Annotated in this window: 94 protein-coding genes and 1 pseudogene (1 of these 95 only partly in view); 69 read left to right on the forward strand and 26 right to left on the reverse strand. The window is 68.6% G+C overall.

Annotated elements, in window-relative coordinates; all coding sequences use genetic code 11:
• Positions 1 to 180: the end of a ferredoxin reductase gene (locus tag ACVOME_RS01535; RefSeq protein ID WP_197600077.1), read on the forward strand. It extends 891 nt beyond the left edge of the window; the window shows 180 of its 1,071 coding nt (coding positions 892-1,071); the start codon falls outside the window, past its left edge; it ends in the stop codon at positions 178 to 180.
• 12 nt (positions 181 to 192) lie between these two features.
• Positions 193 to 1,341: a fatty acid desaturase family protein gene (locus ACVOME_RS01540; RefSeq protein WP_481504618.1), complete on the forward strand. Its 1,149-nt coding sequence runs from the start codon at positions 193 to 195 to the stop codon at positions 1,339 to 1,341.
• Positions 1,342 to 1,368: 27 nt separating this feature from the next.
• Here the strand turns inward: ACVOME_RS01540 and ACVOME_RS01545 are convergent, their stop codons facing one another.
• The 4 genes from ACVOME_RS01545 to ACVOME_RS01560 form a co-directional block, all read right to left on the reverse strand.
• Positions 1,369 to 1,707, reverse strand: a complete 339-nt coding sequence (locus ACVOME_RS01545; RefSeq protein ID WP_414487396.1) for a tetratricopeptide repeat protein — start codon at positions 1,705 to 1,707, stop codon at positions 1,369 to 1,371.
• A complete protein-coding gene (locus tag ACVOME_RS01550; RefSeq protein ID WP_481504619.1) occupies positions 1,704 to 2,282 on the reverse strand; it encodes a flavin reductase family protein in 579 nt (192 codons plus the stop codon). Before ACVOME_RS01550 ends, ACVOME_RS01545 begins: the two co-directional genes overlap by 4 nt.
• Positions 2,279 to 2,908 carry a superoxide dismutase gene (locus tag ACVOME_RS01555; protein WP_053517805.1) on the reverse strand — a complete coding sequence of 210 codons (630 nt, stop codon included), beginning with the start codon at positions 2,906 to 2,908 and terminating at the stop codon, positions 2,279 to 2,281. The genes ACVOME_RS01550 and ACVOME_RS01555 overlap by 4 nt, the downstream gene beginning before the upstream one ends.
• Before the next feature lie 100 nt (positions 2,909 to 3,008).
• On the reverse strand, positions 3,009 to 4,529 hold the full coding sequence (locus ACVOME_RS01560; protein ID WP_065175221.1) for a thioredoxin family protein: 1,521 nt from the start codon (positions 4,527 to 4,529) through the stop codon (positions 3,009 to 3,011).
• Positions 4,530 to 4,726: 197 nt separating this feature from the next.
• On the opposite strand from ACVOME_RS01560, the gene ACVOME_RS01565 reads away from it, so the two are divergent.
• The 9 genes from ACVOME_RS01565 to ACVOME_RS01605 all read left to right on the forward strand — a co-directional run bounded on the left by ACVOME_RS01565 (position 4,727) and on the right by ACVOME_RS01605 (position 15,880).
• Entirely contained in the window at positions 4,727 to 5,662 is a 936-nt protein-coding gene (locus ACVOME_RS01565; protein WP_481504620.1) for a TIGR03571 family LLM class oxidoreductase, read from the forward strand.
• Between the two features lie 199 nt (positions 5,663 to 5,861).
• Entirely contained in the window at positions 5,862 to 6,173 is a 312-nt protein-coding gene (locus tag ACVOME_RS01570) for a DUF3817 domain-containing protein (RefSeq protein WP_481504621.1), read from the forward strand.
• 152 nt (positions 6,174 to 6,325) lie between these two features.
• Positions 6,326 to 7,522 carry an MFS transporter gene (locus tag ACVOME_RS01575; protein ID WP_481504622.1) on the forward strand — a complete coding sequence of 399 codons (1,197 nt, stop codon included), beginning with the start codon at positions 6,326 to 6,328 and terminating at the stop codon, positions 7,520 to 7,522.
• Positions 7,519 to 8,712, forward strand: coding sequence for an isochorismate synthase (locus tag ACVOME_RS01580; protein ID WP_481504623.1), 1,194 nt, complete (start codon positions 7,519 to 7,521; stop codon positions 8,710 to 8,712). Before ACVOME_RS01575 ends, ACVOME_RS01580 begins: the two co-directional genes overlap by 4 nt.
• On the forward strand, positions 8,709 to 10,355 hold the full coding sequence (locus ACVOME_RS01585) for a (2,3-dihydroxybenzoyl)adenylate synthase (protein ID WP_459062073.1): 1,647 nt from the start codon (positions 8,709 to 8,711) through the stop codon (positions 10,353 to 10,355). The genes ACVOME_RS01580 and ACVOME_RS01585 overlap by 4 nt, the downstream gene beginning before the upstream one ends.
• The gene (locus tag ACVOME_RS01590; RefSeq protein WP_180875289.1) at positions 10,355 to 10,987 is read left to right on the forward strand and encodes an isochorismatase family protein; all 633 of its coding nucleotides are present in this window, start codon (positions 10,355 to 10,357) and stop codon (positions 10,985 to 10,987) included. The genes ACVOME_RS01585 and ACVOME_RS01590 overlap by 1 nt, the downstream gene beginning before the upstream one ends.
• Positions 10,987 to 11,244 carry a phosphopantetheine-binding protein gene (locus ACVOME_RS01595; RefSeq protein WP_053517795.1) on the forward strand — a complete coding sequence of 86 codons (258 nt, stop codon included), beginning with the start codon at positions 10,987 to 10,989 and terminating at the stop codon, positions 11,242 to 11,244. Before ACVOME_RS01590 ends, ACVOME_RS01595 begins: the two co-directional genes overlap by 1 nt.
• Positions 11,241 to 15,131: an amino acid adenylation domain-containing protein gene (locus tag ACVOME_RS01600; RefSeq protein ID WP_481504624.1), complete on the forward strand. Its 3,891-nt coding sequence runs from the start codon at positions 11,241 to 11,243 to the stop codon at positions 15,129 to 15,131. The genes ACVOME_RS01595 and ACVOME_RS01600 overlap by 4 nt, the downstream gene beginning before the upstream one ends.
• Complete coding sequence (locus ACVOME_RS01605) at positions 15,122 to 15,880, forward strand: 2,3-dihydro-2,3-dihydroxybenzoate dehydrogenase (RefSeq protein WP_481504625.1); 759 nt, start codon at positions 15,122 to 15,124, stop codon at positions 15,878 to 15,880. The genes ACVOME_RS01600 and ACVOME_RS01605 overlap by 10 nt, the downstream gene beginning before the upstream one ends.
• A 22-nt stretch (positions 15,881 to 15,902) precedes the next feature.
• On the opposite strand, the gene ACVOME_RS01610 is transcribed toward ACVOME_RS01605, so the two are convergent.
• From ACVOME_RS01610 to ACVOME_RS01625, 4 genes are read right to left on the reverse strand one after another with little or no spacing between them, the layout of a single operon-like run.
• Positions 15,903 to 16,280 carry a DUF2894 domain-containing protein gene (locus tag ACVOME_RS01610; RefSeq protein ID WP_065182919.1) on the reverse strand — a complete coding sequence of 126 codons (378 nt, stop codon included), beginning with the start codon at positions 16,278 to 16,280 and terminating at the stop codon, positions 15,903 to 15,905.
• Positions 16,270 to 16,908, reverse strand: coding sequence for an OmpA family protein (locus tag ACVOME_RS01615; RefSeq protein ID WP_053517790.1), 639 nt, complete (start codon positions 16,906 to 16,908; stop codon positions 16,270 to 16,272). The genes ACVOME_RS01610 and ACVOME_RS01615 overlap by 11 nt, the downstream gene beginning before the upstream one ends.
• Positions 16,905 to 19,082, reverse strand: a complete 2,178-nt coding sequence (locus tag ACVOME_RS01620) for a DUF802 domain-containing protein (RefSeq protein WP_481504626.1) — start codon at positions 19,080 to 19,082, stop codon at positions 16,905 to 16,907. The genes ACVOME_RS01615 and ACVOME_RS01620 overlap by 4 nt, the downstream gene beginning before the upstream one ends.
• Positions 19,083 to 19,093: 11 nt before the next feature.
• Positions 19,094 to 19,747: a DUF3348 family protein gene (locus ACVOME_RS01625; RefSeq protein WP_197600068.1), complete on the reverse strand. Its 654-nt coding sequence runs from the start codon at positions 19,745 to 19,747 to the stop codon at positions 19,094 to 19,096.
• Positions 19,748 to 19,891: 144 nt separating this feature from the next.
• Here ACVOME_RS01625 and ACVOME_RS01630 point away from each other — a divergent pair, with 144 nt between their 5' ends.
• On the forward strand, positions 19,892 to 20,809 hold the full coding sequence (locus ACVOME_RS01630) for a M14 family metallopeptidase (RefSeq protein WP_262218255.1): 918 nt from the start codon (positions 19,892 to 19,894) through the stop codon (positions 20,807 to 20,809).
• Between the two features lie 47 nt (positions 20,810 to 20,856).
• On the opposite strand, the gene ACVOME_RS01635 is transcribed toward ACVOME_RS01630, so the two are convergent.
• On the reverse strand, positions 20,857 to 21,909 hold the full coding sequence (locus ACVOME_RS01635) for a sensor domain-containing diguanylate cyclase (RefSeq protein ID WP_128988296.1): 1,053 nt from the start codon (positions 21,907 to 21,909) through the stop codon (positions 20,857 to 20,859).
• Between the two features lie 264 nt (positions 21,910 to 22,173).
• Between ACVOME_RS01635 and ACVOME_RS01640 the strand changes: the two genes are divergently transcribed.
• Complete coding sequence (locus ACVOME_RS01640; protein WP_481504627.1) at positions 22,174 to 23,070, forward strand: retropepsin-like aspartic protease; 897 nt, start codon at positions 22,174 to 22,176, stop codon at positions 23,068 to 23,070.
• Positions 23,071 to 23,167: 97 nt separating this feature from the next.
• Here ACVOME_RS01640 and ACVOME_RS01645 read toward each other — a convergent pair whose 3' ends face one another.
• Together ACVOME_RS01645 and ACVOME_RS01650 are read right to left on the reverse strand one after the other, a co-directional pair.
• Entirely contained in the window at positions 23,168 to 23,509 is a 342-nt protein-coding gene (locus ACVOME_RS01645; RefSeq protein WP_053519774.1) for an RcnB family protein, read from the reverse strand.
• A 72-nt stretch (positions 23,510 to 23,581) separates the two neighbouring features.
• Complete coding sequence (locus tag ACVOME_RS01650) at positions 23,582 to 24,469, reverse strand: LysR family transcriptional regulator (RefSeq protein ID WP_481504628.1); 888 nt, start codon at positions 24,467 to 24,469, stop codon at positions 23,582 to 23,584.
• 124 nt (positions 24,470 to 24,593) lie between these two features.
• Here ACVOME_RS01650 and ACVOME_RS01655 point away from each other — a divergent pair, with 124 nt between their 5' ends.
• The 15 genes from ACVOME_RS01655 to ACVOME_RS01725 all read left to right on the forward strand — a co-directional run bounded on the left by ACVOME_RS01655 (position 24,594) and on the right by ACVOME_RS01725 (position 36,005).
• The gene (locus tag ACVOME_RS01655; protein ID WP_481504629.1) at positions 24,594 to 25,340 is read left to right on the forward strand and encodes an SDR family NAD(P)-dependent oxidoreductase; all 747 of its coding nucleotides are present in this window, start codon (positions 24,594 to 24,596) and stop codon (positions 25,338 to 25,340) included.
• Between the two features lie 67 nt (positions 25,341 to 25,407).
• Complete coding sequence (locus ACVOME_RS01660; RefSeq protein ID WP_481504630.1) at positions 25,408 to 26,754, forward strand: MFS transporter; 1,347 nt, start codon at positions 25,408 to 25,410, stop codon at positions 26,752 to 26,754.
• A 111-nt stretch (positions 26,755 to 26,865) separates the two neighbouring features.
• Positions 26,866 to 27,135, forward strand: a complete 270-nt coding sequence (locus ACVOME_RS01665) for a hypothetical protein (protein ID WP_053519770.1) — start codon at positions 26,866 to 26,868, stop codon at positions 27,133 to 27,135.
• A gap of 142 nt (positions 27,136 to 27,277) precedes the next feature.
• Positions 27,278 to 27,958 carry a hypothetical protein gene (locus ACVOME_RS01670; protein WP_481504631.1) on the forward strand — a complete coding sequence of 227 codons (681 nt, stop codon included), beginning with the start codon at positions 27,278 to 27,280 and terminating at the stop codon, positions 27,956 to 27,958.
• Between the two features lie 220 nt (positions 27,959 to 28,178).
• Positions 28,179 to 29,159 (forward strand): GTP 3',8-cyclase MoaA, encoded by a 981-nt coding sequence (moaA, locus tag ACVOME_RS01675; RefSeq protein WP_277380740.1) that lies wholly within the window; start codon positions 28,179 to 28,181, stop codon positions 29,157 to 29,159.
• Positions 29,160 to 29,167: 8 nt separating this feature from the next.
• Complete coding sequence (gene moaCB / locus ACVOME_RS01680) at positions 29,168 to 30,166, forward strand: bifunctional molybdenum cofactor biosynthesis protein MoaC/MoaB (RefSeq protein ID WP_481504632.1); 999 nt, start codon at positions 29,168 to 29,170, stop codon at positions 30,164 to 30,166.
• Positions 30,163 to 31,419 (forward strand): molybdopterin molybdotransferase MoeA, encoded by a 1,257-nt coding sequence (locus ACVOME_RS01685; RefSeq protein ID WP_481504633.1) that lies wholly within the window; start codon positions 30,163 to 30,165, stop codon positions 31,417 to 31,419. Before moaCB ends, ACVOME_RS01685 begins: the two co-directional genes overlap by 4 nt.
• Positions 31,416 to 31,676 carry a MoaD/ThiS family protein gene (locus ACVOME_RS01690; RefSeq protein ID WP_481504634.1) on the forward strand — a complete coding sequence of 87 codons (261 nt, stop codon included), beginning with the start codon at positions 31,416 to 31,418 and terminating at the stop codon, positions 31,674 to 31,676. Before ACVOME_RS01685 ends, ACVOME_RS01690 begins: the two co-directional genes overlap by 4 nt.
• Before the next feature lie 3 nt (positions 31,677 to 31,679).
• The gene (locus ACVOME_RS01695) at positions 31,680 to 32,174 is read left to right on the forward strand and encodes a molybdenum cofactor biosynthesis protein MoaE (RefSeq protein ID WP_414487411.1); all 495 of its coding nucleotides are present in this window, start codon (positions 31,680 to 31,682) and stop codon (positions 32,172 to 32,174) included.
• On the forward strand, positions 32,146 to 32,703 hold the full coding sequence (mobA, locus tag ACVOME_RS01700; RefSeq protein ID WP_481504635.1) for a molybdenum cofactor guanylyltransferase: 558 nt from the start codon (positions 32,146 to 32,148) through the stop codon (positions 32,701 to 32,703). The genes ACVOME_RS01695 and mobA overlap by 29 nt, the downstream gene beginning before the upstream one ends.
• Complete coding sequence (locus ACVOME_RS01705) at positions 32,700 to 33,065, forward strand: hypothetical protein (RefSeq protein WP_481504636.1); 366 nt, start codon at positions 32,700 to 32,702, stop codon at positions 33,063 to 33,065. Before mobA ends, ACVOME_RS01705 begins: the two co-directional genes overlap by 4 nt.
• A gap of 55 nt (positions 33,066 to 33,120) precedes the next feature.
• On the forward strand, positions 33,121 to 33,897 hold the full coding sequence (locus tag ACVOME_RS01710; protein ID WP_197571123.1) for a helix-turn-helix domain-containing protein: 777 nt from the start codon (positions 33,121 to 33,123) through the stop codon (positions 33,895 to 33,897).
• Positions 33,898 to 33,916: 19 nt separating this feature from the next.
• Positions 33,917 to 34,660 (forward strand): molybdate ABC transporter substrate-binding protein, encoded by a 744-nt coding sequence (gene modA / locus ACVOME_RS01715; protein ID WP_197600063.1) that lies wholly within the window; start codon positions 33,917 to 33,919, stop codon positions 34,658 to 34,660.
• Between the two features lie 3 nt (positions 34,661 to 34,663).
• The gene (gene modB / locus ACVOME_RS01720) at positions 34,664 to 35,347 is read left to right on the forward strand and encodes a molybdate ABC transporter permease subunit (RefSeq protein ID WP_065176130.1); all 684 of its coding nucleotides are present in this window, start codon (positions 34,664 to 34,666) and stop codon (positions 35,345 to 35,347) included.
• On the forward strand, positions 35,337 to 36,005 hold the full coding sequence (locus ACVOME_RS01725; RefSeq protein ID WP_111186847.1) for a sulfate/molybdate ABC transporter ATP-binding protein: 669 nt from the start codon (positions 35,337 to 35,339) through the stop codon (positions 36,003 to 36,005). Before modB ends, ACVOME_RS01725 begins: the two co-directional genes overlap by 11 nt.
• Positions 36,006 to 36,050: 45 nt before the next feature.
• On the opposite strand, the gene ACVOME_RS01730 is transcribed toward ACVOME_RS01725, so the two are convergent.
• Entirely contained in the window at positions 36,051 to 37,583 is a 1,533-nt protein-coding gene (locus tag ACVOME_RS01730) for a flavodoxin domain-containing protein (RefSeq protein ID WP_481504637.1), read from the reverse strand.
• Entirely contained in the window at positions 37,580 to 38,008 is a 429-nt protein-coding gene (locus ACVOME_RS01735) for a PAS domain-containing protein (protein ID WP_053519756.1), read from the reverse strand. Before ACVOME_RS01735 ends, ACVOME_RS01730 begins: the two co-directional genes overlap by 4 nt.
• A gap of 431 nt (positions 38,009 to 38,439) precedes the next feature.
• On the opposite strand from ACVOME_RS01735, the gene glgA reads away from it, so the two are divergent.
• The 7 genes from glgA to glgX are packed head-to-tail and all read left to right on the forward strand — an operon-like array spanning position 38,440 to position 50,566.
• Positions 38,440 to 39,966, forward strand: a complete 1,527-nt coding sequence (gene glgA, locus ACVOME_RS01740; RefSeq protein ID WP_164152872.1) for a glycogen synthase GlgA — start codon at positions 38,440 to 38,442, stop codon at positions 39,964 to 39,966.
• Positions 39,963 to 42,197: a 1,4-alpha-glucan branching enzyme gene (locus tag ACVOME_RS01745; protein WP_481504638.1), complete on the forward strand. Its 2,235-nt coding sequence runs from the start codon at positions 39,963 to 39,965 to the stop codon at positions 42,195 to 42,197. The genes glgA and ACVOME_RS01745 overlap by 4 nt, the downstream gene beginning before the upstream one ends.
• Complete coding sequence (gene treZ / locus ACVOME_RS01750; protein WP_481504639.1) at positions 42,194 to 43,912, forward strand: malto-oligosyltrehalose trehalohydrolase; 1,719 nt, start codon at positions 42,194 to 42,196, stop codon at positions 43,910 to 43,912. Before ACVOME_RS01745 ends, treZ begins: the two co-directional genes overlap by 4 nt.
• The gene (locus ACVOME_RS01755) at positions 43,909 to 45,753 is read left to right on the forward strand and encodes a 4-alpha-glucanotransferase (protein ID WP_481504640.1); all 1,845 of its coding nucleotides are present in this window, start codon (positions 43,909 to 43,911) and stop codon (positions 45,751 to 45,753) included. The genes treZ and ACVOME_RS01755 overlap by 4 nt, the downstream gene beginning before the upstream one ends.
• Positions 45,750 to 48,323: a malto-oligosyltrehalose synthase gene (treY, locus tag ACVOME_RS01760; protein ID WP_481504641.1), complete on the forward strand. Its 2,574-nt coding sequence runs from the start codon at positions 45,750 to 45,752 to the stop codon at positions 48,321 to 48,323. The genes ACVOME_RS01755 and treY overlap by 4 nt, the downstream gene beginning before the upstream one ends.
• A complete protein-coding gene (locus tag ACVOME_RS01765) occupies positions 48,292 to 48,462 on the forward strand; it encodes a DUF2934 domain-containing protein (RefSeq protein WP_080375226.1) in 171 nt (56 codons plus the stop codon). The genes treY and ACVOME_RS01765 overlap by 32 nt, the downstream gene beginning before the upstream one ends.
• Positions 48,449 to 50,566, forward strand: a complete 2,118-nt coding sequence (gene glgX, locus ACVOME_RS01770) for a glycogen debranching protein GlgX (protein WP_197571115.1) — start codon at positions 48,449 to 48,451, stop codon at positions 50,564 to 50,566. The genes ACVOME_RS01765 and glgX overlap by 14 nt, the downstream gene beginning before the upstream one ends.
• Positions 50,567 to 50,632: 66 nt before the next feature.
• Here glgX and ACVOME_RS01775 read toward each other — a convergent pair whose 3' ends face one another.
• Positions 50,633 to 50,932 (reverse strand): AzlD family protein, encoded by a 300-nt coding sequence (locus ACVOME_RS01775; protein ID WP_481504642.1) that lies wholly within the window; start codon positions 50,930 to 50,932, stop codon positions 50,633 to 50,635.
• Positions 50,929 to 51,663: an AzlC family ABC transporter permease gene (locus tag ACVOME_RS01780; protein WP_460255764.1), complete on the reverse strand. Its 735-nt coding sequence runs from the start codon at positions 51,661 to 51,663 to the stop codon at positions 50,929 to 50,931. Before ACVOME_RS01780 ends, ACVOME_RS01775 begins: the two co-directional genes overlap by 4 nt.
• Positions 51,664 to 51,788: 125 nt before the next feature.
• Between ACVOME_RS01780 and ACVOME_RS01785 the strand changes: the two genes are divergently transcribed.
• From ACVOME_RS01785 to ACVOME_RS01855, 15 genes are all read left to right on the forward strand, one after another.
• Complete coding sequence (locus ACVOME_RS01785; protein ID WP_128988259.1) at positions 51,789 to 52,253, forward strand: Lrp/AsnC family transcriptional regulator; 465 nt, start codon at positions 51,789 to 51,791, stop codon at positions 52,251 to 52,253.
• A 148-nt stretch (positions 52,254 to 52,401) separates the two neighbouring features.
• Positions 52,402 to 53,082: an STN domain-containing protein gene (locus ACVOME_RS01790; protein WP_481504658.1), complete on the forward strand. Its 681-nt coding sequence runs from the start codon at positions 52,402 to 52,404 to the stop codon at positions 53,080 to 53,082.
• A 16-nt stretch (positions 53,083 to 53,098) separates the two neighbouring features.
• Positions 53,099 to 53,629, forward strand: coding sequence for an RNA polymerase sigma factor (locus ACVOME_RS01795; protein ID WP_053516348.1), 531 nt, complete (start codon positions 53,099 to 53,101; stop codon positions 53,627 to 53,629).
• Between the two features lie 69 nt (positions 53,630 to 53,698).
• Positions 53,699 to 54,679, forward strand: coding sequence for a DUF4880 domain-containing protein (locus ACVOME_RS01800; RefSeq protein ID WP_476343098.1), 981 nt, complete (start codon positions 53,699 to 53,701; stop codon positions 54,677 to 54,679).
• 53 nt (positions 54,680 to 54,732) lie between these two features.
• The gene (locus ACVOME_RS01805; protein WP_180875265.1) at positions 54,733 to 55,281 is read left to right on the forward strand and encodes a hypothetical protein; all 549 of its coding nucleotides are present in this window, start codon (positions 54,733 to 54,735) and stop codon (positions 55,279 to 55,281) included.
• Between the two features lie 143 nt (positions 55,282 to 55,424).
• Entirely contained in the window at positions 55,425 to 55,985 is a 561-nt protein-coding gene (locus ACVOME_RS01810; protein ID WP_481504643.1) for a hypothetical protein, read from the forward strand.
• A gap of 57 nt (positions 55,986 to 56,042) precedes the next feature.
• Positions 56,043 to 56,480 carry a type II secretion system major pseudopilin GspG gene (gspG, locus tag ACVOME_RS01815; RefSeq protein WP_065176116.1) on the forward strand — a complete coding sequence of 146 codons (438 nt, stop codon included), beginning with the start codon at positions 56,043 to 56,045 and terminating at the stop codon, positions 56,478 to 56,480.
• A gap of 54 nt (positions 56,481 to 56,534) precedes the next feature.
• Entirely contained in the window at positions 56,535 to 57,395 is an 861-nt protein-coding gene (gspK, locus tag ACVOME_RS01820) for a type II secretion system minor pseudopilin GspK (RefSeq protein WP_481504659.1), read from the forward strand.
• Positions 57,392 to 58,558 (forward strand): type II secretion system protein GspL, encoded by a 1,167-nt coding sequence (gspL, locus tag ACVOME_RS01825; protein WP_164152856.1) that lies wholly within the window; start codon positions 57,392 to 57,394, stop codon positions 58,556 to 58,558. Before gspK ends, gspL begins: the two co-directional genes overlap by 4 nt.
• Positions 58,555 to 59,082, forward strand: coding sequence for a type II secretion system protein GspM (gene gspM, locus ACVOME_RS01830; protein WP_253161711.1), 528 nt, complete (start codon positions 58,555 to 58,557; stop codon positions 59,080 to 59,082). The genes gspL and gspM overlap by 4 nt, the downstream gene beginning before the upstream one ends.
• Positions 59,079 to 61,454, forward strand: coding sequence for a type II secretion system secretin GspD (gene gspD / locus ACVOME_RS01835; protein ID WP_481504644.1), 2,376 nt, complete (start codon positions 59,079 to 59,081; stop codon positions 61,452 to 61,454). The genes gspM and gspD overlap by 4 nt, the downstream gene beginning before the upstream one ends.
• Positions 61,455 to 61,456: 2 nt before the next feature.
• A complete protein-coding gene (gspE, locus tag ACVOME_RS01840; RefSeq protein ID WP_053516322.1) occupies positions 61,457 to 62,893 on the forward strand; it encodes a type II secretion system ATPase GspE in 1,437 nt (478 codons plus the stop codon).
• 7 nt (positions 62,894 to 62,900) lie between these two features.
• Positions 62,901 to 64,100 carry a type II secretion system inner membrane protein GspF gene (gene gspF / locus ACVOME_RS01845; RefSeq protein ID WP_283219553.1) on the forward strand — a complete coding sequence of 400 codons (1,200 nt, stop codon included), beginning with the start codon at positions 62,901 to 62,903 and terminating at the stop codon, positions 64,098 to 64,100.
• A 212-nt stretch (positions 64,101 to 64,312) separates the two neighbouring features.
• Positions 64,313 to 65,488, forward strand: coding sequence for a substrate-binding domain-containing protein (locus tag ACVOME_RS01850; protein ID WP_053516316.1), 1,176 nt, complete (start codon positions 64,313 to 64,315; stop codon positions 65,486 to 65,488).
• A gap of 205 nt (positions 65,489 to 65,693) precedes the next feature.
• Entirely contained in the window at positions 65,694 to 78,092 is a 12,399-nt protein-coding gene (locus ACVOME_RS01855) for a filamentous haemagglutinin family protein (RefSeq protein WP_481504645.1), read from the forward strand.
• 222 nt (positions 78,093 to 78,314) lie between these two features.
• On the opposite strand, the gene ACVOME_RS01860 is transcribed toward ACVOME_RS01855, so the two are convergent.
• Genes ACVOME_RS01860 through gspH form a run of 3 tightly spaced genes read right to left on the reverse strand, consistent with a single transcriptional unit; the run spans position 78,315 to position 79,731 of the window.
• A complete protein-coding gene (locus ACVOME_RS01860) occupies positions 78,315 to 78,929 on the reverse strand; it encodes a prepilin-type N-terminal cleavage/methylation domain-containing protein (protein WP_460256587.1) in 615 nt (204 codons plus the stop codon).
• On the reverse strand, positions 78,926 to 79,285 hold the full coding sequence (gene gspI / locus ACVOME_RS01865) for a type II secretion system minor pseudopilin GspI (RefSeq protein ID WP_414487427.1): 360 nt from the start codon (positions 79,283 to 79,285) through the stop codon (positions 78,926 to 78,928). The genes ACVOME_RS01860 and gspI overlap by 4 nt, the downstream gene beginning before the upstream one ends.
• Positions 79,285 to 79,731: a type II secretion system minor pseudopilin GspH gene (gene gspH, locus ACVOME_RS01870; protein WP_053516372.1), complete on the reverse strand. Its 447-nt coding sequence runs from the start codon at positions 79,729 to 79,731 to the stop codon at positions 79,285 to 79,287. Before gspH ends, gspI begins: the two co-directional genes overlap by 1 nt.
• A 115-nt stretch (positions 79,732 to 79,846) precedes the next feature.
• Between gspH and ACVOME_RS01875 the strand changes: the two genes are divergently transcribed.
• Positions 79,847 to 80,305 carry a general secretion pathway protein gene (locus ACVOME_RS01875; RefSeq protein ID WP_053516310.1) on the forward strand — a complete coding sequence of 153 codons (459 nt, stop codon included), beginning with the start codon at positions 79,847 to 79,849 and terminating at the stop codon, positions 80,303 to 80,305.
• Between the two features lie 7 nt (positions 80,306 to 80,312).
• Here the strand turns inward: ACVOME_RS01875 and ACVOME_RS01880 are convergent, their stop codons facing one another.
• Positions 80,313 to 80,588: a hypothetical protein gene (locus tag ACVOME_RS01880; protein WP_229765786.1), complete on the reverse strand. Its 276-nt coding sequence runs from the start codon at positions 80,586 to 80,588 to the stop codon at positions 80,313 to 80,315.
• A 261-nt stretch (positions 80,589 to 80,849) separates the two neighbouring features.
• Here ACVOME_RS01880 and ACVOME_RS01885 point away from each other — a divergent pair, with 261 nt between their 5' ends.
• From ACVOME_RS01885 to ACVOME_RS01910, 6 genes are all read left to right on the forward strand, one after another.
• Complete coding sequence (locus ACVOME_RS01885; RefSeq protein ID WP_111186880.1) at positions 80,850 to 82,472, forward strand: ShlB/FhaC/HecB family hemolysin secretion/activation protein; 1,623 nt, start codon at positions 80,850 to 80,852, stop codon at positions 82,470 to 82,472.
• Between the two features lie 38 nt (positions 82,473 to 82,510).
• The gene (locus tag ACVOME_RS01890; protein ID WP_481504646.1) at positions 82,511 to 84,295 is read left to right on the forward strand and encodes a DUF2341 domain-containing protein; all 1,785 of its coding nucleotides are present in this window, start codon (positions 82,511 to 82,513) and stop codon (positions 84,293 to 84,295) included.
• A gap of 10 nt (positions 84,296 to 84,305) precedes the next feature.
• Entirely contained in the window at positions 84,306 to 84,719 is a 414-nt protein-coding gene (locus ACVOME_RS01895; protein WP_053516303.1) for an ExbD/TolR family protein, read from the forward strand.
• Positions 84,720 to 84,758: 39 nt separating this feature from the next.
• Positions 84,759 to 85,424, forward strand: a complete 666-nt coding sequence (locus ACVOME_RS01900) for a TonB family protein (RefSeq protein WP_481504647.1) — start codon at positions 84,759 to 84,761, stop codon at positions 85,422 to 85,424.
• Positions 85,425 to 85,466: 42 nt separating this feature from the next.
• Positions 85,467 to 87,212 (forward strand): putative porin, encoded by a 1,746-nt coding sequence (locus ACVOME_RS01905; RefSeq protein WP_481504648.1) that lies wholly within the window; start codon positions 85,467 to 85,469, stop codon positions 87,210 to 87,212.
• Between the two features lie 98 nt (positions 87,213 to 87,310).
• Positions 87,311 to 87,640, forward strand: coding sequence for a hypothetical protein (locus tag ACVOME_RS01910; RefSeq protein WP_065182343.1), 330 nt, complete (start codon positions 87,311 to 87,313; stop codon positions 87,638 to 87,640).
• Here ACVOME_RS01910 and ACVOME_RS01915 read toward each other — a convergent pair.
• Positions 87,637 to 88,050, reverse strand: coding sequence for an OsmC family protein (locus tag ACVOME_RS01915; protein ID WP_065182342.1), 414 nt, complete (start codon positions 88,048 to 88,050; stop codon positions 87,637 to 87,639). The genes ACVOME_RS01910 and ACVOME_RS01915 overlap by 4 nt on opposite strands.
• A gap of 222 nt (positions 88,051 to 88,272) precedes the next feature.
• Here ACVOME_RS01915 and ACVOME_RS01920 point away from each other — a divergent pair, with 222 nt between their 5' ends.
• The 7 genes from ACVOME_RS01920 to ACVOME_RS01950 all read left to right on the forward strand — a co-directional run bounded on the left by ACVOME_RS01920 (position 88,273) and on the right by ACVOME_RS01950 (position 97,639).
• Positions 88,273 to 88,773 carry an RNA polymerase sigma factor gene (locus ACVOME_RS01920; protein WP_053516292.1) on the forward strand — a complete coding sequence of 167 codons (501 nt, stop codon included), beginning with the start codon at positions 88,273 to 88,275 and terminating at the stop codon, positions 88,771 to 88,773.
• Between the two features lie 82 nt (positions 88,774 to 88,855).
• Positions 88,856 to 89,812 (forward strand): FecR family protein, encoded by a 957-nt coding sequence (locus tag ACVOME_RS01925; RefSeq protein WP_346475128.1) that lies wholly within the window; start codon positions 88,856 to 88,858, stop codon positions 89,810 to 89,812.
• A 172-nt stretch (positions 89,813 to 89,984) separates the two neighbouring features.
• Complete coding sequence (locus ACVOME_RS01930) at positions 89,985 to 93,119, forward strand: TonB-dependent receptor (protein WP_481504649.1); 3,135 nt, start codon at positions 89,985 to 89,987, stop codon at positions 93,117 to 93,119.
• A 54-nt stretch (positions 93,120 to 93,173) separates the two neighbouring features.
• Positions 93,174 to 93,938, forward strand: coding sequence for a Slam-dependent surface lipoprotein (locus tag ACVOME_RS01935; protein ID WP_065182339.1), 765 nt, complete (start codon positions 93,174 to 93,176; stop codon positions 93,936 to 93,938).
• 91 nt (positions 93,939 to 94,029) lie between these two features.
• The gene (locus tag ACVOME_RS01940) at positions 94,030 to 95,484 is read left to right on the forward strand and encodes a surface lipoprotein assembly modifier (RefSeq protein WP_481504650.1); all 1,455 of its coding nucleotides are present in this window, start codon (positions 94,030 to 94,032) and stop codon (positions 95,482 to 95,484) included.
• A 145-nt stretch (positions 95,485 to 95,629) separates the two neighbouring features.
• Positions 95,630 to 96,034 carry a response regulator gene (locus ACVOME_RS01945; RefSeq protein ID WP_065176179.1) on the forward strand — a complete coding sequence of 135 codons (405 nt, stop codon included), beginning with the start codon at positions 95,630 to 95,632 and terminating at the stop codon, positions 96,032 to 96,034.
• Between the two features lie 9 nt (positions 96,035 to 96,043).
• Complete coding sequence (locus ACVOME_RS01950) at positions 96,044 to 97,639, forward strand: sensor histidine kinase (RefSeq protein ID WP_481504651.1); 1,596 nt, start codon at positions 96,044 to 96,046, stop codon at positions 97,637 to 97,639.
• 29 nt (positions 97,640 to 97,668) lie between these two features.
• Here the strand turns inward: ACVOME_RS01950 and ACVOME_RS01955 are convergent, their stop codons facing one another.
• Positions 97,669 to 97,893 (reverse strand): hypothetical protein, encoded by a 225-nt coding sequence (locus ACVOME_RS01955; RefSeq protein WP_053516280.1) that lies wholly within the window; start codon positions 97,891 to 97,893, stop codon positions 97,669 to 97,671.
• A 166-nt stretch (positions 97,894 to 98,059) separates the two neighbouring features.
• Between ACVOME_RS01955 and ACVOME_RS01960 the strand changes: the two genes are divergently transcribed.
• The 3 genes from ACVOME_RS01960 to ACVOME_RS01970 all read left to right on the forward strand — a co-directional run bounded on the left by ACVOME_RS01960 (position 98,060) and on the right by ACVOME_RS01970 (position 101,251).
• Positions 98,060 to 98,476, forward strand: a complete 417-nt coding sequence (locus tag ACVOME_RS01960) for a baeRF12 domain-containing protein (protein WP_481504652.1) — start codon at positions 98,060 to 98,062, stop codon at positions 98,474 to 98,476.
• Positions 98,477 to 98,481: 5 nt separating this feature from the next.
• Positions 98,482 to 98,805 carry a thioredoxin family protein gene (locus ACVOME_RS01965; RefSeq protein WP_053516275.1) on the forward strand — a complete coding sequence of 108 codons (324 nt, stop codon included), beginning with the start codon at positions 98,482 to 98,484 and terminating at the stop codon, positions 98,803 to 98,805.
• Between the two features lie 91 nt (positions 98,806 to 98,896).
• Positions 98,897 to 101,251, forward strand: coding sequence for a GH92 family glycosyl hydrolase (locus ACVOME_RS01970; RefSeq protein WP_481504653.1), 2,355 nt, complete (start codon positions 98,897 to 98,899; stop codon positions 101,249 to 101,251).
• Positions 101,252 to 101,285: 34 nt separating this feature from the next.
• On the opposite strand, the gene ACVOME_RS01975 is transcribed toward ACVOME_RS01970, so the two are convergent.
• Complete coding sequence (locus ACVOME_RS01975; RefSeq protein ID WP_481504654.1) at positions 101,286 to 102,029, reverse strand: SDR family oxidoreductase; 744 nt, start codon at positions 102,027 to 102,029, stop codon at positions 101,286 to 101,288.
• 107 nt (positions 102,030 to 102,136) lie between these two features.
• Here ACVOME_RS01975 and ACVOME_RS01980 point away from each other — a divergent pair, with 107 nt between their 5' ends.
• Positions 102,137 to 103,030 carry a LysR family transcriptional regulator gene (locus ACVOME_RS01980; RefSeq protein ID WP_065176182.1) on the forward strand — a complete coding sequence of 298 codons (894 nt, stop codon included), beginning with the start codon at positions 102,137 to 102,139 and terminating at the stop codon, positions 103,028 to 103,030.
• Here the strand turns inward: ACVOME_RS01980 and ACVOME_RS01985 are convergent.
• From ACVOME_RS01985 to copC, 4 genes are read right to left on the reverse strand one after another with little or no spacing between them, the layout of a single operon-like run.
• On the reverse strand, positions 102,990 to 104,384 hold the full coding sequence (locus ACVOME_RS01985; protein ID WP_262218201.1) for a heavy metal sensor histidine kinase: 1,395 nt from the start codon (positions 104,382 to 104,384) through the stop codon (positions 102,990 to 102,992). The two genes, ACVOME_RS01980 and ACVOME_RS01985, sit on opposite strands and share 41 nt — an antisense overlap.
• Entirely contained in the window at positions 104,381 to 105,079 is a 699-nt protein-coding gene (locus tag ACVOME_RS01990; protein WP_263174407.1) for a heavy metal response regulator transcription factor, read from the reverse strand. The genes ACVOME_RS01985 and ACVOME_RS01990 overlap by 4 nt, the downstream gene beginning before the upstream one ends.
• A 31-nt stretch (positions 105,080 to 105,110) precedes the next feature.
• Positions 105,111 to 105,995 carry a copper homeostasis membrane protein CopD gene (gene copD, locus ACVOME_RS01995; protein ID WP_111187011.1) on the reverse strand — a complete coding sequence of 295 codons (885 nt, stop codon included), beginning with the start codon at positions 105,993 to 105,995 and terminating at the stop codon, positions 105,111 to 105,113.
• Between the two features lie 9 nt (positions 105,996 to 106,004).
• Entirely contained in the window at positions 106,005 to 106,382 is a 378-nt protein-coding gene (copC, locus tag ACVOME_RS02000) for a copper homeostasis periplasmic binding protein CopC (protein ID WP_053516266.1), read from the reverse strand.
• Positions 106,383 to 106,677: 295 nt separating this feature from the next.
• Between copC and ACVOME_RS02005 the strand changes: the two are divergent.
• A pseudogene (locus tag ACVOME_RS02005) lies at positions 106,678 to 107,641 on the forward strand (MFS transporter); the annotation flags it as partial.
• Positions 107,642 to 107,768: the final 127 nt, after the last annotated feature.

Consider the following 107,768-nt stretch of genomic DNA (forward strand, 5'->3'; position numbering starts at 1 on the left):
GAAGCGCAGGGCATCAAGCCCCGGCACGGCTGCCGCATGGGCATCTGCAACAGCTGCAGCTGTGAACGCGTCAGTGGCGGTACCCGCCATCTGCGCACCGGCGATACGCATTCCGAAGCGGCACAGCCCGTACGGATCTGCGTGAGTGCGCCGACCACCGACCTGACCCTGGATCTCTGAGGAACCGTTGCCATGACCCGCGCTACCGACCGTGCCCTGAGTCCTGCCGAAATGAACGCCTTCGGCCAGGAACTCGACGCGATCCGCGATCGTGTGATCGGCAGTCTCGGCGCGTCCGATACGCGCTATATCCGGCGCGTGGCCGCGGCCGTGCGCTGGTTCGGCTTCGGCGGCCGCAGCCTGCTGTTCCTGGCGGCGTTCTCGCCGCTGCTGTGGGCACCGCTGCTGTGGCCGGCCGCCATCGCCGGCACGCTCATGCTGGCGCTGTCGAAGATCCTGGAGAACATGGAGCTGGGCCACAACGTGATGCACGGCCAGTTCGACTGGACCGGCGACCCGAAGTTGAACGGCAACACCTACGAGTGGGACATCGTTGCCACCGCCGACAACTGGCGCAAGACCCACAACTTCCGCCACCACACCTATACCAACGTGCGCGGCATGGACGATGACATCGGCTACGGCCTGCTGCGCATCTTCCCGGAACAGCGCTGGAAGCCGTTCTATCTGCTGCAGCCGATCATCGCACCGATCTTCGCGCTGCTGTTCCAGTGGGGCGTGGCCGCCCAGGACCTGCGCCTGGGGCGCTGGCTGAAGGGCCGCATCAGCAGCCGCGCGATGTGGCTGCAGACCCGTCCGGTGGCGCGCAAGATGCTGCGCCAGGTGCTGAAGGATTACGTGCTGTTCCCGCTGCTGGCCGGCCCGTTCTTCCTGACCGTGATGCTGGGCAACCTGGTCGCCAACGGCCTTCGCAACATCTGGACCTACGTGATCATCTTCTGCGGCCACTTCACCGCTGAATCGGAGACGTTCCCCAAGGAGTGCCTGCGCAACGAATCGCGTGGCCACTGGTACCTGCGCCAGCTGCGTGGCTCGTCGAACATCAGCGGTGGCTTCCTGATCAACGTGCTGTCGGGCAACCTCAGCCACCAGATCGAACATCACTTCTATCCGGATCTGCCGGCCAACCGCTATGCGGCCATCGCCAAGGAAGTGAAGGAGATCTGCCTTCGCTACGGTCAGCACTACAACAACGGTTCGCTGCCGCGGCAGTTCGGCCAGGTGGTGTGGCGCATCCTGCGGCATGCCTTCCCGAGCAAGCCGCGCCGCCTGCCGATGCCGGACATCATGCCGGCGCCGGCACCGGCCAACGCGGGCTGATCGATACGGCCCGCCCGTGTGGCCGGCTCAGCCTGCGCCCTCCTGCGGCGCAGGCTGTTCGCGCTGCAGCCGGCGCAGAAACACCTGCATTTCCCTGCGAGCCTGCTGGTCGCCCTGGTGGCTGGCCACGCTGAGGCCCCGTTGCCATGCCTCGCGCGCTGCCTGCGGCTGGCCACCCGCAAGCCAGGCCTTGCCCAGCAGTTTCCACGCCGCCGAGTACTGCGGATCGAGTGCCACGCAGCGGCCCAGATGGGTCGCCGCGCGCGCCGGATTGCCCGCGTCGAGCCAACCCTTGCCCAGCCCGAAGCGCAGCAGCGCGCTGTCGTGGCCGTTGGCGAGCAGTTTCTCCAGCGCCTCGATGGTCATGTCCGCACCTCCTGCAGGGTGTCCAGCGGCCCCGGCAGGAAGCGGCCACGGTGGAACATCAGCGGTGCACCGCCGGTTTCGTTGACCTCGATGAGGCGGCCGGCCAGCAGCAGGTGATCACCCACCGGCCATTGCGCATGACGGGTACAGGTCAGGTGCGCGACCGCGCCGGCGATACGCGGCGGCGCGTCGTCTTCGTCTGGAAGCAGGGGTACGTCGTCGAAACGATTGCGCACCTGGGGATCGGCGAACGTGCGCGCCAGTGCTTCCTGGTCCGCGCCCAGCACGCTGATCGCGAAGCGCGTGGCGCGCTGGAAGGCCTGCAGGCTCTGTGCGTGCAGGGCCAGGTTCCACAGTACCAGCGGCGGCTGCAGCGACACCGGCACGAAGGAATTGATGGTCAGGCCCAGCGGTGTGCCCCGTGCGTCGCGGGTGCAGACGATGGCCACGCCGGTAGGGAAGTGGCCGAGCAGCTGCCGCAATGCACGCGGCGGCAGACTGACCGAGGGTACCGGAGCCGGGGCGGGGAAGACCCCTGCCCACGGCCCGGCGTAATGGGGAGTGCCGGCGCTCATGCGCCGCCCACCTGGCGGTAGCGGCGACCGACTTCGGCCCAGTCGATGATGTTGAAGAACGCCCCGATGTAGTCCGGACGGCGGTTCTGGTAATGCAGGTAATACGCGTGCTCCCACACATCCAGGCCGAGGATCGGCGTGTTGCCGGACAGGCCGGCCGCCGCGCCCATCAGCGGGCTGTCCTGGTTGGCGCTGCTTTCAACCCGCAGGCGGCCATCGCGATCACTGGTCAGCCAGGCCCAGCCGCTGCCGAAGCGGGTCAGCGCCGCCTTGCTGAAGGCATCCTTGAAGGCATCGAAGCCGCCGAGGTCACGGTCGATGGCCGCCGCCAGCACCTCATCGGGCGTGCCGCCGCGTGCGCTGAGCACGGTCCAGAACAGGCTGTGGTTGGCGTGGCCGCCACCGTTGTTCCGGACTGCGCTGCGCTGGGCCTCCGGCACGGCATCGAGGCTGGCGATCAGCGCCTCGACCGGCTGTTCGGCGAGGCCGGCCTGCTCGACCGCGGCATTGAGGTTGTTGACGTAGGTCTGGTGGTGCCTGCTGTGGTGGATCTCCATCGTCCGCGCATCGAAATGCGGTTCGAGGGCATCGTAGGCATAGGGGAGCGGGGGAAGCGAGTACGACATTGAAGCAGTCTCCGTAGCGAAGGCCAGCGGGCTGGCCGTGGGGAGACTGTTATCGCACCTCAACATTGGTTGAGGTCAACCCGCCTGCGCCATCATCCACTCAACCCAGCCAATCCCTGCACGCCCCATCCACCTGATTGCCGCACGCCTGCTGCATCCGCTGCTGCAGCCGCGCCAGCGTCTGCGCCCCCTGGTGCTTGCCACTCCATGCCTTCAGCTGCCCGGCCAGGCGTTCGAAGCGCTGGCGGGTGCGCTGGTGGTAGCCCGACGGCTGCGCCTCCAGTTCGGCGATCAGCGAGGCGGTCGCCTGCTCGATGCGCGGTGCATCGTCCGGCGCCAGCTTCAGCAGGCCTTCCACATACAGCACACCCCACTGCACGCGGGTCGCCGGGCCTTGCGCACCATCGTAGGCCCGCTTCAGCCACTCCAGCGCACCGGCAGTGTCGCCGCGCTGCTCGGCCAGTTCGGCCAGCTCAGGCATGTAGTAGTACGGCTGCTCGCTGCGCTTCAGCTCGGCCAGCAGCAGCGACTCCGCGCCGGCGTCGTCGCCGACCTGGCGCAGTGCGTAGACCGCGCTGCTGATCGTGGCCTGGCGTGCATGCGCATCGGTGGCGGCGGCATCGGCGGCGGCCACGCGCTGCTTGACCCGATCAACCAGAGCAGCGGGCAGTGCGCCCTTGGGCTGTTGCTGGCGGGCCAGCGACACTTCGGTCAGCGCACGCGACAACGCGTCGTCGGCGCGGTCGCCACGCTCGGCGTCTGCGCGCTCCAGTGCGACCAGCAGCTGCTGCCCCAGGGTGTTGCTGGTGGCCGGCCCGGTACTGGCCTGCTTGACCAACTGTACGCCCGCATAGCCCAGCAGCTCGCGGTTGCGTCGCACCTCCGCGGGGTGCGCCAGCACAGCCTGCAGCAGCTCGCGCACTTCGGTGGGCGAGGCATCGGGCTTTTCGGCTGTTGCCAAGGCAAGCAGAGCAAAACGGCGCTGCAGCGCGGCCTCCGGTGCGGCCTTGGACAGCTGGCGCAGCACGTCCTGGCTGTTGCGTTCGCCGGCCAGGCGGTTGGCGTCGACTTCCCAACCGTAGTCGCCCAACACCTGCCAGTCTTCGGCGGCCAGTTGCTCCGGCGTCGTCAATGCGGTGGCCAGGGTGGCGGCAACGGCACTGCGGCGGCCTGCGGCCACGGTCAGTGCCCGGGTCAGTTCGGCGGCATCGTTGCCGCCGGCCACGCGGGTGATTTCGTTGCGCTGTGGGTCCAGCACGATCAGGGTCGGATAGCCGCGCACGCCGAAGCGCTCGCCCCAGGCCTGCGCACCTTCCTCGTCGCCATCCAGGTAGACGGGAACGAATTTGCTGGTCAGCGCGATGAAGGCCGGGTCCTTGAACAGACCCGCCTTGAGCTGGTTGCACGGTGGGCACCAGACCGCACCCCAGTACAGCAGCACCGGCTTGCCGCTGTCAGCGGCTTCGGCGAAGGCGTCGTCGACGTCGCCCTGGCGCCAGGCGATGGCGGACGCCGGTGCGGGGGCCTCGGCGGAGTTGGCGGTGGAAACCGGGGCCGGGGTGCAGGCGCTCAGCGCCGAAGCCAGCAGCAACACGGAAAGCGCAACGCGCATCGGCAGCATCTCAAAGGGCAGGGTGACAGGCCATTGTAGGAATGACGGCAGAGGCTGCTGATTCAGTTTGCTCATGAGGGGTGCGCTGCAGGGCATGACGTCCGCCGCCCGCACCCTCTGCCGATACACCACCCCATTGAACCCACCGGCTTGGCACGCACCTGCGGCAGCACCGTTGCCGCAGGGCTCCACGCTAAGCTGGCAGCATGAGCGATTTCAATTCTGCCTACGCTGCGCTGTTTGCAGAACAGGGCCTGAGCCTGGGACTGATGACGCCGGTGGCGGCGCACGGGTTGGCCGATCCGCATGAGGCGCGGCGTATCGCCCGGTTGGCCGATGACCTCGGCTTTGCCGCGCTGTGGACGCGCGACGTGCCCTTGATGGTGCCGCAGGGACCGGAGGCGACCGCGAGCGCGCTGGATGATCCCTTCCTGTGGCTGGGCATGCTGGCCGCCGCGACAGAGCGCATCGTGGTTGGCAGTGCGGCCATCGTGCTGCCATTGCGCCAGCCGCTGCAGGTGGCGAAGTCGGCCTTGAGCCTGGACCGCATCAGCGGCGGGCGTTTCGTGCTGGGCCTGGGTTCGGGTGACCGCCCGGAGGAATTCGCCGCGTTCGGCGAGGATCTGGAGGGCAGGGCCGCGACGTTCCGTGAGCGCTGGTCGTTGCTGCGGGCGGCGCTGTCGCCGCAGGCACACGAGCGGGCCGCCGTGCTGCAGGTGACCGGAGGCTTCGACGTGCTGCCTGCGCCGGCCGCGCGCATTCCGATGCTGGTGGTGGGTACCGCCAGGCAGAGCCTGCAGTGGATCGCCCGGGAGTCTGAAGGATGGGCCACCTATCACCGCGATGAGGCTGCCCAGGAGGGACGCATCGGTCTGTGGCAGCAGGCGTTGGCGCAACAGGGCGCGGCGGGCAGACCGTTCGTGCAGTCGATGCTGCTGGACCTGCAGGCGGACCCGCAGGCACCCGCCGAGCCGTTGCCGCTTGGCCTGAAGGTCGGCCGCGATGGCCTGCGTGACTATCTGCTGCGCGTGCATGGGCAGGGCGTGGCGCATGTGATGTTCAATCTGGTCGACAACGGCCGGCCGGTGGAGGCCGTGCTGCGCGAGATCGGGGAGCGGGTGCTGCCGCATATCCCCCGGTAGCTGTGCTGCGCCCGCCGGGCATGGCCCGGCGCTACCGATGTGCGTTCATCTCCGATCCGCCGGGCATGGCCCGGCGCTACCGACGTGTGGGCATCTCCGATGCGGCGAGTGTGACCTGACGGTGTCCTGAACGTTCGCATCTGCGTATCATTCGCATCTTCTGTCCCTGCAGGAGCCCGATGTGACCCCAGGCAACCCCATGCACCCCGTCGGACGGCTGTTCGCCGTGGTTGCCTTCATCGAGGCCATCACCTGGGCCGGCCTGCTGGTGGGCATGTGGCTGAAGTACGGCCCGCAGGCCAACGTCGCCCTGGTCAAGCTGTTCGGGCCGCTGCATGGCGTGGCGTTCCTGGTGTACATGGCCGTGACCCTGTTCTCCGCAGTGCGCCTGCGCTGGCCATGGTGGGCCAGCGCGCTGGCCCTGCTTGCTGCTGTCCCGCCGCTGGTCACGCTGCCGCTGGAGTGGTGGTTCCGCCGTCGCGGCCTGCTGTCGCCGCGTGTGACGCGCTGACACGGCTGTTGCGGGTCCATTCAATTGAATGGGTATCAAATGCAAATACGAGCCGTTATCATTTAAGGATGGTGCCGCTGCGTGACGTGGCGGCATCGGGCGGAGCGTCGTGCTGGCGTTCTGCCGTCCTTCCCTGTCACGGCTGGTGTTCCATGCACGCACGTCCCGTCGTTCCCGGTTTGCCGGCCCTGGTGTTGGCGGCCCTGATCGGCACCATGGCCATGATGTCTTTCGTCGCCGTGATCGGCCCGGTGGTCCGGCTGTTGGGCCTGTCCGAATGGCACGCGGGCCTGTCGGTGACGGCCGCCGGCGTGCTGTGGATGCTGGCGGCTCGCCGCTGGGGCCAACTCAGCGACCGCATCGGTCGCAAGCGCGTGCTGCTGCTGGCGATGGGCGCGTACACCGGCGTCTACCTCGCGCTCGCCATGTTCATCGATGTGGCCCTGGAGGTCACGCCGCCGGTGGTTGTGTCGGTGCTGGTGCTGGTGGGCGCGCGCGGGCTGATCGGGCTGTTCTATGCCGCCGTGCCACCGACGGCCGCAGCCTTGATCGCCGACCAGGCGCCGGCTGGCCAGCGCACGCAGTTTCTCGCCCGTCTGGGCAGTGCCAATGCACTGGGGATGGTGCTGGGCCCAGCGGCAGCAGGCTGGCTGGCCTACACGCATCTTTCGCTGGCGCTGTATGTGGCCGCGCTGTTGCCGCTGCTGGCGCTGGCACTGCTGGCGTGGCGTCTGCCTTCGACAGCGCCGGCAGCGGCGGCATCGTCAGCACGACGGACGCCCCTGCGCCGTCTGGACCGGCGCCTTCGGCTGCCCCAGCTGGCCGCGTTCCTTGCAATGGTGTCGGTGACCATCGCGCAGGTGACGGTCGGCTTCTTCGCGATCGATCGCCTCGGCCTGGCAGCGGCTGAAGGCGCGCGCATGGCCGGCATCGCACTGACGGCTGTGGGCGTCGGGCTGATCCTGGCGCAGGCACTGGTGATGAAGCTGGAGGTGCCACCGCGGCGCTGGATCGTGCTGGGTGCATTGATCGCCGGTATCGGCTTCGCCTCGGTCGCCGCCGTGCAGCAGTCCTGGCAGCTGCCGGCGGCCTATGCGCTGGCGGCATTCGGCATGGGCTTCGTGTTCCCGTCGTTCCAGGCGCTGGCCGCCGATGCGGTGCAGGCACACGAACAGGGTGCCGCCGCCGGAACGGTCGCTGCGGCACAGGGGCTGGGCATGGTGGTCGGGCCGATGCTCGGCACGCTGTTGTATCGGGGCGGGCCGAGCCTGCCGTATCTGCTGGTCGGTGTGCTGCTGCTGTTGCTGTGCGTGCTGGCGGCAGCGCACCGGATGAAGGAGGCGACATGAACGATTCGCTCAGGGACGATGCATGGCAGGAGACGGCGCCGTTGCCGTTGCCGGCTGCGGATGACCCCACGCTGTTCCTGCTGCAGCATGCAGGGCAGCATGTGCATGCGCGTGGCTGTCGTGCGGCGCTTGCGTCCGGTCCGCTGGTGACGCTGGCCGGGCGCGTGGCTGCGTTCTTCGCGCAGCAGCGGGGCGGGCCGGGCCTGCTGGTCGGAGCGATTCCGTTCGAACCACGTGCTCACGATGCGCTGTACCAGCCCGAACGCGTGCTGCCTGCGTTGCCGGTGCAGCCGCAGGCTGCGCCGTCGCTGGAGGGTGTCGTGCAGGCCGAACCTTCGGCGGACGACTACGCCGCAGCGGTGGATAGGGCAGTACAGGCCCTGCGTGATCCCCGACAGGACCTGCACAAGGTGGTACTGGCGCGCAGCCTGTTGGCACACACACGCCACGCCCTGACGCCCGATGTGCTGCTGGCGAGACTGGGAGCCGATCCGTCGGTAGCGACCTACGCGGTGCCGCTGCCGGTGGAGCTGGGCCAGGCCCCGGCATGGCTGGTCGGGGCGACGCCCGAGCTGCTGCTGCGCAAGCGCGGCGCGCAGGTGCTGTCGCACCCGCTGGCCGGCTCAGCCCGGCGCAGTGCGGATCCGGTGCAGGACGAGCGTGCCGCGCAGACCCTGCTGGCGTCGGCCAAGGATCACGACGAGCACCGTCATGTGGTCGAGGCCATCGTTGATGGCCTCTCTCCCTATTGCAGCCATATCGATGCGCAGGCGCGGCCGGTGCTGCATGCCACGGCCACCATGTGGCACCTGGGAACCCGCATCCATGCCACGTTGAAGGATCCACGGGTGCCGGCCGCCGCCCTGCTGGCGCAGCTGCATCCCACGCCCGCCGTATGCGGCACGCCGCAGCAGGCGGCGCTGCAGCGCATCCGCGAACTGGAGCCGGTTCCACGCGGCTTCTACGCCGGTGCCGTGGGGTGGCTGGACGCGCAGGGCGACGGCGACTGGTACGTCGCCATCCGCTGCGCACGACTGCAGGGCACGCAGCTGCGCCTGTATGCGGGCGCCGGCATCGTCGCCGGGTCGCAGCCGCAGGCCGAAGTGGCCGAAACCGCAGCGAAGTTTGCTGCCCTGTTGAACGCGTTGGGCGTCAGTGAGCCCGCGCCCCCGACCGAGCCCCTCGCATGAGCCGATTTCCTTCCCGCCTGCCATTGCGGCAGGTATGGCCCGAAGACCGGGTCGCCCACTATCGCCGGATGGGGCATTGGCGCGGGGAGACCTTCCCGGCCTTCCTGCGCGAGCGCGCCGAACGCTACGCCGATGACATCGCGGTGGTGGCAGGTGATGTCCGACTGAGCTATGCGCAGCTGTGGCACGAGGCCGGGCGCATCGGCAGCGGCCTGCTGGCGCTGGGCCTGCAGCCCGGTGAACGGGTGCTGGTGCAGCTGGGCAACAGCGCCGGCTTCATCGCCACCGTCTGCGGCCTGTTCCGCGCCGGCCTGGTACCGGTGTACGCGTTGCCCGCGCACCGCATCACCGAGCTGGTGCACTTCGCCACGAAGGCCGAGGCCAGTGCCTTTGTCACCGCCGATGTGCACGAGGGTTTCGATCATCGCGGGCTGGCACGGGCACTGCAGGCGGAGGTGCCGGCCCTGCGCCACGTGGTGATCGACGGCGATGCGGAGGAGTTCGTCGGGCTGGCGAACCTGCAGGGCGACCGCAGCCAGCTGCCGGCCGACCCGGATCCGCAGTCGGTGGCGTTCCTGCAGCTGTCAGGTGGCAGCACCGGCCTGTCCAAGCTGATTCCGCGCACGCACGACGACTACATCTATTCGTTCCGTGCCAGCAACGCGATCTGCGGGATCGACCGCGACAGCGTGTATCTGGTCGCATTGCCGGCCGCGCATAATTTTCCGATGAGCTCGCCGGGCTTCTTCGGTGCGCTGTATGCCGGTGCCCGCGTGGTGCTCAGTCCGGGGCCGGGCCCGGATGTCGCGTTCCCGCTGATTGCACGCGAGAAGGTGACCTGCTGTGGGCTGGTGCCGCCGCTGGCCCTGCTGTGGGCGCAGGCAGCGGCATCGACGAAGCACGATCTGTCCAGCCTGCGGGTGCTGCAGGTGGGCGGCGCAAAACTGGTGCCGGAGGCCGCGCGGCGCGTCATCGATGGCCTGGGCTGCACGCTGCAGCAGGTGTTCGGCATGGCCGAAGGCCTGGTGAACTACACCCGCCTCGACGATCCCGAGGAACTGGTGGTGGCCTGCCAGGGACGTCCGATCAGCCCTGACGACGAAGTCCGTGTGGTCGACGACCACGATCAGCCGGTTGCCGAGGGCGAGATCGGACATCTGTTGACCCGCGGCCCGTACACCATCCGTGGGTACCACAACGATGCCGCAGCCAACGCGCGCTCGTTCACCGACGACGGCTTCTACCGCACCGGCGACCGCGTGCAGCAGCTGCCCGGGGGATATCTGGTGGTGCAGGGGCGTGCCGGGGACCACATCAACCGTGCCGGCGAGAAGATCTCCGCCGAGGAGATCGAAGACCATCTGCTGGCCCATCCGGGTGTGTTCGATGCGGCGGTGGTGTCCATTCCCGATGAGTACCTGGGCGAGCGCAGCTGTGCCTTCGTCATCCGCCAGGGCGAGCCGATCACGGCGCCGGCACTGAAGGCCTGGATGCGCGGGCGCGGGCTGGCGGCGTTCAAGGTGCCGGACCAGGTGGTGTTCGTGGACAGCTTCGATACAACAGCGGTCGGCAAGATCAGCCGCCGCGAACTGCGTGCGCAGCTGCGTGCGCGTCATCTGCAACAGACAGGAGGAACGCGCTGATGGCGCTGCCCCGCATTGCTTCATATTCCCTGCCGACCGCCAGCGAGTTACCACAGCCGCGCGGCCCCTGGCACCCGCAGCGCGAGCGGATCGCGTTGCTGGTGCACGACATGCAACGCTACTTCCTGGCAGCGTTCGACGCGGACAGCGAGCCGCTGCGCCCCGCCGTGGACAACGTCGCGCGCCTGCTGGCGCATTGCCGGGCGCAGGGAATTCCCGTGTTCTATACCGCCCAGCATGGCGATCAGGACCGGCGCGACCGCGGCCTGCAGGCCGACCTGTGGGGGCCCGGCATGCGCCGGAGTGACGAACATGAGCCGATCATCACCGCGCTGGCCCCGCAGCCGGGCGAGCACGTACTGGTCAAGCATCGCTACAGCGCGTTCCAGCGCAGCAACCTGGAGACGCTGATGCGCGCGCGCGGGCGCGACCAGCTGCTGGTGACCGGTGTGTATGCGCATATCGGCTGCACCGCGACCGTGGTCGAAGCCTTCCAGCGTGATATCGAGGCATTCATCGCCGCGGATGCGGTCGCCGACTTCTCGCGCGCCGATCATGAGCAGGCGCTGCACTGGATCGCACGGACCTGTGGCGTACCGATGACCACCGGCCAGCTGCTGGAGACACTGTGATGGATAGGACGGGCGATGTGCTTGACCTGGAACGGATGCGCGCGGACGTGGCGCGCGTGCTCGAATGCGAGCCGGCCGACATCGGCGATGACGACAACCTGATCGATCTCGACCTGGATTCGATGCGCATGCTCGGCCTCGTTCTTGCGTGGAGCAATACTGGCCTTCCGCTGGAGTTCTCGCAGCTGGCCGAGCACACCACGCTGCGCCAGTGGTGGCAGGTGGTGCAACGGCTGCAGGCCGCACAAGGCGCATGAACGGTGCAGCGCCAGCCTCACCGGTGGCATTGACCGAGGCCCAGGCGGGGCTGTGGTATGCCCAGCGCCTGGCTCCCGACAACCCTGCATTCAACACGGCCCATGCCGTATGGATCGACGGCGCGCTGGACGTGGCGGCGTTCACGGCCGCCGCCAACCAGGCGGCGGCAGAGGCGCAGGCGCTCGCACTGCGCTTCGCGGAAGGCAGCGATGGCCAGCCGCTGCAATGGCATGAGCCGGCGCATGTACCGCTGCTGGCAGTCCATGATCTTTCCAGCGCTGCCGATCCGGTGGCCGACGCCAACGCCGCGATGCGGGCCGACCGGCTGAGCCCGGTCGATCCCACCCGCGACCGGATCAGCCAGCAGGTGCTCTACGCACTGGGAGGCCAGCGCTGGCTCTGGTACCTGCGCGTTCACCATCTCGGCACTGATGGCTATGGCATGGCACTGATCAGCGATCGTGTCTGCGCGCTGTACGCCGGGCGCGGCGGCGATGCGCTGCCGCCCCTGGCCGGTGTACTGGCCGACGATGCGGCATACCGCATCGATCCGCGTCGCGAGATGGCCGGTGCCTGGTGGCGCGACCACCTGCGGGACGCGCCGGCCGCCGCTGGTCTGGCCGGCATCGCCGCCGCCAGCGATGACGCGCTGCGCTGGGTGCAGCCGCTGGATGCCACCTTCCGTGAAGAGCTGCTGCAGGCATCAGTGCGCTGGCTGCAGCCGTGGCCGGATGTGCTGGCCGCACTTGCGGCCGAGTACCTGCGGCGGATGAGTGCGGCCGAGGAAGTGGTGCTGGGGGTGCCCTACATGGGGCGCCTGGGAAACGCGTCGGCGCGCGTGCCCGCGATGGTGATGAACGTGCTGCCGCTGCGCGTGGCCGCTGCCGAGGGCAGTGTCGAAAGCTACACCCGTGGCATCGGCCGGCAGTTGAGCCAGAGCCGCAGGCATGGCCGGTATCGCGGCGAACAGCTGCGGCGCGATCTGGGACTGGTCGGTGCGCAGCAGCGCCTGCATGGCCCGCTGGTGAACATACAGCCGTTCTACAGGCCGCTGGCCCTGCCCGGCGTGCAGGCCACGCTGCAGGTGCTGTGCACCGGGCCGGTGGAGGATCTGGTGCTGGGCTTCCGCGGTGATGGCCAGGCGCTGCTGGATCTGGAGATCGAGGCGAACCCCGCCCTGTACAGCGACGCCGACGTGCAGGCGCATGCGCAACGGCTGCTGCATTTCGTGTCGGCGGCGCTGGATGCCGACGACATTGCCAGCGTGCCACTGGCCACCGGGGCAGAAATCGCCCAGGTGGTTCACCGCTTCAACGCGACCACCCATCCATTGCCTGCAACCACACTGGTGGAACTGTTGCAGCAGGGCATGGATCGCGACCCGCAGGCAACGGCGCTGGTCTGCGGCGACGCGACGCTTGAGCATGCCGCGCTGGAGGCACGCAGCTTCGCGCTGGCGGCACAGCTGCGCGCGCTGGGGGTGGGGCCGGGCAGTGTGGTGGCGGTCGCGCTGCCGCGTTCGATGGAGCTGGTCATCGCCCTGGTGGCCGTGCTGCGTGCCGGCGCCGCCTATCTTCCGCTGGATCCTGCACATCCCGACGAGCGCCTGGCGCGCATCCTGCGCTCGGCGCGTCCGGCCTGCGTGCTGGCCGACAGCACGATGGCGCACCGGGCCGCAGGCGTGCCGGTGCTGCCGCCCGATCAATGGATGGCACAGGGGTCTGCCGCGCCCTGGCCGGACCCGGCGCCGGATGATGCGGCCTATGTGATCTACACCTCCGGCTCGACCGGCGAACCCAAGGGCGTGGTCATCGAGCATCGCGCCATCGTCAACCGCCTGTTGTGGATGCGCGAGCACTACGGCTTCGGCGCCGACGACCGCGTGCTGCAGAAGACGCCCGCCACGTTCGACGTGTCGGTCTGGGAGTTCTTCCTGCCGCTGCTGTGCGGCGCCACGCTGGTTCTCGCGGGTCCGGATGCCCATCGTGATCCCACCGAGCTGGCCCGGCTGATCCGCGCGCAGGCCATCACCACCGCCCACTTCGTCCCGTCGATGCTGGACGCCTTCCTCGCGGCGCCGGCCTCGCAGGGCCTGCAGCTGCGCCGGGTGTTCACCAGCGGCGAAGCGCTCGACGCCTCGCTCCGCGACCGCTTCCATGCCCGCATCGACGCGCAGCTGCACAACCTGTACGGGCCTACCGAAGCCGCGGTGGACGTCAGTTACTGGCCAGCCCCGGCAGGCGATCGCTCACGCCCGGTCCCGATCGGCTTCCCGGTCTGGAACACCCGCCTGTATGTGCTCGATGCACGCATGCAGCCTTTGCCGGTGGGCGTGCCGGGCGAGCTCTACCTCGGCGGCGTGCAGCTGGCACGAGGCTACCTGGGCCGCGACGATCTCACCGCCGGACGTTTCCTGGCCGATCCCTTCCTCGCGGGCGAGCGCATCTACCGCACCGGGGACGTTGCACGTTGGCGCAGCGACGGAGCGGTCGAGTATCTGGGCCGCAGCGACCATCAGGTGAAGCTGCGCGGTCTGCGCATCGAGCTGGGGGAGATCGAGGCGGCGCTGCGGGAACTGCCCGGCATGGAGCGCGTGGAAGTGCTGCTGCGCCACGACCTTCCCGGTGAGCCGCGGCTGGTCGCCTACGTGCCAGCGGCAATGGCCGACGCCGCTGCCCTGCGCGCGCACCTGGCGGCGCGCGTGCCGGACTACATGGTGCCGTCGGCGTTTGTCGGGGTCGATCACTGGCCGGTGACCACCAACGGAAAGCTGGATCGCAGCGCGCTTCCGAAACCGCCGGAGGTCGGGATGACCGGTGTCGCACCGCGCACGCCACTGGAACATGCGCTGGCCGCCTTGTTCGCACAGGCACTGGGCCGTGAGCAGGCAGTTGCGGTGGATGCGGACTTCTTCAGCCTGGGGGGCGACTCGCTTTCGGCCGTGCACCTGCTGCTGGCCATCGAACAGCGCTGGCGCTGCGAGCTGGGCCTCGGCGTTCTGTTCGCGGAGCCGACGGTGGCGGCGCTGGCCCGGCGTATCGCCGAACCCCCGATGCTGGCCGATCATGCCTTGGGCCCGGTCATCGCGTTGACCACGACCGATGGGACTGAACCCCCGCCGCTGTTCGTGCTGCACCCGGCAGGCGGCATCGCCTGGAATTACCGCGCGCTGGCGCGTGCGCTGCAACCGGCGCGGGCCGTGTACGGGCTGCAGTCGCCGGCGCTGGACGCCGCGCAGCCGCTGCCGGCCAGCATCGAGGCGATGGCCAACGAGTACGTGCAGCGTGTAGTGACCCTGCAGCCGCGCGGGCCGGTGCACCTGCTCGGCTGGTCGGTGGGGGGGATCATCGCCCAGGCGATGGCCGTGCGCCTGCACGAGATCGGTCGCAAGGTCGGCGAGCTGGTCCTGCTCGACGCCTATCCCAGTGAGTGCTGGCGGGCCGAGCCGGAGCCGGATCCGATCGCCGCACTGCGGGCGTTGCTGGCCATCGCCGGTCACGATCCGGACGCTCACCCGGAGCTGGACAGCCGCGAGCGCATTCTGGCTTTCCTGCGTCGAGGTGGCAGTGCGCTGGGCAGCCTGCCCGACGTGGTGCTGGACGGCGTGGTGCGCGCGGTCACCGGAACCAACCGGCTGATCCGCGAGCACCACCACCGTCCATTCGACGGGACCCTGGTGCATGTGCGCGCAGGGCGCGACCACCAGGCACGACCACAGCTGCAGTCGGCGCTGTGGAAGGCGCACGCGCGCACGGTGCAGGCGCTGGAACTGCCGTTCCTGCATGCCGAACTGACCGGCCGTGATGCGGTGGCGCAACTCGCGCCATGGCTGTCGGCGCGACTGCGGCATTGGGATGAACAACAGGAGATCGCAACATGCAGTTGACCGGTTTTGAGGGTCGCGTGGCGCTGGTGACCGGCGCAGCCGGGGGGATCGGCACCGCGCTGGTGAAACTGCTGGTCGCCGCCGGCTGCCAGGTGGTGGCCACCGACCGCGAGTCGCCCGCGATCGTGGGCGAGCGCGTGCATGCGTATGCGCTGGATGTCAGCGACAGCGCAGCGGTCGATGCGCTCATCGACCAGGTAGAGGCGAAGATCGGACCGATCGCCCTGGCGGCCAGTGTGGCCGGCGTGCTGCAGGTCGGCGCGGTGACGGATACCTGTGATGCCGATTGGCGCCGTGTTTTCTCGGTCAACGCTGACGGTGTGTTCCATCTCGGCCGCGCACTGGCGCGGGTGATGTCACCGCGCAGACAGGGCGCCATCGTCACCGTCAGCTCGAACGCCGCAGGCGTGCCGCGTCACGGCATGGCGGCCTACGCTGCCTCGAAGGCGGCAGCGACCATGTTCACCCGTTGCCTGGGCCTGGAGCTGGCGCCACTGGGCATCCGCTGCAACATCGTCGCACCCGGTTCGACGCTGACCGCCATGCAGACCGGCATGTGGGAAGACGCGCACGGTGCCGAGCGGGTGATTGCCGGCAACCTCGACACCTACAAGGCCGGCATTCCCCTGCGCAAGCTGGCTACGCCGGAGGACGTTGCCCAGTCGGTGATGTTCCTGCTGTCCGAGCAGGCCGGGCATGTGGCGATGAGTGACCTGTACGTCGACGGCGGCGCCACGCTGCGCGGCTGACCCCCTGATGCAGGGCCGGGCCTCAACCGGGGTTGCGGGGCTTGCGCGCGCGCTTCGGTTTCGCCGCATCACCGCCACTGGCCGCACCGTCCTGCAGCGCCTGCAACCACGACAGGGTATCGACGTAATCGATGAAGTGGCGCAGATAGCCGGGGCTGGCGGCCTGCATCGAATCGAGCATGCGCTGCACCAGCACCGCAGAGTTCAGCGGGCCGCCGTCGGCGGGGGCCTCGGTGCGCAGCGAACGGCGCACCTGCAGTTCACTGCGCAGCTCCGACCACTCGTGCTGCACCTGCTGCAGCATCGGCACCTGCGGGTAGTCCGCCAGCGAGCGCGACCCCGCATCGAGATCGCGCACCAGTGCACGCAGCCCCTCCAGCGCTGGCAGCTTATCTGCCATCCGGTGCCCTGGGCCTGGGAATCGGCGCGATCTCCACGCGGCGGTTGCGCGCGCGGCCATCTTCGCTGGCATTGGAGCTGACCGGCTGCTCGCTGCCGAAGGCGGCGGCGAACACCGCATCGGCCGGTACGCCATCCGCGATCAGGGTACGGGTCACCGTCAGCGAACGCTGCGCGGACAGTTCCCAGTTGTCGGCGAAACGACGGTTGCCTTCGCGCACCGGCGCATCATCGGTGAAGCCGCTGACCATCAGAATCTCTTCGCGGCTGCCCAGGTAGGCAGCCAGCGGTGCGGCCAGGCTGCGCAGCAGCTCCTGGCCCTCCGGCTGCAGCTGGTCTGAATTGAGGGCGAACAGCACACTGCCGCTGATGCCGATGCGGCCATCGACCAGCGTCACCCGGCCCGCCGCCAGCGGGCCGGCCAGTGCCTGCTCCAGCGTCTGCAGGCGCTTGGCTTCGGCCTGGCGCTGCCTGACTTCATCCTCCAGCCGCTGCGAGAGTTCCAGCTGGACCGCTACCACGCCGACCAGGATCAGCACGAACGCGCCGAGCAGTACCGACATCAGGTCGCCGAATGCCGCCCAGATCGGCGCGTGCGAACCGCCGTCGACCTCCAGCTCGTCGCTCATGCGGTGCCGGCCTTGCCGCGGCGCGCGGCCAACTGCTGCAGCTCCTCCATCACCTGTTTCTGCGACAGCAGGCTCAGGTCGACCACCTCGCGCGCCTGCGCCACGTAATAGGCCAGCTGCTCGTCGCTGCGGGCCAGCGAGGCATCCAGCGCGCCACCGATCTGTTCCAGCCGGCCCGACAGCTCGGCCGATGCGGCGCCGAACTGGGCCACGGCGTCGCCGAAGGCGCCGGCAAGGTGGCCGACTTCAGTGGCGCTGCCATCGAGCAGTGCAGCGATGCCGTCGAGCTTGCCGGTTTCGGCCGCGATGTGGTCGGTGAAGCGGTTGCCGACGCGCTCCAGCAGTTCCGCCGAGCCGCCCACCAGTGCATCGACCGCGCTGCGTTGTTCATGCGAGGCATGGTTGATCGCATCCAGCAGGGTCTGCACCGTCGCCAGCAGGCGGCCGCGCTCCTCCAGCATCGCGTTGTCGCGCACCAGACTCTCGGAGAGCGTGCTGCGCAGCTCGTTGATGACGTCGGCAGCGGCCTTCGGTGCGGCGGCAGCCGTCTGCAGCAGGGTCGAGACTTCCGCGAGCGTTGCGCTGGCCTGGGCACGGCCGTTCTCGCCGATCTGCTGCGCGGTCTCCGCCAGCGTGTCGCAGATCTGCTGTTGCTGCGCAGCCAGGCGTTCTCCATTGGCGTGCAGGCGTTCGGCCAGATCGTTCGACAGGGTGTGCAGCGCGTCGCTCCAGCGTTGCAGGCGCTGTTCGTCACCGGCCTGCAGTTGTGCCTGCAGCGCGGCGTGGGCCTGTTGCAGATGGGTGCTGGCGGCCTCCCAGCGCGCCTGGCGCTGCTGCTCGTGGTCCTGCAGCAGCGACTGGCTGGCTGCATGACGTTCTTCAAGCGCGTGAATCAGCGACTGGGCCCGTTCGTCCAGATGCTGGCTGACCGCCTCCAGCGCCTGCTGCTGGCGCTCGACCAGCGTGGTGTTCAGCGCATGCTGCTGGTCGGCCGCAGTGCGCCACGCGTCGGTCTGGCGGTCGGCATCCGCCTGCAGCCGTTCGCCGATGCGTGCCACCACTGCTTCGCCGTGTGCACCCTGGGCATCGCTGAAGGCCTGCAGATGCTGACGCAGGTCGGACACCAGCGCCTGCTGTGCCTGGGCTTGTTCGGCCATCACCCGCGTCCAGCTGGCTTCAGTCGATACGCGGCTGCGCTCGAAGCCGTCCGCCAGCCCGGCCAGCTGCTGCTGCACCGCCTGTTCAACGCGCGCATGCAGGGCCTGGCCGTGGCTGGCCAGGCCAGCCAGCGTGGTTTCCGCCATCGGCTGCAGGGCACCGCCGATGGCCGCTGCGCTGGCTTCGGCGCCTTCGCGCAGCGATTGCTGGAGGGAGGCCGCCAGGCGCTCCTGCAGCGCCTGGCTCTGGCTGAGGAACTCGGCCTGGCCGGCCAGCAGCCGTTCGTTGGCCGCCAGGCTGTGCTGCTCGAAGGCACCGGTCATCGCCTGCAGGCGGTCGACCAGGGCCGGCAGCGCTGCGGACTGCGCCTGCAGCAGTCGCAGGGATTCGGCGCGTTGCCACGCCTGCGAATACGGGTGCAGCGGGCCGGAGATGGCACGGTCGAGCTGCTGCACGGCCTGCAGGCGATCCCGGCGCAACAGCGCCGAAAGCAGCCCCAGCATGGCCGAACTGGCGACACCGGCAATCGACGTACCGAAGGCGACGGCCAGGCCCTGTACCGGGGATGCCAGCGAGCCGCGGATGGCGGCCATGTCGGTGGCGCTCTGCAGGGCGAGGCCGGTGCCGCGCAGGGTGTCCATCATGCCCAGCAGGGTGCCGAGCATGCCCAGCAGCACCAGCAGGCCGACCAGGTACGGTGTCAGGACCGGGCCGGGCAGGGCGGTGCGCTCACCTTCCACGCGCAGGCGCACGGCATTGCGCAGGCTTGCCGGCACGCGCTCCAGCCAGGGTGCCAGGCGCTCCTCGGCGGCGGACAGATCGCCCAGGGCATCGCGCAGGCCCGCGCTGGCCTGGCGATAGCGGTACAGCTCCACACCACCGGCGATGTAGCAGGCGGCAATGACCGCCGCGACCGCTGCACCCAACGGGTGCACCGAAACGTAGCCGATGCCGATCCAGCACACGGCCAGCAGGCCGACAAGGAAGACAACGACAGGGAAAGCAGTTCTGGACATGGTGTTCCGGGTCAGTGGGAGCGCAGGGCTGCCAGCAGCCCCTCGATCGGGTGGAAGCGCAGCTGCAGCTCGGCAAGCAGCAGCGAGCGCATGTCATGGCGGAATGCGGTGCGCCAGCCAGGCTGGCCATGCACGCGGTCGAAGCGGGTGCCCAGCACTGCCGGGGCGATGGCCAGCAGGCTGTGCTCGCGCGGGCTGAGGGTCTGCTCCATCACGGCGTCGATCTCGGCCAGCCGCGCCAAATCGGGCGAGGCCCGCAGCAACTGGTCACGGAGGCGTCCGCGCAGGCGTCCGGTCGCGGTCTGGATGGCCTGCTGCAGCACCCGGTAGCGCTGCCGCAACGAGGCAAAGGTGGGTGTGGCGGCCGCCTCGGCCAGATCGAGCAGGCGCTCGGCTTCGGCGTCGTCACGAATCGACGCCAGCAGGCTGGCATGGGCCTGCTCGCAGTCGGCCAGCAGGTCGTCCATCGCCTCGCCCGCGTCCGCCGCTGCAGGCCCGCGTCCGCCCAGTGCCGTCGACAGCGCGACAGCACGGCTCCAGTCCACCCACTGACCGAGGCGATCGGTCAGGACGGGACTGGTGGCCGGCATCGCGCCGTCGCTGAGACGGGCGAGCAGGCGAAGGAAATCCGGTCCACCCAGGACCGTCTGCGCTGCGTTCGCCATCAAGGGGTGAGGGGCCAAAAACCGTTGATTTTACAGCCAGATGAGCCTGGCTGGATGAAAGGCGGGACGGGTGGGCGGGCCCGCAGGCGCCACAAGGCTTAGAATGACCGGCTGCACTCACCACGTTCGACCTCTGGAGCACCCATGACTGTTGCGCAGTTCTACCCGATCGGCACCCCCGGACAGCCCTGGGGCGATCCGGAACGCGCGCAGTGGCGGGCCCGCCAGCAACGCCAGCGCAGCTACCATGACGATGTGGTGGCGGCGCTGGAACGCCTGGACGAGCGTTTCGACGTGATCCAGTACGGGCAGCTCGATTACGCGCCGGACCACTATCCCCTGTTCGCCGTGGTCAACCACGACTGGAACCCGGCACTGCCGACGGCGCTGGTTACCGGCGGCGTGCATGGTTATGAGACCAGCGGCGTACACGGTGCCCTGCAGTTCCTGGAGCAGCAGGCCGAGCGCTACCTGGGGCGTCTGAACCTGATCGTGGCCCCCTGCGTGAGTCCGTGGGGCTATGAGCGCATCCAGCGCTGGAACCCCGCTGCCCTGGACCCGAACCGCAGCTTCCGCGACGGCGGCCTGATCGAGGAAGCCGCCTCGCTGATGCGCTGGGTGGCCGGGCGCAAGGCCGACATCCGGGTGCACCTGGACCTGCACGAAACCACCGACAGCGACCTGCACGAGTTCGACCCGGCCCGTTGCGCCCGTGATGGCAAGCCCTTCGAGCGGGACACCATTCCCGATGGTTTCTACGTGATCGGCAACAGCGAAGACCCGCAACCGGCGTTCCAGCAGGCGCTGATCGCCGCCGTGGCGCCGATCACCCATATCGCCCCGGCCGATGCCGAGGGCAACCTGGTCGGCCTGCCGTTGCAGTCGCCGGGCGTGGTATGGGGTGAATCGCGCTCGATCGGGGCCTGCGCCGGATTCACCGATGCACGTTTTGCCACCACCACGGAGGTCTACCCGGACAGTCCGCGTACCGACCCGCAGGAGTGCAACGACGCGCAGGTCGCGGCGGTCTGTGCGGGCCTGGATTTCGCCCTGGCGCACTGATCCGGATCGGGACCGCGACCGACCGGGATGACGCTGCTACGCGGCCATTACTCGGCGAAACTGGCGGTGTCCTTGCCTTGCCGCTTGGCGTGGTAGAGGGCTCGGTCGGCCAGTGCCAGCCAGTCCTCGACACTGCCGTGTCGCGGGCTCGCAGCGACTCCCATGCTGACACTGAAATCGCTCGCCGGTCCTGTCCGGCGTGCGTTCTCGTGCAGGCGTTGCCGGATGCGTGCCGCCATCTGCATGGCGTCTGACGCGGCGCAGTCGCGCAGCAGCACGACGAACTCATCCCCCCCGAGCCGTGCAGCTGTATCGGCCGGGCTGGCGAATTCGCGCAGTGTCGTGGCGATATGCCGCAGGACCTGATCGCCGGCGCGATGCCCCTGCGAGTCGTTGATGCGCTTGAAGTCATCCACATCCAGCATCAACAGGCACGCCATGCCACCGTGGCGCTGGGATTTGTCCAGCGCCTGCTGGGCACGGTGGATCAGGAAGCCCCGGTTGGCCAGCTCCACCAGCGGATCCATCCGGCTCAGCCGCCGCAGCTGCCGGTTCTGTGATTTCACCCGGCGCGCGAGTTGCCAGCTCAGGATGCTGAGGCCGATGCCGTACACGAACAGGAACGGCATGCTCAGCATGATGCTGCGTTGCGAGGTGGTCGGCTGGTAGGGGAAGCCCAGCGCGAACCAGACGAGTCCAAAACCCAGCACCAGCGCCAGCGTCGCCCGCAGCGCCAGCCGCACTCCCCCTGCTGCGATCTTGTCGGCCACCAGCAGAGCGGTGAACAGCGCGCTGGGCACGATGCTGAGGGCGATGAACGCGATCCACGCGCCGCCAAGGAAGGAATCGAGCACCATGCAGCGGAACTGGGTGGCGGCCGGCTCGGGGGAACGCCGGGTGAGGACCAGAGCGATCGTCGGCCATGCCAGCGCGTTGAGCAGCAGCAGCGTCCATGGCCACACACCATCCTGGCGTTCGAGCAGGATGGACGCCAGGGGCAGCGCCGCCAGGCTGCTGCCGACGAACCGCATCCAACCGATGCGCCGCGCCGCGCCGATACCCTCGACGGCCACCTCGGTCGAATCAGTGAAGTAGGGCATTGCCGATCCCCCCAAGATCGCACGACCAACGGCGCTCCACGGTGGAGCGCGCTCCAGCAGTCTGGCATTGCGACGTCAACGGCCCGTGCATGCTGCGGTCGCCGACGTCAGCGCCGGATGGCAACACGGGGCCGCGGGCGCCGGGCGCCCGTTTGCTTCGGTCCGGAATCATCGAGGGCAGCGCGGCGGGCGTCTAAACCTTCTGCACCCCTGCCGCATCCAAGGCAGGCGGCAATCTGCCGTTGCCTCCACTGGAAGCCATCAATGCGCCAGTCCATACGCTCGTGGTACGTCGCCCTGGTTGCGGGGCTGCTTGTTCTTCCGCAGCCCTGCGCCGCGGCCGGGACGATCACCCTTCCTTTCGAGCAGGACAAGGATCACCGGATCTATGTGGAAGGGCGGATCAACCAGTCAGGACCGCTGCGCTTTCTTGTCGACACCGGCGCTGACGGACTGGCAGTCACGGTTGCCACCCGCAAGGCCGCGTCGATGCAGGTCGATGACCGCTCCGAGAACACCGGCTCCGATGGCGTGAGTTTCGTGGACTACAGTACCCACAACACGGTCGTCGTGGGAGACATGCGCCGGACGATGGGGGCGGCCGTGATCGACTACGGCAAGCGTCCGTTCGACGCCGTGCTTGGCTGGACATTCTTCGCGGGGCGCATCATCGAGATCGACTACGACCGCAAGCTGCTGCACGTGCACGACAGGTTGCCGGATCTGCACGGATACACCCGCGCGAACGTCCGCTGGATCGACAATACGCCCGCCATCGAAGTGCTTCTGCGTGAGGGTGGCTCGACACTTGCGGCCTGGCTGTTCGTGGACACCGGCAGCAACGGCGCCATCGATCTGGGTCATGCGTACAGCTCGCGCCACCGACTGCAGGATGTGTTCACCCGCACGATCGGTACCTCACAGTTCAGCGGCTCGGCGGGAAGGAAGATCCGGGCCGTCGATGCACGGATCGCATCGGTCGATGTGGGCGGGCTGCGACAGGAACAGCCCAAGGTGTCGTTCACCATCGATGAGGATGGATCCAATGCCGACGGCACGCTGGGCAGTGAAGCACTGCGCAACTTCAATATCCTGCTGGATACCAGAACCGGGCAGCTCCATCTGCGGCCAAACGGAAACGCGCGCGCGCTGCCGAACTAGCCCTTCAGCGCCCACCGCTGGACGCAGCAGCGGCAGGCAGCGCAGGAAGGGCTGACCCATAGCGCGTCTGCGCCCGATGGGTCAGCCAGGGCTGCGTTCACCGACGCAGCGCGTCGACGATCACGCCGGTGGCGATTTCAACAAGCAGATACTCGGTGTCGCTCTGGCGGACCCAGCGCTGGCCGCGGCCGGGATCACGCAGCCTGTAGCGTGCGTAGTCATCCACCCAGTAGCGACGATCCACTTCCGCCCACGGCAGATGATCGCCGCGCCGCCATGCCTTCTTCTGCCATCCTGGCGGCGGTGCGTCGCGATTGTGCGGCCCGCCTGCGTGCGGTGGGGGACCGTTTCCGCGAGCGTGGTGCGGCGGATCCGCCCAGGCCGGTGCGACGGCGAGCAGTGCCACCATCAGAGCAGGTACGACGTGTCGGGTCCTCATGGCATCCTCCTGTCAGTGGCCGGTCCTGCCGGCCTGGTGAGGTGGACCATAGGCCAACGCCCGTGAACGGAATCATGCTGTCTGTTTCCCTGCCGAGGGGGCGGCGCCTGTTGGCGGCAGTGTCGAATCGAGGATGTCCAGCAGGGCACGCAGACGGTCCATGTGGCGCAGATCCTGGTGATAGCCCACCCAGATGCCCCGCGAGGGGGGCGTTCCGTGTGAGTCGATGCGCTGCAGTCCGGCTACCGCGTCACCCAACGCACGGGGCAGCACGGCGATGCCGGTACCGTGCAGGCACATCTGCGCCTGGACACTGCGACTGGTACTGGTGAATGCGCGCGGTGAACGCGGAAACCGCTGCAGCAACCATTCCACGTCGGGGAAGTGCGACTGCGCGGTGTTCATCAGGATGAGCCCGACCGAATCGGGGTCGTCCTGCAGCCGGGCGATGGTCGAGACCGAACCATACAGGCCGTAGGGCAGGGTCATCACGAGGCGCTGGACGATGTCCGGCTCACTGAACGGCACGATGCGGAACGCGACGTCGGCATCGCGGCGCGACAGGTCAAGCAGTCGATAGCTGGCGATCAGTTCCGGAACCACCGCCGGATGCCGGCGTACCAGTTCGGCGAGCATGGGCGTCAGCACGTGACAGGCAAACCAGTCCGCGCTCGAAATGCGCAGAATGCCTTCCAGCCGGCCCGGGCTGCCTTCCAGGCGGCGCTCCATGGCCAGGGCGGAGTTCTCCATGGCTTCGGCCAGGGCCAGCACCGCATCACCGGCATCGGTCGTGACCAGCCCGTCCCGCGTCCGCCGCAGCAGGGGCTGCCGGGCGTGCTGTTCAAGGGCCTTCAACCGGCGGCCCACCGTGGGATGGCTGACACCAAGGCGGCGCGCCGCCTCCCCCAGCGACCCGCTCCGCACGATCGCCAGGAAGACACGGACATCACCCCATTCCATGATCAAGATCGTTCAAAAATGTACGACAAATGTGCATCAGTGTCAGTCCACATACAAGTTTGAAAGGTCCAGCATGGGCCCCGGTCGCACTGACCGCCTCCCCCTGGAACTGGATCCGCTTGATATGAACACGCTGAAAGACAAGGTCGCGCTGGTCACCGGCGCTTCGAAGGGCATTGGCGCTGCGGTTGCCCGCCGCCTGGCGGCCGACGGCGCCAGCGTCGTCGTCAACTACGCCTCGAGCCGGGAGGGCGCCGAACGGGTCGTTGCCGATATCGAAGCCGCCGGTGGTCGGGCGCTGGCGGTGCGCGCCGACGTGCGTGACGCGCGCGAGGTCGATGCACTGGTGGCCACGGCCCTGGATGCGTTCGGCAGGCTGGATGTAGTGGTGAACAACTCGGGCGTGTACCGGTTCGCGAAGATCGAGGACACCACCGAGGCGCTCTATCGCCACCAGTTCGACATCAATGTGCTGGGCCCGCTGCTGGTCACTGCCGCCACCGTTCCCCATCTGCGGCCCGGTGCAAGCATCATCAACATCAGTTCATTCGTGACCCGCATCCTGCCGGTGGACAGCGCCATCTACACCGGTTCGAAGGGCGCGATGGACGCCATCACCGGCGTGTTGTCCAGGGAGCTTGGTCCGCGCGGTATCCGTGTCAATGCGGTCAATCCCGGCCTGATCGAGACCGAGGGCACACAGGCTGCGGGTGTCGTCGATTCCGGGTTCCAGGCCTGGAATCTGGCGCAGACACCACTGGGCCGGACAGGCCAGGTACTGGACGTGGCGCCGATCGTTGCGTTTCTCGCCTCCGATGATGCGCGATGGATGAGCGGCGACACCCTGCTTGCCTCAGGCGGCATGCGCTGAGTGGGGGGACGACATGAATCTACCGGCTGACGCTGCGGGCCCCGTGTCGCCCGATCCGCGCCGTTGGATGGCATTGGCTGTACTGCTGACAGGCACGCTGCTGCCGCCGCTCGACTTCTTCATCGTCAATGTCGCGTTGCCGGCCATCCGTGTCGATCTGCACGCGCCCCCGGATGTCTCGCAGCTGGTCATCTCGGTCTACGCCACGGCCTACGCGGTGACCCTGATCCTGGGAGGCCGGCTGGGCGACATCTACGGCAGGAAACGGGTGTTCATCGCAGGCATGCTGGGGTTTGGCCTGGCATCGGCGCTGTGCGGCCTGGCGCCTGCGGCTGAAGTGCTGGTGGCCGGACGGCTGCTGCAGGGGATGTCGGCCGCGCTGATGGCCCCGCAGTCATTGGCATCGATCCATGCCCTGTTCCCGGACAGCGAGAAGCGCCGTGCGCTTGGCCTGTATGGCGCCACCTTCGGCCTCGCATCGGTGGGCGGGCAGCTGCTGGGAGGGGTGCTTGTGACAGCCGATCTGTGGGGGACAGGGTGGAGGAGCGTGTTCCTCATCAATCTTCCCATCATCGCAGCCGCGGTGCCGGCTGCATTCGTGCTGCTGCGTGAGTCGCGCACCCGCCAGGGAGCACGGCTGGACGCTGTCGGAGCCGTGGCGCTGGCGGCGTCGTTGCTGGCGCTGGTGGTACCGATCATCGAGGGCCGCCAGCGCCAGTGGCCGTGGTGGTGCGTAGGACTGCTGCTGGCAAGCGGCCCCCTGCTGCTGTTGTTCTGGAGGCATGAGCAGCGATGCGTGGGGCGTGGGCAGATGCCGCTGGTATTGCCATCGCTGCTGCAGATACGCGGGTTGAGGCGCAGTCTGTCAGCGACATTCTTCTTCTACGCGCTGGCTGCGTTCTTTCTCGTCTTCGCGGTGTATCAGCAGTCCGCGCTGGGGCGCAGCAGCGCGTCGGCGGGGTTGGCGATCCTGCCGTTGGGGCTGGGCTTCCTTCTCGGGCCGCTGTGTGGTTCGGCGTTCCGGCGGCTGGCCGCACAGGGTGCATCGCATGGGATGGTGATGGAGGTTGCGGGCCTGCTGGCGGTCGCAACGCTCGCGCTGCTGGACATGCCGTCGTGGCTGCCGCTTCCGCTGTTTCTGATCGGCGCAGGACAGGGCATTGCGCTTCCGGCGCTGGTGAAGCAGAGCGTGGACCATGTGGATGCCCGCCACGCCGGGCTGGCCGCAGGCATCGTGAGTGCGACACTGCAGATCAGTGCGGCGCTGTCGGTGGCGTTGGTGGGCGGTGTGTTCTTCGCCGTCGCGCCTGACATGGCAGCACCGGCGGACGTGCGCACCGCGTTCGTGGTGGCCTCGCTGGTGATCGCGGCATCCTTGGCAGTTGCCGCCGGATTCGCTTGGCGACGTGGTTGAGACGGGGTCTTCACGCCACGTCCACGTCTTCCACCTGCAGCTGAAAGCCAATCGGAGAGTGTGCCGAAACGCCGCTATATTCCAGACACCCCAGACGAAGGAGGGAGTGGAATGATTCTTACCAAGCAGCACCTGATGATGGCACGTACGCTCGGTGTGGCGATTGTCGCCACCGTAGGCCTTGGGGCCTGCGCCACCTACAAGGACGATTTCGCAACGATCAACTCGCGGCTCGACCAGCTTGATGTGAAGGTGCAGGGTGCGGCGCAGAGCGCCGAGTCGGCCAATCAGTCGGCGCAGCAGGCCAACCAGCGTCTGGATCAGATCGAAGGCCGTGTCCAGCAGCTTGAACGGGCACCTCGCCGCACCCCGCGCGGCTGACCGCCTGTAGCCTGCACATCCGAGTCAGGGGCCCAGTGGCCGCAGCGGCCACTGGTGTCCTCCCGTAACACAGCTTTCGAGGAATGCTCCCATCCATACCCACTCCTCCCTTGCGCGCCGTGCGCATCGCGCTGCTCTGGCAGTGGCATTGGCGTTCCTGGTGGTCGGGGTCGTCAATGCAGAAGATGCCGTCGCGCCGCCGTCGGCCGCCGTTGATGAACTGCCACACGGCCAGGATGTCTCCGAAATCGTGATCGAACTGGCGGGCTGGGTCGTGGCATCCAAGGACAGCCAAGGCTATCCGTTCGCGGTCATGGACAAGGCTGCCGCGCAGATCCTGGTGTTCGGTGGCGACGGCCGGCTGCGCGGCGCGGCCCCTGCATTGTTCGGTTCAGCGACCGGCGACCACACCGCGCCCGGCGTTGCGGGTCTCGCCCTGCGTGCCATTCCGGGACGGGACCGCACCACGCCTGCAGGTCGCTTCGTGGGCGGCTACGGCCCTTCGATCGATGCAGGGCGGGTGCTGTGGGTGGACTACGAGTCCGCAGTCTCCATCCATCCGACCGCGACCGGCGTTCCGGCAGAGAGGCGTGTCGAGCGCCTGGCATCGCCGTCGCCGGACGACAACCGCGTCACCCACGGCTGCATCAACGTCTCGCCGGAGTTCTACGAACGCATCATCCGTTCCACCTTCGAGCGGGGCGGGGTGTTCTACATCCTGCCGGACGTGGACCCGATCGAGCAGACCTTCCCCGAGTTCGCACAGAGCCGCGCGGCTGCGCAGCACAACGGCGGCAAGCGCGCACGATCTGCCCGCAGGTAGACGCTCCGCCGCCGGCCCGGTGGGCGGCGCGGTCAGCCTGGCACGCATCCATCCGGACACTGGCTGCGGCTCTTCCTGTTGCCCGGCAGCGTGCACCCGCTGCCGGAAATCGTTCATGATGGGCCCAGTCACACTCCCGTGGCAGCGCAGGCCGCATGCTGTGATGCACCGACATCACGCGGCAACAGGCAGGACGGTGGAGCAAGAAGGTGGACCAGCCATGAGCCAACTCACCGACGGTTTCGGACGCAGCTTTCCGTACCTGCGCCTGTCGTTGACCGAAGCCTGCAACTTCCGTTGTGGCTATTGCCTGCCGGAGGGGTACCAGGCCGATGGCCGCCCGCGTTTCCTGCAGGTCGAGGAGATCAGCCGCCTGGTCCGCGCCTTCGCGGCGCTGGGCATGAGCAAGATCCGGCTGACCGGTGGCGAGCCCAGCCTGCGCAAGGATCTTGATGACATCATCGCGGCCGTGGCGGCGGTGCCGGGTATCGGCAAAGTGGCCATCACCACCAACGGCACGCAGTTGCCGCGTCGCCTGCCGGGTTGGCACCGCGCCGGCCTGACGGCGCTGAACGTCAGCATGGACAGTCTGCGGCGCGAACGTTTTGCCGCGATCACCGGGCATGACCGCCTGCCGGAGATCGAGCAGGGCCTGGCCCTGGCGCAGGCGCTGGGGCTGCCGTCGATCAAGCTCAACGCGGTGCTGCTGCGCGGCCTCAACGACGATGAGCTGCCGCAGTGGATGGCGTACCTGCGCGACCGTCCCTTCAGCGTGCGCTTCATCGAACTGATGCGCACCGGCGACAACGAAGCCTATTTCCAGCAGCATCACCTGCGTGCCGACGGGGTGATCGAGCAGTTGCTGGCTGCCGGCTGGCGCGAGCGTGCACGGGCGGCCGATGCCGGCCCGGCGCGCGAGTTCGGCCATCCGGACCATCGTGGCAGCATCGGCATCATCGCGCCGTACTCGCGCGATTTCTGCAAGGGCTGCAACCGCTTGCGGGTAACAGCCAGGGGAGACCTGCGGCTGTGCCTGTTCGGCGACTTCGGCGTGCCGCTGCGCGCGCTGCTGCAGCACGATGACGACCATGACGCGCTGCTGGCGCGCATCACCACCCAGCTTGGCCTGAAAGCGGCCGGGCATGGCCTGCACCAGGGCCGGACCGGGCTGACCCCGCACCTGGCTTCCATCGGAGGATGAGCAGCACGATGAGTGGGGAACTGAACGCGGCATTCCATATGGCCGATGTCCGCAACAAGCGCATCAGTCGCCGGCGGGCGGTGGCGGTGGGCGAGCTGCATGCCGGTCCGCTGGCGTACCCGTTGATCGTCGAGCGTCGCCTGCCGAAGGGCGACGCGCTGGTCATGGCCGAGATCGCCGGCCTGCAGGGGGCGAAGATGGCGTCGATGCTGATGCCACTGTGCCATCCGCTGCCGCTGGAGCTGGTGCAGGTGTTCTGCGCGCCGGTGCCGGAACGGCACGCCATCCGGGTCTGGTGCGAGTGTGCCAGCGAGGCGCGTACCGGTGTGGAAATGGAAGCGCTGGCCGGCGTCAACGCGGCGCTGCTGACCCTGTACGACCTGAGCAAACCGGTGGAACCGGCGCTGCGCATCGAAGGTATCCGCCTGCTGTTCAAGGAGGGCGGCAAGCGCGGCCTGTGGCTGCATCCTGATGGCATGGATGATGCCGAGCGCGCGCGCTTCAGACCGCGTGCGCCGAAGGGCCTGCAAGGCGCGGCCTGCGCGGTGATCACCCTGAGCGACCGTGCCAGCGCAGGCACTTATGAGGATGTTTCTGGCCCGACCCTGGTGGCCGGCCTGAACAGGCTGGGCGGCGAGGTGGTGGCTGCCGACGTGCTGCCCGATGGCATCGAGCCGTTGGCGGATCGCCTTCAGGCATTGGCCGCCGACGGCGTGCGCCTGTGCCTGTGCACTGGCGGTACCGGTCTGGGCCCGCGCGACCTCACCCCGGAGGCGCTGCGTTCGTTGAACGCGCGGCCGGTGCATGGCCTGGCGCAGATGGTCCGGGCGCTGAGCGCGCAGCACACGCCGATGGCCTGGCTGAGCCGCGCCGAGGTGGTGCAACTGGGCAGCATGCTGGTGTTCGCGCTGCCCGGCAGCTTGAAGGCGGCAGCGCAGTGCCTGGACATCCTGGCGCCGGTGCTGGGCCACGCCCTGGCGATGGTCGAGGGTGGTGACCACGCGTGATTCTCTACAGTGAAGCACTGCAGCACCTGCTGGAGTCGGCCACGCCGCTTCCCGCCGAGCGTCTGCCCCTGCAGGAGGCCGCAGGCCGCACCCTGGCCAGTGACATCCACAGCGCGCAGGCATTGCCGCCGTTCGACAATTCGGCAATGGACGGTTTTGCGCTGCGCGCCAACGGGGTGGCGTTCGAGTCGGGTACCGAATTCACGGTGCAGGGCTGGCAGGCGGCGGGTGATGGCGATGCCGAAGGCGGCGAGGGCGCCTGGGAGATCATGACCGGCGCGCGCATGCCGGGCGGCCTGGACACGGTGGTACCGATCGAGAACGTGCAGATCCTCGCCAGCGAAGCGGGCCGTCCGACCCGGATCGCGCTGAAGAGCGTGGTCAGGCCGGGCCAGAACGTACGTCTGCGGGGCGAGGATGTAGCCGAAGGCGAGTGCGTGCTGCGGGCGGGACAGAGGGTGGATATCAACGCACGGACCCTGCTGCACGCCCTTGGCGTTGGCGAGGTGGTGGTGATGTCGCGACCGGCGGTGGCGGTGATTGCTACCGGCAAGGAGCTGGTGAGCGAGGCGACGCAGGCGCTGGCGTCCGGGCAGATCCGTGACAGCAACCGCCCCTACCTGGTCGGGCGGCTGCACGCGGCCGGAGCTGAGGTGGTGTGGCAGGGCACCGTCGGTGATGATGTGGCCGCGTTCGATGCAGCGCTGGACCAGGCACTGGCGGCCGGTGCGCGGGTACTGGTCAGTACCGGTGCGGTCTCTGCGGGCCGTTACGACTTCGTGCCCGACGCACTGCGCGCGCGCGGGGCGCGAATCGTGTTCCACAAAGTGGCGATCCGTCCGGGAAAGCCGCTGCTGTTTGCGGTACTGCCCGACGGTGCGCTGTATTTCGGCCTGCCGGGCAACCCGGTGTCGGCGGCAGTGGGGCAGCGGTTCTTTGTCGAGCCTGTACTGCGCCGGCTGCTGGGGCTGGCGCAGGAGCCGGTGCTGCGGCTTCCCCTGCAGGCGATGGTGCGCAAGCCACCCGGCCTGCGCGTCCACGCCCGTGCGCGGGTGGAGCTGGACGAGCAGGGCCAGCTGAGCGCGCGGGTGCTGTCCGGACAGGAATCGTTCCGTCTGATGTCCATGGTGCAGGCCAACGCCTGGGTGGTGCTGGAGGACGAGGGCGATCTGGTTCCGGCCGGCAGCGCGGTGCGCGTACAGGGCTGGGGCCACGCCGACCCGGTGCAGCTGACGGGCAGGGAGTGGGAATGAAACAGGTGACGTTGCAATTGTTCGGTGCGTTCTCCGATCTGGATGAGCGTCGGGAGATCACGCTGGAGGTACCGGGTGCGACCGTGGCCGACCTGCGCCAGGCGCTGCGCGAGCTGCTGCCGGTGCGTTGGCCCGGTTTCCGTGCTGGCCTGCTGGACTATTCGGCCTTCGCCGACCAGCAGCGCGTGCTGCGCGATCACGATATGCTGCCGGAGGATGGCCGCGTGGCCATCCTGCCGCCGGTGAGCGGGGGCTGAGCGATGGACGCGAAACCGATTGCGAAGGTCGTGGACCGGGCGCGCGGGGTGATCGACCCGGCAGAAGGGATCGCCGCCGTGTCCGACCCGGGTTTCGGTGGTATCGACGTGTTCATCGGCAAGGTACGTGACGTGAATGTCGGCCGGGTGGTCACGGGCATCACCTACGATCTGTTCGAGCCGCTGGTGCTGAACGAAATCCAGCGCCTGGCGGCCGAGGTGGAGGCGGCGTTCGGGCCGCGCCTGAAGCTGTATGTGGCGCATGCCAGGGGGCGGCTGGGCATCGGCGATGTGGCCGTGGTGGTGGCCGCCGGCAGCCCGCACCGGGACGAAGCATTCCGCGCGTGCCGGCAGCTGATCGAGGCAGTGAAGCACCAGTGCCCGATCTGGAAGCAGGAACACTACGAGGATGGCGACAGCGCCTGGAGCGAGGGCTGCAGCCTGTGCCATGCCGACAGCACGCCCGCACATGGCCATGACCACGAGCACGGCCATTGACGGCATCGTGCTGGCTGGAGGCCTGTCCAGCCGCATGGGCCGCGACAAGGCGCTGCTGCCCTGGCGCGGGCGCACCCTGCTTGAGCACATGCGTGACGTGTTGATCGAGGCCGGTGCGCAGCGGGTGTGGGTGAGCGGTGACTATCCGGCCTTCGATGGCATTCCCGACCAGGTCGCGCGCTGCGGCCCGCTGGGTGGGCTTTACAGCGTGTCCCTGGCCATGCCCGATACCGTTGTGTGGGTGGTGCCGGTGGACATGCCCAGCTTGACCGGCGCCCTGCTGCAACGGCTGCACGGGGTGCCTTCCGCCTGCAGCGTGTTCTCCGGCGAGCCATTGCCGATGTGTCTGCAGATCAATGATCATTGCCGGCGGGCCCTGCGGACCTTGATCGAAGATCCACAGGCGCGGCGTTCGCTGCGTGCCCTGCAGGAGCGGCTGGCGGCGACGGCGTTGCCGCTGCCTGAGAATGAGCGTGCCTTGCTGTTCAACTGCAATACCGGGGCCGACTGGGAGTCCATCGCAACATGAAAGTCCAGCTGCAGCGGCAATCCATGCGCCTGCGTGTCGATGAAGAGGAACTGGCAGCACTGCTGGCCGGTGACTCGCTGGAGAACCTGACCCGGTTTGGTGGCACGGGCGGGTGGGGAACCGCGTTGTCGCTGCATGGGGGCGACCAGGCGGTGCTGCTGGACGGTGGCACGGTCTGCCGGCTGGTGCTGCCGCGCGATGCAGTGCAGGGGCTGGCAGCACGACTGCCGTCGCGTGAGGGTCTGGAATTTTCCATCGCGCTGGATGATGAAAGTTCGTTGCAGCTTCAGTTCGACGTGGATGTGCGCGACAGCATGCGCCAGCGCGGCCATCAGCGGCGGGGGCAGCGTCCGCCGCCGTGAGACCGGCCGTGGCACGCCTGCCGTATGATGAAGGCCTTCATCCAGGCATTCCGTGATGTTCTCCACTCCGTCCCCACAGGTTCGCCAGGGCGCGGCGACGCCGAACCCCGCCGCTGCCGATGACGGCGACGCGCTGCACTTCTGCAGTACCTGTGCATTCTCCGATGCCTGCATGTCGCAGGGGTATGACAAGGCCGCGCTGGGCGAACTGCATGTGCTGGTCGACCATGTCGGCCCGTTCCACGCGGGCGACTACATCTTCCGCGCCGGCGAGCCGTTCGATTCGATCGCGGCGGTGCGTGCCGGCATGGTCAAGACGTTTGTCGATGACAGCCAGGGCAACGAGCAGGTGCTCGGTTTCAGTCTGCCCGGTGAGGTGATCGGCCTGAACGCGATCCACGAGGCACGCTTTCCCTGCAATGCCGTGGCGCTGGATACCGTGTACCTGTGCCGGATCTCATTCCCCAGGCTGAGCCTGCTGGCCACCCGCATGCCGGGCCTGCAGGCGCGGCTGTTCAGCCTGCTCAGTGCGGAGATCGGCAAGGTCGCCCTGCTGGCGGCCAACCATCGCACCGAAGAGCGGATGGCCGCGTTCCTGCTGGACTTGTCCGAGCGCTACGCACGCCGCGGGTTCTCCGCCACCCGGTTCAACCTGACGATGGCACGCACCGAGATCGCCAATTACCTGCGGATGGCACCGGAAACCGCCAGCCGCGTGCTGCGCCGGCTGAGCGATGATGGGATCATCGCGGTCAGGCAGCGGGAGATCCTGTTGTTGCAGCCCGAGCGCCTGGCATTGCTGGCATCGGCCGATGAATCCGATCCGAACTGAATCTGGCGGGGAGCCGAAGATGATGCGAGCGGGACTGATGTTGCTGGGGGTGCTGGCGTCGCTGCCGGCGTACGCAGCCGGGCTGACGGTATCGGCGGCGTCGAGCCTGACCGAGAGCTTCCGTGAACTCGGTGCCGCCTATGAGAAGGCCCACCCCGGCGCCCGGGTCGATTTCAACTTCGCCGCCTCCGGCGTGCTGCTGCAGCAGATCAGCCGGGGCGCACCGGTCGATGTGTTTGCTTCGGCCGACGAAGTCACCATGGATCAGGCACAGCAGCAGGGCCTGCTGGCTGCCGGTACCCGCGAGGTGTTCGCGGTGAACGCGCTGTGGGTGGTGGTGCCGCCGCAGACCAGCGGCGGGCCGCGTAGCCTGAAGGATCTCGCGGGTGCCGACGTGCGGCGCCTCGCGCTGGGCAACCCGGACAGCGTGCCGGTCGGCCGCTATGCCAAGGGTGCGCTGGAAGCGGCGGGCCTGTGGCCGTCGGTGCAGAGCAGGATCGTCACCACGCAGAACGTGCGCCAGTCGTTGGATTACGTGGCGCGGGGCGAAGTGGACGCCGGTTTCGTCTACGCCACCGACGCACAGGCCATGGCCGGCCGCGTGCGTCGTGCCTTCGCAGTGCCGGTGTCCGGACGCATCGCCTATCCGCTGGCGGTGACCCGGGCCAGCACGCAGCCAGCCGAAGCCAGGCGCTTCGCCACCTTCGTGCGGTCGGCACAAGGTCAGGCGATCCTGGCCAGGCATGGGTTCGGCAAGCCCTGACGGATGGACCTGGACTGGAGCGCGCTGGGGTTGTCGCTGAAGGTCGCCGGCTGGGCCACGGCGATCAATCTGGTGCTGGGCGTTGGATTGGGGGCGTTGCTGGCGCGTCGGCGCTTCCCCGGCCGCGAACTGCTGGATTCGCTGCTGACCCTGCCGATGGTGCTGCCGCCGACGGTGCTCGGTTATTACCTGCTGGTGCTGATAGGGCGCAACGGCCCCATCGGCGCGTGGTTGCAGTCGTGGTTCGGCATCAACCTGATCTTTACCTGGCAGGCGGCGGTGGTCGCCGCGGCAGTGGCTTCGCTGCCGCTGGTGTTCAAGCCGGCACGTGCGGCGTTCGAGGATGTGGACGGGCAGCTGGAGCAGGCCGCGCGCACGCTCGGCGTGTCGGAGGCGGCGGTGTTCTTCCGCATCACGCTGCCGCTGGCTTGGCGCGGCATTCTCGCCGGCCTCCTGCTGGCGTTTGCCCGGGCGATGGGTGAGTTCGGCGCGACGCTGATGGTGGCCGGCAGCATCCCGGGTCGTACGCAGACGCTGTCGATCGCCATCTACGAGGCGGTGCAGGCAGGGCAGGACGGCAGGGCCAATGCGCTGGTGATCCTGACGTCGGTAGTGTGCATCGTCATCCTGCTGCTGGCGGCACGCTTGGTGGGCGGGCATCGCAGGGAGCTGCGCGATGTGGCTTGACCTGAAGGTGCGGCGCCGGATGCAGGCAGCGGGCCAGGTCTTCGAACTGGACGTCACGCTGCAGTGCACGCAGCGCCAGGTGGTGGTGTTCGGCCCGTCCGGGGCAGGCAAAAGCCTGACGCTCAAGGCCGTGGCCGGACTGCTGCGTCCCGGACAGGGCCATGTGACGCTGCAGGGGCAGGTGCTGTTCGATTCCCACGCGCGGGTCGACCTGCCACCGCAGCGGCGTCGCCTGGGGTACGTGTTCCAGGACTACGCGCTGTTTCCCCACCTGAGCGTGCGCCAGAACGTGGCGTTCGGGCTGCAGCGGAGCTGGTTCAATCCACGCCGTGGCCAGCGCTTCGACGTCGTCGAGCAGTGGCTGCAGGCGTTCCGTATCGACCACGTGGGGGATCTGCTGCCGTCGCAGATCTCCGGCGGCCAGCGTCAGCGTACGGCCCTGGCGCGGGTCATGGTGACCCAACCGCAGGCATTGCTGCTGGACGAGCCGTTCGCTGCACTGGACCACGATCTGCGCCAGCACCTGCGCGAGGAGCTGGCGGCGGTGCTGGACAGTACCGGCATTCCGCTGCTGCTGATCAGCCACGATCCTCAGGATGCCGTTGTCTTCGGCCAGCAGGTCGCGCACATGGCGGACGGCCGGGTCGTCGGCGATTGATGCATGCGCTCGTGCCGGGCCACGGCCGGCCGAATCGATGCAGGGTCAGTACAGCTCGCAGTGAATGCGGCCCTCCCCGCGCAGCAGGTCCCAATGCCCCTGGCCGCCAATGGCGTCGATGGCCTCGCGCACCGCGTCTTCCAGGTGGCGCTTGTTGCCGCACAGGTACAGGTGCCCGCCGCGGGACAACACCTGCCTTACTTCGCGGGCGCGCTGCCGCAGCACATGCTGCACATACACCTTTTCGGTTCCGTCACGCGAGAAGGCAGGATGCAGGCCGGCGAGCACGCCACGCGCATGCCAGTCCTGCAGCTGCTCGCGATACAGGTAATCGTGTTCGCAATGCTTCTCGCCGAACACAAGATGCAGTTCGCGTCCGCAGCCATTGGCCTGCACCTGCTGCACCAGGCCGATCAGCGGCGCGATGCCGGTGCCGGTGCCGATCAGCAGCAGGGGCGCGCTGCCGGTGTCGGCCAGATGGAAGCCGGGATTGGAGCGGCAGTACACGCGGGCGTGGCTGCCCCCCCGCAGCAGGCTGCCGGTGGCGGTACCGGAACGCTCGCGGCCGCGCAGGGTGTAGCGCACTTCGCGTATGCACAGGCTCAGCTGGCCGTTGCCGGGATGCGAGGCGATCGAGTAGGCCCGTGGCAGGCGCGCTGACAGGATGTCGCGCAGCCTGGCCAGCGGCACGCGGTCCGGGCTGGCGTGGTCCTGCAGGATATCCAGCACGTCCAGACCGTGCAGGTAGGCATCCAGCTCGCGCTTCTGGCTGACCTTCAGCAGCGACTTCAACCGCTCGCTGTCGCCCAGCCTGGCCAGCTCGCGCAGCACGCCCCTGCCCAGCAGCCGCAGTTCGCGGTCCTGCAGCATGGCGATGGCCGCATTGTCGCCGTACCAGGTGGCAAGGGCCTGCAGCAGTGCAGGTTCGTGGTCCGGCAGCACGTGCATCGTGTCGCCGGCGCGGTAGGCCATGCCACTGCCGGCAATATCCAGCTGCAGGTGCCACGCGGCCGGATCACTGCTGTTGACGCGGTGGCGCTCGACGATGGGCGCGGCGAAGGCATTGTCGTCACCGTAGGCGGTAACCTGCAGGTGCAGGTCCTGGCCGGCGGCGGCATCGCCCTCGAGCACCTGGCGGAGCACCGGCTGCCACTGCTGGAAGAACCGTTCATAGCCGAGGTCGGCGTCGACCCGTCGCAGCAGCGGCTGCGCTTCGCGTTCGCTCAGCGCCGCGTCCAGCGCTCGGGTGAAGCCGCAGAATCGAGGGTAGCCGGTGTCGCCCAGGCCGAACACCGCGTAGCGCAGGCCGGGCAGCGACCCGGTCTGGCACACGCTCTGGAAGAAGCGTTCGCCGTTCGCGGGCGGCTCGCCGTCGCCGAACGAACTGGAGATCGCCAGCAGCACATCGCCCTGGCCCAGGCTGGCAACGTCAATGTCGTTGAACGGCAGCACCTGCGGCGCGAGCGCTTGCAGGCCAGGGTCCGCGCCCAGGCGCTGGGCCAGGGCGCGGGCATTGCCCGATTCGGAGGCGAAACCCACCAGCAGGCGGCGAACCGGTGTGGCAGCGATGGTGTTCACGCGGCCTCATAGAAGTCGTCGAATTTCTCCTTGCTGAACTCGACCTGCTCGAAGTCCTGCATCAGGTCGTTCACCACACGGCGGATGCTGATGTACGCGGTGATGTTGCCTTCGGCGTCGAACAGCGGCTGCACGGTGGTGTCGACCACATAGAGCACGCCACCCTTGCCCAGGTTCGGCACGATGCCGGTCCAGATGCCGCCGGCCCTGATCGTGTCCCACATGTCCTTGTAGACGGCCTTGGGCACATCCGGATGGCGCACGATGCTGTGCGGCTGGCCGATCAGTTCTTCACGTGCGAAGCCGGTGAGCGTGCAGAACAGATCATTGGCGTAGGTGATGTTGCCCTGCAGGTCAGTGGTGGAGATCACCATGACCTTCTGCAGGGCGTTCAGGAGCTGGCTGTTGTCGGGGGTGTCGTGCATTGCAGGGTCCTTGTGGCTGCCGGAGACGCCGGCATGTTCGGGTCCTGCATAGAGATACCCCCGCGTGCCGGCGGTCGGTTTGACATTGGTCAAGGGGGAGGCAGGGACCGCCTGCGACGGGATGTCGCATATGGCACCCAGCCGACCGCCACCACCCAGGCCACGGGCAGCGCGCGCACGGCATCCAGGTGGATGTCCCGTCCGGGAGGCATCGATGGGCGTGATGAACGCGGCATGCGTACTCAGCTCATGACGCGTTGTCACAAAGAAATCGCCAGGGCTTCACGGCCGATTGATCGCATGCGGGGCTATTGTCCTCCTGAGCCTCTCGCTGACGTCCCCCACGTTCTGCGTCGACTTCCCTCTCCGCTTCAGCGCCCGTCCGGGCGCCGTTGGCGTCCGTCTGCCTGAACACTTCCGAGATCATCGCCATGGCCCGCGTCGTCCAGTCCGCTTCACCCGTTGCGACGCCTCCCGGTGCACCTGTACCCATCGGGACCCGCCGGGGCCACTCACAGCCGTTGAAGTTGCCGGAACTGGTACAGCGCGTGCTGTTTGTCGCGACCGAAATGGCCGACTTCGTCAAGGCGGGAGGCCTGGGCGATGTGGCCGCGGCCCTGCCACGCGCGGTGCGCGGCGCGTGTGATTCGCGCGTGCTGCTTCCCGGCTACCCGGAGGTGCTGCAGCGCCTGCCGCAGCTGCGGGCGGTGGGGCAGGTCAGCCAAAGAGCCGGCCTGCCTGCGTGCACCATCGGCATGGCGGTGCAGGCCGACGGCCTGCCGATCTACGTGCTGCTCTCGCCTGAGCTGTATGAGCGGGAAGGCTCGCCCTACGTGGATGGGCAGGGACAGGAGTGGAAGGACAACGCGGTTCGCTTCGCCACGCTGTCACACGCGGCTGCGGAGATTGCGGCCGGGCGTGCCGGGCTGGACTGGTCACCGCAGCTGCTGCACCTGAATGACTGGCCGGTGGCCATGGCCGCCGCCTACGTGCGTTGGGACCGGACGGCCGTGCCGACGCTGCTGACGATCCACAACCTGGCCTACCAGGGCCTGTTCCCGTATGCGCTTGCGCCGGTGCTGGGCGTACCGGCCGCGCACCTGGATGAACTGCACTTCCACGGACAGATGTCATTCCTGCAGGGCGGCATCACCAATGCCACGCGGCTGAACACAGTCAGCCTGCGCTATGCACAGCAGATCACCGCCCCGGATGATGGATGCGGACTGCATGACCTGCTGGCCCGGCGCGCCGCCGGCGGTCACCTGAGCGGCATCGTCAACGGCATCGACGCCAGCTGGGATCCGCGACGCGACATCCACCTCAAGGCGCACTTCGGCATCGGCGAATGGACCGGACGCGCGACCAACGCACATGCGGTGCGCAGGGCGTTCGGCCTGGCGCCCTCGACCGGCCCGCTGTTCGCGGTGGTTTCCCGCCTGGTGCACCAGAAGGGGCTGGACATCACCTGTGACGTGGCGCCACAGATCGTCGCGGCCGGGGGGCAGCTGGTCGTCATCGGCGGCGGCGAGCCGCAGGTGGAAGCACAGGTGCAGGCGCTGGCCCGGCGCTACCCGGGGCGGGTGGGCGCATTCATCGGGTTCGAGGAAGCGCTGGCGCGCCAGATGTTCGCCGGCGCCGACTTCCTGCTGATGCCTTCGCGTTTTGAACCCTGCGGGCTCAGCCAGATGTACGCGCAGCGCTTCGGCTGCCTGCCGGTCGCGCATGCGACGGGCGGGCTGGTGGACACCGTCGAGGATGGCGTGACCGGTTTCCTGTTCCACGGTGCCAATGCCGATGGCCTGCGCCGTTGCGTGGAGCGGGCGATGCGCACCTTCCGTCTGCCAGGCCTGCTGCAGGCCATGCGCCGCGCCGCCATGCTGCGGCCGGGCGGCTGGGATGCGGCCGGGCGAGCCTATCTGGCGCTGTACCAGCAGACCTGCCAGGTGGCCGCATGAGCCACGACAGCGCGCATCTGGCCGCCCTCGAGGACGACACTACCGCTGACACAGCACTGGATCACCGCATCGCGCCGGCGCTGGAGGACCTCGTCCATGCCCGCCCGGCAGATGCATTTGCCTGGCTGGGCCCGCACCGCCAGCGCGAGGGTGAACGGCGGTTGCGCGTGCTGGTGCCGCACGCGCAGCGCGTCGAGGTGATCGGAGAAGACGGGCGACGCTGGGATCTGCACCCGGGCCCCTTGCCCGGCCTGTTCGAGGGCGCCGCCGGTGAAGCGGCGGTGCCGCTGCTTGCCCTGCATTTCGAGCAGGGTGTGGAGCAGGTGCACGATGCCTATGCCTTCGGCCCGCTGCTGGACGAAGCGCTGCTGCAACGCTTCCATGCCGGTGATGCCGATGCGGCGCGCCAGCTGGGCGCGGTCCCGATGCAGGTGCAGGGGATCGCCGGCGTGAGGTTCGCGGTGTGGGCGCCCAATGCGCGGCGGGTCGCCGTGGTCGGCGATTTCAACGGATGGGATGGCCGACGCCATCCGATGCGGCTGCGCCATGCGGCTGGCGTGTGGGAACTGTTCCTGCCCGGCGTGCAGGCCGGTGCCCGCTACAAGTTCCGCATTGTCGGGGCTGATGGCCAGGTGATGCCCGACAAGTTCGACCCGATGGCGCGCTGGGCCGAACTGCCACCGGCCACCGCCTCACGCGTGCCTTCGGCGGCGCCGATGCAGTGGCATGACGAGGGTTGGAGGGCGGCCCGGCGCCAGACGGGCGCCGGCGCGCCGCTGTCCATCTACGAGGTACATGCGGGCTCCTGGCAGCGCGGCGATGATGGCGCACCGCTGGACTGGGATGCGCTGGCCGACCGGCTGATTCCGTACGTGGCCGGACTCGGCTTCACCCACATCGAACTGCTGCCGGTCAGCGAGCATCCCTTCGGCGGTTCCTGGGGCTATCAGCCGCTGGGGATCTACGCACCGACGGCACGCCATGGGACGCCGCACGCCTTCGCGCGCTTCGTGGATCGCTGTCACCAGGCCGGAGTGGGGGTGATCGTGGACTGGGTGAGCGCACACTTCCCCAACGACGCGCATGGCCTGGCCGGTTTCGACGGAACCGCGTTGTACGAGCATGCCGACCCGCGCGAAGGGGTGCACGCCGACTGGGACACGCTGATCTACAACTATGGCCGCAACGAAGTGGCCGCTTACCTGATCGGTAGTGCCTTGGAGTGGGTGGAGCGGTTCCACATCGACGGACTGCGCGTGGACGCAGTGGCGTCCATGCTGTACCGGGATTACAGCCGTGCTGACGGTGAGTGGATACCCAACGAGCAGGGCGGGCGAGAGAACCTGCAGGCGGTCGCCTTCCTGAGGCGGATGAACCAGACCCTGCGTGAGCGCTTCCCGGACGTGTTGGTGATTGCCGAGGAATCCACCGCGTGGCCGGGGGTGACCGCGCCGGTGGAGGAGGGCGGGCTTGGCTTCACCCACAAATGGAACATGGGCTGGATGCACGACACCCTGCAGTACCTGGGGCGCGATCCTGTCCATCGCCAGCATCACCACAGCGAGATCAGCTTCGGCCTGGTCTACGCCTTCTCCGAACGCTTCGTGCTTCCGCTGTCGCATGACGAGGTGGTGCATGGCAAGGGCGCGCTGCTGGCCAAGATGGCAGGCGAACCGGCGCAGCGGCTGGCCCAGCTTCGTGCGTATTACGGCTTCATGTGGGCGCACCCGGGCAGCAAACTGCTGTTCATGGGCGGCGAGTTCGGCCAGGGACATGAGTGGTCGCACGATGCAGCACTGGACTGGGAACAGGCGACCAGCAGTGAGGGCCGGGGCCTGTCGCGTCTGGTGGGCGACCTCAATGCCGTGCTCCGCTCCGAACCCGCGCTGCATCGTGACGAGCGCGATGAACGCGGTTTCGACTGGAGCGTGGCCGATGACAGCCGCAACAGCGTGTATGCCTTCATCCGCCGGGATTCTGCCGGCAGCGGCCGCACCCTGCTGGTGGTGAGCAACTTCACCCCGGTGCTGCGCGAGGGTTACCGGGTCGGTGTGCCGCAACCGGGGCGCTGGACGGAACGCCTCAACACCGACAGCGCGCATTACAACGGCGGCAATGCGGGCAACCTCGGAGCGGTGCAGACCGAGCCAAGGCCGATGCATGGCCACGCCCAGTCGCTGCGGCTGACCCTGCCGCCGCTGTCCACGCTGTACCTGCAGGTTGATGCATGACCACAGCGTCCCCGCGTCTGGGCGCTTGGCGTGCGGCCGGTGAGGGGGTGGAGTTCCGTGTGTGGGCGCCGGACGCAGACACGATGACGCTGTGCCTGCAGGGTGCGCTGCGGCCGATGCAACGCGAGCCGGACGGTTGCCACTGGCTGCGGACACAGGCATCGCATGGCGACCGGTACCGGTTCCGCCTCCCTTCAGGCCAGGACGTGCCAGATCCGGCCTCGCGCTGGCAGCCGGACGGCATCGATGGCGACAGCGCCGTGGTGCTGGACACCGGCAGGGCGCAGGCCACGTGGCAGGGGCCTGCCTGGCAGGACCTGGTCATCTGTGAAGTGCACATCGAGGCAGGCGGCGGCCTCGCTGCACTGACCGCGCAGCTGCCGATGCTGGCCGCAACGGGCATCACCGCCATCGAGCTGATGCCGGTTGCGCAGTTTCCCGGCAGGCGCAACTGGGGCTACGACGGTGTGTTCCCCTACGCACCGGCCCATGTCTACGGCGGGCCGGCAGCGCTGAAGGCCTTCATCGACGCGGCGCATGATGCCGGACTGTCGGTGCTGCTGGATGTGGTCTACAACCACTTCGGACCGCAGGGCAACCCTCTGCGTGACTACGCGCGGGCGTTCTTCCGTGACGATCGCAGCACCCCCTGGGGTGAGGCGATCGACTTCCGCCAGCCCTGGGTGCGGCGCTTCTTCATCGACAATGCGCTGATGTGGTTGCGCGACTATGGCTTCGATGGGCTGCGCCTGGACGCGGTACACGCCATCGACGATGACCGCTTCCTGCAGCAGCTGGCCGATGAGGTGCGCGCGGAGGTGCCGCACGCGCACCTGGTGCTGGAGAACGAACGCAACCAGGCGCGGTGGCTGCGCGGTGCCTATCAGGGGCAATGGAACGACGACTTCCACAACGCGCTGCACGTGATGCTGACCGGCGAGCAGGAAGGCTATTACGCGGCCTACGCCGGTCGCGCCGACGCGCTGCTGGCCCGCTGCCTGACAGAAGGATTCGCCTGGCAGGGTGAACCTGACCTGGGCGGCCATCCCCGCGGCGAACCCAGCAGCGACCTGTCGCCCGCGCGTTTCGTTGTATTCGCGCAGAACCACGACCAGGTGGGCAATCGTGCCTTCGGCGAGCGCCTGTCGATGCTGGTGGACCCGGCGCGGCTGCGCGCGGCGCTGGCGCTGACCCTGCTGACGCCGATGATCCCGCTGCTGTTCATGGGTGAACCGTGGCAGGCGCGGTCGCCGTTCCTGTTCTTCACCGACTATGCGCCGCCGCTGGACGAGGCGGTGCGCGAGGGGCGTCGCCGCGAGTTTTCCGGCTTCAGTGCCTTCGCCGATGCCGCCTCGCGTGCGCGTGTTCCGGACCCGAACGATCCGGCCACCCTGCAGGTCTCGTACACGCCGCCGCCCGGCGATGATCCCTGGTCGCAGCAATGGCTGCGTTGCACAGGCGGGTTTTTGGCCCTGCGCAGACGCTATCTGCAGCCCGGCCTGCTGCAGGCCCGGTCGCTGGGTGCGCGGGTGCTTGGCGAGGGGGCGGTGCAGGCGGGTTGGCAGCTGCCATCGGGCCAATGGTGGATCGCGATCAATGTGGGCCCACGGCCCGTGGCGCATGCGATGCCGGCCGGCGAGCGCGTTGTGGGTCCCGACGTTGCCGGTGTGCTGCCGGCAGGTGGCAGTGTTGTTGCGTGCTGGGTGGCGGCATGAGGACGGATATATCGGTTCGGGACGCCGCACGCCGGGCAGGTCTCCTGGAGCGCTGGACCGACGTGGCCGGCGTCGAGCGCGAAGTCGCGCCGGACGTGCTTCGCGCGGTGCTGGAAGGGCTGCACTGCGATGGTGCGCCGGTGCGCGCCCGCTTGCTCACCGCCTGCTGTGGCCAGGTACTGGTGATGCCGGAGGCGACGGGGGCGGCGTGCTGGGTGGATGAACAGGGGCGCGAGCTGCCAGCACGACCTGATGCGCAGGGGCGCTGGCGAGTTCCGGATCAACCGGGCTATTGGCAGTGGCGCCGGGGCGGGCGGCAACAGGCGGTCGCGGTGGCGCCGCCGCGAGCCTGGTGGCCACCGCGCATGCTGCGCGGTTGGGGGCTGTCGGCGCAGGTCTACAGTCTGCGCGCCCGCGGCGATGCAGGTATCGGTGACAGCGCCGGCTGCACACGGTGGCGTGAGCTGCTGCAGCGGCATGGAGGCGATGCACTGGCGTTGAGTCCGCTGCACGCCGGCTTGCCACCCGGCCCGGGCTACAGCCCCTATTCGCCCAGTGACCGGCGTTGGCTAGATCCGCTGCAGGTATCCCTTTCGCAGGTACTGCCGGAAGCCGCCGACAGCGTGCTGGGCCAGGACGAGGCACTGGCGATGGCAATTGATGCCGCCACCGCTGCACGCCGCATCGACTGGCCGCACTCGGCGGCATTGAAGTGGCGCTGGCTGCGACAGGTGCGCCACTGGCTGCGGCAGCAGGCACCGGCACAGTGCGAGCAGATCGAGACCTGGTGCGATGCGCAGGGCGAACCGCTGCTGCGCTATTGCCAGCATGCCGCCGACGGGATCACCGGGAGCGCCGACGACCATGCATTTTCGCAGTGGCTGGCGCAGCAGGGCTGGGTGCAGGTGCACGCGGCGCTGCGCAGTGATGGCGCGTCGATCGGATTGATTGCCGATCTGGCCGTGGGCTGTGCACCGCAGGGCGTCGAGGCACGCACCGGTGGCGCCGATCTGCTGCAGGGGCTTGAACTGGGTGCGCCGCCGGATGCGTTCAATCCGCTCGGCCAGGCCTGGGGCATCACCAGCTGGTCACCGTTGGCGTTGCACCGCGAGGGCTTTGCACCGTTCATCCGCGTACTGCGCGCCGTGATGGCCGGCCGCGGTGGCCTGCGCATCGACCACATCCTCGGCCTGCAGCGGCTGTGGGTGTTGCCTCACGGCGCTGGCGCCGGGCAGGGCGTGTACCTGCGCTATCCATTCGATGACCTGATCAATCTGCTGGTGCTGGAATCGTGGCGGCATCGCTGCGTGCTGATCGGTGAAGACCTGGGGGTGGTGCCGCCGGGCATCCGCCAGCGGCTGGCAGCCCGGGGCATCCTGGGCATCGAGGTGCTGCCGTTCGCCCGCAACGGCGAGCGCTTCCTGCCGGCGCCGCGGTGGCGCCGCGATGCGGTGGCCATGCCGTCCACCCACGACCTGCCACCACTGGCCGGCTGGCTGCGCGGGCGCGACCTGCGCTGGCGTGCCCGCCTGGGTGAGCTGGAGGACCTGCCGGCGGCACTGCGCGCGCGCGCGCGGGACGTGCAGGCGCTGGCCGCAGTCTGCGGTGGTGGCGGCGCGACCGTGGAGGACGGAGCGCTGTCACTGGTTGCCCATGCAGCGTCGCGGCTGGCGCTGCTGCCACTGGAAGATGTGCTGGGCAGCCGTGCACAGGTGAACCTGCCAGGCACCGTCAGCGGCCATCCGAACTGGCGACGGCGGTTGCCGCTGGCGTGGGACGGTGCCGCCGCCGATGCGCGGCTGGCGCGCCTGAGCAGCACGCGCCGCAGGACGGGACCATGACGAGGTCGCGTGCCACCGCGCGCCTGCAGTTGCACGCAGGCTTTGACCTGGAAGCGGCCGCAGCGCAGGTGCCGTATTACGCCGCACTGGGCGTCAGTCACCTTTACCTGTCGCCGATCGCGACTGCGGTGCCGGGGTCCACACATGGCTACGATGGCATCGACCCGGCCAGCATCAATCCGCAGCTGGGCGGCGAAGCGGCCTTCCGCCAGCTGGCCACCGCGGCGCGCTCACACGGCCTGGGTCTGATCCTGGACATCGTGCCCAACCATCTGGCGGCATCCCCGCACAGCCACTGGTGGAGCGATGTGCTGATGCACGGGCGTCGAAGCCGCCATGCGGGTTGGTTCGATATCGACTGGGAGGCGCCGGGCTGCGAAGGCCGGCTATGGTTGCCGGTGCTGGACCGGCCACTGCACGACGCCGTGCGCGACGGCGTACTGCGGGTCGGGCTGGACGATGAGCGGCCAGGGTTGCGCCATCATGGGCGGGTCCTGCCGTTGTCGCCGCGCAGTCATCCCCTGGACGCCACGCAGTGGCCGGCGTGGGCCGAACGCTGCAACCGCAGCGTCGAACGGTTGCAGGCACTGCTGCAGCGGCAGCACTACCGGCTGGCGTGGTGGCGCACGGCAGGCGATCAGGTGAACTACCGGCGCTTCTTCGATATCAACGAACTGGCCGCGCTGCGGGTGGAGCGCGACGAGGTGTTCGAAGCGGTGCATGCGCTACCGTTGCGGCTGGTGCGTGAGGGCTGGGTGGATGGCCTGCGCATCGACCATGTGGACGGACTGTCGTCGCCGGGCGCCTATCTGCAGCGCCTGCGCGAAGCGATCAACGCTGCCTGCGCGGCCGGGAGCCGTGATCCGGAGGCGGTGACTTTGCACGTCGAGAAGATACTGGCCGAGGGCGAGCAGCTGCCCGAGGGGTGGGCCTGCGACGGGACCACCGGCTATGACTTCATGGACCAGGCTGGCGCGTGGCTGCACGATCCGGCAGCGGCGCCCGCGCTCTCACGCGCCTGGCAGGCGGCGAGCGGCGACACGCGCGATTTTGACCAGATACAGCAGGACGCGCGCGGGATGCTGCTGCGCCAGTCGCTTCACACCGACTTCCAGCGCCTGCTGCGCAGTGCGCAGCAGGTTCTGCAGCCCCGGCTGGCCGAGGCCGACATCGGTACGGCCGCCCTGGCGCGCGCGCTGGCCGCGCTGCTGCGGCACTACCGCACCTATCGCCCGTATTCGCTGCGTGACGCCGGTGAGCGGAAGGCATTGGTCGCCGCTGCTGCCGCCGCGCGAGCCGCGCTGGACGGTGCCGGACGGGCGGCACTGGACCTGCTGCTGCAGGCACTTCCCGGCCAGCCACCGGCTGAAAGCGAGCTGCGCGTGCGCTTCGGGCAGCTGGCCGCGCCGTTGAACGCCAAGTCGGTGGAGGATACCGGCTTCTATCGTTACTTCAGACTGCTCTCACGCAACGAAGTCGGCAGTGATCCGCAGCGGCTGGGCATGCAGGGACGCGAGCTGCTGCAGCATGCAGCGCGGCGCCTGCGACGCCATCCCGAGGCACTGCTTGCGCTGGCGACCCACGATCACAAGCGGGGCAGCGACAGCCGGGCGCGGCTGGCGGTGCTCAGCACCTGCACGGCGGAGTGGCGGGATGCTGTACGGCGCTGGAGCCGGATGGCCGCCAAGGCCGGCATGCCGCTGCCGTTGCCGGGCGCCGAGGCGTATGCGCTGTGGCAGGCGCTGGTGGCGGCGTGGCCGATGCAGGGCGCCCCCGGTGCCGACTTCGCATCGAGGATGGCGGACTGGCTGACCAAGGCCCTGCGCGAGGGCAAACGGATCAGCAACTGGTCCGATCCCGATGTGGCAGTGGAGGACGCCGCCGTGCAGTGGCTGCACGCGCTGCTGGAGGGAGCACCCTTGCTGCCGGTGCGCGAGGCGCTGGCGGCCTTCGTGGCCCGCATCGCTCCGGCGGGCGCCTGCAATGGATTGGCACAGCTGTGCCTGCAGCACTGCCTGCCCGGTGTGCCTGACCTCTATCAAGGCGGCGAAGGCTGGGACCTGAGCCTGGTGGACCCGGACAACCGCCGGGCCGTGGACTATCCGGCGCGGCAGGCATGGCTGCGGGACACGCGCTCCTGGCCCGCGCTGCTGCAGGACTGGCGGGACGGCGGCATCAAGGCATTCCTGCTGCGGCAGCTGCTGGATTGCCGCCGCAGGCACCCGCACCTTTTCCTGTACGGCGAGCTGCAGCCGCTGTCCGCGCCTGCGCGCTCGCCCTGGCTGGCGTTCGTGCGCAGCCACCAGACGCAGGTACTGCTGGTGATCGTGCAGCGTGGCTCGCCCATCGCCATGCCCGGGCCCGGCCTGAACGTTGTGCGTGACGTCGCCACCGGCCCAACGCTGCGCGGGCTTCCGGCAGGACGCATGCGCAACCTCCTGGACGGACGCATCGAACATTTCAATGAAACCGCGGATGCAGCACGGCTTCTGGCTGGCAGCCCGCTGGCGGTATGGATCAACGAGGAGACGGGTAGGGATGGACAGCAGGGAACGACGGCAGCGGATTGAGGCATTGGCTCACCAGATATGGGAAGCGGAAGGGCGCCCGGACGACCAGCAGCAGCGGCACTGGCACATGGCCGAGCGGCTGGTGGAGGCCGAGATTGCCGCGGCGCGCGGCGAGGAGGGCAGCGATGGCGAGCCGTAAGTGGGCACAGACCTCGCGCGTGCGCGAAGGCCGGCCCTTCCCGCTGGGTGCAACCTGGGACGGGCTGGGCGTGAACTTCGCGCTGTACTCGCGGCATGCCACCCGGGTCGAACTCTGCCTGTTCGACGCGCGCAACCGCGAGGTCGAACGCATCGCGCTGCCCGAGTACACCAATGAGATCTGGCACGGCTATCTGCCCGATGTAAGGCCCGGGCAGCGCTACGGTTACCGGGTGCACGGTCCGTATGCGCCGGAGGAAGGGCATCGCTTCAATCCCAACAAGCTGCTGCTGGACCCTTACGCCAAGCAGATCGTCGGCGAGCTGAAGTGGGCGCCCCACCTGTTCGGCTACACCCTGGGCCATCGCGATGGCGATCTCAGTTTCGACCGCCGCGACAGCGCCAGCTACATGCCACGCTGCGCCGTGATCGATCCGGCCTTCAGCTGGGGTGTCGAGCGTGCACCCGAAACGGCCTGGGACAGGACCGTGATCTACGAAGCGCACGTGCGCGGGTTGACCATGCAGCATCCTGATGTCCCGCAGGCCGAGCGCGGCACCTTCTCTGCACTGCGGCATGATGCGGTGGTGGATCACCTGAGCCATCTGGGTGTGACCGCCATCGAGCTGCTGCCCGTGCACGCCTACGTGGACGACCAGCAGCTGCTCGAGCGTGGGCTGCGCAACTACTGGGGGTACAACACCATCGGCTTCTTCGCCCCACAGCCGCGTTACCTGTCGACGGGCACCGTGGCCGAGTTCAAGCAGATGGTCGCGCGGCTGCACAATGCCGGCATCGAAGTGATCCTGGACGTGGTCTACAACCACACCGCCGAGGGCAACGAGCTGGGCCCCACGCTGTCGTTCAAGGGCATCGACAATGCCAGCTACTACCGATTGGCCGATGATCGCCGCTATTACATCAACGATACCGGCACCGGCAACACGTTCGACCTGACCAATGCCGGCGCGCTGCGCATGGTAATGGACTCGCTGCGCTACTGGGTGACCGAGATGCGGGTGGACGGTTTCCGCTTCGACCTGGCGACCATTCTTGGCCGTGAGCGCCATGGCTTCGACGCCTCGGGCAGCTTCCTCGATGCGGTACGCCAGGACCCGGTCCTGAGCCAGGTGAAGCTGATCGCCGAGCCCTGGGACATCGGCCCGGGCGGCTACCAGCTGGGCCAGTTCCCGCCGGGTTGGGCGGAATGGAACGACCGCTTCCGCGATACAGTGCGCGCGCTGTGGCGTGGCGATGGCGGGCAGCTGCCGGAGTTCGCCACCCGTTTCACCGGCTCGGCCGACCTGTTCGAACACCACGGCAGGCGGCCGTCGGCCAGCATCAACCTGGTAACGGCACACGACGGGTTCACCCTGCACGATCTGGTGAGCTACAACGACCGCCACAACGAGGCCAACGGCGAGGACAACCGCGATGGCCATTCGCACAATCTTTCCAGCAACCACGGTGTGGAGGGCGACACCGATGATCCGGCGATCCTCTCGTTGCGTGCACGGCAGATGCGCAACCTGCTGGCCACGCTGCTGCTGTCGCAGGGCACGCCCATGCTGCTGGCCGGCGACGAGTTCGGCCATTCGCAGCAGGGCAACAACAACGCGTACTGCCAGGACAACCCGCTGAGCTGGATCGACTGGGAGCGTGCCTCGCAGCCGGCGGCGCAGGCGCAGGTGGCATTCGTGCGGCGTGCACTATCGCTGCGCCGGCGCTATGGCCTGCTGCGCAGGAACCGGTTCCTGCGCGGCGAATACGATGAAGCGCTGGGCCTGCGCGATATCGACTGGCGGCATCCGGACGGCCGCAGCATGGAGGAGGCGGACTGGCACGACCCCGAACTGCGCGCGCTGCTGATTGTGCTGGACGGTCGAAGCCCCGACAGCGGCCTGCGTGAGCCCGGGCGGCATGTCAGCCTCGCCCTGCTGTTGAATGCCGGAGACCAGCCGCAGCGGTTCCGCGTATCGGATCAGGCGCTGTCGTTCCGGCGCGTACTGCTGCAGACCGACGAGGCGCCGCTGGAGCAGGACGGCACCGGCGACTGGACCCTGCCGCCGCGCAGCCTGTGCCTGCTCGCGGCCAGCAGCGCCTGATTGCAGCGCGCCCGCTCGGCGCGAAGACCGATCGGCAGCGCCGGGTCCCGCCCGGCCTGCCGTGAATCAGCCCAGCAGATGGCGCAGCAACCCGGCCGAGACCACGCCGATCAGCACGGTCGGCAGCATCGACAGCCGGGTGGCGGCCAGCAGGGTGATGGCCAGCGCAGGCAGATCGGCGGGCTTGTCGGCGACGAAATCCGGGGCGATCACCGAGATCAGCACGCAGCCCGGCGCGGCCTCCATGACCGTCACCGCACGCTTGCCGAGGGTGCGGTTGCGCAGGGCCAGGAAGCCGATGATGCGGGTGAGGTAGGTAACGGCTGCCATCAGCACGATGGTGAGCAGCGAGCTCCACTGGATCATGCCGCGTCCTCCGCCAGCAGCCAGGCGGCCACCAGCCCGGCCAGCGCACCGCTGGCGACGTACCAGGCGCCCGGAACCAGCAGATGGGTGCCTGCGGCCACCAGCAGGCTGACCAGCCAGGGCCGCGCTGCGCGCAGGCCCTGCCACATGCCACGCAGCAGCACCAGGAACACCGCGGGGAAGGCCATGTCGAATCCATAGGCATGGATGTCGCCCAGCAGCGGGCCGGCGATCGCCCCCAGCGTCGTGCAGGTCACCCAGACCCCATACAGGCCGGCCGAGGTGCCCAGGTAGTAGGCGAGGCTGAAACCGTGCATGCGCCGCCGCGCGTCGGCGACACCCAGGGCCCAGCTTTCGTCGCACATGAAGAACAACGCCGGCAGCGTGCGACGGCGTGGCAGGTGCTGCAGCAGCGGTGCCAGGCTGGCCCCCATCAACAGATGGCGGCTGTTGACCAGCGCGGTGATCGCTACGATGAGCGCGATGTGCGGAGGTGACGTCCACAGCTCGACGGCGGCGAACTCCGAGCCACCGGCGAAGTTGAGCCCGGTCATGAGCGGTACTTCAAGCGCCGACAGGCCCTTCTGCGCAGCCTGTGCACCGAGCACCAGGGCGAAGGGAACAAAACCGATCATCACCGGCACGGCAGCGCGCAGGCCGCGCAGGAATTCGGCGCGGGGCGTGACGTGGCAGGGGGCGTCAGGCGGAAGGAGGGAGCGTGGGGCGTCCATGTGGCGGAAGCGAGTGAGGGGTGCTTCATCCTAGCGGCGACGGCACGAAATCGGGTTGCGTTGATGCCATTCAATTGAGAATGTTGCGCATCTGATGCGGCAGATGGCCATGAGGGTGAAATCCAATGCAATCTCAACTCGATAACCTTGATCGCCGGATTCTCGAGGCGCTGCAGGTCGATGGTCGTCTGCAGAACCTGGAGCTGGCCAGGCAGGTCGGTCTTTCGCCGTCGGCCTGCCTGCGCCGGGTCCGCCTGCTGGAGGAGGGCGGCTACATCGACCGCTACGTGGCGCTGCTGAACGAGACCAAGGTTGGACGGGGCTTCACCGTATTCGTGCGGGTCTGGCTGCGTGGGCAGGACGAGGACACCACCAACCACTTCATAAACAGCATCAAGTCCCTGCCGGAAGTGCTTGAATGTCATCTGATGGCAGGCGATTGCGATTTTCTGCTGCGGGTGGCCGTGGCCGACCTGGATGCGTATCGCCAGTTCCAGATCCGGCATCTGAACAGGATCGCCGGGGTGCAGAACACCAAGACCGAGATCCCGATGCAGCGGATCAAGCAGACCACCCGGCTGCCGCTTTGAGGCCACGCCGCGCCGGCCCCCGGTGCGGTGGTCATCGCAATGACATCTGCCCCCGGTAGGGTCTGACCCCGCTTGCCGGGCGCGCGCGGGCGACCTCCCGGTCGTGCCGCCTGCCTCCGTCACAGCTGCGGTCGCTGCCGAGGGTCATGTGTTCAACGTCAGGGGGCTGGATGGACGCCACGCGGTCAGAACATGGAGAGTGGCCATCGCTGCGTGGCTGCTGCTGGCCTTCGTCGCCACGGCCGAGGACGACGTCCGTGCCTACGACATCCCGGCGCAGCCGCTGGAACAGGCAGTCGAGCGCTTCAGCGTCAGCAGCGGGTGGTCGGTGATGTACGCCGGCGAACTCGCTGCCGGTCGGCGCAGTTACCCGCTGCACGCCAGCCTGCCGCCGCTGCAGGCGCTGCAGACCCTGCTGCAGGAGACCGGCGTCGAAGCCGAGGTGATCGGCGCGCAGCGCGTGGTGCTTCGGCTGGGCGCGCAACCCGAACGCGCAGCCGGTACCGTCGGCCTGCTGCCGGAATCCGAGCGCAGCCGTCGTTTTGGCGGGCTGCAGCAGCGGCTGCGCGACGCGTTCTGTGACGACCCCCTGCTCGCACCGGGCCGCTACGCGGCGACGCTGCGTTTCCGCATCACCGCCGAGGGCCATGTCGACGAAGCCGAACTGCTCGTCGGCAGCGGCGACGCCCGTCGCGATCGGCGCCTGTTGCTTGCCATCGGCAGGCTGGCGCCGTCCATCGACGCCGCCGCGTTGCCGCAGCCGGTGACGCTGCAGATCCAGCCCTCCCGTGCCGACCACGACTGCGGCCGGCGGCAGCCCCTTCCATGATTTCAAGGATTCGAACATGAGCAACGGAACGGCCGGGGCGGTGGACCTGATGGATCACCTGCTGGGGGCCTACGATGAACTCAAGCGCCGGCTGGTGCGCAAGCTGGGCTCGGAAGAGCTGGCAGGCGATGCGCTGCAGGACACCTGGATGCGCCTGAGCGCACGTCGCGACCGGCTGGACCCGGTGCAGAATCCGGCGGCCTATCTGCTGCGGATGGCGATGAACACCGTGATCGATCGGCAGCGCGCCGACCATCGCCTGCTCAGCCTGGAAGAAGTGGACGCACTGATGGAGATGGCCGATCCGGGCCCCGGTCCGGCTCAGGCTGCGGAGCTTGATCGTGCCCTCGAAGACATGGTCGGCCTGCTGCACCGCATGCCCGAACGCCGCCGCCGGATCCTGCTGGCGATCCGCGTGGACGGCCTGCAGCAGCGGGACGTGGCCGAGCAGCTGGGCGTGTCGCTGCGGCTGGTGCAGCGCGAACTGAAAGCGGCCCAGGACTATCTGGCCGAGCGCAGCGGGCAGGACCGGCAGGTGCGGTTCTGACCGGCGGCGTCCGTCTACACTTTGACGCCGAGCAGATCCCCGCAGCGTGCGGGCATGGCTGGACTGCGCATGGACCCTGATGATCGCCCGCACCGCACGCTCGACGCCGTGGAGCGCCAGGCCCACGCCTGGGTGGTGCGTCTGACGTCGGGCGAGGCCACGGCAGCCGACGGACGCAGGTTCCGCCAATGGTGCGCGACCGATTCGCGTCACCGCGAAGCGTTTGCCCGTGCGCGGCGGCAATGGGAGCAGGTGCGCGTGGCCGGTGAGCAGGTCCCGGCTGCGGCGCGCCAGCCGCAGGCACCGGGCCTGGCACGGCGATGGAGCCGGCGTGCATTCCTGGGGGCGGCCATCGCCGCCCCCGCCAGCCTCGCCGTGGTGGCAGCGATCCGTCCACCGTTGGGGCTGTGGCCGTCGGTGAGTGCGATGGCGGCCGACTTCCATACCGGCACCGGCGAGCGCCTCCAGCTTGCGCTGACGCCGCAGTTGACGCTGGAGCTGGATACGCAGAGCAGTCTGCGGCGCCGGATGGGTGCGGGTGGCGAGGGTTACGAGCTGGTGCAGGGGCAGGCGGCATTCGAGACCGCTGCGGGTTCACGCCTCGCACTGTACGCGGGGCCGGGCTGTGTGATCGCCGATGAGGACGCAGCCCGGCTGGACGTGCGCAATACCGGGGGACACGTCCGGGTGACGTGCCTGCGCGGCAGCGCCCGCATCGAGCACCCGCAGGGCCGGCTGCGGCTGCAGGCCGGACAGCAGACCCGCTACGACGAACGCCTGAGCGGCGTGGTGGCCGAGGCCGTGGCCGGCGAGGTCAGCGCCTGGACCGAAGGCATGCTGGTGTTCCGCCGCGCGCCGTTGCGCGAGGTGGTGGACGAGATCAATCGCTATCGCCGCGGCAGGGTCCTGCTCGGTGACGGCGCACAGGCGCGTGCGCCGGTCAGCGGTCGCTTCCGCATCGATGACCCGGACGCGGCGCTGGAACAGCTGCGGTTGACGCTGTCGTTGGAGCTGCGTCGCTTCCCGGGCGGTATCGCCGTCCTGGGGTAGAGTCCCCGGCCACGCGCGTCGCGTGGCTGCCGCATGCAAGGAGAAGCCAAGGAATGCGCAACGAGACCATCGGTGTGCTCGACCTGCGACGCAACCTGTCCGCATTGCTGGAGACCACGCAGCGGCGTCCATTGACGGTGCATCGCTATGGATCGCCCTGGGTCTGCGTGGTCTCCGATCCGCAGTGGCAGGAACAGTCCGTGCTGCTGGACTTCGACCCGCAGGGCCATCCGCTGGCTGCCCTGCTGAGGTTGCAGCAGGCGCTGTCGCTGCCGGAGAAGGGCAGCGTATCACCGGCAATGGCGGCCCGCGGTCTGCTGCTGATGGCGATGCATGGCATACAGGGCCTGCCACAGTTGCACGATCAGGTGATCCATCACCGCTTGTGGCACTGGTTCGTGGCCGGTGCGGTGATTGCGATGGACGGATGGCAGTTGCCGGCACTGCGCCAGGCCACGGCCGCGTTGCTGGCCGACGCGGACGCGGCCGGGTTGCTGTCCGCATTTGCCCGACGTCCCGACGTGATGGTGCTGGCACGACAATGCGGCGGCATCGCTCCGTTGCTGGATGCCGATGCCTGCAGGCGCATGACGTCGCTGTGACAGAGCGGCTGAAGCGCAACGCACGGCACATCACGCGCAACGCGCTGTCGCTTCATCGACCCTGCTGACGTCTTCTCCAGAGTACGGCGCATCCGCGTCGTGGAGCGCAGGCAGCGTCGATGGCGGAACGTCGCAGGATCAGCATGCTCGAGCTGGATCGCCACCTGAGCCGGTCGCTGGAACAGGCCCGGCACGCGCCGCTGTGCGTACAGCGCTACGGGCATCCGTGGGTCTGGGTGCTTTCCAGCGACGCCTGGGCGGACGCCGCGCGATGGGCGGCGCTGGACGTCGAGGCGCATCCGCTGCTGGCGCTGCGCCGCGCAACCGATGCGCAACTGCCGGCGTGGCCGGAGGCAGCCATCGCGACGCTGCCCCTGGACATGGACGATGTCCGCATGCTGCAGCGTGCCGTTCTGCTGCTGTGGGTGCAGGCACTGGACAGCGCGCAACGGGTACACGATGACCTGCGCCATCACCAGGTGTACCGCCGCTTCGTCGGCTTCGGCCGTGGCAGCGCCTGGTCGCCGACGCAATGCGTGCGGATCCTGCAGGCCAGTCGCCACCCGCTGCTGCGTCGCTGCGTGGAAGGCGCGTTGGCGGCGGTACCTGCAACGCTGCTGCAGTCGGCTGGCGTGCCGCCGGCGGGCGCCAGCGCAGACAGGGTGGAGAAGCAGCGAATTGCAGGTGGATGTTTATCGTACTGACACATGCGCCGCTGACCATGGTGCAGCGGTCCCTTCCAGGATGACGAGGGCGGAACAATGGCAAGACAGCTTCGTGGTGGCAGGGCCCGGCAGCACGGTTTCAGCCTGATCGAGATCATGGTGGTGGTGGTGATCATCGGCATTCTTGCCGCACTGATCGTGCCGCGCCTGATGGATCGTCCCGATCAGGCGCGGGTGGTGGCGGCACGCCAGGACATCGCCGCACTGATGCAGGCGCTGAAGCTCTATCGCCTGGACAATGGCCGCTACCCCAGCACCGAGCAGGGATTGCAGGCGTTGGTGGCGCCGCCCCAGAGCAGCGGCGCGATGCCGACAACCCCCTATCTGGACCGCCTGCCGAACGACCCGTGGGGGCATCCGTACCAGTACCAGAACCCGGGCGCGCACGGCGACATCGACGTGTTCTCCCTTGGCGCGGACAGCAAGGCCGGAGGTGATGCCGGCAATGCGGACATCGGCTCCTGGCAGCTGTGAGGTCCACCGATGTCGCCTCCGATGGCAGCCTTTCCGTGTCGTCGCCAGCAGGGCATGGCGGTGATCGTCGCGATGCTGGTGGTCGCACTGGTGGCGGTGATCGCGACCGCGCTGCTGACCCGCCAGGCCGCGCAGCTGCGTGCGCTGCGTGGCGACCAGCTGCGGGCGCAGGTACGCATGGCCGTGGATGCCGCGCTGGAGCGCGCGGGGCAGCAGCTTCGTGAAGACGCGCGCGAGCAGCTGACCACCGTGCGCGACGGTCGCTGGGCACGGCCGGTGCAGCTGGATGCGCCGCTGCCGGTGCGCCTGCAGATGGTGGACGCGCAGTCGCTGTTCAACCTGCGCAACCTGTTGTCGCAGGGCCAACCGGATGCGCAGGCGCGGCAGGCCTTCGTGGCGCTGTGCGTGGAGCAGGGGGTGTCTGCGGCCGCATGCAGCGGTGCCGCGGACCACATCCAGGCACGGCTGCGCGACGGTGATCGCGCCGCGCAGGCGCCCCTGCCGCGCGAAGCCCTGATCGGGCAGGCGCTGGCCGGTGCCGAGCCACGCGCCGTCCGGGCGTTGTCCCGGCGCACGGTGGTGTTGCCGGCGCAGACGCTGGTCAACGCCAATACGACTGACCTGGCCGTGCTGCAGGCGGTTGCACCCGGCGCTGATCCGGGCCGGCTGCGGGCGCTGGTGGACGAGCGCGATGGCGGCCGCTGGCTGCTCAACCGCGGTGATATCGCCAACCGCCTGCAGGTGAGCAGCGAGCAGATGTCGGTGATGCCGCTGGGCATCCACAGTGAATGGTTCCTGGCGGTCGGACAGGTCCAGGCAGACGACCGCGATGTCGATTTCCGCGCGTTGATCTGGCGTGAGTACCGCGATGACAGCGTGCGCGTGCAGCGTGTATGGACGAGGATCGGCGCATGAGCGTGCAGCTGCGGGTGCGCCTGCCGGCGCTGGATCGACTGCAGGCCGACAGCCGGGTGGAGTGGGCGCAACTGCAACGCGGTGACGTGGCGGCGCATGGCTGCGAGGCGCTATCGGCGCTGGGACAGCGCCATCCGCAGGCACAGGTGCACGCCTGCCTCGATCCGCATGACCTGATCCTGCTGGAACTGCAGCTGCCGCCGCTGTCAGGTCGCCGGCTGCAGGCCGCGCTGCAGGGCGAGGTGGAGGCGATGCTGCTGGACGACCTGCAGGATGTTGCGCTGGCCAATGGGCCGCAGGCGGCTGACGGGACCGTGCCGGTGGCATGGCTGGGCCAGCAGGCCGTGGCCCAGGCGCAGCAGCTGCTGGCGTCGTGCGGCCTGAGCCTGCAGGGGCTGTACCCGACGCCGCTGCTGCTGCCGTGGACGGAGGGGCGGGCCACGCTGGAGGCGAAGGGCGAGCACCTGCTGGTACGCAGCGGGCGCGACCGCGGCTTCGTGCAGTGGAGTGGCGGGCGCGACGTGGCAGGCGTGCTGCAGGCAACCTCCCTGCGCCTGCAGCAGGCCGGCGTGCAGGCCGTGCAATGGGTGCATGCGGTGCCCTCGGGTTGGCCCGGACACCTGCAGACCAGCACAGTGGCCGCGGGCAGCGAGGCCAGCGGCCCGCTGCCGGCATGGGCACTACCGCTGCAGCGCGGCGGACGACGCCTGCCACGAGTGGCGATCGGGCTGGCACTGGCGGCCGGGGTGCTCGCCGCGACGGGCCTGCAGTTGCAGGTCTCGCGCTGGCGCGGCGAAGGTGAGGCGTTGCAGCGGGAAATGACGCGGCAGTTCAGCGCGCAGTATCCGGAAATCACCGAGGTACTGGATCCGGTCCTGCAGGCACGGCGTGCGTTGGCCGCACCGGTGCAGACGGCTCCACTGCCGCGGATACAGCAACAGGTCGCGCTGGCATTGCAGGCGGTTCCGGAGCTGGCCGGCCGCGTTCGCGGCATGGACTACACGCCCGGCGCGCTTGAACTGGAACTGGACGCCGATGCGCAGGCGCTGGCCGATGATGCGCAGCATCTGGAAAGATGGCAGCAGGCGGCGCAGGCGCAGGGCCTGCAGCTGGTCCGCCAGGGCGGTGGCCGCCTGCGGCTGAGCACCGGGGGCAGCCGATGAGGGTGCGGACTGCGTGGATGGAAGGCGGCATCGCGGCGCTGTCGCAGTGCTGGCGGCGCCTGCAGCTACGCGAGCGCGTCATGCTGACGACGATGGTGGGTGCACTGCTGGCCGCTGCGCTGTGGGCATTCTGGCTGGAGCCCCTGCTGAAGCAGCGCAGCTACTGGCAGGTTGAGCTGCCGCGCCTGCAGGCACAGATGCGGGCACTGGCGCCCTTGCTGGACGCGCGCGAGCGCCAGCGCCTGGCCCGGGAGCAGCGGCCGACACTGGCCAGCCTGCGTTCGCGGATCGCCGCCGCCGGCCTTGCCGATGGGGTGCGGGTCGACGCGCGCGATGGACGCTGGCACCTGCAGGTGCAGTCGGTGCCCGCCGATGTGCTCTGGAACTGGCTCCTGCCGCTGCTGGCCGACCCGACCATCGAACTGCAACGACTGCAACTGCAACGCACAGGGGACGCGGATATGCCGGCGGCACGCATTTCAGGAAGCATCGTGATGAAGGCCGTTGCGGGTGAGCTTCGATGAGGTCGATGCACGGTCTTGCCTGTGGCGCGGTGCTGGCTCTGGTCGTGGGGATGGTCCACCTGCCCGCGCCGGTATGGGCGCAGGATGCCAGCGACGAGCCGGTGCAGTTGAATCTGGTGGATACCGATATCGGTGGCGTGCTGCGGATGGCAGCGCGTTTCACCGGCCGCCAGTTCCTGATCGATCCACGTGTGACCGGCAAGATGACGGTGGTGTCGGATGGTCCTGTCAGTCGCGCGCAGGCCTATCAGCTTCTGCTCGGCGCACTGCGCATGCGTGGCTTCGCCGTGGTCGAGAACGGTGGCATCAGCCGGGTCGTGCCACAGGCCGATGCCAAGCTGCTGGGCGGCCGGGTAGGCGGCGGAGCGGCAGGCGGAGAGGTCGCCACACGGACCTTCGCGCTGCGTTACGAGAATGCGGCCGCACTGGTCGCGGTGCTGCGGCCGATGATCAGTCCGGACAACCCGATCACGGCCAACGCGGGCAACAATACGCTGGTCATCACCGACTATGCCGACAATCTGGAACGCATCGCGCGGGTGATCGCCAGTGTGGACACCCCGGCTGGCATGGACACCGACGTGGTCAAGCTGCAGCAGGGGATCGCCGTGGATGTGGCCGCGATGGTCGCACCGTTGCTGGATGCGCAGGGCGCCGAGCCGGGCCAGAAGGTGATGGTGATGGCCGATCCGCGCAGCAACAGCGTGCTGCTGCGCTCCAGCAGCCCGGGGCGCACGCGGTTGGCACGCCAGCTGGTGGAGAAGCTGGACCGGGCACAGGACGAGTCCGGCAACCTGCATGTGGTCTATCTGCGCAATGCACAGGCCACGCAGCTGGCGGGCGTGCTGCGTGGCGTGGTGGCCGGGCAGAGCGACGCGCAGGCGATGGGCAGCAGCGAGGGCATCACGCCGCTGCCTGGCGGGTCCGCTCGCAGCGCGCCGACGCAGCCGCAGCCGCAGCAGGCCGGGGCCACGGGCAATGCGCTGCCGTCGCAGCGGCTCGATCCGGACCGGCGCGACCCCGCTGATGCCGGCAGCAGTGGCTTCAGCCAGAACGGCATCTCCGTACAGGCCGATGTCGCTACCAACACGCTGCTGATCTCGGCGCCGGAGCCGGTGTACCGCAACCTGCGTCGGGTGATCGACCAGCTCGACCAGCGGCGCGCGCAGGTGCTGGTGGAAAGCCTGATCGTGGAAGTCAACCAGACCGATGCCGCTGAACTGGGGGTGCAGTGGATGCTGGGCAATGGCCGTACGTTCGCAGGCACCCACTTCGGTGGTGCGACCGGCGGCAGCGGCCTCAATGGCACCGCGCGCACCACGCTGGACGTGCTGCCGCGCGATGGACTCAACGTGGGCGTGATCGATGGCACCATCACGCTGCCGGGCGTGGGCCAGATCCTCAACATGAAGGCACTGGCCAACGCGCTGCAGAGCAAGGGCGGTGCCAACATCCTGTCCACGCCGAACCTGATGACGCTGGATAACGAGGCCGCCAGCATCATGGTCGGCCAGACCGTTCCATTCGTCAGCGGCCGCTATGTCACCGACGGCGGAGGTGGCAGCAACAATCCGTTCCAGACCATCGAGCGCGAGGACATCGGCCTGAAGCTGCGGGTACGCCCGCAGATCTCCGAAGGCGGGACGGTGAAGCTGGACATCTATCAGGAAGTGAGCAGCATCGACGGGCAGAGCTCCAGCAGCGAGGGCATCATCACCAACAAGCGGGCACTGGACACCAGCGTGCTGCTCGACGACGGCCAGATCATGGTGCTGGGCGGCCTGCTCGAGGACAGCGTCAGCCACGGTCGCGACGCGGTGCCGGGCCTGGGCCGGATTCCGGTACTGGGCGCGTTGTTCCGCAGCGACACGCGCAGGCGCGCCAAGACCAACCTGATGGTGTTCCTGCGACCGCACGTGGTGCGTGACCCGGCGGCCGGCCAGCGCCTGACCCGCGATCGCTACGACTACATGCGCAACGCCCAGGCCGGTGCACAGCCGGTGCAGAGCTGGGCATTGCCGGCGCTGTCGGCGCCGCAGCTGCCGCCACAGGACCTGGGTACGCTCGGCCAGGGCAACGCGCGCGACGGCCAGGGGCGACCATTGCAGAACACCAGTCTGGCCGCCCTGTACCCGACCGGCGAGGGCACCGCGCAACATGTGCAGTTCGCGCAGGGCCTGGACCCCGCACGCGCCGCGCAGGCGGTGGCGCAGGTGCGGGCATTGGGGCTGCAGGCGTACGCAGAAGCCACACCCGGCGCAGCGGGTCAGCGCCTGCGGGTGCGACTGCCACGCGATCCGGCACAGCTGGACCCGGCCCTGCAGCAGCTGCGGGGCTTGGGATACACCCCGGAGCTGGTGATCGGGCCGTGACCGTGGCCAACGATCTGCGATCACTGCCGTATGCCTGGGTGCGCAGCCACGGTGTGCTGCTGGCCGACACGGATGATGGGCCGGTCCTGCTGGGTACCGCCGAGACGCCGGCCTGGGCTGTCGCCGAGCTTCGCCGCCGGCATGGACCCCTGCCGTTCCAGCAACTGGACAGTGCGGCCTGGCAGCAGCGGCTGGGCGAACAGTATCGTGACGGCGGCGACGCCGCGGCGGTCGTCGGCGCGGCGGAGAGCGAAGTCGACCTTGACCGGCTGATGCAGGACATGCCGGAGATCACCGACCTGCTGGATGCACAGGATGACGCGCCGGTGATCCGCATGATCAATGCGCTGCTGGCACAGGCCGCGCGCGATGGCGCCAGCGACCTGCACATCGAGCCGTTCGAGACCCATTCGGTGGTCCGCTACCGTGTCGATGGCACGCTGCGCGACATGGTGCAGCCGCGGCGCGCCCTGCATGCCGCCCTGGTGTCGCGCATCAAGATCATGGCGCACCTGGATATTGCCGAGAAGCGCCTGCCACAGGACGGGCGCATCGCCCTCCGCGTAGGCGGCCGGCCGCTGGACATCCGCGTGTCCACCGTGCCGACCGGGCACGGCGAGCGCGCGGTGCTGCGCCTGCTGGAGAAGGATGCCGGCCGGCTGCAGCTGCAGCGCCTTGGCATGGCCGACGACACCCTGGCCACGTTCACCGGCCTGATCCGCCAGCCACACGGCATCGTGCTGGTCACCGGCCCGACCGGCAGTGGCAAGACCACCTCGCTGTACGCAGCGCTCGGCCAGCTCGACAGCAGCACCAGCAACATCCTCACCGTGGAGGATCCCGTGGAGTACGACTTCGCGGGCATCGGCCAGATCCAGGTCAATGCGCGTATCGGGATGACCTTCGGCACCGCGCTGCGCGCGATCCTGCGCCAGGACCCGGACACCATCATGATCGGTGAGATCCGCGACCTGGAAACCGCGCAGATCGCCGTGCAGTCGTCACTGACGGGTCATGGCGTGCTGGCCTCGCTGCATACCAACGATGCGATCTCGGCAGTGACCCGGCTGGCAGACATGGGGGTGGAGCCGTTCCTGCTGGCGTCTTCGCTGCGCGGTGTGCTGGCACAGCGGCTGGTAAGGCGCCTGTGCATGCAGTGCCGGCGCGCGGAGGTCGACGCCGACGGTCGCACGGTGTGGCGGGCAGTGGGCTGCGCAGCCTGCGCACACAGCGGCTACCGCGGGCGAACCGGCATCCATGAGCTGTTCGTGGTCGATGATCGGGTGCGCGCGCTGATCCATGAAGGGCAGGGCGAGCCCGCGCTGCGCCAGGCGGCTCGGGCCGCCGGCATGCGCAGCCTGCGCGAGGACGGCCAGCGTTGGGTCGACAGCGGCCTGACCACGCTGGAGGAAATCCTGCGCGTCAGCGGCGACGGTTGACGCGACGATGGCGCTGTTCGACTACCAGGCCGCCAACGCGCAGGGACGCATCGAAAAGGGCCAGGTGGATGCCGACAGCCCGCGTGGCGCGCGCCAGCTGCTGCGCGGGCGTGGGCTGACGCCCGTGCAGGTCAGCCCCGCGCGCGGCGCAGGCGGGGGCTGGGGGACACGCCGGCTTTCAGCGAGCGAACTGGCCTGGGCCACCCGCCAGCTGGCCAGCCTGCTCGCCGCCAGCCTGCCGCTGGAGGGCGCATTGAGTGCCGTCATCGAGCAGGCAGAGCGACCGCATGTGGCTCAGGCGCTGACCTCGGTGCGCGCCGATGTGCGTGCGGGTCAGCGCTTGACCATGGCCCTGGCGGCCCGGCCGCGCGACTTCCCGCCGATCTATCGCGCCCTGGTCGGCGCCGGCGAGGACTCGGGCGACCTGGCGCGGGTGATGGAACGCCTGGCCGATTACATCGAGGAGCGCAATGCGCTGCAGGCCAAGGTGCTCACGGCGTTCATCTATCCAGCGGCGATCAGTCTGGTATCGGTGGCGATCGTGATCTTCCTGCTCAGCTATGTGGTGCCGCAGGTGGTGACAGCGTTCGTGCAGGCACGACAGACACTGCCGATGCTGACCCAGGTGATGCTGGCCGCCAGCGCGTTCGTGCGCAGTTGGGGTGCATGGACAGCGCTGGGCATCGGCCTGCTGGTTGCAGCATGGCGGCTGGCGTTGCGCCGCACCGATCTGCGCCTGCGCTGGGATGCGATGCTGCTGCGCGTACCGGTGATGGGGCGCTTCGTGCTTGGCGTGAACAGTGCGCGCTTCGCCTCGACGCTGGCCATCCTGCTCGATGCCGGCGTGCCGTTGCTGCGCGCCTTGGAGGCGGCGCGGCAGACACTGGGAAACACGCTGCTGGCGCGCTGCGCCGAGGATGTCGCCGCGCGCGTGCGTGAAGGCGCGGCACTGGGCGCTGCGTTGAAAGTGCAGAAGGTCTATCCGCCGATCCTGGTGCATCTGGTCACCAGTGGTGAAAAGACCGGCACACTTGCGCCCCTGCTGGATCGCGCCGCGCAGACCCTCTCGCGCGAGATCGAGCGGCGCGCGATGGCACTGACCGCACTGCTCGAGCCGACCATGATCCTGGTGATGGGCGGGGTGGTGCTGACCATCGTGCTGGCGGTGCTGATGCCGATCATGGAAATGAACCAGCTAGTGCAGTGACGGGCGTGCGGCGCACAGGCCACGCTTCTCCACACAATCCTCCATACCTTTTCTCGATCTTCCACAGGTTTCTTAAGCGGCCTGTCATCGGCACGGACGAGCATGAGCCTGTCGTCGCGGAGCGGGCTGGGAGGCCCTCAGCGACAGCAGGCGTGTAGTGACCGTTCCTCCCTTGGCGTTTCCCTTCGCAGCAAACCCTTCAGGAGAAGATCATGTACAAGTACAAGACTCTGGCCGCGCTGGTTGCCACCGCGCTGCTCGCCACTGCCGGCGCCGCGTCGGCGCAGACCGTTACCGGCGGTGGTGCATCGCTGCCGGCCGACCTCTACAAGGGCCAGGCTGACAGCATCCTGCCGGCCAACTTCAGCTACGCCGTGACCGGTTCGGGCACCGGCAAGAAGGCGTTCCTGGAGAACAATTCGGCGCTGTTCTCGACCACCGGCACCGTGCATTTCGCTGGCAGCGACTCGGTGCTGAGCGCGACCGAACTGAGCACCTACACCACCAACTACAACCAGTCGACCAATGCCAACCGCTACGGCGCCCTGATCCAGGTGCCGTCGGTGGCCACCTCGGTGACCATCCCGTTCAACAAGCCGGGTTCGGCCGTCAACCTGAGCGTGGCGCAGATCTGCGGCGTGTTCTCCGGCGCGATCAGCGACTGGTCGACCATCGACGCCAACCGCAGCGGTCCGATCCGTGTGGTCTACCGCACCGAAAGCAGCGGCACCAGCGAAATGTTCACCCGCTTCCTGGCTGCCGCCTGCGCCGCTGAGCCGGCTGCGACCTCGAACCTGGTCGGCGGCACGTTCGCCGTGAAGTCGACCTTCGCCGACCTGTACAAGCGCGATGCCAACAACAACCTGCCGGCGTTCCTGGTTGCCGCGCCGGCCACGGGCGGCACCTCGCTGTACAACGCTGTCTATGCGGCGGATGGCCGCATCGGCTACGTCGGCCCGGACGTGATCCCGAGCCTGACCGATGCGACCAAGGTTGCCAAGGTCAAGGGCTTCTCGCCGGACCAGGTGAGCGTGCAGGCCACCCTGGATACCGTCGCTCCGCCGACCGGCACCGCTGCCGAGAACCCCGCCAACTGGGTGCCGGTGTTCGGCAACCCGTCGGCCGGCTATCCGATTGCCGGCTACACCAACCTGGTGATCGGCCAGTGCTACAAGGATTCGGCGGTTGCCACCAGTCTGCGCGGCTTCCTGGCGCGTCACTATCCGGCGACCTACCCGGCGGCCTACGAGGCGTCGATCACCGGCCATGGTTTCATCCCGCTGACCAAGGCTTGGCGCGATGCGATCCGCAACCGCTTCGTGCTGGCCAGCAGCGCAGCCGGCCTGAACAATCCCAGCACCTGTGCGGGCATCGGCCGTCCGCTGTAATCCGCAGCACCGCGTGAACCCTGTTTGACCCGGCGCCGGCCTCTGTGGCCGGCGTCGCCATTTCCGCCGTGCGGCGTGCAGCGCCATCGCCCCCTGCACGCTGTCGGCTTCATGTCACGCGAACCGTCTATCAGTGGCAGGGCATGCGTTGCGCGTGTCTGCGATCACCGCCGCCAGTGCGGTCCACCAGGTTGATGAGGTTACGATGTCGCACCCGCTCCCGTCCGCTGTTCATCCGGCCGCGCCGATGCGCCGCAATCATCCGATGGCGTGGGCCATCGCGGTCGCACTGGGAAGCGTGGTCGCCCCGGCCAGCCAGGCCCAGCAGGCTTTCAGCCCGGCCTGGTTCGCCGAGCGCGGCGCAGCGCAGGGCGCTGCTAGCCAGAGCGGGCGCATGCCCAACGGCGTGGCCATCCAGTTCCAGTTGCCGGCCCAGCAGCAGGATGCTGCGCGGCAGAAGCTGCAGCAGTCGATCGACAATCTCGGCACCGCCGCGCAGGCCATCGCCCTGCAGCAGCGCCTGCAGGATCAGGCGCGGCAATCGCGGCGGGAGGCCGGGTTCATCGTTGCCGACGGATTGGGCAGGGACGGGTTGAAGGTCGATGAGAATCCGTTGACCCGGGGCTGGATCAACGCCCGCGAGGCGATCCAGTCACAGGGCAGTGACGGACGTGTCCAGGTCAGCATCGAGCAGACCGCGGACAAGGCGATCCTGAACTGGGAGACCTTCAATATCGGCGGCAACACCACGCTGAACTTCCTGCAGAACCCGGACTGGGCCGTGCTCAATCGGGTGAACGATCCGAATGCGCGGCCCAGCCAGATTCTCGGCCAGCTCACCGCGGGCGGCACCGTGTTCGTGGCCAACCGCAACGGCGTGGTGTTCGGCAACAACAGCCAGGTCAACGTCCGCAACCTGGTCGCGGCGGCGGCGCGCATCAGCGACGGCCAGTTCCGCGACACCGGGTTGTACAGCGCGGATACGAATACGGCGGCCCTGAGCGATGCCGTTGGCAAGGTGATGGTGGAGCGGGGCGCACGTATCGCGACCCACGAGCCGACCAGCGCCACGCGTGGCGGCGGTTACGTGCTGCTGGCGGGACACAGCGTGGAGAACGCCGGCCAGATCGAGGCACGAAAGGGCCAGGTGCAGCTGGCGGCCGGCGACAGTTTCGTGATCCGGCGCGGCGTCGGCACCGCAGCCAATACCAGCTCCACCACGCGTGGCAATGAAATCGCGCCGCGCTTCATCGCTGACAGTACCGCGGGCAGCGTGCGCAATACCGGCCTGCTGCGTGCCCGCGAGGGTGACGTGACCCTGGCCGGACGCAACGTCGAGCAGGCCGGCGTTGCCGTGGCCAGCACGACGCTCGCACAGCGCGGCACCGTGCATCTTCTGACCTCGGCCAGTGATACCGGCAGCACCGTCACGCTCGCCGATGGATCGACCACGGCGGTGCTGATCGAGGACGATGGCAAGGCCACGGCACTGGACACCCAGCGGGACAGCCTCATCAGGGAATCGGCAGAGCAGGATGCGATCCGCGCGGGCGCGCGCTCGGCAACCTTCGACAATCTCTCCCAGCACAACGACCGACGCGACCAGTCGCGGGTGGAGATCGTGTCCGGTGGCACCATCCATTTCCGTCCGGACTCGCTCACGGTTGCCACGGGCGGCCAGGTCATCGCCGACGCGGCGGCCCGCAGCTACGTCGACGATGCAGCACGCGTGGACGTGTCGGGTGCCGTGGGCGTGCAGGTCTCGATGGAAAGCAACAATGTCCAGATCAAGGTGCAGGGCAACGAACTGCGCGATGCGCTGGACAACCGCGACAGCGGCAAGCTGACCAGCAGCGAGGTCTGGGTCGACCGCCGCAGGCTCATCCACGTGCCAGCCGGAACCGGGGGCTACGACGGTGAGCGCTGGTATGCCGCAGGCGGCCTGCTGGAAGTGGGCGGCTACCTCGACAACCAGGGGCATTCGATCGGCGAATGGGCCGCGCAGGGAGGCACCGTCCTGCTGGGTGGCAGTGAAGTGATCACGCATGGTGGGTCACGCATCAACCTTGCGGGTGGCAGCCTGGATGTGCAGAGCGGCGTGATCCGGCAGAGCTGGGTGCGCGGCGTGGATGGCCAGGTGTACCGCCTTGATGACGCACCGGCGGAGATGCTGTTCGACGGGGTGTACAACGGCCATGAGGTGAAACAGGAGCGCTGGGGCGTCACCGAGACGTTCCGCGATCCGGTCGTGTTCGCGGCGCAGCGTGTCGACAACGGGTATACGGTCGGCCGCGATGCAGGACGCCTGATCGTCTCCGCCCCGACGGCGGTGCTGGAGGGCCGTGTGGAGACCGCCACCTTCCAGGGCGCGCAGCAGAACCGCCGGCCTGATGCCGCACTGGACGGCTATGCACAGGCGCAGACGGCGGCAGCACGCAATGCGCAGCTCTACCTCGGGCGTTATGACGGCCAGGGCCGCAGCGGGGTGTTCGGTTCGGACGTGCGCGTGGATGACAATGCGCCGAAGACGGCGGCGTGGTCACTGCTGGCACCGGTCGGGGAGGAGCGGCGCGACACGGTGTGGCTGGACATCGCAGAATTGAGTGCCCAGCAGTGGGGGCGGATCGATCTGGCGAGCGCCGATCGCATCAGCATTGACGGCCGTCTTCGGTTGCAGGCGGGCGGACAGCTGAATCTGACCGGCAGCGAGGTGGAACTGGCGGGCGACATCGGCATTGCCGGCGGCCAGCTGTCGGCGGGCAACCTGCTGGAGGTGCAGGGCAGGCCGACGGCACTGCTGAACGATGGCCGCGCACGCACCGTTATTGCCGACGGTACCCGCATCGTTCTTGCCGGTGAATGGAGCAACGCAGCGTTGGGAGAGCCGCTGGATGCGGGTGGTGCCTGGACGGATGGCGGCCGCCTGAGCTTGGGCAACAGCCATGACGTGAGCGTGGGCGCGGGGGCGACGGTCGACGTCGAGGCCGGCGCCGCGCTGGACCTGCGCGGCAAGGGGCATGTCGGCAAAGGGGGCAGCATCAGTCTGCAGGCGAACAGCAGCACGGTTGCAACGGACGGCAGCGGCCGGGTGCAGCTGGGCGAGGGCAGCCGGTTCAGCGGCCGTGGCCAGGGCAGCGGCACGTTCTCGCTGGGCACCGGTGGCCGGGTGCGGGTGGGCGATGCGGATCCGGCGGACGCAGCAGCGCTGCAGGTGGATGCCGGCCTGTTCGGCAGTGGCTTTGCCCAATACGACATCAATGGCCATCAAGGGCTGGAGGTTGCCGATGGCACGCAGCTGGCAGCGCGCATGCCGGGCCTTCGGATGACCGCGGACGCGCGCACCGCGACGGATCGGAAAGAGGCACTGGAGAGCTGGCTGGCACCGCTCTACAGTGCCGATCCACTGAGCGGGCTGGTCCGCCAGCGCAGCGGTGCCAGCGTGAGCCTGCGCTCGGATCGCAACAGCGTCGGCGGCGACCTGCGGGTGGGCAAGGCCGCGCTGATCGAGGTCGACCCGGGGCAGGCGATCTCCCTGCTCGGCGCCGGCAACATCGATGTGGAAGGTACGCTGCGTGCGCAGGGAGGACGCATCAGCATCGACGATGTGCGCCTGCCGACCACGCTGTATGCCGGGCAGCGGAGCGAGCGGACCTGGCAGTTCGCTGACGGTGCGCTGCTGGATGTCAGTGCGGACGCGGTGTCACTGGCCGATGCCGGTGGCCGCCTGCAGGGACTGGTGCGGGCCGGGGGGCGCATCGAGATCGGCGGCGCGCTCGACTGGGAGACCTCTGCGTCGGTGGACAACCGTCCGCCTGAAGCCTTCGTCGTGCTCGAGCGCGGTGCGCAGCTGCGGGCAGCGGGCGCCTCGGCGCCGCTGGATGTCGACGGGAAGGGGCGGACCCGCGTGGACAGCGATGGCGGGCAGATCGTGCTGCGTTCGGCCAACGCTCTGTACCTGGACGGCGCAATGGACGCCTCCGCCGGCGGCAGTGGCGCGCGTGGCGGCACCTTGGGCGTGGCCTTTGGTGGCAGCGTCCATGCGCGGGGCGCGAGCGAGGAAGTGCTGCGTGCGCGCGGCATCACGCTCAGCCAGCGCGGCGAGGCCGACGCGGTGCTGCCAGACCGGCTGGAGTACGGGCACGCGACGCTGTCGGTGGAGCAGATCCAGGCCGGCGGCTTCGACAGCCTGTCCGTGTTCGGTGACGTCCGCGCGGAGGGCGATGTCGACCTGCGCATGGGCCAGAGCCTGCGCATCTACGGACAGGGGCAGTCAAGCCTCGGCATGGCCGTGGCAGCACCGCAGTCCAGCAGGATTTCGCTGAGTGCTCCGCACCTGCTGCTGGCACAGTCGCACTGGCAGTCGCTGCCGGGTGAGAACCTGGTGGTCACCGATACCGTGGCGTCGGCTGCGGAAGGCGACCACGTGCTGTCGGCGAGGGCTGATCTGATCGACATCCGTGATGTCACCTGGCTGCCCGGCTTCAACCAGGTCGTGCTGGACAGCCGCAGCGACGTGCGGCTGCTCAACGCGGTGTCCAACGGCGGATCGATCAGTGCGTTGATGGCGAGCGGGTCGATGGATGTGAGTGCCGCCCGCCTGTACCCCACCTCCGGTGCGACGGGCTATCTGGTCGCGGGTGCGTCTGCGGCGACCGTGGCGACGCCCGGATACTGGTCAGATCCGGATGCGGTGCTGCGCATCCGGGGTACCGGCACGGCGGCGGCCACTCCGCCGGAGTCAGCGCTGGGCGCGTTGCAGCTGGTGGCAGCGACCGTGCAGCAGGGCGGAAACGTGCAGGCGCCGATGGGAGCGCTGCAACTGGGCGGCCTGATCCTGGGCGGCACACGTGCCAGCCGGGTGGAGCTGTTGCCGGGCAGCATCACCTCCACCAGTGGCGCAGGTCTGGCGCTGCCCTATGGCGGTACCGTGGACGGCGTGTCGTGGAGAAGAGGCAGCAGCAGCCTGGAATCACTGACGCCGGGTGGCATTGCGTCCAAGGGCGTGACCGTAACCGCCAACGATGTGGATGTGCATGCCGGTGCGCTGCTGGACGTGTCAGGTGGCGGCGAACTGACCGGCGCGGCATTTGTCTCAGGCCGCGGTGGCTCCGTCGACGTGCTGCGCACTGCGCTGGCCGATGCCAACCCGCGCTATGCGTTCAGTGCCTCCGGCAACCCGGTGTACGCGATTGTGCCGGGACGTGCCGGCAGCTTCGCACCCAGCAGTGATGATGGCTTCGCTGCTCCAGCGGTGGGCCAGCAGATCACCGTACCCGCCGGCGTTCCCGGCCTGCCTGCGGGGACCTACACATTGCTGCCGGCCAGCTTCGCGCTGCAGCCGGGGGCATTCCGCGTCGAACTGGGCGCGACGGGAACCTCCGGCGTACCGCAGCCGATCCAGACCGGCACCGGGACCTGGCGCGTGTCCGGCCAGCAGGGATCGGCACTGGGTGGGGTGGCGTCGCCGCTGCTCACCGACATCCTGCTGACGCCGGCGGCCGTGGTGCGCCGGCATTCCGGCTACAACGAAACCAGCTACAACAGTTTCGTGCAGGCCACCGCCGACCGTCGTGGCGAGGCGCGCGGCTGGCAGACCATCGATGCGCTGGGGCTGACCCTGGCACTGGGTGAAGGCGCTGGCCGCGAGGGAACCGCGGCCGTCGACTTCGCCGGCACGGCGCGCTTCTCCGCGGCCAATGAAAAGGGACGCGGTGGCACCCTGGTGGCCACGCTCGCCAGCCCGGCCGTGGGTTCGCTGGAGATCGCTGCTGCCGGCAGTCCGTCGCAGGCACACGATCGTGGCGCGACCTTCACCGACGACGCACTCAATGCGCTGCGGCCGGAACGCTTGGTGATCGGCGGACAGTTCAATGAGACGGCATCGCTGGTGGCGGTGTCCGGCGCGGTGCGCGATGTGGCGATCCGCTCCGGTGCGAGCCTGCAGGCACCGGAGATACTGGTGGCTGCGGCGTCCGGTGGCAGCGGCATCCTGGTCGAAGCCGGGGCGACACTCGATACCCTGCCTTTCGCACGCGACACCGCGTCCGCGCCGACCGTACCCTATCAGGTCAATGGCGGCCTGCTGGCCGTCTCGAACCAGCGCCTGAACCTGATCACCGGTACGACCGGCGTGGCGGCAGGGCCGGTCGCGATCGACATCGGCGGCTGCCAGACGGACTGCGAAGGCGAGGCACGGCTGGTATCCGATGGCAGCATCGGGGTGGCCACCGATGGCGTGCTGCAGATGCGCGATTCCGCCCGTTATGGCACGCGCCAGCTGGGCGTGAGCATGGCGGCGCTCAACCTCGGCAGCGCCGAGGCGATCGCGCAGGCGGCGGCCGCAGGGGCGTTGCCAAATGGCATGACCATGAACCAGTCCGTGCTGCAGCAGCTGCTGCGCGGCAATGATGCCACCGGCGCACCGGCGCTGGATACGCTGAGCCTGGTCGCACGCGATTCGGTCAACGTGTTCGGCAGCGTCGACCTGGATGCGCGCGACAGTGCCACCGGCCGCGGCGGCCTGCAGACGCTGGTACTGGGCGCGCAGGCCATCCATGGCTATGGTGCGGCGAGCGACCGTGCGCGCATCCTGGTGGACACACTGGTCTGGGACGGTTCGCTGGCGGCGACGCAGGCGGCGGGCAGCGATGCATCGGTGCCGCCGGCCGATCCCATGGTGGACCGGCTTGGCGCGGGGCAGCTGGACATCGTCACCCGCAACCTGCAGCTGGCGCGCGCCCCGTTCAGCCGTCCCAGCTCCGAGGTGCCCGCGAACCGCCAGGTGCTCGGCTTCAGCGCGCTCAACCTCAGCGCGTCCGGGCAGCTGCTGTTTTCCGCGCAGGGTACGCTGGACGTGTACCAGCAGCGCGGCGACTATCTCGCGGACAAGGGCTGGCAGTACAGCGGTGGCAGTATCGGCATCGACACGCCGCTGCTGACGGCCGATCCGGGTGCGCAGCTGCAGGTACGGACCGGCGGCGACTTCCGCCTGCAGGGCGGCAGCGGAAGGGCCGGCGGCGACGCACTGGGCAGTGAACTGAGCATCGATGCCGAGCGGATCGCGCTGGACAGCACGATCGCACTGGCCTCCGGCCGCCTGTCAGCGAGCGCACGCGAAGGCATCGCGCTCGGCAGCCAGGCGGCGCTGGATCTGGCAGGGCGCAGGGTTACGCTGTACGACGTGGACCGGTACAGCTGGGGCGGCGACGTGCTGCTGTCCAGCGATGCGGGTGACGTCAGCACTGACGCCGCCTCACGCATCGATCTCTCGGCGCGCAACAACCGCGGCGGACGGCTGACGGTGAACGCCCTGGCCGGGAGTGCCGATCTGGCCGGCGGCATCGAGGGGGCTGCCAGTGGCCGTTACGACGCAGGTGGCACCGTGGTGCCTTACGACGGCGCAGACCTCGTGGTTCGCGCCGGCACGTTGCAGGACTTCGCAGGCCTGAACCAGCGCTTGAACGCAGGCGGTGTCACCGGCGGGCGCACGTTCCGGATCGGTGAGGGTGATCTTCTGATCGGTGATGAGGTGAAGGCGCGCAGGGTCGACATCAGCCTCGACGCAGGCAGCCTGCGCGTGGCGGGGCGCATCGACGCCAGTGGCGAGCAGGTCGGCGCGATCCGCCTGTACGCACGTGACGGTCTGCAGGTGGAGGGAACGCTGGATACGCATGGCACCGGCCTGCGCGTGGACAGCCAGGGCAAGATCATCGACAGCCCGAACCGGGCCACGATCGAACTGGGCAGCGCCGCCGGCGGGATCGACATCGGCGCCGGCGCCCATCTCGACCTGCGCGCGGGCACGGCGGTGGCGGTGGGCGGCGGCCTCGGGCAGAACGACGGCGTGGCCCGCGGCACCCTGAAGATCGATGCGCCCCGCATCGGCGGCAACGATGCGGCGATAACGGTCGCCAACGGTCTGCGCGTCGAAGGTGCGGCCGATATCCAGGTCAATGCGGTGCGACGCTATGAGGACGCGCCCTTGGCGGACACTGTCGACGTCAACGGCAACCGCGCGCAGCGCGTCACCCAGCAGTGGCTGGACCAGATCGTCGATCCGGACAACCGCGCGTGGATGGACGGCGCGCTGGCCAATGCGGATCTCCGACAACGCACGGCTGCGCTGGGCACGCATCGCCTGCGCCCCGGCGTGCAGGTCCTCGCCCGCCGCAGCGAGGCCAATCCCGGAGGTGACCTGACCGTATCCGGTGACATCGACCTGTCCGGCTACCGCTATGGGCCTGAGGCCGATCGCAATGATCCGGCGCGGCGCGGCTTCGGCGAGTCGGCGTCGCTGGTGCTGCGCGCGGAGGGCAACATCAACGTGCACGGCAGCATCAACGATGGCTTCGCGCCGCCACCGGCCAATCCGGACGAGGCAGGATGGCAGTTGCATGAGAGCCGCAACGGCACCGCCGGTCACACCCCGTTCGGCGGCGACCTGGTGGTGCCGGGGGAGGGCGTGAGGCTGCAGCCCGGTACGGAGTTCCGAGCCGGTACCCGCCTGAACTATGACGTGCCGGTCGAATCGGTAACGCTTCCGGTCGGTACCGTGCTGCCCGCGCCGATGGTGATCTCGCAGAACCTGCGCCTGCCCGCGGGCACGGTGCTGGGTGCGGCGGTGACCACCGACTCCGGGCAGACGCTGGCGGCGGGCACCGTGCTGCAGGAGCCGCTGGTGCTGGCGGCCGGTGCGCGACTGGGGGCTGGCTTCCGCCTGCGCAGCGATGTGCAGATGGCCGCCCAGGACTGGCCGGCCGGCGCGATGCTGCCGGTGACCCTGCGCCTGGCACGGGAAGTCGAGCTCAAGGTAGGCGCGTACATTCCATCGCTGACCAAGGTGGAGCTGCCCGGCGACGCATCGGTGAACCTGCGTCCTGCCGACGCCAACGGCAACCAGGGACGCAACTGGGCGCTTGCCCCGATGCTGGCCGAAGGTACGACATCGTGGGACATGACACTGGTGGCGGGGGCTGACAGCGACGCCGCGGATCCGCGTTCGCGACGCTGGGGAAGCGACGGCAGCGTGGTGCTTGCCGATACCCATCAGGGCTCGGTCGGCACCGTGACGACCGAGATCATCTGGGTGGGCGACCGGGTCCTGACCGAACAGGCGTCACTGGACTGGATGGGCGACACCTCCTATGCCGGCCGTCCGATTTCCGAGCTGGCAGACATGTTCGGCTTCAGCGAGGATGAGTTCTGCGCGCTTTCCGATGGCTATTGCGGCCCCGCGCCGCGACAGGTCGCCGCGCAGGGTTCGCTGGATTTCTGGGGCGATGAATCCTACGTCGGCACGCCGGCAAAGGACTTCGCCGAGCTGTTGGGCATGACCGAGGACGAATTCTGCGGAATGGCACCGGGCTACTGTGCCGGCGGTGGCACCCAGACCGAGGTCACCACCTACGGCAAGCGCGCCGGTACACCGGCCTGGAGTGTCCTGCGCACCGGCAAGGGCGACCTGGAACTGCTCGCGGCGGGCGACGTTGCGATGAAGTCCGGGTTCGGCGTCTATACCGCCGGTACGCCCAGCTCACTCGGCGAGGGCCGTGACGCCGCGTTTGATTCACCGCGCGCGGCGGCGCCCTGGAACACCACGCTGCTGGGTGAGAACCTGGTGCCGGGCAGCTATGACGCCGCAATCGCGGGATACCAGGCCTGGTATCCCGATCATGGCGGCAACCTCCGCGTCGAAGCCGGGCGCGATATCGTCGGTGACGTCTGGACCGGGCGCGCAGAGTCCGGCACCAGCGAGCGCGACTGGGCGCTGTACTCCAGTGCCGCGGTCGGCAATTGGCTGTGGCGGCAGGGAACCGGCAGCACCACCGGCGTGGAGCCGGTGCCGACCAGCTGGTGGGTGAACTTTGGCGCCTACACCAACGTGTCCGCTGCTGCTGGCGCCTCTCCGCGGATGGTCGGCTTCACCGGCTTCGGCACATTGGGCGGCGGCAACTTGACGCTGGAGGCCGGGCGTGACGCCGGCGTGCGCGATGCGATAGGTGACGCGCTGGATTCGACGATCGCACCGCGCTCGGGTGCGATCATCGCGGCGGTGGGATCGACCGGCCGGGTCAGCGATGGCCAGCTGCACCTGACCGGCGGCGGTGACCTGCAGCTGCGTATCGGTGGCGCACTGAATCCGAATCTGCGGGCGACGTTCTCCAGCCTCAATGCCTCCAGGGCGGGACAGAATCTCGACCTCAACGGTACCTTCAGCAACCTGCGTGGCAGCCTGCTGCTCGATGCGGGCCGCATCGGTGCAATGGGTGTCACCCTGGACAGCTACGGGACGCTGGGCCAGCTGCGTGCGGCCGATCTGTTCGCCGCCGACGCCGCCCGCCCGATGGGCGGGCCGGTGCTGGTGCTGGGCGATGCGGTCGCACAGCTGCAGGCGCGGGGCGATGTCGTGCTCGGCGGCGTCGCCGATGCCGGCCGGGTTCCACTGGCCAACTACAGCACGGTGGTGCAGGACAACGGCAGCCGCGCTGCGGGCAGCACCTGGTTCTCCCTATGGACCGACGCGACCGCCGTGGATCTGTTCAGCGCCGGTGGCGACCTGGCGCCGGGCCTCGCCGGGCCGGAGAATGTGACCGGCAGCAATCTGTGGCCCGAGCAGGTTGCCCTGGCACCGGGCAGCCGGGAGGAGCTGCTGAACTACTGGCTCTATCCATCGCGCTTCAGCGCCGTTGCCGCCCAGGGTGACATCAAGCTGGACCGGATCAGTGCCGTGACGGGGACGCAGGATGTGATCCTGCTGGCGCCCTCGGCTACCGGGCGGCTGGACGTCCTGGCGGGCGGCAGCATCTTCGCCCGCAGCGGCGCGACCCAGATCACGCGCTCCGGCGCGGATGCGCGCCTGCCGGGGCCGTTCGACCCCGCATTCGTTGCCGAGCAACGCGATGCCAGCGGTAATGTGACGCGCCCGCGGCACAACCTGTCGGTCGATGGCAACATCGCCTCGCCGGAGGCATCGCTTCCGCTGTTCGCGTTCGGCCCCGGTACGCCGTTGTCCACGGTCTCCGCGGCACTGGCACCAAGCCGCTTCTACGCCGTGCAGGGCGACATCATCGGCCTGGCGACAGGCGCCCAACGCACGCTCGACGGCACCGCCTGGCAGCGCACGCAGCTGAACTGGTTCGAGGCAGCAGGCGCGGTGCAGCTGCGGGCAGGGCGGGACATCCTCGGCGTGTCGATGACCGCGTTGAACAGCGCGCCCACCGATATCACGGTGGCGGCGGCGGGACGTGACATCGTGCATCTGGACGCGACGATCGCCGGCCCCGGCAACGTCGAGATCAGTGCCGGCCGTCAGCTGCGCCAGGAGGAGGCGGGCAGCATCGTCAGCCTCGGTGGCATCGTGCAGGGTGACACCCGTCCGGGTGCCAGCATCGCGCTGACGGCCGGCAACCAGCAGATCGATTTCGCCGCCCTGCGTGCCCGCTATCTGGATCCCGCAAACCTGGCCGATCCCGCGCAATCGCTTGCGTCGCAGCCGGGCAGGGCAGTCAAGGTCTACGACCAGGAACTGAAGCAGTGGCTGCAACAACGCTTCGGCATGGCCGCCGATGGCGAGGCAGCGCTGGCTGCGTTCGATGCGTTGCCGCAGGAACAGCAGCGCATCTTCCTGCGCCAGATCTACTACACCGAGCTGCGCGAAGGCGGACGCGAGTACACCGATGCGGAAGGGCCGCGCTTCGGCTCCTATCTGCGCGGGCGCGAGGCCATCGCCACGCTGATGCCGGACAGGAATGCGGCCGGTGCGACGATCGACCGAACCGGCGATATCGTGATGTACGGTGGCTCCGGTGTGCGCACCGAGGCGGGCGGCAACATCGAACTGATGGCACCGGGAGGCCAGATCGTGGTGGGTGTACAGGGGGTGGTGCCGCCTGCCAGTGCCGGCCTCGTCACCCAGGGGCAGGGCGATATCCGCCTGTTCAGCCAGGACAGCGTGCTGCTGGGCCTGTCGCGGGTGATGACCACCTTCGGTGGCGACATCCTGGCGTGGTCGGAACAGGGCGACATCAATGCCGGTCGCGGCTCGCGCACCACGCTGTTGTACACACCGCCACGGCGCGTCTATGACACCTGGGGCAATGTGATCCTGTCGCCCCAGGCGCCGGCCAGTGGTGCGGGCATTGCCACCCTCAATCCGATCGCGGAAGTCGCGCCGGGCGATGTGGATCTGATCGCGCCGCTGGGCACCATCGATGCGGGCGAGGCGGGCATCCGTGTCTCGGGGAACATCAATCTGGCCGCGCTGCAGGTACTCAACGCGGCCAACATCCAGGTGCAGGGAGACAGCAAGGGCCTGCCGGTGCTGGCGTCGGTGAACGTCAACGCGCTGGCTTCGGCCAGCGCCGCCGCCAGCAGTGCCAGCCAGGCGGCACAGGATGTGATCCGCAAGAGCCAGGAGGATGCCCGGCGCAACCAGCCTTCGGTGATCAGCGTGCAGATCCTGGGCTTCGGCAACGCCAGCAGCAGCATCAACCCGCCGGCACGCGGCACGACCGCGGCCAGCGGCTACGACGTAGACAGTGCTTTCCAGTTCCCGCAGGCCCGCGAACCGCAGGCGCGTGGAGAGGGTGGCACACAGCGGCGATAATTGCCGGGGATGATCCACGCGGTGCGTGGAGATCCGCAATCGGGCCCGCTGCCACGGAGCGGTGGCGGCCCCCCGCCAGGACGGCACGGAGGGCAGGGAGCAGCCATCGGCGGTGAGGAGCACCCACAGGCGCCACCGGGCGCGGGGCAGCGCCCGGTGGCCGGGATGGCGGACGCTGCGCCCCGGATGACGTGGGTCGACGGTGTGCAGCTGCGTTTGCGGCTAGAGTTCAAGGACGCGACGGTAGCTCAACGGACCGCGGCCATCACGCAGCCGCAGCCTCAGTTCCAGCCCGGTGGCCGGCAGCAGCACGCCCTGGCTGGGCAGCGTCGTCCAGCCGGCGCCCGGCTGCCAGGCGCGCACATCGAAGAACTGAACATCGTGCGCCACGGCCAGCCCGCGTGACTGCTCTGGTGGCGGCAACGGATAGCGATCCGATGACGGCCCGCTGGCCCGCCACAGGGTATTGCCCTGGCGCCACCAGCGCACCCGCTGCCAGCGCAGCCCGTCGCTGCCGACGCTGCGGGTGATCTCCAGCGCGAAACTGCCGTCGGCCTGCCGTTCGCTGACCAGCGCCGGCGGCAGCAGGCGCTGTGGCTGGTCAGCGGGGCGTACCGCACCATTCATCAGGGCATCGTCCGCGCGCATCTCGATGTCGCGCTGGAACTGCTGCAGCACCCGCAATGCGGCATTGGTTCCTGCATCGGCGTGGCGCAGTCGCTGGTCACTGCTGGACACGCTGTCCAGCGCACGCCAGCAGATCACGGCCAGCACGCCCATGAGGGTGATCGCGATCATCACTTCGATCAGGGTGAAGCCCTGCACGCGCCGTTTCACGGTGCAGCGGTCCATGGCAGCAGCATGCGTGCCAGCGACTGCGTTGGTGCATCCTCCGCCACCACGATGAGCTCCAGCAGCGGCTGCCCGTCGCTGCCGCTGCCCAGATGCTGCCGCACCAGGAAGCGGCTGCGACCCTGCACGCAGCGCTGCTGCACATCCGCGGGCGGTTGCGCGGCCAGCCGCAGTTCCTGCCAGCGGTCCTGTGCGCACAGCAGTGCCAGACGTCGGTCGCGCAGCCGCGACTGGTCATCGGTTGCCACTGCCACCGAGCGCATCACCGCCGCCAGCGCGACTGCCACGATGGCCAGTGCGATCAGTACCTCGATCAAGGTGAAACCCCGCCGCGGCCGCATCACTGCACGACCTGCAGCTGTCCACTGCCGTCGTCGCGAAGGCGCAGCTGTCGCCCCTGCAGCGACAGCGCCAGCTCCCACGGCACGCCGATCCATTCCGGACTCAGTTCGATGGCTGCCGCCGGCTGTACGGCGATGCCCGGGCTCTGCCACCGCTGGGGGCGCAGCAGGTCGTCGCGCTGCACGTCGGTCCAGCGGTCGCCCTCGCGTCGGCTGAAGCGGTAGCCCTCGGCATCCGCCTGCCAGCGGAGGCTGCGGCCATCGATGCGGGCCTCATCGCGTGCCACCTGCAGGCGTTGCGCCAATCGCTCGCCTTCCTGACGGAGCTGGCGCGCAGGATCCAGCAGTGTGCCCAGGCCCAGGCCGATGGCCGTTGTACAGATGCCGATGATGACCAGCACCACCATCAGTTCCAGCAGGGTGAAGCCGCGCGGGATGCGCCGCATCGACATCGCCTCCTGTGCTTGCCGATCGCGGACAGGGTAGCGGCGGATGATGAAACAAAAGCGTCAGCGGCGACTGCTAGCGTGGTGGCCGTCAATGTCGACGAAGGTGCGGAACATGGACGGCAGGCGCTGGGATCGCAATCACCTGCTGACACTGCTGGCGGCGACGCTGCTGTTGGCCGTGATGGCCTACTGGGGCATTGCCCTGTTCGCTGCAGGACCACCCGCGGCGGCCAGCGCGGTAAGGCCGTCGACACCGGCCCGGCCACCGTTCGACGCTGCGGCCAGCGCTCCGCTGGTGCGGCTGCTGTCACCGGGTGCGATCCACACCGAGGTAGTGGTACTGGGTGTGATGGCCAGCGCGCACGCACCGCTGGCACTGCTGTCGGTCGATGGTGGCGCTGTCGATGCCTATGTGCCGGGGCAGCGCCTGGGACCGTCCACGGTACTGGCCGGCATCGGCGCAGAGACCATCGAACTGCAGCAGGCGGGGCGGTCGCGCAGCCTGCCGGTGCCCGCGCTGCCGCCCGTTCCTGCCGACGGCATCGTGCCTGCCGCTGCGGGGCGGCACTGAGGCGCGATCAGCGAGAGGGGCGCTGCGGTGTCACCGAGCGGCCAAAGGCGTCGCCCATCCGTTGCCGGGTGCCTTCCAGGTTGTACTGCATGAGCTGGTTGCCGGGCTGCCGCATCAGCCGCTCCGACTCGGACAGGCGCGGTGATCGTGCACGCGGCGGTGCCGGTGCGAGCCTGCGCTGCAGACATTCCCAGGCCGGAATGCGCTCTCCGTTGACCTGCACGTCGATGCAGGGCGGTGTGTCCGCGCGCGTTGCGCGGTCATCGGCGTGCGCAATCGGCATCGCGATGGACGCGAGCAACGCCACGGCAGGCCAGCGCCATGCAGTCAGAATCATGTTCATCTCCTATCTCCCGCCACCCCATGTCGGCTGCTTCATGGACGGGTGGCGGGCGCAGTGTCCGCCTGCGCGCATTCCGCCGCCGTCAACAGATGACAGTGCTGTCACAAAACTGTTGGCGGCTTTGACGCGCCCTGCACGTCCTGTGGGTAGACCCACGCGCCGCTCCCTGGCCACTTCCTTCGATACGACGCGATGCCTTCAATGACGCCTGTTCCGTGCCGAGCTGTCCGACTCCCGCTGCGCCTGCGTCCGCGGGCACTCGCGCTGGCCGTGGCGTCCCTGCCATTGCCGCTGCTCGCGCAGGATGCCACGCCGGCGGCCAGGGTGAACATCAACGAGTACATCGTGCGCGGCAACACCGTACTTGATCCGCGTCTGATCGAGCGCGCCGTTGAGCCCTATCTCGGCCCGGGCAGGACGTTGGCCGACGTCGAGCAGGCGCGCGATGCAGTCAGCGCGCTGTACCAGCAGGCGGGATACCAGTCGGTGTACGTGGAACTGCCCGAGCAGCAGGTCAGTGCCGGCGTGGTGCTGCTGAAGGTGCAGCAGACGCCGATCGGCGAACTGCGCGTGGTCGGTGCGGCGCCTGCTGCGGCGGCGCGGATCCGCGCACGGGTACCGGCGCTGGCCGAGGGCCAGGTGCCGGATTTCGACCGGGCGCAGAAGGAACTGACCGCGCTCAACGAAGGCGGTCGCCGCCAGGTGATGCCGCTGGTCCGTGAGGGAAAGACGCCCGGCACGATGGACGTGGACCTGCAGGTGGAAGAAAAGTCGCCCTGGCGAGCGAGCGCCGCACTCAACAATGACCGCAGTGCCGACACCGAGAAACTGCGCCTGAGTGCCTCGCTGGCGCATGACAACCTGTGGGGACGCGGGCACAGCGCCAGTCTCGGCGTGTTCCTCGCTCCGCAAGATACCGATCAGGCCAAGGTGTTCTCGGCGTCGTACACGCTGCCGTTTGAAGGCAGCCCCTGGAGCCTGGAGGCATCGGGCTATACCTCCGACAGCCGCGTGCTCAATGCCGGCGGCCAGGGGGGCGCGGGAACCGGCACCAACGTGATCGGCAATGGTCATTCGATCGGCCTCAAGCTCAATTACCGCCTGCCCGGCAGCACTGCATGGTGGCGGCAGCTCAGCCTCGGCGTCGACTTCAAGGACACCGAGGAGGACACCTGGATGGGCAGCGACAACCTGAAGACTCCCCTGAAGTACGCACCGCTCACGCTGGCATTCGTGGGTGTGCGCCAGGGCGAACAGGACCAGCTGAGCATCAGCACGCAGCTGGTGGCCGGAACCCGCCGCCTGTTCGGCTATGGCAGCAATGGGTACGACTTCAGCCAGAAGCGGGCGTGGGCCGATCCCAGCTTCGTCGCACTCAAGGCCGATGTGTCGAATACGCATACCTTCGGCAGCGATTGGCAATGGTATGCACGCGGGGCCCTGCAGGTGACCGATGCGCCACTGGTCTCGGCCGAGCAGTTCGCCGCCGGTGGCATGTACACCGTGCGCGGCTACCTGTCGGCCGAGGCGATCGGTGACTACGGCGGTGTGGCGAACCTGGAATGGCGCACCCCGGCATGGCCGCTGTGGAGCGGCAGCCAGCTTCGCGTGTACAGCTTTGCCGACGCGGCCTACCTGCGCCTGCGGCGGCCGCTGCCTGAACAGCGCGACCAGTACAACCTGGCCTCGGTCGGGCTCGGCGCGCAGCTGCGCCTGGGAGATCACCTGCAGTTGCGCCTGGACTATGCGTGGCCCTATGCCGATGGGCCGGTGACCCGCAAGGACGACCCGCGGCTGCATTTCAACATCAGCACCAGTTACTGACCCTTCCCTTGAACATGCGTTCTCCGGAGACCCCTCGCATGGACCGTTTGCTTTCCCGGATGTTGCTGCTGCTGGCCGCGCTGATCGCGCTGCCCGCCGCTGCGGCCGATGCCAACTGGTGGCAGGCCGAATGGAAATACCGCAAGCCGATCACGATCGACGCAGGCCCGCAGGGTGCCGGTCTGGCAGGCGACCCCGGTCGAACCCCGCTGCTGCTGCGCCTGCATACGGGCAACTTCGGTTTCGACGGCACCCAGGATGCCGGCAGCGATCTGCGTTTCGTGTCGGCGGACGGGCGCACCGTGCTGGCGCACCAGATCGAACAGTTCGACCCGGCGCTGGGGCTGGCCCTGGTGTGGGTGGATGTGCCGGCCGTCAGCGCCGCCGCACCTCAGACGATCTGGATGTACTACGGCAACGACAAGGCGCCGGCCAGTGGGAATGGACAGCAGGTATTCGATCCGGACTACACGCTGGTCTACCACTTCGCCGACGCCAATGCCCCGGCACGTGACACCACGGCCTACGGCAACAATGCGGGCGCAGTGGTGCCGGCCGCCGAAGGTTCGGTGATCGGTCGCGGCGTGCAGTTCGCCGGCACTGCGCTGCCGCTGCCAGCCAGTGCTTCGCTGGCGCAGGAGGCCGGCGCGCCATTGACCGTGTCCGCGTGGATCAAGCCGGGTGCACAGAACGCGGCGCAGGCCATCTACGCCCGTCGCGATGGCAGCGCGGAACTGCTGCTGGGCATCGACAACCGGGTGCCGTTCGTGCAGCTCAATGGCCAGCGCAGCACGCCTGCGCAGCCGATTCCCGAGGGACAGTGGGCGCATCTGGCGCTGACGGCGGAGAAGGGGTCGCTGCAGCTGTATCTCAATGGCCACGTGGTGGCGCAGCTCAGCGGCGAACTTCCCGCCATGTCGACCGCAGCGGTGGTGGGCGCTGATGCGCCGGGTGCCGAGCAACCGCTGGCCGGCTTCGACGGTGCGCTGGATGAACTGCGGATTTCTCGCGTTGCGCGCCCGGCGGCGCTGCTGCTGGCCGATGCCACCGCGCAGGGCGCTGACTCACGCCTGATCAGCTATGGCGCCGATGAGCAGTCCACGGGCCAGAGTCACTTCGGCTTCATCCTGAAGGCGATGCCGTTCGATGCCTGGGTGGTGGTGGCCATCCTCGGCCTGATGATGTTGATGTCGTGGGCGATCATGATCGCCAAGAGCCGTCACTTCGGCCGCACCGGCAAGGCCAATGCGGTGTTCACTGATGCTTTCGGCAAGCTGGCCGGCGTGCCGCTGCGCACGCTCTCGGACATGGACCGGCAGGGCCAGGCACCGGCGGCCATGCGCGACGGTTCACTGTGGCGCATCTACCAGGTGGCCATCGATGAGATGCAGCAACGCCACCAGCGCGACGGCAACGGCGGCTATCTGAGCGCGGCGACCATCGCGGCGATCCGCGCATCGATGGATGCGGTGATGGTGCGCGAGCAGGAGGCGATGTCGCGTCGCATGAACTGGCTGTCCACCACCATCGAAGGCGCGCCCTATGTGGGCCTGTTCGGTACGGTGATCGGCATCATGCTGGTGTTCGTGGTCGCGGCGATGGCCGGTGCGGTGGACATCAACTCGGTCGCGCCGGGCATGGCGGCGGCCTTGCTGTGTACGGCCGCCGGCCTCGGCGTCGCGATCCCGGCACTGTTCGGCTACAACTGGCTGGGCGCACGCGCCGAGGCCATCGGTGCCGACATGGCCGTGTTCATCGACGAATTCGCCGCCCGCCTGGCTGAAGAGCAGGACGGGCGCGGCCCGGCCACGGTGCAGGGCTGAGGAGCGCGTCATGGCCCAGAAGGCGAAGTTCGGCATCAAGAAGCGCGAGAAGGGCATCAACGTGACGCCCTTCGTCGATGTGCTGCTGGTGGTGCTGGTGATCTTCATCCTCACCAGCAACGCCTCCATTCCCGGCATCGAGGTCAACCTGCCGAAGGCCAGCAACAGTGTGGCGCTGGAGAAGCCCAAGACCAAGGCGATCACCATCGATCCCAGCGGCCAGGTGTTCCTTGACGCCTACCCGGTGACGATGGCCGAGCTGGAGGACCGCCTGCGGACAGAGCGTGCGACCTCGCCGGACTTCCCGGTAATCGTGCGTGGCGACGCCCAGGTGCAGTACGCGCGCGTGGTCGAGGTGCTGGATCTGCTGCGGCGGCTGGAACTGGCCCAGGTTGGCCTGGTCACCGGCAAGGCACAGGGCTGAGGCATGACCGGCCCTCATTCCCCACGGCCGGAGCCCGGCATGCGTGACCGCCCGCTGCTGGTGACCGTCGCGCTGGTGCTGGCGGCGCTGCTGGTAGTGGGCGCCGTGCTGTGGTGGCTGCTGTTCAAGGACACGGCCAGCACCCGCCGCCCCGTGGTGCAGCCGCCGATGCTGGCGTTGCCACCCCCGCCGCCACCCCCACCGCCGCCGCCTGAGAAGCCCCCCGAACCGGAGACCCCGCCGGAGGAGACCCTGCCCGAGCCGGAGCCGCTGGATCAGCCGACCCCGGCCGAGGAGCCGACGCCGACGCCGGACAACGCCGACCCGGTGACCATGAACGCCGACGCGCAGGCGGGCGGTGACAACTTCGGCATCCAGGCGGGCAGTGGCGGCGGCGCGTCCGGTACCGGTCGCGGTGGTGCCGGCAATGCCACCTATGGCCGCTATCTGGGTTACCTGATGCAGCAGGCGATTGTGCGCGATGCGCGGGTCAAGCGCCTGGCCTTCCAGTTGCAGGTGAACGTGTGGCTGGCGCCGGATGGGCGCCTGGAGAAAGTAGAGCTGGTGCGCGGCAGCGGCAATGAAGAGGCCGACGCCGCCGTGCTCGACGCGCTGCGCCAGATCGGCCGGGTGGACCAGCCGCCGCCACCTTCACTGGACTTCCCCGCGCGCGTGCTTGTGCAGGGCCGCAGGCCGGGGGCGTGAACCGTGATTTCCCCGATTTTCCTTCTTCCGATGAGAACCGTGATGAACAACCACGTCCGCGCTCGAACCGACTCCCGCCCGTCGCGGCCGGCCCGACGGGCGCTGCTGTGCTGCGCTGTGCTGCTCAGCCTGGCGGCGCCGGCCGGTGCAATGGCTGCTGAGACCACCATGATCAAGCTGATCAAAGGCCTGATGGCCACTGGCGCGCTCAAGCCCGAGGACGGCCAGGCGCTGCTGGTGCAGGCCGAAGCCGAGGCAGCAGCAGCCCAGCGCGGTGCTGCCGGTGCTGCATCGGCCAGCAGTGGAGGCATCGCGCTTGAGGCGGGCGATGTGCGTGTGCCCTATGTGCCGCAGAGTGTCCGTGATGGCATCCGCGACGAAGTGCGCCAGGACGTAATGGCGCAGGCGAAGGCGGAGGGCTGGGCGGCGCCGAATGAGGTCGCCGAATGGACACAGCGCATCAAGGTGACCGGGGACGTGCGTGTGCGCAGCGAGTCGCGCTTCTATGGCGATGACAACAGCGGCATCGTCAGCAACTGGGCCGCGGTCAATGCGGGCAGTGGATTCGACACCAACACCAATACCAACCTGCAGCTGCCGCCCTTGCTCAACACCCGACAGGACCGCCGTAACCTGTGGCGCATCCGCGCCCGCCTGGGGGTCGAGGCCATGATCGGCGATCACACCACCGCTGGCATCCGACTGGCCAGCGGCAGCAGCAATGGCCCGGTGTCCACCACCGAGCAGCTGGGGGGCGGCCTGAGCAAGAAGGACGTGTGGCTCGACCAGGCGTGGCTGGCCTACAGTCCGGCCGACTGGCTGACCGTGCGTGGTGGCCGTTTCGGCAATCCGTTCTGGAGCAGCGACACCCTGTTCTCCAACGATCTGAACTTCGATGGACTTGCCGCCAACCTGAAGTACGGGTTCGGCGACGGCGATCTGGACCTGTTCGGCACCCTTGCCGTGGCGCCGCTGGAGTACACCTCGGACAGCCTGCAGAGCCGCAGCGGAGAGAAGTCGCCGAACGAGAACAAATGGCTGTCCGGCGCGCAGGCTGGTGTGAACTGGCGCTTCAACGACGACAACGCACTGCGGGCCGCACTGGGCTACTACGACTTCAAGAACATCAGCGGTCGGCTGTCCTCGCCCTGTGCCCTGTACTCCGGCGCCGTCGGCTGCGACACCGACTGGTCGCGCCCGGCGTTCATGCAGAAGGGCAACACCCTGATGCTGATCCGCGACATCGCGCTCAATCCGATGGATCCGGCCGGCACGCCGACGCCGCAGTATGTCGGCCTGGCGTCCGCCTTCCGCCTGGCCACGCTGAACCTGCGTTGGGATACCCGGCTGGCGCAGGACATCGGACTGCGCCTGGAAGGTGACTTCATCCGCAACCTGGCGTACGACACGCGGGCGATGTTCCGCCGCGCGAACAACGGCATCGTCAACAATTTCGGTGCGGGTGACGCTCCCGGCATCGATACGTTCCGCAGCGGCGACACCGCGTGGATGCTGCAGGCAACGTTCGGCGCCATCGATCTGAAGGAGAAGGGGCAGTGGCAGGCACTGCTGGGCTACAAGCGGATCGAGGCCGATGCGCTGCCGGATGCCTACAACGATCCGAACTTCCATCTGGGTGGCACCAACGCGCGCGGCTATTACGTGGGTGGTGCCTATGCGTTGGACGCGCGCAGCTGGATCAGCGGCAAGTGGATGGCTGCCAAGGCGGTGTCGGGCCCGCCGCTGGCGATCGATGTGTTCCAGCTGGAGTTCAACACCGGCTTCTGAGCCGCCAGCGATGACGGGCCGGCACGAAACGTGGCGGGGGTGCAGCGATGCGCCCGTCTAGGGAAAGGAGACCACGCGTGGCAACAAGGAGGAGTGTGATGAGCCGTCGCAAGCTGTTCGAAAATCCCGGGACGTCCAGCCAGATGCTGGGCATCGGTCCGGCCTATGTCTCGGTGGAGGGCCTGCGCCAGCACCTGGCCGAGTTCCTGCTGTACGCCGGCCGCCCGGTGGTGATCATGCGCGGGCGCAGCGAGGTGGGCTATTTCCTGCCGTCCCGCTGCTGGCGCCAGCGTGACGACGATCCGCTGGCGGCCGCCGCGGCCAACCAGATGCTGGATGCCGCGGGTTTCCAGGCCGAGGACATCCAGCAGGTGGAGCGGGAGTTCAACGCGATGCGCCGGCGCACCGTGCTGCATCCCCGCCGCTAGCACTTTCCGGGAGCGGCGTTCTGGCCGCGTTCGCTGGTGATGCGCGCCCCTTCGCGCATCACCAGGGTGACCGGGGTCTTCTCGACCACCTCCAGCAGGCGCTGCCACTGGGCATCGTCCAGCGCGGCGCTGGCATGCAGTATGCGGTGCACATGGAAACGACCATCAGGATCGCGCTCCGAGCGCAGTTCGGCATGGAACTCACCCAGCTCCCAGCCCTTGCGCTGGGCGTACATGCGCAGGGTGATGGCGGTGCAGGCGGCCAGTGAGGCCAGGTACAGGTCGAACGGGGCGAATCCCTTGCCCTGGCCACCCAGCGAGGCCGGCTCGTCGGCGTTGACATCGAAGGTGCCGTTGCTGATGTGGTGCAGGTAGTTGTCAGCCGTCGAGACAATGCGTGCGTAGGCCATGGGCTTCTCCTGTGCGGGGGATGTGGGGCCGGATCAGGCGCGGTGCCGCGCGGCCATCACCGGTGATGATCGGGTGGCAGGGCTATCGTGACAATGGGACTGACGATCCCGGGAGTGGCGGGTGCCGTGGTGCGGGCTGGGCGTGATGGGGTGCCGCGCCCTACAATCACGTCCCGGACCGTCGCCATCACGCCCATCATTCCCCGGTCCGGCCTGGCACCTATGTCTCCCAATGCCCTGGCGCTGGTCGAGCTGTTGATCCGCGAGCGCCGTGCGTTGTCACGCTTCATCGCGCGCTACCTGGACCCGGCCAGCACCGAGGACACCCTGCAGAACCTGTACCTGAAGGCCAGCAGCGTGCCCGGCGATCCGCCGATCCTTGAACCGCGCGGTTACCTGTACCGCATGGCGTACCACCACGCCCTCAACCGCAGCCAGGCCGACGCACGCGAACGGCGGGCGATGGCCGAGTACGCGTGCGAGGTCGGCGATGCCGTTGGTGGTGAGCAACAGGCGCTGGACCAGGCGCAGCTGCGCGAGATCACCCGGACCATCCTTGCGCTGCCGCCGCAGGTGCGGGAGTGTTTCGTGCTCAACCGCTACCTGGGCCTGAGCGAGCGTGAGATCGCCGCCCGCCTGGGCATTTCCAAGAGCCTGGTCGGCAAGCATGTGCTGCGCGCGGCAATGCTGATCCAGCAGCACCAGCAGGGCGCACGCCGATGACCCGCAATTACCGTGGGCAGAGGCCGCCCGCCCTTGTCACAACAGTCACGCGCACCGGTTCGTGGTGCGACAGGCTACGACCATGACCACGTCCGAACCCTCGCCGCGACAGGCCAGGCATGCGTTGCGCTGGGTGATCCGGTGCAGTGCAGGCCCGTTGCCGGACCGGCAGCAGCGGGCCCTGCAGCGATGGCTGCAGGCCGATCCGCGCCATGCCTTGGCCTGGCGCCGCCAGCAGGCATTCTGGGACGGCCTGGACGCGGCTGGGCCGGAGGTGCTGGCCGCACTGCCGGCACTGACCTCCGATCGCCAGGGCCTGCGCCCGATCGCCCCGCGCAGGCGCCTGTCCTGGTGGTGGGCCAGCGTGGCCGCGGTGGTGCTGGCGGTCCCAGCCCTCCCCGGGGTCGCATTGTGGGCGCGCAGCGATCTGCGTAGCGGCGATGCACCCCGTGTGGTGCAACTGGAGGATGGCAGCACGATCGTGCTGGATGCCCGCACCGCGCTGGCCGTCGCATTCGATGGGGATCAGCGGCAACTGCGGCTGCTGCGCGGCCAGGCGTGGTTCCGGGTCGCGCATGAAGCGCGGCCGTTCCGGGTCGAGGCCGGCGGTGGTCTGGTGCGCGACATCGGTACCGCGTTCAGCGTTTCGTTGCAGGACGCGGTGGTGACCGCCCAGGTCAGCGAAGGGGTAGTGGACGTACATCCCGGTGATGGCAGCCTGCAACGGCTGCATGCAGGGCAGGCACGCGCGTTCCGTGACGGACGCTGGCTGCAGCCGGTGAGCAGCCTCGCCAGCGACGCGGTGGCACCCTGGCGGCGCGGTGAGGTTGCCATCGACGATCTGAGCGCGGCACAGGCCATCGAACGGTTGGCGCGCTATCGGGCCGCACCGGTCTGGGTGCTGGGGACAAAAGCGGAGCAGATCCGCGTCAGTGGCCTGTTCCATCTGCGCCAGCCGGACCCGGCCATCACCGCAGTGGCGGCCCAGGCGGGCCTGCGCGTGCAGCGGCTGCCGGGTGGCGCGCTGGTGGTCTGGTGATGCCGGCAGGGTTTAGATCGCGATGAAAAAAGCCTGAAAAAAGCGTGGGCAGCCTGCAGCGTGCGCTGTCTATAGAGGTACAGCCAGAGCGAAACACCGTTTTTCCTCAAGCCAGACACACCACCGGCAGCAGCTGTGCCCGTGGTTTCCCCACGCTTGAGGAGTTCCGTCCATGCCGTCCACGGCGTCTGCCTGTCACCGTCGCGCCACCACACTGGCCCTGGCCATCTGCACCGCACTGCTGCCGCTGGCCCGGGTGCCGGCCGCGCAGGCGCAACCCAGCACAGCGGCGGCGCTGCGCCAGTACGCCATCCCGGAGCAGTCGCTGGCAGACGCGGTACGCGCGTTCGGGCGCCAGGCCGATGCGCAGGTGGTGTTCCGCAGCCACCTGGTCGAAGGGCGTCGTTCCAGCGCAGTGCAGGGCCAGTACAGCCAGATGCAGGCGCTGCAGCGGCTGCTGCAGGGCAGTGGGGTGCGTGCCCAGCGAGGCCTGGATGGCACCTGGAGCCTGCGCGCCGCGGCGGACGCAGCGCAGGCATCGGCCGAGGGGGAAGGGGTGCGGGTGACCGATACGCTGGACGTCGCCGGTCGCCTGCAGCCGGAAGGCGGCGAAGCGCGCGATCGCCGTGGCTATGACGACGTGTTCGCGCTGGACCTGACCACGGTGTATTCGGGGCGGGACCGGGTGGAGCGCTTCCGCGGCGCCAACCCGGCCGACGTGGTCAAGGATCTGGTCGGCGTTTTCAGCGGCGATGCGCGCAACAGCGGCGCGCTGGACATCAACATCCGCGGCATCCAGGGGCCGGGGCGGGTGCCGGTGAGCATTGACGGCGGTGAACAGGCCCTCACGGTCTGGCGGGGCTACAACGGCGTCAGCAACCGCAACTACATCGATCCCAACCTGATCGGTGGCATCCAGGTCATCAAGGGGCCCGGCCTGGTGCGTGACGTGCACAGCGGCATCGGCGGCGCGCTGGTCATCAGGACCATCGACATCGATGACGTCGTGCCGGCGGGCGAACGCTTCGGCGGGGAGCTGAAGATAGAAGGCAGCAGCAACGCGGTGGCGCCACGCCTGCCACGCCTCCACAGCGGCGAGGACTACCGGACGGTGCCGGGCTTCCCGCAGGGGTCGCCGAACTCGCCCTATGACGACCGCACCCTGGTGGTGCCGGTGCAGTCGCGCAGCGGCAACACTCCATTCGATGGCGAGGACCAGGCGTGGCGACTGGCGCTGGGCCTGCGCGGCGAGACGGTGGACGTGATGGCGGCCTATGCCTGGCGCCGGCGTGGCAACTATTTCTCCGGCAGCCAGGGCAGCGACTACTACGACCAGGACCCACGCGAGCAGTACGAGTACCAGGGCATCGACTACATCACCACGCTGGCCCGCTACTTCAAGCCGGGTGATGAAGTGCCCAATACGTCGAGTGAACAGGAGTCGTGGCTGCTCAAGGCGACGTGGCAGATCAATGACGACCAGCAGCTGAAGGCGAGCTGGCGGCACACGCTCTCGCACTACGGCGAGATCATGCCTTCGCGCATCCTGTCGGCGCCGGACTACGGCCGCATCCAGTGGCCGTTGAGCCGCGTCGACTCGGATGCCTGGAACCTGGAGTATCGCTGGCAGCCGGCCGGCAGCCGCTGGCTGGATCTGTATGCCAATCTGTGGCGCACCGAGACCGACAGCGATACCTATACCGCGGGCGGCTTCCCCAACTTCGCGCCGGGCAATCCGCAATGGGACCCTGAAGCCAGCCCGATCCTGCGCAACACCGCTCTGGCCAACGCGCGCAACGATCGCACCGGCCTGACGGTCAGCAACCGCTTCGCGTTGCACTCCAGCCTCGACCTGACCGTAGGGGGCAACTGGCAGTACGAGAGCCTGGGTTCGCGCGATCCGTACTTCGGCACCACTGATGGCTGGCGCATGTTTCCGCGTGCCGGCCGCCGCCAGGAGGGCGAGGGCTACCTCAACCTGGAATGGCGTCCGCTCGATGTCCTCACCCTCAACGCCGGCGTCCGCTACAGCCGCTACTGGGCCTTCGACGACTTCCTCGACGCGCACCCGGAGCTTCTGACCAAGGGGGTGGGCAGCAAGCAGGCCACCTATCGGGTCAACGAGCTGCCCGAGCGACCGGCCAGCCTTCAGGCAGAGATCGATGCGCTGGAAGCAGAACGCGAGTTCTGGGAGAGCATCGGCATGGGCTCGGTGATCGATGATTCGATCCGGGGACTGCTGGCCTATTACGAAACACCGCAGGCAGTGGAGCACAACATCGCGTGGCTGCCCGACGCCAACGGCAACTATGCCCGTTCCACCAACCCGTGCCTCAACGGCGAGGTGGCTGCGATCCCGGGCGTGCTGCCGTTGTTCGCCGGCAGCGACCTGGTCTGCAGCATCGGCAACACCGTGCAGGCGCGGCCGGTGGATGGCAGCAACCGGCGCCAGCGCGATCACGCGTGGCTGCCCACCGTCTCGGCGACGGCGCATCTGTCGCCTGCCGCGCGCATCTACCTGCGCTACAGCGAAGCAGTGCGTTTCCCGAGCATGTTCGAAAGCACCATCGCCTTCTCCAGCAGCCTCAACCCGCTGTATGACCTCAAGCCGGAGCATGCCTACAACTACGAGCTGGGTTACGTGCACGACCTGTCGGCGCTGTTCGGAAACACCGCCGATGCCGACGTCAAGCTGGCCTATTACGTGCACAAGACCCGCAACGTGATCGAGCGCGATGCCTACTTCCTGTTCGACAACATCGACAAGCAGACCATCCGCGGCATCGAACTGCAGGCGCGCTTCGACAACCGCCGCTTCTTCACCGATCTGGGCATCGCCCGCACGCTGGAGAACGAGGTCTGCGACGAGAGCAGTGCCGTGCTGCTGGATGCCAACCGTGGCCTGGTCCCGAACTGCGTGCAGGACGGGTTCGTCAGCGGCTACCTGCTGACCCAGGCGATTCCGAAGCTGTCGGTCAACGCGTCGCTGGGCACGCGCCTGCTCGACGAACGACTGGAGCTGGGCAGCCGCATCATCCACTACCGGCGCCACGAAAACCCGGACCTGCAGGCCTACCGCGACCGGTTGCTGGCAGGTGGCAGCAGCCTGCTCTGGCAGAACGTGCCGTTCACCTGGGGAAACATCACCACGGTGGATGCGTATGCGCGCTGGCGCTTCAACGAGCACGCCAGCGTGGAGCTGGTCGGCAGCAATCTCGGCAACCGCTACTACGTCGACCCGGCCACGCGGTCCACGCTGCCGGCGCCGGGCCGCACCCTCAAGCTGGGCATCACCGCACGCTTCTGAACACCTGCATTCAAGCGTTGTACCCGTAGTTCCCTCAACCCAAGGAGCAACACCATGAAAATGATCTCCCGTTCCGTCCTGGCGGTCGCCGCCTCCTTCGCCCTGGCCGGCGCGGCGCAGGCAGCCGACATCGTCGGTGCGGCCAGCCCGGTGACCGATGCCGAGCTGTATGTCGCCGTCGGTGATTCCCAGGTCAACGGTGGCCCGCACTCGGCCGGCAAGGCCGGTATCGGCGTCGGCACCGTGTCCAACGCCCGTCGCGTCGATTTCCAGGGCCTGGCCAGCTATTCGGTGCCGACCACCATCAATGGCACCACCGTACGCACGCTGGCCATGCCGATCACCGGTGCGCCGGGCAGCCACTCGGGCATGGGCCACTTCAACTTCGTCAAGGTCGGCAGTGGCGATGTCTGGTTCGGTGAATGGTCCAAGGACGGCGCCGCAGGTGGCTTCAACAACCGCCAGGTGTACTTCGTCGGCGACCGTGCCGGCACCACCCTGCCGGCCGGCGTGGCCACCTACAGCGTGGCTGGCCTGAACAAGTTCAACGGCAGCAACCTGCTCAGCGGCACCTTCCGCGCCAACTTCGGCACCGGCACTCTGCTGGGCGGCCTCAGCGGCGGTGGCCTGTCGGTCAACATCAACGCCACCATCAACAGCGCCACCGCCTCGTTCGCAGGCGCGGCCACCGCCAACGGTTCGGTCAGTGGCACCACCCAGGGCCAGTTCTTCGGTGCCAATGCCGCCACCCTGGCCGGTATCGCCACCTTCGCCGGCAACAGCCAGTACGACACCGCCTTCGGCGGCAGCAAGAACTGATCGCCACGCCCCTGACGGGGCAGGGCAGGGACAAGCCGCGATCCGCCAGTCCCTGCTTCGGCCCGCTGCATCGCTTCACACCGGATCGACCATGCGCCTCCCTCTTTTCTGCCTCCTTCTGCTGGCGCTGACCGCCACGGCGCACGCCCAGCAGGACGACCTGCGCCGCGTGCTGGAGCAGGGCAACGACGTGCGCCATCAACGCCAAGACCAGCAGCGGCTGCAACGGGCCGAACCGGATCGGCCGACCGTCACCCTCGATGGCCGGACCCTGCGCGTGGAGCGCACGGTCGACGACCTGGGCCAGGCGCTGTACCTGTCGTTGCAGCACCAGCAATGGCCCGCCGCGCAGGCCTTCCTGCACGAGTACATTGAACTTCCCGGCCATGACCCGCTGCTGCGCCACTACGCGCAGGGCGCGCTGGCGCGGGTTGCGGGCGAGCATCATCGCGCGGCCCTTGAGTACGAGGCCCTGCTGGCCCGGCAGCCGGATTTCCTGCCTGCGCGGCTTGAACTGGCGCGGGTCTACGCCGAGGACCAGCGTGACCGGGAGGCGACGTCGCTGTTCACCGCGATCGCCGCCGACATCGATGACCGCGACCCTGCCACCGCCGGCGTGCGCGGCCGGGTGCAGGGGTATCTGCAGGCGCTACAGGCGCGGCGGCGCTGGAAGGGCGCACTGTCCGCCGGACCTGCATGGAGCGACAACATCAACCGCAGTTCGGCCAGCCGCACCTGCCTGTTCGGCGTGGGCGAGGACTGCATCATCGAGCGCAGGTTGCCCGATGCCCAGCGCGCACCGGGGGTGGACTACGACGGCAGCCTGGAACGCCGCTGGGCACTGGCCGGCCACCACGGCCTGTATGTGCGCGGGTTGGCCTTCGGCCAGGCATGGAAAGACAACCGCGCCTACAACGAACTCAACGCCACTGTGCAGGTGGGCTACAGCTGGCGCAGTGCGCGGCACACCCTGCTGCTGGCCCCCGGCTACGACTATCAGGCACTGGGCAACCGTACCCTGCAGGGCGCCGCAGGCGCGCATGCGGAATGGCAATACGCACTGGACCCGCGCAGCCTGCTGAAGCTGGAGGCGGACTGGAAGCGCCAGCGCTATCGGCAACCGGGGCTGGCCGACAACTACGATGGCGCGATGGGAGCACTGTACGCCACCTGGTTCCGTGCGCTCACTGCGCGCTGGACCGTCTTCGCCGGCATCGATCTGGCCGACAGCGGGGCGGCCGACGCGGCCAATGCCTATCGCCAGCGCGGCCTGCGCGTCGGCGCGGCGCGGCAGTGGAGCGGCACGACTGCCACGCTGTTCCTTTCGCTGCGCGAGCGCAGCTACGATGCCTGGAGTCCGCTGCTGGAAGCGCGCCGGCACGACGACGAGCAGAACCTCATCGCGCTGGTACGCAGCGAACGGCTGGCGGTGGCAGGCCTGGTGCCCAGCCTGAGCCTGCGCTACACCCGCATCGACAGCAATGTGGACTGGCTGTACAGCCATGACCGCAGCCTGCTGAGCCTGAAATGGGAGCGTGCGTTCTGACCGCGGGCCGGGCACACAGCGTATTTGGCCGAGGTGAATGCGATCTCGCTGTTGTCTTCATCCGTCATCACGCGTTCTTGTAGGGCAACTCGCGCATCCTGCGGGCATTGCGGCCGGATGGGCCGCGCGTGTCAGGGAGTACAGCGTGCTGGAGTCGGGCGATGAACGGGAGGGGCTGCAGGGGTTGCGGGTGCTGGTGGCCGAAGATGAATTCGCCATTGCGATGTTCCTGGCCGACTATCTGCAGCTGAAGGGCGCGCACGTCGTGGGCCCGGCCGGTGACCTGCGCGAGTTGGCGCGCCTGGTCGATGATCACCCGATCGACGTCGCCCTGCTGGACATCAACCTGGGAGGTGAGCAGGTGTACCCGCTGGCCGACCGCCTGTCCGAGGCGGGGACGCCGTTCCTGCTGACCTCCGGTTACGACGACAACCTGCCGAGCCGCTTCGCCAGCGCGCCGCGCTGCCCCAAGCCCTACCATATCGACGCGTTGGCCCGGCAGCTGGCCGGACTGGTCGCCGCACCGCGGGCTGCTGCGGGCAAGGTCTGACTGCGCGGCATGGGCCGGCGATTGGATACCGCTGCTCCCTCGTCCGTGCGCGGCACAGCACCTCCGGCGCATCGTCTGGGTGGACTGCATGACGGCATGGATGCGCGCATCGCGCGCCATGACTGGTCAGGGACGCCGCTTGGCCCGACTGGGCGGTGGCCGGCGCATCTGCGCGCCACCGTGGACATGATGCTGGCTCATGGGTTTCCCATGATCATCCTGTGGGGCCAGGAGCTCATCCAGCTCTACAACGACGGCTATGCCGAGATCCTTGCCGACAAGCATCCCGCTGGCCTGGGGCAGCCCACCCGCGACTGCTGGCCCGAGGTCTGGCACATCAACGGGCCGATCTACGACCGGGTCTGGCAGGGTGAGACCGTCACGTTCGAGGACAAGTTGTACCCGCTGGCCCGGCAGGGCCGGCTGGAGGACGTCTGGTTCACCATCACCTACAGCCCGCTCCGCGGCGAGGAAGGGCAGGTGGGCGGTGTGCTGGTCACCATGTTCGAGACCACGGCAGCGCACGTGGCACAGGCCGCGCGTGAGCGCGAGGAGCGGCGGCGGCAGGAGAGCGACCGGCGCCTGGCGCTGGTGTTCAAGGTATTGCCGGTCGGCCTGTGCATTGTCGATGCGCAGGGGCGGATGCAGCTGTCGAACGACCAGATGCGCGCCTATCTTCCCAGCAGCCAGGTGCCCTCGGCCGATCCGGTCAACCAGCACCGATGGCAGGGCTGGCATGCCGATGGCAGCCCGATCGCACCCGAGGATTTCGCCATCGCACGGGCCCTGCGCGGAGAAACCGTGGTGCCCGGACTGGAGTTCCAGTTCACCCACGATGATGGGTGTGTCCGCTGGACGCGGGTCGCGGCGGCGCCGCTGCGAGATGTCGACGGCGAGGTGACCGGCGTGTTCGCCATCGCGGTGGACATCGATGATCTCAAGCGTGCCACCGAGCGGCAGGCGGTATTGCTGGCCGAGCTGCAGCACCGCGTGCGCAACATCATGGCCACGATCCACGCCATCGCCTGGCGCACACGCGAGTCGGTCGACAGCGTGGACGAGTACGCTGACCGCCTGTGCGCACGCCTCATGTCGCTTTCTCGCACGCAGACCCTGCTCACCCGCAGCGCCAATGCCGGGGTGAGCCTGCGTGGCATGCTGGACCAGGAGATCGCGGTGCAGGGACACGCGCCCGACGGATTCCTTCTGCAGGGCGAGGAGGACGTGCTGCTGCCGCCCAAGGCGGCCGAGGTGCTGTCGCTGGCGGTCCATGAACTGGCCAGCAACGCGCTCACGCACGGCGCATCGGTGCACAGCGATACGCGGATCGAGGTGTCCTGGTCGGTGCAGGACATCGACGGTGAAGCCTGGCTGGACCTGCACTGGTGCGAGCGGCGCGCGGTGAACGACGACTGGATCGTCCCTTCGCATCGCGGGCTGGGTCGGGCGCTGGTCGAACAGCGCATTCCCTACGAGCTTGGCGGTAGCGGCGAACTTGCGTTCTCACCCCAGGGCGTGGATGCGTGGATCCGCTTGCCGCTGCGCGAGCGCGACAGCCTGCTGCAGACCGATGCCACCTCCAGCCTGTCGCCGCCGCGTGGGTAGCGCCTGCGTTCCTTCAATGGCTGGCCGGGTCAGTGCGTGGCGGCTGCGCCGATCAGGGTGCAGGCGAGCGCCATCGCGACCGGTACCGCCAGATGACGCGTCGCCAGCGCGGTGCCCGTGGTCATCAGCGAAGCCAGGGCAATGCCGAGCGCGAGCACCGGCTGGCCCTGCAGGAACTGGTGGATGCAGCCGGCGCATCCAGCGACGGCCAGGCCAACGGCGAAGCAGACATGGAGCAGGGAGGCAGCATGCATGGGGGGGTCCTCGCGGTGATGCCGTGGGTAGCGGCCGGCGCCGGGGCAAGTTGAGCCGCGATCTTCCATTCCAACGAATGGATCACATTGTGTGCGCGCCACGGTTACGGCGGGCGACCTAGGGTGGTGCTGCAGAAACATTCGAAACCCGTACGAGGAGGCAGCGATGGCACGAACGATTCCCGAGGGGACGCTGGTGGTGGTGGCCGATGGTGGTTCGGCCCGGGTGTTCACCAATGTCGGCAGCGCGCAGCAGCTCACGCTGAAGCAGGAGGGCGAACTGCGGCTGCAGGACATCAGCGAGACGGGCGTCTCCGGGCAGGGCCCGGCCGGTGCCGTTCCCAAGGACATGTCCATCGCCCAGCTCAACGAAGCCACCTTCGCCAAGCAGGTGGCCGAACAGCTCAACGAGGATGCGCTCAACAGCCGCTATGCCCACCTGCTGCTGGTGGCCGACCCCACCACGCTCGGACGGATCCGTCCGCTGCTGCACAAGGAGACGCAGGCACGGTTGCTGGGCGACATCGCCAAGGACCTGACCAACGCGCCGCTGGCAGACATCCAGCGCAGCCTGGCGGGGTAACCTCGGTGCCCTTCATGCGCACGCACCTGTCCAGCGAGCCGTCACGCGCCGAAGTGGAGGCGCGCGACGGCTGGCAGCTGCTGGAATTCGGTGCGCCCTGGTGCGGCCATTGCCAGGCGGCACAGCCGGCGCTGCAGGAGGTCGTGGAAGCACATGATCTGGCGCACTGGAAGATCGAGGATGGGAAAGGGCGGGCGCTCGGGCGCTCGTTCCAGGTGAAGCTGTGGCCCACGGTGATCCTGCTGCACGACGGCCGGGAAGTGGCACGCGTGGTGCGTCCGCGCGTGCGTGCCGATCTCGCCGCGCTGGAGGGCGCGCTGCCCGACTGAGGGCACGCTGCACCGGGGACTGCGGCCGCACTGCAGCATGCGATGCACGGGCACTGGTGCTAGCATCGGTACACCATCTGAATCGATCCAAATGCCGATGCCCACGCTGGACCGTCGTCTCCTGATCGCCTTCGCCGCCACCGCCATGCTCGCCTCCGGCGCGGCCTGGGCAGCGCCTTCGAAGTCCGCCGCCGACAAGGCGTATGCCTCGGTGGACCCCTTCATCGGTACCGGTGGTGAAGGGCATACCTACCCCGGCGCGACGATACCCTTCGGCATGGTCCAGCTCAGCCCGGACACGCGCATCCAGCCGCGTGAGAAGGCTTACGGCTGGGCCGCCGGATACCGTTATGACGACAGCAGCATCGTCGGCTTTTCGCACACCCACTTCTCCGGCACCGGGCATTCTGATCTCGGCGACATCCTGGTGATGCCGTTCACCGGAAACCCGGGATTGGAACGCGGCGACCCCGAACGGCCCGGCAGCGGCTATGCGTCGCGCTTCCGCCATGACGACGAAAAGGCCGAACCGGGCTACTACGCGGTGACCCTGGACGATTACAAGGTGCGCGCCGAACTGACCACCAGCGCCCGGGTCGGTGTGCATCGCTACGCCTTCCCCAAGGGCGTCGATGCCAAGGTACTGCTGGACATGCGGACCAGCATGTACGACTACCCGGGCAAGGTGCTGTGGTCGCGGGTGCGGGTGCGTACGGACGGCACCATCACCGGTTTCCGCGAGACCCGCGGCTGGGCGCCGGGGCGCCAGCTGTATTTCGCCATGCGCTTCTCGCAACCGTTGGCAGGCCATGCGCTGCACAACACCGAGCAGGACATCGTGTACAAGGGCTTCCCGCCGCCGGGTGAGAAAGATCCGGCACAGCGCGCACAGATCGAAGGCCGCCAGCTGGTCGGCACGTTCGATTTCGGCAGGCTGGATGCTCCGCTGGTGGTGAAGGTGGCGATCTCGCCCGTGAGCGAGGCCGGTGCGATCGCCAACCTGGATGCCGAGGTCGCCGACTTCGACTTCGACCGCGTGCGTGCGCAGGCCCGGCAGGAATGGACGCAGGCACTATCGGTGCTGGACATCGATGCGCCGGAGCATGCGCGGCGTAGCGCCTACACCGCCCTGTACCACACGATGCTGGGGCCGACGCTGTTCATGGATGTGGATGGCCAGTATCGCGGCCCCGACAACGCCGTGCATGTCGCCAAGGGGTATGCCCACTATTCCACGTTCTCGTTGTGGGACACCTACCGGGCGCTGCATCCGCTGCTGACTCTGGTGCAGCCGGAAAAACGCAACAGCGACTTCATCAACTCGATGCTGGCTCACCACGAACACAGCCCGTACGGCATGCTCCCGGTGTGGTCGTTCCACGGCCTGGAAGACTGGTGCATGATCGGTTACCACGCGGTGCCGGTCATCGCCGACGCCTATGTGAAGGGCATCCGCGGCTTCGACGCCGCAAAGGCGCTCGACGCGATGGTGGAGACCGCCAATTACGGTCCCTACGACGGCATCGCGCAGTACCGTGAGCTGGGGTATGTGCCCATCGATGAAGAGGGCGAAGCGGCCAGCAAGACCCTGGAATACGCGTTCGACGACTGGACCATCGCGCGCATGGCGCAGGCGATGGGCAGGAGCGAGATCGCGGCGACATTCGACAAGCGTGCGGCGAACTGGCGCAATGCCTTCGACAAGGACACCGGCTTCATGCGTGCCCGCAAGCGCGACGGCAGTTTCCGCACCCCGTTCGATCCCAGCGCCAGCGGCTACGGCACCGACTACACCGAGGGCAATGCCTGGCAGTACTCGTGGTACGTCCCGCAGGACGTGGCGGGCCTGGCTGCCGCGCATGGCGGCAGCGACCGGCTGCTGGCGAGGCTGGACGAGGTGTTCAACGCCACGGTCGATCCGGCGGTCTTCGAGCACATGGAAGACATCACCGGCCTGATCGGCTGGTATGCGCATGGCAACGAGCCCAGCCATCACGTTGCGTACCTCTACGCCTACGCTGGTCAGCCCTGGCGCACGCAGGCGCGCCTGAAGCAGATCATGGAGACCCAGTACGCCGACCGTCCCGATGGCCTGGCCGGCAACGATGACGTGGGCCAGATGTCGGCGTGGTACGTGTTCACCGCGCTGGGCTTCTATCCGGTGGCGCCGGGCTCGGGGGAGTACATCCTGGGCCGCCCGTTCCTGCCAAGGACCGCCATGCGCCTGCCCAACGGCAGGACCTTCACCATCGTGGCCGAGGGGCTGGATGACAGGCACACCTATGTGGGCAGTGTGTCCCTGAACGGCAAACCGCTGCAGCGCACCTTCCTGCGCCACGACGAGATCATGGCCGGGGGCGAGCTGCGCTTCACCATGCAGGCCGAGCCGAACAGGGACTGGCCCGGGCAGGGCGCGCAGGCGCCGTACTCGATGTCAACGCCGTAACGGTAGCGCCGGGCCATGCCCGGCGGCTTTGCTGTCACACCATCCCGCCATTGGCTCGCAGCACCTGGCCATTGATCCAGCCGCCGTCGGTTCCAGCCAGGAAAGCCACCGCGCCGGCGATGTCGTCCGGCGTGCCCAGCCGCTCCAGCGGATTCATCTGCGCCAGGCGCTCGATCAGTTCCGGCGACTTGCCCTCCAGGAACAGGTCGGTCGCGGTCGGGCCGGGTGCCACGGCATTGACCGTGATGCCACGGCCACGCAGCTCCTTGCTGAGTATCGCCGTCAGGGTTTCCACGGCCGCCTTGCCTGCGGCGTATACACCGTAGTTCTCCAGCTTGAGGCCGACCACGCTGGTGGACAGCGCGACGATGCGGCCGCCGTCGCGGACGCGTCGCGCGCTCTCGCGCAGCACGTTGAAGGCGCCCTTGAGATTGATGGCGGTGACCCGATCGAACAACGCGTCGTCGGTGGCTGACAGCGGCGCAAGCTGCAGCACTCCGGCACTGTTGACCACCACATCGATGCCCTCGAATCGAGCCTCGACGGCATCGAACAAGCGGCTCACCGCCTGCGGATCGGCCACGTCGGCCTGCAGCGCAATGGCTTGGCCGCCGGCGGAGGCCAGCTCGGCGGCCAGGGCATCAGCCTCTTCGCGGCGGCCGGCATAGTTGATCGCAACCGCATGGCCGTCGGCCGCCAGCCGACGCGAGATCGCGGCGCCGATGCCGCGGGAGCCGCCGGTGACCAGGGCGACGGTACGGGGAGAGGAGCTGGACATGAAGGCTTCCTTCGAAGACGCGCCCGCGTGGCGCCCCATCATCTTGCTGGTTCCTGCCGCCCGGATAATCATGGAGAATCCGACAACATCATCCGGATGTTCGAACAATGGATCGATTCACCGCCCTGCGCGCTTTTGTCCGTATCGTCGAACGTCGCAGCTTCACCCGCGCTGCAGAGGACCTGGGGCTGCCGAGGGCCACGGTGACCGACGCGATCAAGGCGCTGGAGCGGCGGCTGGGGGTGAGGCTGTTGCACAGGACCACGCGACGGGTGGTGCCGACCCTCGAGGGCGAAGCCTTCTATGGCCGCTGCCTGCGCCTGATCGCCGACATGGACGATGCCGAAGCCGCATTCCGTGATGTCCCGCCGCGCGGCACGCTGCGCATCGAAGTGCACGGAACGCTTGGTCGGCACCTGTTGTTTCCGCACCTGCCCGAGTTCCTGCAGCGCTATCCCGACATCGAGCTGGACGTGAGCGAGGGGGATCGCTACGTGGATCTGCTGCGCGAAGGCGTGGATGCCGCGCTTCGGGTCGGCACCCTGGCCGACAGCGATCTGGTCGCGCGGCGCCTGGCACTGCTGCGCGAAGTCACCGTTGCCTCACCGTCCTACGTGGGTTCGCATGGGCTGCCGGACAGTATCGACGCGCTGCTGTCCGGTCATCGGATGGTCGGTTTCCGTTCCGGTGCCAGCGGACAGTTGATTCCTCTGGAGTTCCAGCAGGCCGGGCAGGTGCGCCATGTGCCTCTGCCGGCAACCGTGCGGGTATCCGGCGCAGATGCCTTCCTGGGGGCGGCACTGGCGGGGCTCGGCATCATCCAGGCGCCGCGCTACCGGCTGGATCCCTATATCGAACGTGGTCAGTTGCTGGAGTTGCTGGCGGAATCGCCGCCCACACCCAGCCCGTTGAGCCTGGTTCACCCGCGCAACCGCACGCCGTCGCCGCGGTTGCGGGTATTCATCGACTGGATTGCCGGCGTGTTTGCGCCGGACCGCTAGCGCCCGGCAGGGCCAGCTCGAACACGGTGCCCGATGCGTCGGAGACCACGCTCACCGATCCACCATGGGCCTGCACGATGGCGCGGGTGATCGCCAATCCCAGCCCGGCGCCCTCGTGCCGGCCGCGCTCGCCGCGGAAGAACCGGTCGAACAAGCGGGGCAGTGCCTGCATGGGAATCGACGGACCGAGGTTGTGGACAGCAATCCGGCTCATGGGCCCGGTGCCGTCCAGCCGCACCACGATCTCCGTACCCGGCGTGGCGTGCTGCAGGGCGTTGGAAAGCAGGTTGGCGACCGCCCGGTGCAGCATCAGGCGGTTGCCGTTGGCTTCTGCGCTGCCTTCCCGCCGCAGCGTGAGCTGGCGCTCCTCGGCCAGCAGATCGTAGAACTCCAGCAGCGCATCGACCATCGCATCCAGCGCCACCCCCTCGCGCGAGGGCAGGGCGCCGGGTGCTTCGGCCTGGGCCAGATAGAGCAGATCGCCCACGGTCTGTGCCAGCCGTTGCAGCTCTTCCGCGCAGGAGAGCAGCGTCTCGCGATAGGACTCGTTGCTGCGGGGATGCGCGAGCACCACCTGCACCTGGGTCAGCATGTTGGTGATCGGCGTACGCAGTTCGTGGGCGAGGTCTCCGGAGAACCCGCTGAGGCGCTCGAAGTCCTGTTGCAGCCGCGCCAGCATCCCGTTCAGGCTCTGCGCCAGCTGTTCCAGTTCGACGGGCACGTGCTCGGCCGTGAGCCGGCGCTGCAGTCGTCCGGCGGTGATATGGCGGGCCTCGTCGGCCAGCGTGCGCAGTGGGCGCAGCGTCTGCCGCACGACGTAGCCCCCCAGCAGGCTGCTGGCCACCGCAGCAGCGACCAGAGCGACGGCCAGCAGGTGGCGGAAGCGCTGCAGGAAGTCGGCATGGCGCGCATCGTCGATCGCCAGCAGGGTGGCCAGGCTGCTGCCATCGGCCAGCGTCTGCCGCAGATTGAGGGCGTGCAGGCGGCTTCCGTCGGCCAGCGTCCAGTCATGGCGGCGCGGTTCAGTGTCGGCGGGTTGGGTCCGCGCATGCGCGCGCAAGGCCTCCGGCGCGGTGGAGAAGAGCACGCCGCCCTGCTCATCGACGATGTGGAAGGCGATATCGGGATGGTGGCGCAGCGCATCGCCCAGGCGCTGGGCGCGCTCATCGGACGTGCCGCTGCCGGCGAGGTCGGCGATCAACGCGGCCTTGTTCTCCAGTTCGGCGAAATCCTGTGCGACCAGATCATGGCGCGCGCTCAGATAGATCGCCACGCCCAGTGCAGCCAGCACCAGCGTACCGACCGTGGCGAACAGCACGGTGAGGCGGACGGCAATGGAGCGTCGCAGGCTCATTGCGGTTGCGCTGCTTCGACCTCGGGTGCCTCCAGCACGTAGCCCATCCCGCGCACGGTGACCACCAGCTTTTCGGCGAAGCCATCGTCGATCTTGGCGCGCAGGCGGCGTATCGCCACATCGATGACATTGGTGTCGCTGTCGAAATTCATGTCCCACACCTGCGAGGCGATCAACGAGCGTGGCAGGACCTCGCCGCGCCGTCGTGCCAGCAGCTCCAGCAGCGCGTATTCCTTCGGGCTCAGTGTGATGCGCTGGCCACCGCGCTCCACGCGCCGGCGAAGCGTATCCACCACCAGATCGGCGACGACGATGCGGTCAGGCTGAGACTGGCCCTGGCCGCGTCGCAGCAGGGTACGCACGCGTGCCAGCAGCTCGGCGAAGGCGAAAGGTTTGGCCAGGTAATCATCGGCACCCAGTTCCAGCCCCTGCACGCGGTCGGCAATGCTGCTGCGCGCCGACAGGAACAGCACCGGCACCTGCCACCCCGCATCGCGCAGGCGCGACAGGACGTTCCAGCCATCGAGACCGGGCAGCATCACATCGAGGATGACCAGCTGGTACTCGCCGCCTGCCGCCAGATGCAGGCCGTCCACGCCGTCGCAGGCGAGATCGACCACGTAGCCCGCTTCGATCAGGCCCTGTCGCAGGTAATTGCCGGTCTTGGGCTCGTCTTCGACGATCAGCAGCTTCATCGTGGGCATGCCGGCCCGCGCAGCGCCGCCCTCATGCCAGCGGGTCCAGCGTGCCGAGCACGGCCACGCAGGCCAGTACCAGCAGCCCGAGTGCGGCCTCGAAGGTGAGGCTGTGACGCAGCGAGCGCAGCGGGCGGAACTGCCAGCCGCCACGGATGGCGGTGGCGAGTGCCGGCACCAGCCGCCAGCGGTGCAGCGCGGCCAGGCCGAGCATGCCCGCGACCAGGGCCAGCTTGAACAGCAGCCAGCGCCCGTGCGCGGTGTTGAACAGGGTCTGCAGCGAGCCCTGCAGATCCACGTAGGTATAGGTGCCGGTCATCGCCAGCAGGGCCACGATTACCGTACCGGGCAGGGCGAAACCATGCGCCACCTGCCAGAGTTCATGGGTGCGTTCACGCAGGGAAGGGCCCTGGGTGCGCAGGGCCAGATGCAGCACCGCGGCGATCGCGCCGACCCATGCGCCTGCGGCGAGCAGGTGGACGGTCCCGGCCGCCAGGCGCAGCGCACCGCGGATGCCGTCGCCGGCGGCGGCGTGGCCGTTCCAGGCCAGGCTTGCCAGGGCGACCGCCGAGAGCGGCAGCAGGATGACACGGCGTGCCCCGGCCACTTTCGCGCTTGCGGCAAGCAGCGGCAGCATTGCCAGCAGCGCCAGCGCACGCACCAGTGCGGCTTCGCCGACCGGTGTGGCGGTGGTGAACCATGCGACGGTCGCTTGATCGACCGCGGCAAGCGGAAGCCCCAGCACGCCTGTCACCCGCACCGCCGCGTCCAGCAGCACGACTGCCAGCGCGATCACGGCCAGTGGCAGGAAGATGCGACGCGCAGGCGCAGGGCGGATGAACAGCATCCTGCCGAACAGCAGCATCAAGGCCAGGTACAACGCCAGCCGCAGGGCATAGGGAGACAGTTCGATCACCACCGCAGCTTACTTCACGCTGAAACGATAGTCGCCGGTGACGGGGTGGCTGTCCTGGCCGACGGCGCGCCACTGCAGGCGATAGTCTCCGGCAGGCAGCGGCTTGGCGAAACTCACGACCAGCCGGTGACCATCGTCCGACACCTGCTGGGAAAGGGCAGGCATCGCCATCAGGGTGCGGCCATGGGCCATGCTCAGTTCGATGCGGGTGGCGCGCGGCATCACCCGCTCGCTGAAGGTCAGCTCGATGCGGTTGGCAGGCGCGACGCTGGCATCGGCGGCGGGCGTTGCCTTCACCAGGCTGGGGTGTGCAAGGGCCAGCGGAGCGGCGGCGACGCCCGGCAGCAGCAGGAGCAGAGCGGCGGAGCGGCGGAGCGAAGACGACATGGTGGGTGCCTGCAGGAATGGGGCGCTCAGGCTGACGGCGGGCACCTTTCGTGGCCCTGACCCGGACATTACCGATCTGTCAGGTTGGCCGGTGCCGGGCCGACCCGCCCTTCCCATCATCGGCGCGCGCGTGGGCAGGCACGCAGGGCGCGGCGCCGCTGGAATGCCGGCAGCACAGCGGTGCCCGCCGGCTGAACAGCGCCCGAGTCGAAACCTGAACACGTCGCTGCAGCGCTATAACTATACAGGATATCCGGTATAGTTAATTCACCCCCTTTTGCCCAGGTTCGTTCCCATGGCCTTGTCCCAGCCCCTGGCCGATGCTCCGGCTCTGTCCCGTGCCCGGCGCTGGTCGCTGTTGTTCACGGTGGCCGCCGGCCTGCTGCTGGTGACGCTGGACAACTCGGTGCTGTACACGGCGCTGCCCACGCTGACGGCAGAACTTTCCGCCAGCGCGGGTCAGGCGCTGTGGATCATCAATGCCTATCCACTGGTGATGGCTGGCCTGCTGCTCGGTGCGGGCACGCTGGGCGACCGCATCGGTCACCGTCGCATGTTCCTGATCGGCCTGGTGGTCTTCGGCGTGGCTTCGCTGGCGGCAGCGTTCTCTGTCACCGCAGCGCAGTTGATCGCTGCCCGTGCGCTGCTCGCCGTGGGCGCCGCGGCGATGATGCCGGCCACGCTCGCGCTGATCGGCCTCAGCTTCCATGAAGAGCGTGAGCGCAACATCGCCATCGCGATCTGGGGCTCGGTGGCGATCGTCGGCGCCGCACTCGGACCGATCATCGGTGGCTGGCTGCTGCAGCATTTCTGGTGGGGATCGGTGTTCCTGGTCAACGTGCCGGTGGTGATCGTGGCCTTCGTCGCGACGCTGCTGCTGGCGCCGGAGGGGCAGCGCGACACGTCCCGGCCGTGGGATCTGCTGTCCTCGCTGCTGGCGCTGGCGGCGCTGTCGGGGCTGGTGCTGGCGATCAAATCGCTGATCGCCACGCCGCCTTCCTATGGCCTCGGCGCGGCGGCATCGGTGCTGGCGCTGGCGGCGGGCGCCGCGTTTGCCCGCCGCCAGCAGCGCCTGCCGCATCCACTGCTGGACTTCGCGATCTTCCGCAATCCGGCATTCCTGGCCGGTACGCTGTCTGCGGTGTTCACCCTGTTTGCGATGGCGGGCCTGCAACTGCTGACCACCCAGCGTTTCCAGCTGGTCGCCGGATTCACGCCATTGCAGGCGGGCCTGCTGGTATCGGTGGCGGGGCGGGGGCGCCCGCCCCCCCCCCCGGAGGGCCGGCGCCACCAAAACAACCAAGCCCAGACGCCCCGAGAAGAGAGCCGCCAAGGCGCCGGGGGGCAGGGGGTAGGGGGGGTGGGGGGGGGGGTTTAGGACAGCGA

It is taken from the genome of Stenotrophomonas sp. STEN008 (genome assembly GCF_056760435.1).

Excerpts from the sequence above, each read along its gene's own strand:
- ACVOME_RS01935 (WP_065182339.1), top strand. The coding sequence starts at position 93,174 with ATGAAAATGATCTCCCGTTCCGTCCTGGCGGTCGCCGCCTCCTTCGCC.
- ACVOME_RS01810 (WP_481504643.1), top strand. The coding sequence starts at position 55,425 with ATGCTCGAGCTGGATCGCCACCTGAGCCGGTCGCTGGAACAGGCCCGG.
- ACVOME_RS01745 (WP_481504638.1), top strand. The coding sequence starts at position 39,963 with ATGAGCCACGACAGCGCGCATCTGGCCGCCCTCGAGGACGACACTACC.
- modB (WP_065176130.1), top strand. The coding sequence starts at position 34,664 with ATGGACCTGGACTGGAGCGCGCTGGGGTTGTCGCTGAAGGTCGCCGGC.
- ACVOME_RS01950 (WP_481504651.1), top strand. The coding sequence starts at position 96,044 with ATGGGCCGGCGATTGGATACCGCTGCTCCCTCGTCCGTGCGCGGCACA.
- ACVOME_RS01550 (WP_481504619.1), bottom strand. The coding sequence starts at position 2,282 with ATGAGCGCCGGCACTCCCCATTACGCCGGGCCGTGGGCAGGGGTCTTC.
- ACVOME_RS01610 (WP_065182919.1), bottom strand. The coding sequence starts at position 16,280 with ATGGCAGATAAGCTGCCAGCGCTGGAGGGGCTGCGTGCACTGGTGCGC.
- gspM (WP_253161711.1), top strand. The coding sequence starts at position 58,555 with ATGAGGGTGCGGACTGCGTGGATGGAAGGCGGCATCGCGGCGCTGTCG.
- ACVOME_RS01655 (WP_481504629.1), top strand. The coding sequence starts at position 24,594 with ATGAACACGCTGAAAGACAAGGTCGCGCTGGTCACCGGCGCTTCGAAG.
- ACVOME_RS01690 (WP_481504634.1), top strand. The coding sequence starts at position 31,416 with ATGAAACAGGTGACGTTGCAATTGTTCGGTGCGTTCTCCGATCTGGAT.
- ACVOME_RS01805 (WP_180875265.1), top strand. The coding sequence starts at position 54,733 with ATGCGCAACGAGACCATCGGTGTGCTCGACCTGCGACGCAACCTGTCC.
- ACVOME_RS01650 (WP_481504628.1), bottom strand. The coding sequence starts at position 24,469 with ATGGAATGGGGTGATGTCCGTGTCTTCCTGGCGATCGTGCGGAGCGGG.
- gspI (WP_414487427.1), bottom strand. The coding sequence starts at position 79,285 with ATGCGGCCGCGGCGGGGTTTCACCTTGATCGAGGTACTGATCGCACTG.
- ACVOME_RS01695 (WP_414487411.1), top strand. The coding sequence starts at position 31,680 with ATGGACGCGAAACCGATTGCGAAGGTCGTGGACCGGGCGCGCGGGGTG.
- ACVOME_RS01725 (WP_111186847.1), top strand. The coding sequence starts at position 35,337 with ATGTGGCTTGACCTGAAGGTGCGGCGCCGGATGCAGGCAGCGGGCCAG.
- ACVOME_RS01560 (WP_065175221.1), bottom strand. The coding sequence starts at position 4,529 with ATGCTGCCGATGCGCGTTGCGCTTTCCGTGTTGCTGCTGGCTTCGGCG.
- ACVOME_RS01620 (WP_481504626.1), bottom strand. The coding sequence starts at position 19,082 with ATGTCCAGAACTGCTTTCCCTGTCGTTGTCTTCCTTGTCGGCCTGCTG.
- ACVOME_RS01615 (WP_053517790.1), bottom strand. The coding sequence starts at position 16,908 with ATGAGCGACGAGCTGGAGGTCGACGGCGGTTCGCACGCGCCGATCTGG.
- ACVOME_RS01590 (WP_180875289.1), top strand. The coding sequence starts at position 10,355 with ATGGCGCTGCCCCGCATTGCTTCATATTCCCTGCCGACCGCCAGCGAG.
- treZ (WP_481504639.1), top strand. The coding sequence starts at position 42,194 with ATGACCACAGCGTCCCCGCGTCTGGGCGCTTGGCGTGCGGCCGGTGAG.
- ACVOME_RS01855 (WP_481504645.1), top strand. The coding sequence starts at position 65,694 with ATGTCGCACCCGCTCCCGTCCGCTGTTCATCCGGCCGCGCCGATGCGC.
- ACVOME_RS01755 (WP_481504640.1), top strand. The coding sequence starts at position 43,909 with ATGAGGACGGATATATCGGTTCGGGACGCCGCACGCCGGGCAGGTCTC.
- ACVOME_RS01565 (WP_481504620.1), top strand. The coding sequence starts at position 4,727 with ATGAGCGATTTCAATTCTGCCTACGCTGCGCTGTTTGCAGAACAGGGC.
- ACVOME_RS01980 (WP_065176182.1), top strand. The coding sequence starts at position 102,137 with ATGGATCGATTCACCGCCCTGCGCGCTTTTGTCCGTATCGTCGAACGT.
- ACVOME_RS01580 (WP_481504623.1), top strand. The coding sequence starts at position 7,519 with ATGAACGATTCGCTCAGGGACGATGCATGGCAGGAGACGGCGCCGTTG.
- ACVOME_RS01880 (WP_229765786.1), bottom strand. The coding sequence starts at position 80,588 with ATGCCGATTGCGCACGCCGATGACCGCGCAACGCGCGCGGACACACCG.
- ACVOME_RS01915 (WP_065182342.1), bottom strand. The coding sequence starts at position 88,050 with ATGGCCTACGCACGCATTGTCTCGACGGCTGACAACTACCTGCACCAC.
- glgX (WP_197571115.1), top strand. The coding sequence starts at position 48,449 with ATGGCGAGCCGTAAGTGGGCACAGACCTCGCGCGTGCGCGAAGGCCGG.
- ACVOME_RS01885 (WP_111186880.1), top strand. The coding sequence starts at position 80,850 with ATGACGCCTGTTCCGTGCCGAGCTGTCCGACTCCCGCTGCGCCTGCGT.
- ACVOME_RS01990 (WP_263174407.1), bottom strand. The coding sequence starts at position 105,079 with ATGAAGCTGCTGATCGTCGAAGACGAGCCCAAGACCGGCAATTACCTG.
- ACVOME_RS01735 (WP_053519756.1), bottom strand. The coding sequence starts at position 38,008 with ATGCACGACACCCCCGACAACAGCCAGCTCCTGAACGCCCTGCAGAAG.
- ACVOME_RS01765 (WP_080375226.1), top strand. The coding sequence starts at position 48,292 with ATGGACAGCAGGGAACGACGGCAGCGGATTGAGGCATTGGCTCACCAG.
- ACVOME_RS01955 (WP_053516280.1), bottom strand. The coding sequence starts at position 97,893 with ATGCATGCTGCCTCCCTGCTCCATGTCTGCTTCGCCGTTGGCCTGGCC.
- copC (WP_053516266.1), bottom strand. The coding sequence starts at position 106,382 with ATGTCGTCTTCGCTCCGCCGCTCCGCCGCTCTGCTCCTGCTGCTGCCG.
- ACVOME_RS01875 (WP_053516310.1), top strand. The coding sequence starts at position 79,847 with ATGGACGGCAGGCGCTGGGATCGCAATCACCTGCTGACACTGCTGGCG.
- ACVOME_RS01910 (WP_065182343.1), top strand. The coding sequence starts at position 87,311 with ATGAGCCGTCGCAAGCTGTTCGAAAATCCCGGGACGTCCAGCCAGATG.
- ACVOME_RS01665 (WP_053519770.1), top strand. The coding sequence starts at position 26,866 with ATGATTCTTACCAAGCAGCACCTGATGATGGCACGTACGCTCGGTGTG.
- moaA (WP_277380740.1), top strand. The coding sequence starts at position 28,179 with ATGAGCCAACTCACCGACGGTTTCGGACGCAGCTTTCCGTACCTGCGC.
- moaCB (WP_481504632.1), top strand. The coding sequence starts at position 29,168 with ATGAGTGGGGAACTGAACGCGGCATTCCATATGGCCGATGTCCGCAAC.
- gspH (WP_053516372.1), bottom strand. The coding sequence starts at position 79,731 with ATGCGGCGCATCCCGCGCGGCTTCACCCTGCTGGAACTGATGGTGGTG.
- ACVOME_RS01795 (WP_053516348.1), top strand. The coding sequence starts at position 53,099 with ATGAGCAACGGAACGGCCGGGGCGGTGGACCTGATGGATCACCTGCTG.
- gspL (WP_164152856.1), top strand. The coding sequence starts at position 57,392 with ATGAGCGTGCAGCTGCGGGTGCGCCTGCCGGCGCTGGATCGACTGCAG.
- ACVOME_RS01705 (WP_481504636.1), top strand. The coding sequence starts at position 32,700 with ATGAAAGTCCAGCTGCAGCGGCAATCCATGCGCCTGCGTGTCGATGAA.
- ACVOME_RS01545 (WP_414487396.1), bottom strand. The coding sequence starts at position 1,707 with ATGACCATCGAGGCGCTGGAGAAACTGCTCGCCAACGGCCACGACAGC.
- ACVOME_RS01595 (WP_053517795.1), top strand. The coding sequence starts at position 10,987 with ATGGATAGGACGGGCGATGTGCTTGACCTGGAACGGATGCGCGCGGAC.
- gspG (WP_065176116.1), top strand. The coding sequence starts at position 56,043 with ATGGCAAGACAGCTTCGTGGTGGCAGGGCCCGGCAGCACGGTTTCAGC.
- ACVOME_RS01905 (WP_481504648.1), top strand. The coding sequence starts at position 85,467 with ATGAACAACCACGTCCGCGCTCGAACCGACTCCCGCCCGTCGCGGCCG.
- ACVOME_RS01925 (WP_346475128.1), top strand. The coding sequence starts at position 88,856 with ATGACCACGTCCGAACCCTCGCCGCGACAGGCCAGGCATGCGTTGCGC.
- ACVOME_RS01900 (WP_481504647.1), top strand. The coding sequence starts at position 84,759 with ATGCGTGACCGCCCGCTGCTGGTGACCGTCGCGCTGGTGCTGGCGGCG.
- ACVOME_RS01895 (WP_053516303.1), top strand. The coding sequence starts at position 84,306 with ATGGCCCAGAAGGCGAAGTTCGGCATCAAGAAGCGCGAGAAGGGCATC.
- ACVOME_RS01630 (WP_262218255.1), top strand. The coding sequence starts at position 19,892 with ATGACTGTTGCGCAGTTCTACCCGATCGGCACCCCCGGACAGCCCTGG.
- gspD (WP_481504644.1), top strand. The coding sequence starts at position 59,079 with ATGAGGTCGATGCACGGTCTTGCCTGTGGCGCGGTGCTGGCTCTGGTC.
- gspF (WP_283219553.1), top strand. The coding sequence starts at position 62,901 with ATGGCGCTGTTCGACTACCAGGCCGCCAACGCGCAGGGACGCATCGAA.
- ACVOME_RS01710 (WP_197571123.1), top strand. The coding sequence starts at position 33,121 with ATGTTCTCCACTCCGTCCCCACAGGTTCGCCAGGGCGCGGCGACGCCG.
- mobA (WP_481504635.1), top strand. The coding sequence starts at position 32,146 with ATGGCCATGACCACGAGCACGGCCATTGACGGCATCGTGCTGGCTGGA.
- ACVOME_RS01975 (WP_481504654.1), bottom strand. The coding sequence starts at position 102,029 with ATGTCCAGCTCCTCTCCCCGTACCGTCGCCCTGGTCACCGGCGGCTCC.
- ACVOME_RS01775 (WP_481504642.1), bottom strand. The coding sequence starts at position 50,932 with ATGATCCAGTGGAGCTCGCTGCTCACCATCGTGCTGATGGCAGCCGTT.
- ACVOME_RS01600 (WP_481504624.1), top strand. The coding sequence starts at position 11,241 with ATGAACGGTGCAGCGCCAGCCTCACCGGTGGCATTGACCGAGGCCCAG.
- ACVOME_RS01540 (WP_481504618.1), top strand. The coding sequence starts at position 193 with ATGACCCGCGCTACCGACCGTGCCCTGAGTCCTGCCGAAATGAACGCC.
- ACVOME_RS01575 (WP_481504622.1), top strand. The coding sequence starts at position 6,326 with ATGCACGCACGTCCCGTCGTTCCCGGTTTGCCGGCCCTGGTGTTGGCG.
- treY (WP_481504641.1), top strand. The coding sequence starts at position 45,750 with ATGACGAGGTCGCGTGCCACCGCGCGCCTGCAGTTGCACGCAGGCTTT.
- glgA (WP_164152872.1), top strand. The coding sequence starts at position 38,440 with ATGGCCCGCGTCGTCCAGTCCGCTTCACCCGTTGCGACGCCTCCCGGT.
- ACVOME_RS01660 (WP_481504630.1), top strand. The coding sequence starts at position 25,408 with ATGGCATTGGCTGTACTGCTGACAGGCACGCTGCTGCCGCCGCTCGAC.
- ACVOME_RS01625 (WP_197600068.1), bottom strand. The coding sequence starts at position 19,747 with ATGGCGAACGCAGCGCAGACGGTCCTGGGTGGACCGGATTTCCTTCGC.
- ACVOME_RS01800 (WP_476343098.1), top strand. The coding sequence starts at position 53,699 with ATGGACCCTGATGATCGCCCGCACCGCACGCTCGACGCCGTGGAGCGC.
- ACVOME_RS01850 (WP_053516316.1), top strand. The coding sequence starts at position 64,313 with ATGTACAAGTACAAGACTCTGGCCGCGCTGGTTGCCACCGCGCTGCTC.
- ACVOME_RS01985 (WP_262218201.1), bottom strand. The coding sequence starts at position 104,384 with ATGAGCCTGCGACGCTCCATTGCCGTCCGCCTCACCGTGCTGTTCGCC.
- modA (WP_197600063.1), top strand. The coding sequence starts at position 33,917 with ATGATGCGAGCGGGACTGATGTTGCTGGGGGTGCTGGCGTCGCTGCCG.
- ACVOME_RS01780 (WP_460255764.1), bottom strand. The coding sequence starts at position 51,663 with ATGGACGCCCCACGCTCCCTCCTTCCGCCTGACGCCCCCTGCCACGTC.
- ACVOME_RS01605 (WP_481504625.1), top strand. The coding sequence starts at position 15,122 with ATGCAGTTGACCGGTTTTGAGGGTCGCGTGGCGCTGGTGACCGGCGCA.
- ACVOME_RS01890 (WP_481504646.1), top strand. The coding sequence starts at position 82,511 with ATGGACCGTTTGCTTTCCCGGATGTTGCTGCTGCTGGCCGCGCTGATC.
- ACVOME_RS01640 (WP_481504627.1), top strand. The coding sequence starts at position 22,174 with ATGCGCCAGTCCATACGCTCGTGGTACGTCGCCCTGGTTGCGGGGCTG.
- ACVOME_RS01570 (WP_481504621.1), top strand. The coding sequence starts at position 5,862 with ATGCACCCCGTCGGACGGCTGTTCGCCGTGGTTGCCTTCATCGAGGCC.
- ACVOME_RS01635 (WP_128988296.1), bottom strand. The coding sequence starts at position 21,909 with ATGCCCTACTTCACTGATTCGACCGAGGTGGCCGTCGAGGGTATCGGC.
- ACVOME_RS01960 (WP_481504652.1), top strand. The coding sequence starts at position 98,060 with ATGGCACGAACGATTCCCGAGGGGACGCTGGTGGTGGTGGCCGATGGT.
- gspK (WP_481504659.1), top strand. The coding sequence starts at position 56,535 with ATGGCGGTGATCGTCGCGATGCTGGTGGTCGCACTGGTGGCGGTGATC.
- ACVOME_RS01940 (WP_481504650.1), top strand. The coding sequence starts at position 94,030 with ATGCGCCTCCCTCTTTTCTGCCTCCTTCTGCTGGCGCTGACCGCCACG.
- ACVOME_RS01930 (WP_481504649.1), top strand. The coding sequence starts at position 89,985 with ATGCCGTCCACGGCGTCTGCCTGTCACCGTCGCGCCACCACACTGGCC.
- ACVOME_RS01970 (WP_481504653.1), top strand. The coding sequence starts at position 98,897 with ATGCCGATGCCCACGCTGGACCGTCGTCTCCTGATCGCCTTCGCCGCC.
- ACVOME_RS01645 (WP_053519774.1), bottom strand. The coding sequence starts at position 23,509 with ATGAGGACCCGACACGTCGTACCTGCTCTGATGGTGGCACTGCTCGCC.
- ACVOME_RS01555 (WP_053517805.1), bottom strand. The coding sequence starts at position 2,908 with ATGTCGTACTCGCTTCCCCCGCTCCCCTATGCCTACGATGCCCTCGAA.
- ACVOME_RS01920 (WP_053516292.1), top strand. The coding sequence starts at position 88,273 with ATGTCTCCCAATGCCCTGGCGCTGGTCGAGCTGTTGATCCGCGAGCGC.
- ACVOME_RS01785 (WP_128988259.1), top strand. The coding sequence starts at position 51,789 with ATGCAATCTCAACTCGATAACCTTGATCGCCGGATTCTCGAGGCGCTG.
- ACVOME_RS01585 (WP_459062073.1), top strand. The coding sequence starts at position 8,709 with ATGAGCCGATTTCCTTCCCGCCTGCCATTGCGGCAGGTATGGCCCGAA.